A 115,343-nucleotide genomic window follows, 5' to 3' on the forward strand; every position below is an offset into this window, starting at 1 on the left:
TTTGCCTTGGTGAGCCAACAACGCACCGCAAGCGCGCAAGCCAAAGGCTTTTTTTCTAAAGAAATCGTGGCAGTTGAAATCCCTCAGCGTAAGGGTGATGCTATTGTGATTGATACCGATGAGCATCCTCGTGCATCAACCACACTTGAAGCTTTAAGCAAACTTAAGCCTGTTGTAAAAGCAGATGGCACAGTCACTGCGGGTAATGCTTCAGGTATTAACGATGGTGCAGCGGCTCTGCTGATTGCTTCTGATGAGGCAGTTCAAGCTTACAACTTAAAACCACGTGCCAAGATCATTGCCTCAACAGCCGTGGGCGTAGAACCACGCATTATGGGTTTTGCTCCGGCACCAGCCATTAAAAAATTACTTAAACAAGCCAATCTGACTTTAGATCAGATGGATGTGATTGAGCTAAATGAAGCTTTTGCCGCACAGGCTTTGGCCGTCACCCGTGATTTAGGCTTACCAGACGATAGCAACAAGGTAAATCCAAACGGCGGCGCTATTGCATTGGGTCATCCACTCGGTGCATCAGGTGCACGCTTAGTCACTACAGCCTTAAACCAGCTTGAACAAATAGGTGGTCGTTACGCTTTGTGTTCAATGTGTATTGGTGTAGGCCAAGGCATCGCATTGATTATTGAACGTGTTGAAGCACTTTAAGGAGAAACAAATGCCATCTTTTCAATCTGCCGATGCACAAATTAACTATCAAACCTTTGGTGAGCCATCTTCCCCTGCTCTGGTGTTTTCCAACTCTTTGGGCACCAATTATGGTATGTGGCAAAAACAGTTTAATGAGCTAAAAGATCAATTTTTTGTGATCTGCTATGACACTCGTGGTCACGGTTCATCATCTACGCCTAACGGCCCATACACTGTAGAGCAATTAGGTGAAGATGTAGTCCGTTTACTGGATCATCTGAATATTAGCAAAGCTGCTTTTTGTGGTATTTCCATGGGCGGTTTAACAGGTCAATGGCTAGCGATTCACTACCCTAACCGTTTTAGTCATGTCATTGTGGCAAATACTGCCGCTAAAATTGGACAAGAACAGGCATGGCTTGACCGTGCAAAATTAGTACGTGAGCAAGGTTTACAACCAATCGCAGCTACAGCAGCTTCGAGATGGTTTACAGATCCCTTTATCCAAAGTCATCCTTCTATTGTTAACAACCTGTGTAACGACTTAAGTGCTGGCAGCGCAATAGGTTATGCCAATTGTTGTGAGGCTTTGGCTAAAGCGGATGTCCGTGAGCAATTAAAAGACATCAAAATTCCTGTATTGGTGGTTGCAGGAACTCAAGACCCTGTAACGACAGTTGCAGATGGCGAGTTTATGCAGCAACGTATTCCGCAATCACATCTTGAAGAAATAGATGCCTCTCATATTTCTAATGTCGAGCAACCAGAAGCTTTTAATAAAATCTTAAAAGATTTTTTATTGGGCTAAATTCGTCTTCTATAAAACTCATTCATTTCAAAAAAAGGCCTATAACGGCCTTTTTTATTCTCTCAAAATAGAAAATTAAATAACTTGTTCGAGAAGGTATAAATATATACCTCAAATGTAATGGAAAATTACATGGATAAATAACAGTATTTTAAATTCATGAACAGGGCTTGTTCATCAGTGACGCGACTCTAAGTTGATTCTTAAATCGCTCACTTCTATTCATAATGAAAGTAAGGATATCTAAATTGAACATATCTATGCTGAACTCTCGGTCTCACCCTACACGCCCTTTAATTAAATATGGAACATTACTTTTAGGTGCGCTTTTAGCGGGTTGTAATTCCTCATCAAGTTTAGACCCCACACCGACACAAAAGCAGATCACAATTAAGCGCGATAAATTCGGTACACCACATGTATATGCAAATGATACCTATGGAATTTTTTACGGCTATGGATATTCGGTAGCGACTGATCGATTATTCCAGATGGAAATGTCAAAACGTACAGGACAAGGTACGGTTGCTGAGGTCCTCGGCCCCGACTATCTTCAATATGATATTGCGACACATAGTCGTTTTGACCCAGAAAATATTAAGCAACAACTCGCCGCGCTCTCACCAGAAGACCGAGCAATTTTTGAAGGTTATGCCGCAGGTTTTAATAAGCGTGTTAAAGAGGTTTTAGCAGATCCAGCTCTTATGCCTAAAGAGTTCACAGATCATGATTTTAAACCATCAACATGGCAACCAGAAGATATTGCTATGGTTTGGGTGGGCTTAATTTTAAATCGCTTCTTTTCAGCAAGTTCGGAAGTAACAAATTTAGATTTACTCACGCAACTGCAAAAAGAAAAAGGTCAAGAAGAAGGCCTTAAAGTCTATCAACAATTACGTTGGCTAGATGACCCAAGTGCCCCAACTATTATTCAATCTGCACAAAAAACTCAGCTTTTAGCACATCAACAACAAATACTTAAAGACATTAGCCCTATTTCAAACAAGGCAGCCAAAACCTATTTAGCTCAAGCTCGCATTGCTTTAGGCAAAAGTGTGGTAGATGGTGTACCTACCGCCAGTAATGCATGGGTATTAAAAGGTGATAAGACTGTTGAAGGCCAAGCAGTTTTATACAATGGACCACAACAAGGATGGTATACGCCCGCAATTACTTACAGTATTGGTTTACATGGGGCTGGCTATAATTTGACAGGTATAACTCCTGTTGGCTTACCTGCAATTTTATTTGGGACTAATGGCAAAATCGCATGGGGTTCGACGGTAGGTTCACTCGATACTAACGATGTTTATCAACTCACCCTAAATCCAAGTAATTCAAAAGAATATTTATATAAAGGGACATATATTCCATTTGAACACAAGCAAGTAAAAATAAAAGTTAAGAATCAGGCCGACCATGTTTTAGATGTTTATAAGAGTAAACAAGGCTTTGTAAGTACATGGGATGAAAATAACCATACGGCGTATGCACAAAAACGTAGCTGGGAAGGTGTAGAAATTGAAACCTTATTAGGATGGGCAAATGCAGCCAAAGCCTCAAATTGGGATGAGTTTCTTGCTCATGCCAAACGTGTCGCGGCCTCTATCACTTGGTTCTATGCCGATACTAAAAATAATATCGGCGTGGCTGCTTTAGGCCGTTTACCTATTCGTCCTGAAAACCAGCATATTCAGCTTCCAGCTAAAGGTGATGGTTCAATGGAGTGGCAAGGTTTTTATGACTTCTCACACAACCCTAAAGAATACAATCCGCAAAAAGGTTATGTCACAAGCTGGAATAACAAAGCCTATGCAGGTTTACGCTCAGATTCGTCAAACTTTTCTTATGTAGATCGGGTGAATGAACTAATTGAACCTTTAGAAAGTAAAGCAAAACTGAGTCAGCAAGAAATTTGGGAAATTAATAAAACGGCTGCATGGTCTGATTTAAATGCGCGTTATTTTGTTCCTTATATGGTCAAAGCTGCACAAAGTCCTAAGGCAACACCGTTAGCTAAAAAAGTCGCTCCGTTACTTGCAAGTTGGGATCTTAAATTACGCCCTGATAGTGAAGCTAAATATTATCAAGGTGCAGCACCAGCAATTACACGTGCATGGCTTAATCAAATGATTGAACTGGTACTCAAACCTAACCTTTCAGAAAATATTTATAAGCGTTATACCGATACGCTTTATCCAGTAAATAATGATCCGCGTAGTGCCCAGCCAGCGAGTGCATCAAAATTAATCTGGAATACCCTGCAAGGAAAACAGGCAAGCGTACCTCAGAATATTGATTTCTTAAAAGGACAAACAGCAGATGAAGTCGTATTAAAAGCTTTAGAAAATGCGCTGACTGAACTTTCAAATCAATATCACTCTACCGACCCGAACGACTGGAAAATTCCGGTGGCAACCATGGGTTTTTCCAGCAAAAATTCGGTAGGCATTCCTTGGGCTGATCCATCACATGAACAACACCTTAGTACTTATGGAAATACAGGAAGTGCTACTTTTAGAGTGGTCTTAAATCCAAATCAAGTCACCATGTGTTCGATTTTGGCCCCAGGACAAAGTGGTTTTATCAATCAAAATGGAAAACCTGATGCCCACTTTGCAGATCAGCTCTCTTTATTTGAAAGTTATAAATGTAAAGATGATGCGGTGAGTCAAAAAGAAATCGACCAATCAACTCAACAAAGCATCACTTTAAACTACTAACTTTTTAGCCCAATTTTTATGTTAAAAGACTGAGGTTTGTTATTTATAAAATGACAAACCTCTTTATTAGTTTAATACCGAATCATCACCGATTTTAATTCGGTGTAATCTTCAATAAATGCATCTGAAAACTCTCTGCCAATTCCTGAAGCTTTTACCCCACCAAATGGAACTGATGGGTCTAAGAACGTATGCATATTGACCCACAAGGTGCCTGCTTCAATTTTAGGAATTAAACGTAAAGCTTTAGATAAGTCATTTGTCCAAATACTTGCCGTTAAACCAAAGCGAGACTGGTTCATCAGTTGAATGAGCTCTTCATCAGTGTCGAATGGCATTACCCCGACCACTGGGCCAAAGATTTCTTCTGAAAATAAAGGATCATCGGTATTTTTAAAGGAAATTAAAGTCGGCTGTACAAAATATCCTGTTTGATCTAGAGCCTCACCACCAGCAATAATCTGATTGTTGGCTTTAGCCATATCTAAATAATGTTTCACTTTATCAAAATGTGGCTGATTAGAGAGTGGACCAAACATACTTCTCTCATCCATGGCCGAACCAATTTTAAAACTAGAAAGTGCTTTCGAGAGTTTATCAACTAGTTCATCATATTTTGTACGGTGTACAAAAAACCGTTCTGGGGATGCACAAACTTGACCTTGATGCACAAAAGTTGCTTGTAATAAAGTTGGTAAAATCTCATCAATATTTGCATCGGCCAAAACGGCTATTGCATTTTTACCACCCAGCTCCAGACTTACCCGAGTTAAATCACTACTCATTGCAAGTTTACCGATGGCAATACCTGTTGGTACTGAACCTGTAAACGAGACTTTCTTAACGAGCGGCGACTCAATTAAATATTGCCCTGTTTCCCCCTTACCCGTAACCACATTAATTACACCCGCTGGAATACCTGCCTCAATCGCAAGTTCAGCTAAGCGTAATAAAGATAAGCTGGCAAACTCACTTGGTTTAAGCACAATGGTACAGCCGGTTGTTAAAGCTGAACCAATTTTCCAAACACCAATCATGAGTGAAAAATTCCAAGGCACAATCCCTGCAACCACGCCAATTGGTTGTCTTAAAGTAAAGGCCGTATATTTTTCTCCTTGCACAGACGGAATAGACGGTTGCATGGTTTGACCATTAATTTTGGTTGCCCAACCAGCAAAATATCTTAAGAAAATAACGGATTGTGCAACTTCAAGATGGCGGGAAATATTAATGAGTTTTCCGGTAGACAACGTCTCGAGCTGTGCAAGTTCTTCACCATGTTGTTCAATTAAATCTGCCAACTTATTTAGTTTAACGCCACGTTCATACGGCGTCGTTTCAGCCCAAGCATTTTGAAAAGCATGTTCAGCACTTTTGACGGCGCTTTCGACATCTTGTTGACTACCAATACTAATTTGAGCAACGACTTGTTCAGTCGATGGATTCACAATATCCACTTTATCTAAATGCTCTGCAGTAGCTAATTTTCCATCAATAAAATGTCCATGTTGACGTGTCATAAATTGCTGCACGCTTTGTAAAATCTTAACTTCACTCATTTTTTATTTCTCTCAATTCATTTAAAAGGATTTATTAATAGATGTATTGCAGAATCAACTGCGCATAGACATTGGTTTTGTCATCGTAGTTTTGAGTACCGCCACTATGGATATCGTGTTTTGGTTTATAAAGTCCCACTAAAGGAATCACGTTGAATTTTTTATTAACTGACCAGACCGAAAAGACATCCAGCTCATGTCCATCTACATTAGTTAAAGACTTATTTACTGTTTTGAACTTATAGGCCAAAGCACCCAACATAAAATTTTCTTTCAAATTCATCATGTAAGAGACTTGATGAATGTCGGCATTTTTATTGAATGGTCCAGCATAGTTTCCGGCAACTTCACCCTGAAACCATGTACCAAAGCCGACCGTATTTCCATAAAACATAGGGTCGTATTGGTCTGAAAAATGACTAAAACGGTAGCCTAATGAAGGCGTATATTTTGAAGATAAAAAGTTATAGTTCAGCGCTAAGTAGCCAGCATTTTCTTGGCCATCTTTTTTATCTTGAACTACAAACTCAGTTTTAACTTGTATCTCTGGTAAAGGTTGATAATTAAAGCGTAAAGCATAATTTTTAAGGTCTTGTCGTCCTGAAACGTGTTCAGCATCTTCAAGGTCTAATACGTTTAAATAGGTAAACCCAACGCCCTTATCTTTAAGCTGATACATCAGATCAGTCACAAATAGTTCTGGGGAAAATTGTGCTTTATTATCTGACTTTAAATAAGCCAGCTTTAGCGTTGTATTCTCTTGCGGTTTATATTGAAGCAAACTTGTAAAATCAAAGCTTCGACGAGCTGCCAGATAATATGCGCCGCCCCGATCTAGTGTGCCATTCGCAGGTGCTTTTCCAAGGTTTAATGCATCACCCGCAATAAAGAACCCGTCACCAATCATGATATTTTGCCGACCGATACTTAAATCATAGGTCGTTAACTCATCTTTATTGGTGCCGTCTTTAAAACCAATGACCCATTCATTCACATCTGTTTTACGTTCTTTGCCATTACTATTTTGGCCTGCGTCACCATCACCAAATGTGGCCGAACTAATACCACTCAAACTTGCATAGAGCTGATTGTTTTTAAAGGTGTATTGTCCTTTAGCACCATATTTAAGATGGCCTTCTTGCCAATTGATTCTTTCATCATGTAGGTTTTCGCCGTTATAGCTTTTACCACTACTAAAAGCTCCAAAAGTTGCTTCAAATGTTGGCTTAATTTCTAGCTCACTAGCATGCACAGTTGAAAAAAATGAGACAAAGAAAGTCCCTCTCATAACCTGAGAAAATAAATTTTTCATTGAGAAATTCCTTTTTGCGAACGGCCTAACCGTGCTCAGATATGGGTAACTTATTCGTTACCCATCCTCGTCATGTTGGACTTTAGTGATGGTCGTGCTGCGTGCTTTGCTCTTCTTCACCCAAGTTTAAAGTCGGGGTGTTGTCAAAGAAGTTCCAAGGTTTGATTAGGGTATAAACCCATTCTGTCGGCATAATTGGCCATTCTTCAGCACGTGCCACATGGGTTGTGCCTGTTGTCATCCACACCACAAGGTCTTTATTTTCAATATTTTCGTTGTTACCAATGAACTGTCCTAAGCCTGTATCATGAGTTGAACGGTTTGAATATTTCCCTTCAGGGTAGCGTTCATCCGGATTATATTGCGTCACCCAAATTTGTTTATCCATAAAGTTCAAACGTTTAAATAACCATTCATCTTTAGAAAAATTGGCTCCTTTCGCCACAGGGTGTGTTCCACCTGCAAAAGGAATGAGTTGGTAAGAAACCGGATTCCCTAATTTATTTTCCTTGTTGAAATTCGTGAGTAAGCGAATGGTAGATGGATCAAACTTTTCAGCTGCATTTTGCTCATTCGTAATGACTTTACTGTCAATTTGCATTGAGCTGGTACGGACACCCCCTTTGTCATTGGCTTTCACTACAGGGTCCATATGCATAAAGCTATTATTTTCCCCATCTACGTCCATGTCTAAGCGGAAGTTATAGATGTGCTGATGCGTTGTACCCACAATATTATGGTCAATTAAAGTTCCATATTTGGTGTCTTCTTTGGCAGTACTGTCATGCATGGTGCGTGCTTTAACACCTTTAACAGCTTCAATACCCGTTGCACCCGCATTAATTCCAATTACACCATTTTGGGAAAATACCCAGTCAAACATGTAATCGTAGTTTCCAACTGTACTAATCCAGCGCACGACAAGTTCACGGCGTGCTTCACTCGCATCCTGATTGCCAAAAATTTCGTGATGTTTATATTCAGGTCCTGCATAACGTTCAAACACGGCAATGGCATTTGGAATCACTTGTGGCTGGCCTTTATAGTCTGCAATCACGGCATCAAGTAAAACAGCGTTGTCGGGTGCATCTGTTCCCGGAATAATAGATGAGGTAAGTGTTCCCATACCATATTCGCCAGAGTCCAAATAAGATTTGAAGTACCAACCGATATCAGGGTCACCATATGGAACTACCATTCCACCTAAGTTACCTTCATACATGACTTTACGCTTCACACCTTTATCTTTATAGGTCACTGTTGAAAGCTGTAAGCCAACACGAGAATCTAACGCCACATGCAAACACCAGTTGCCCCAATGTATGGTTTGACCAGTAATGCTAAAGTTCTTACCCTCAGGTTCAGTAATATTGAGTGGTTTTAACTTACTTGCTACGGCCTTATTCGACATATAAGGTCGATTTGCCATTGGCACAGGAATGATCGCACCTTCTTCAATCTTGATAATTTTTTCTTTATCTAAATCGACTACAGCAACTAGGTTCTCAATCGGATGCGCCCAATAGTTACCATCCCCAACATCGAGGTAAGCGACGACTTTTAATATATTGAGTTGTTTATCCAGACCATCTTTACCGCCAAAATATCCAACAGTTAGCGGAGTAGCGATCACTTTCTTCACATCAGTAATGCCGCGTTTGCGTAACGCATCTTGATATTCTTTACTCGTCTCAATTACACGCTGTACGGCTTCAAAATTATCAAGCAACACCATACCGTGAGTATCTTTAAGTATATTCCATTTTGTAACTTGTTGAGTATTAAGATTAACTTCACCTTCAATCGCTTGACTCCCCTTCAACAAAATAAATGAGGCAATACGGTCTTCTTTAAATTCTTTATGATTAATAAAGTAATCCCATACTTTGGCTTTTTCAGGTTCTTTAAGCTTTAACTCGGCAAAACGCATATTTTTATAGGCGTATTTCGAGCGGTTAATCACATCAAATGTCTTTTTAATTTCATCGGAATTTAAGCTATTGAGTGGATGAAACGTATTTTCAATTTTAAAGGTTTGATCTAACCCAGACTGGAAGACTTCGTTAAAAAAATCTTTTCCAATAACAGGCTTACCATCTTTGATTAATAACGGGACACTGAGTTTTAAAGGTTTGCCATTCACTAAAACCTGATTTGAGTTTGGCTTGGCTCTCACCACTATAGAACCTTTGGTAATTGTATAGGTATTGGTAAAGTCATCTTTAACAACTTTAGCGCCTTGCTCACTCATGTTCTGATAAAGTGAGACCATGTCGGCCTTTCCACCATGCGCAAACGCTTGAGTATTGAGTCCCCAAAAGCTTGCAGCGATTGATAAGTTAAGTGCCAGTATTTTTTGTATGTCATTCAATAATCGTTGTTTACGCATTGGTTTCATCCTTTTCATCTATCCCTGAACTATCTGAATCAGACAGTTAAAATGCACTTTCCTGTGAGTGAAATTCATTAGACCAACTTAATAGTTCTATGGTTATTAAGCTTATCTAACCTGTTCTAATGAATTTAATTTCAACACAGTTACATAGGGCTAGCTTGTTCAAGAATGACGTCGAATTTGTCTAAAAATGACATTCAAAGATGAAAAATTAAACTGACATACCCTCTCTAAATTCTTTAGGAGAGATACCATAGGTCTTTTTAAAGATCTTTGAAAAATGAGCACCGTCCCAGAAACCCCACTTCAAGGCAATTTGGGTAATCGAACTCTGTTTGTTCTTTTTATCAAGCAAATCCGCTTTGACTTTTTCTAGGCGTTTGAGCTGTATATATTTGTTAATAGATAGATTTTCTTGAAGAAATAGACGGTAGAGATGACGTAGAGATACCCCAATATGCTCTGCAATTAATTTAGGTGTTAAATCTGGTTTTGCTAAGTTCTCTATAATAAAACGCTCGGCTTTTTCCATCAGGTTATTGGAGCTATGAACATTTTTATAATTAATTGTGGGTTTGATTAAGGCAATCAGCGCATCTTCAAAAGCGTTACCATCTTCGGTTGCGTACCAAAGTTTGATGTTTTCAGCAGACATATTTTTCAAAATATTCTTGAGTAAAAAACCACTCATATTTTGCGTAATCAGTTTTCCAAAATATTCGGTACTAATATTTTCTTTCAGTAATTTTTCACGAGACAGATGGACTGAAATCTGACTTACCAAACCTTGCGGATACATCGAAATTGTTTCGACCGGGTCTACCAACACAATATCGCCTTCATTTAGGCTTAAGGTTTCATTCTTATACTCGAGCAGCATTTTTCCCGAATACTGTAAAATCAAAAAACAAAAACGATTATTTACTCGATCTATTTCATCGGCTTTTCGGACAATTTTATTGGCATTGTTTTTGATAAAAGCAATTTCGGTATCGCCCAATAAAAAGCACTGAACCTCACCAATGAATAAATTACGGGTTCCATCAAAATCGGTTTCAAAATTGCCGCACACATTTTTAATATGGTGCGTCCATGTGAGTAATGCATCACTTACATATTGGTTCATCCCTTACCTCTCTATACATGTGCCACCGCTCAAAATTTTGTGTTTGTGGTGGTGCACTGTCTTGGCATATTTGCAATCATGTTTTATTGATAAACAAATTGTGTGCCAAAAATTCCTTATCCGTGGAATTGTTTTGATGATAGTCAGCTAGATGTAAAAAAGCTGATAAATCAATTCAATTTATCAGCTTAATGGGGCTTATGCTACTCCCGCAAAATCTCGCAGCATGGTTATAAAAATATCCTTTTGCTCATCAGAATATTTTTTAAACACCTCATTTTGGTGGCTATCGGCAATATCAAACAAATACTGCGCTGTTTGTTTGCCTTTTTCGGTTAGTGCATACAAATTATCGTGATCGACCAATAACCCTTCAAATTTTAAGATTTCAGCCGATCTTTCCACTTCTTGCATTGGCATAGCAATATCTCGCGGTAAATCTTCTTTACTAGAAGCAGTACCACTTGCCAAAACAAGCAAGAGACGAGATTCACTGGTACGGAAACCCGAAGCCATTTGCTTTGGAATATAGTCGGTTTGATAAGCTTTGAAAGCACGGCTCATTAAGTAGCAGACATTATTATACAAGTGCCCATAATGTGTTTGGTCTACGCCGTTCTGTTCAGCTTGCTTAACTTGAAGGCTTGGATGCGGCATGACACAAGAATATGCACCTTGATGGTAAACCAGCGGGCTTCGACCTTGGTCATGGAAACGAACCACTTTACCAATAATAATCCAGTGGTCACCACCTTCGACCACTTGATAACGTTCGCACTCAAACACAGCAGAACAATTTTCTAAAATGGGTGCGCGTCCTGCGCCAAGTTGAAAATTTGTGTCGGCAAATTTATCAATATTGCGTCTCGAAAACTTATTAGACAGCTCAATTTGCGTGCCCGATAAAATATTGACAGCAAAATGTGTTGCTTGTTCAAATACTGAAAAACTTGAAGATTTTTTATCAATACTCCACAAAATAAGTGGTGGATCGAGTGACACCGAGTTAAAACTATTTGCGGTTACACCGACTTTCTCACCTTGTGCATTTTGTGCAGTAACAATGGTAACGCCTGTTGCAAAATTTCCTAATGCTCGTCGGAACTGTAGTGGATCGACCGTAAACTCATCTATTTGTTGTAATACATTCATCATCTTTCTCCTAAACCTTCTCTTACATCCATATAAATCGCGAGAGCATTAGATATCTAAAACTAATCTCGGTGTTTTAGAGCGTGAACAACACACTAATATTTGCTCATTGCTGGCCTTTTCTTCGTCAGTAAAATAAACATCTCTGTGATCTGGTTCGCCTTCAATTACATCGCACATACAGGTTCCGCATACGCCTTGCTCGCAAGACATTTCAATCTCGATGCCTTCTTTAGCCAAAGCCTGCAAAATGGTTTCGCCAGCTTCGACCATAATGATTTTTCCGCTACGCTCAGCCACCACCTCAAATGAATCTCCCGAGGTGTCAGTTTCGAATTGGAAATACTCTTTGTGGATTTGCTGCTCAGGAAAATCGTGAGTCGTGGCGAGATTAATCACCCAATCCATGAAACCGACTGGACCACAGGTATAAATATGACTTTCAGGATCAATATCTTTAATGGCAGATTCAAAAAATGCTCTGTGGCTTGCACCTTCAGATTTAAAATGGAAAGTTGTGTATTTTGCTAACTCACCATTTTTAATTTCATCAACAAAAGCACATTTTTCAGGGCTAGCACCACAGTAGTGAAGCTCAAATGATGCACCTTCATGTGCAAGTTGATATGCCATCGTAATTAATGGCGTAATCCCGATTCCACCGCCAATCAACACACTGTGCTTGGCTTTTAAAAGTGGGAATAAGTTTTTCGGCTCACTCACCTGAATTTGCATGCCATCTTTAATTTCATCAAATGCAGAGATCGAGCCGCCACGTGATTCAGGGTCACGTAAGATTCCAAGGCGGAACTTTCCTTCGTCATTTGGATTTTGGCAAAGCGAATATTGGCGCACCATACCATTCGGTAAGTGCACATCAATATGTGCACCGGGTTCAACCTTTGGTAATGCAGCAGAAGTTGCAGATTCAAACTCCATAACTGCAATATTTCCACCTTCCACATGGCGATTTTTAACGACAACATCATAAAGTGTAGTCATGATTTAACTCCCTTTTCATGCCTAAGCTTGTGGCTTAACGCATGAATAAACCACCGTTAATATCCCATGTTGCACCAGTCACAAAACTCGCATTTGGACTTGCAAGCAACCCACAAGTTTCAGCAATAAAATGCATACTTCCTAAGGCTTTAACAGGAATATTCTGGATGAACTGTTCCATTTTTTCGTCTGGCACCACACTATGAACGATTGGTGACTCCATTGGTCCCGGTGCAATCGCATTGACCGTAACACCTTTTGCCGCAAACTCTTTGGCAAAAATTTTGGTTAATGTCACAATAGCGCCTTTGGTTGCCGCGTAGTGTGCACCGGTTGCAGTACCGCCGTTTTGTCCCGCTAAAGACGCCATATTAATGATGCGTCCATAACCTTTTTTGGCCATGTATTGACCAATGATTTGACAAGCCTGAAAGGTGCCGCGTTGGTTAACTTGGGTCACCCAATCAAAATCAGCTGCGGTAATTTCTAATACAGGGGTTGCTTTGGTGACGGTGGCATTGTTAATTAACACATCAAGTTTAGAAAATTTCTCTTCAATCCATTGCACCGCTGCATGAAAATCTGCCTCGACCGAAATATCCAGCTTTAAAGGAAACATATTTTGGGCATACTGACTTTGTGCCTTAGCATTTTCGGCTTTTTCAAGCGTACTGGCTGACAAAATCACTTGATGTCCTTGGCTCGCAAAATATTCAGCAATCACATTACCGAGTCCAGAAGCAGCACCTGTCACTAAAACAACCTGTTTCATGTTACCGCTCCTAAAGAATGTAGCTAATACCAGCCAAGGTATCGGTTGAGTTAACCAAGTTAATGATTTTACGGTTAATCTTAAAACCAGTATCAGCATCACGGGTTAGATGGTATGTAATATCGGCCGTGTAATGCTTGAGGTTTTCTTTACGAAATTCACGTAGGTTTTGAGCACAGCGTAAAACGATTTCATCATCTTGATCTTGAATCACTCGTACTCGCGAAATACTGCGTACCGTATTCGCCTTTGGTGCCGTAGAAATTGCCTCACCATTTTCAAGACGCTCTACCCGTAACTTACGCATATGATTATCGTCATAGGCATAATTTAAGTTGTTTTCGTAGTCTGTGAGGTTCGGGTCAATCGGAATGATATAAACACCTTTTTCATTCCATAAATTGAGCCATTCACGGTACTCGCTGTGGTCTAACATATCTGCTTCAGCCCAGATGAAAGCAGTGACTTCATTTAATAATTGCAGATTCATATTCATTGCTCTCTCCTTAAGCTGTCATCATCTTTTTCCATTGCTGATATGCTGCACGCATACCTGTTTCAGCACTGACATCACTTTTTAAGCCATCTTCAGTTTTGACTTCGCCCGGTAAACCGCGGTTGAGCATGATCCATAAATCATTACCGGCATTGGCACCATGTTGCACGCGTTCCCAAGCCTCAGAATCATCTGGCGTACCAAAACCAAATGGACCTTGGAAATGTTCATGCAAACGTAAGCGATATTGATTGGCAATTTGCGGACCACCATCCATGGTAATTACCGAGTGATGAATTTCTGTTTCAGCAACTGAAATTGGCTGTAACACACGGAAGAACGCCATTGAACATGCAATATTTGGGAATAAATTTAAGTTAAAGCCAGAACCACCCACTGCTCGAACAATACGGCGTACTTCTAATTCTTCATGGCCTTCGTCACGCAAAGCTTGAGCCAAGTCTTCAAAACGCTCTTGAATTGGACGCTCCATTAAGTCTTCTTCTAAATCGACCAGTTCAGGAATCATCACCATGACACTGTGACCGTTTCCTAAGTCTTCAACAAAGCCCGGCTGGTTTTCGAAGTTAAAGAGTTCTTCGGTTTTTTCATCGACAGAACTTAAGAATGACTTGTGTACCAACGGGAAGTGATATGCATCGGTGGTATTTTCAAGCTGGATTTTCCAGTTACCCGGGAAACGGAAGCGGTGTTCGCCCAACACTTTAATTGGATAACCTGCGCCTTGTTTCATAAACAGATCAATCCATTTTTTCGCAGGCCCAAGGAACTCTTCAAGCGGTTGAATGTCTTCTTTAAATGAAGCGAAGATCATGCCGTTATATTCTTCTACCCGTAGACTCACCAGCGGTAATTCTGACTTATCTAAACAATCGCCGTAACTTTCCGGAGATGGCACGCCACGTAAACTGCCATCAAGTGCATAACTCCAACCGTGATATGGGCATACAAAACTGTTAGTTTTTCCTTTTTTATGTTCACATACGGTTGCTGCACGGTGACGGCAACGGTTCAAAAGTACATGGACTTTCTTTTTACGGTCACGCACCACTACAACAGGCTGTTTACCGATATTAATGGTTTTATAGCTTCCGCCTTCTGGAATTTCGCTAGCATGCGCAACCCACACCCAAGTGCTATAAAAGATTTTTTCCATCTCTTCATCAAAAATGCGTTCATCTTTATAAAGAGAGGTATGGGCACGGTCACTTTTAACTAAAGCATCATAATCAATGCCAATGTTATGCGTTGGGATAATACTGTTCATATCAATAGTCCTTTTAAATATGTCCTGGGTCATTCCTGGGAAGGTACCGGCAACTCGGCTTCACTGTGCCAATGCGATACCGGACGACTGAAAATATTCTGTGTTTGGAAATGTTTAATTTTCCATATTCCATCTGCTTGCTTCTGAAACTTCACCTTGAGCTTTGCCGCATTCAGATGACTACGGCCATCTTGAAAAGTTGAAGTTTGCAACATCAGCCATGAAGCATTTGCATCTTTTTGATTTACATAAATTTGTTCTGAATTTACAAAGTGTGCATTCATGACAAAGTGAGATTCTTTTTGTGTATAGCGTTTGAACATGTCGTAAATCGACTGCCAAGAATCATAACGACCAAAAGATTTGGAATATTTATCGCCAATACCTTCCCAAATACAGTCTTGATCAAAAAGATTCATCAACTCATAAAGATCTGTATTTGCATTGAGCTCATCGCAGATTTCCATATAACGGTTTATGCAATTACGGATAGCATTGTGTGCTTCCAACTGTTCTAGCCGTTCTATGATTTCTGCAATATTCACTTTGTCAGTCATTGCGGTCGCCTTAACGTTGAATAATCAATTCACGCCCAACACGAGCTTCAACTTTGCAATATTTCCAAAGTTTGTATGGCCCTTCACCTACCACGGTCGTTCTAAATAAGTTACAAGCTGCATGTACTGTCTCAATATCCGGAACATCTGCAAGCAAATAAGTGGTCCAAGGCCAGCCCGTACTTGCACCCACCATGCTTTGGTCATCATCAAGATTCCCAAAAACATGCACACCAGGTAGGTCATGAATGCCATTCCACATTTCACCAAATGCTGCCCAAACCGCTTTTGCTTCAGCAGGTTCTGCATCAAAAAAGTTCTGGTTAATACCCATGCAAAACAACACGCGTAATGGTTTTTTAGCTTCCATCTCAATATTCCTTTTTCAAAATTTAAACTTATAGATAACCTGGGGTTGGCTTTAATCCGAAACTGACTAAACCTGCATTTTGTAAAGTTGCATCACCCATAAAGGCATGTTGGGTCACCACGTTGGTGTCATTTACAAAACGGCTAAATGGATTGTTGGTATAAATCGCTGTCATACCCGCGAGCATTTGCATTTTTCGGGTCACTTTGGCACAAACGCGAGCTGCATGGGTACATGCCAAACGCATATCACTAATCTGTTCAGCAGTTGCTTCACGACCAGCAATAATTTCATTCCAGACAATATCCATGGTTTGATAAAACCAAGACTTTGCAGCCTGAAACTCTGCATCAGCTTGAGCAAACTCATATTGAGTCACTGGGCGGTTTGCAATTTCTGCCCCACCCGTAATAGATGCTTTACCCGGTGCTAATTTTTCAAATTCTTCTAATGCGGCAGCTGCAACCCCAATACCCACCACGGTTAATACTTGAGTCGCTAAAGACAGTGATGGATATTTAAAAAATGGCTCGCTGAGTTTTGAAGGTTCGCCACGTACAAAGGTCCATTTCTTTTCGACCAATACATCTTCAACCACTAAATCATGGCTTCCGGTACCTTTTAGACCAACAGTGTCCCATGTCATTTCGATTTTAGCTTTGTTGGCAGGCATCACGGCCATACGTGGTAAACCTTGCATTTCATTATTTTTAAGGGGTGAAATTCCCACACCAACAATGTCAGCGCCCATACAGCCGCTTGAAAATTTCCAACGTCCGCGCACCACCACACCTTCATCGGTAATTTCGGCAGGCTGCGGCGGGAAAATACCTCCGGCAAATACGACATCTGGCCCGTTTTGGTATAACTCTTTCAGCGTTTCTTCCGGCAAACTTCCTAAATACGCAGGGCTCATACCGAAACTTGCTACCCAACCAACTGAACCATCAGCTTTAGATAAAGTTTCGATCAACTCACAAAACTGCCGCGGTGACCATTCTTCACCACCAAAACGTTTAGGCACCAAAGCACGGTAAACACCAATTTTTTTAAGTTTTTCGATTATGTCTTGGCTCACATAGGCCTGATTATCAAACTCACCTGCACAGGCACGCTCACGAATTTCTTGGCACAAAGCATCTAAATCAACTGCTTTGTCTTGAGAAGCAAACTCCATTTTAGACAACTTATTCATCATCTAACTCCTTGTAATTTATTGCATTGCATCAACACAAAATTTAGCTATTGCACATAATTGCTCATCTTTTTGATGCTTTGATACGATCTGTAAGCCCACAGGCAAACCTTCACTGGTTTCAAGTGGCACTGAAATAGCTGGATGTCCTGATAAATTAAATGGTCGAACTAAACCGGTTAGGTTCAAAAAAGCGACCGTATTTTCAGCTTCAGAAACTTTTGGTGGAATTTGTGGAAGTGTCGGCAGAACCAATGCATCATATTTTTCTAATAAAGCATCGAGTTCCTTTGTCAGCTGCGCTTTCACAACTTCTGCTTGCTTTACTTGCTCTAAAGTGGTGTGGGCTGCTTTTAATAAACGATTATTTACATCAGAACCAATTAAGCCTGTTTGGGTTAATTCACCAAAAGCTTGCCAGTTTTCATAGTTAATAATCTGCATGCCTGCATCATAAGCTGCTTCAAAATGTTCAACCTTTTCTAAAACGGTCTCTAAATTTGCTTTTTGAAGTGCTTGATAAATACAGTTCCAAATAATCTCATCTGCGCTTACATCTAAAACCGCAAGTTTTGGTGTATGCGTACATTCAGCCGGCTTAAAAGTTGGATCAATAATTTGCATGGCTTTTTCAATCATCTCGACTGAATTTGCAAAAGGACCAACGCAATCTAAAGAACTTGACGGCGGGTATACGCCTTGGCGACTTACCCGACCAAAAGTCGGTTTTAAACCAAAAACTCCGCAGCACGCAGCGGGCATACGGATAGAGCCACCCGTGTCTGTCCCTAAAGTAAAGTCAGCTTGTTTAGCTGCAACTGCTGCGGCTGAACCACTTGAAGAGCCACCCGGAATAAGTTCAGGATATTTAGGATTGATAGGTGTACCAAAAGCGTGGTTAATGCCTGTAATTCCAAAAGCCAATTCGTGCAAATTTGTCTTGCCAATAATTTCGCAATCAGCTTTTAAGATGTTTTTAACCACCTCTGCATCATCGTGCGCAGGTTCAACTTCTAATAAAGCTCTACTGCCAGCAATGGTTTTTAGACCTTGAATATCTATAGTGTCCTTCACCATCACCTTAAGTTTGCCGCTTCCTTTTTGCACACTTTGGCTAATAATATTCATTCACTTTTCCATGTATTTTTATCCATTAATTAAAATATCAGAAAATTTAATGGAATTGTCAAGTAATTTTTCTAATGTGTGTTCAAGGAAATATGCAAAATTTTGTTTATAATAGAATTACCCTTTTTTTACTAAGTTATTGCTTAGCTATGCTTGATCATTTAGAACAATTTCTTCCCAATAAAGAACCGTCGAGTATTCAAAACTTCCCCTTTTTCTGGATTTCCCAAGTTAATGGTAAATATTCACAACTTATTGAAAAATCTATAAAGAAACTTGGCATTGATAATACTCGCCGTAAAATTATTTTAAGCACCAATGCGCTTGGGGAAGCCAGTATCACTGACATTGCCAATCTTTCTACTTTAAAACTCACCACAGCAACAAAGGCTGTATATAGATTGGTAGAAGATGGCATTGTGGAAGTCTACTCTTCTACCGCTGATGAACGGATTTCGATGGTGAAATTAACGGCCAAAGGTGTTGAGCTGGTTGAACAGATTAACCAAATTAGTGTGGTTACCTTAGCGGGGATCCTCAATGCTTTTTCAGAAGAAGAACTGCATAATCTAAATCATCAGTTAAAAAAATTATTTGATCTCATGCCATCAAGTTAATTATTTCCATCGACACTAAATTAACTTGGCTCTAGAGCAGTTAAAGCTAGTCTTTCTTTAGCTGCTCACTATAAAAAATCTAATATAAATAATAAAATTTATTAAATTCATGTATTTATAATAATTCAACCCTCCTAATAGCTCACTTAACATACTTTTTAGGTATCTAAACATACTTAACAAGTAATGGAATTTTACATATAAAAAGAAAATAATAATTCAACAATCTAGTCAGCATTACTATTTCCGTTTGTGTTAAGTCACCTTCTTCAAGGCCCCTTACCAAACCAAATTCAATCATTTCTAGCCGTTTCATAATTCATTTCAAATGGGGACGTATCAAAAATTTTGAGGATGAATAGAAGCTAGAGATCAATTTCTTTAAAGCGTTTTATACATAAGGATTAAGTGTATGAACCAAAGTAATATCGCTGTTGAAAGGACACAAAAGAAAACCAACGCATATGCATGGTATGTGGTCATACTTTGTATGTTGGCCTATATTTTTTCATTTATTGATCGTCAAATTCTGGCGTTGATGATTGAACCCATCAAAGCAGACCTTCAACTTTCAGATACTCAATTTAGCTTGTTACATGGCCTTGCCTTTTCACTATTCTACGCTGTGATGGGCTTACCATTAGCCTATATTGCCGACCGTTTTTCCCGACCAAAACTGATTTCAATCGGGATTATTGTCTGGAGCTTAGCAACAGCAACTTGCGGTTTAAGTAAAAACTTTATTCAACTATTCCTAAGCCGTATGGCTGTGGGCGTTGGTGAAGCAGCTTTATCTCCAGCGGCCTATTCAATGTTTAGTGACATGTTTAGTAAAGACAAACTAGGCCGCGCGGTCGGGATCTATTCAATTGGTGCTTTCTTAGGTGGAGGTATCGCCTTTTTAGTTGGCGGTTATGTGATTAACCTGCTTAAAGGCGTGACACTCATTGAAGTTCCTTTATTAGGTGCACTCAAGGCATGGCAAATTGCCTTTTTAGTGGTGGGGTTACCCGGTATTATTATTGGTTTGCTATTTATTTTGACAGTTAAAGATCCTGCACGTAAAGGACAGCAGCTCAACCAAAGCGGACAAGTTGACCAAGTTAAATTCACGCAGTGCCTTCAGTTTATCAAGAAACATGCAAAAACATTTGCTTGTCACTATTTAGGTTTTACCTTTTATGCAATGGCACTCTACAGTCTGACTAGTTGGACACCAGCATTTTATATTCGTAAGTTTCAACTCGCGCCGACTGAAACAGGCTATATGCTCGGCACTATATTGCTAGTTGCAAATACTTTAGGCGTGTTTTGTGCAGGATGGCTAAACGACTGGTTTATTAAAAAAGGACGCCAAGATGGACCGATGTTCACGGGTGTGATTGGTATTGTTGGCCTGATTATTCCAATTGCATTTTTTACCCAAACAGATCAACTCTGGCTTTCAGTAACTTTGCTCATTCCTGCAATGTTCTTTGCCTCCTTCCCACTTGTGATTTCGGCAACAGCATTGCAAATGTTAGCACCCAACCAATTTAGAGCACGCCTTTCTGCCCTATTCCTTTTGGTAAGTAACTTAATTGGACTAGGTGTTGGTACAACATTAGTGGCAATTATTACAGATAAGGTTTTTGGCAATCCATTAATGGTGGGTTCTTCTTTATCTATTGTGGGTGGTTTGTCCTGTGTACTGGCTTTGGCTCTACTTTTCAAAGGCTGTAAATCCTTTAGTGAAAGCATGAAGCTTGAAAAATTACGTTAATTGAAGCAACAGCCACTTATAAAAACAGGAGTTCCCTTTAAACAATTTAGGGAACACCACACCAATATTTCACAATACGTAATGCCGAGGACTGGCATATATCTTGGAAATGGATTATGGAATTATTTCACCGCTTTAAACCACACACTTTAGCTTTTGCCACTTTATTTATTATGTGCAGCAGTTCTTGGGCTGCAAATCCAAATCAGCAAACTGAAGATGAGTGGAAATTCACTTTAAAAAATGCCTATATCAATCGTGATTTTGATAATGACGCCCTTAAAGATACCGGTAGTTGGTCTCAGGCAGCATCTTTATTTTATAAATCGAAAATGCATGACACTCCACTAGTCATAGCAGATAAACCTATTACGATTGGAGCTGACGCTTCCGTTCAATACGCCGTACGTTTGAGTTCAGACAAACATGTCGCAGATACTGTTTTGCCTTTTAATAAAGAAACGCAATCTCAAGCATCTGATTATCTAAAATACGGCGCGACTTTAAAACTAGGTTATGACAAAACACTTTTAAGTGTCGGTGAACTCTGGCTAGATTTACCTGTAACGGCTGTTGATGCTAGCCGCCAGTTACTCACCTCTTATTGGGGAACCAATCTTAAATCACAACTTTCAGATCAACTTTATGCCGAAATTGGCCGAGTGGAAAAAGTCTCGCCACGAAATGAAGAAGATTTTAAAAAGTTTTCGTTCACAGCAAATGGAATTACCAAAGAATCTGATGGCTTAAATTATATTGACCTGCGCTATCAATTTACGCCGTCTTTGAAGGGCGAATATTATTTTGGTAATTTAGAAGATCTCTACAATAAACACTATGTAGGGCTTGAGCATACGTGGAAACAACCAACTTTTGCCCTGACTTCCAAATTTAAATATTTTAATGCGAAAGATGATGGCAATACCTTTGATATTGATGCTCAGAACATTGGTTTACTTGAAACCGTCAAAGTAAAAAACCATACCTTTGGTTTGGGTTACCAACAAATTATTGGAGAGTCGGCTTACCCTCTACCAGATGGTTTCTTGCCAGAAACCTATTTCATTAACTGGAATGCTACAGGTTTCTTTAAAGAAGATGAAAAGTCTTACCATGTCATGTATGGCTATGACTTTAAAGATTACATTCCCGGCTTAAACGCAATGGTGAAATATGTTTATGGTCATGACTTTAAAGCAGCTAATGGTGAGAAAAACCACGAAACTGAGTCCAATGTCATTCTGAACTATGCATTTCAGCAGCCGCTCTTAAAAGGCTTTGCCCTGCAATATATTCGTATTGACTACAACGTTAAACACGGCAATGACTTTGGCGAAGACCGTTTATTCGTCAATTACACCAAAAAATTCTAAATAAAAATTACCCCCTAAAATTTAGGGGGTAATTTTTATCCTAATTTATTAACCAATCTCAAAGGTAAAACCTTCATGGCAATACTCATTGGTAGCCATGGCCATTGTGGTACATACGCTTTTACAGGTTGTTTTTCAATTGCTTTGACTAAAGCTTTACATCCTGTTTTTGCGTCAACTTCAAAAGGTAAATGTTTAGCACCTTCATTCATTTCAGTTCGGATGTAACCTGGGAAAATGGTTGAGACTTTAATTGGAGTATCTAGTAATTCAGCGCGAATACCCTCGGCCAAGTGAGCAACTGCAGCTTTACTCGCCGCATAGGTCGATAAATGTTTTGGTAATCCGCGCATCGCACTCATAGACGACATGACCACCAAATGACCTGCATTTTGCGCTCTAAAAATTTCAATCGCTGCCTCACACTGTGCTAAAGCAGAGATAAAATTTGTTTCGGCCGTGGCTCTATTAATTTCAAAATTACCTTTACCAATACGACGGCCATTTCCAACTCCCGCATTTACAATAATACGGTCTAAATAGCCAAATTCTTGTTTAAAGGCGCGAAATACTTCAAAAACCTGATCATAATTGGTAACGTCCAGACTTTTCGCAATTACCTTAATACCGTACTCATTTTCTAGTTCGGTTTTTAAAGTCTCTAATCGGTCTAAACGGCGTGCACAAATCGCCAAGTTATAACCTTTTGCTGCAAATTCATGCGCCATACCTGCGCCTAAACCAGAACTTGCACCTGTAATTAAAATTGTCTTCGCCATGCTTTTATCCTTATTTTAAATCCATGTCAGTAAATCTGGACGCTCAGCTTTTATAAAATGATGTTCATTTAAACTTAAAACCTGAGCTTCATTTCCAACCAAACGTAAAGTCGTGAGGCTTGTATTGGCAATTGCCCAATTCAAAGCAAAAGTTCGATTAGGACTGAGTTCAAGCAGTTTTCCAATTGCTACAGAAATCACACCACCAGAGGTAAAAACAATTGCATAGCGAGGTTTGGTTTTTGCTAACTCATCACAAAGTTGCTGCAATGCTGTTTCAACTCTTTCTTTAAAGTGGGGCCATGACTCATCATACTCATGATGAAAATCACCATCTGTCCATCGTTCAATCGCACCTTCAAATATTTTGGCAAGATATGCGCGTGGGTTATGCTCTTTTGCGACATCGGCTTTTAACAGTTCAGGCTGTTCAAAACGCGGTTCATAACGGGCAAAAACCTGTTGATGGTTAAACTCATTCCATAAATTATTATGATGAATTACCGCATCTGGAAAACATTCTTTTAGTGCAAGCTGTGCAGTTTGTTCATGGCGCTGCATAGTTCCAGCAACCACATAAGGTTGTTCTTTCAATATTTGCTTAAAATAACGACCTAACAAAGTCGCCTGAGCCTCACCATTTTCAGACAGCTCATCATAGTTACTTTTACCAAACGATGCCTGTCCGTGTCTTACCAGATAAATTGTGGTCATCTTCTTAAAATACCCTGTATTTTCTGTAGAGATTGCTGAGCAAATTCAGATTCTTGCAATTTTTGCTGTGCGATAAGTTTTAAAGCTCTGATATGTAGCGCATGGATCACTATCCAGAAATCTTTAAAAGCAGGGTTTCGGGTTTGTTTATGGTAATAACGGTAATAGATTTGCTGGGCGATTACTGCTAAACGGAATACACCGAAGACTTCATAAAAAGTCCAGTTTTGGGGCTCCAGACCAGTTTTTTGCAAATAATAGTTAACAACTTGTTTGCGAGAGAACATTCCCTTTAAGTGAGTAGGCTGACGACGTGTCGATCTAAAAATCATATTATCCGTGGGCTCAACCCAATAGGCCAAAGCACTACCTAAATCCATTAAAGGATCACCCAAAGTCGCCATTTCCCAATCCAGCACCCCAATCACTTCAGTTGGATGTTCTGGATCTAAAATCACGTTATCAAAACGCCAATCATTGTGAATAATACAAGTTGTAGAATCTTGAGGGATATTATCGTTTAGCCATTTTCGGACATATTTAAATGAAGGAACGTTGATTGTACGGACTTTTTCATAGCGTTTATCCCAACCTTCAACTTGTCTACGGCAATATCCTGTACCTTTACCTAGTTCAGCTAAAGGCGTGTTCTCATAAGGAACTTGATGTAACTCAATCAATTTATCAATAACGTTTACACAAAGCTCATGAACATCTTCTTCAGTAAAGCCAAGCTCAGGCGGTAATTTTGCACGAGGAATAATTCCTTCAATGCGTTCCATGACATAAAAATCACAGCCAATAACGGTTTCATCCTGACAAAGCGCTACCATTTTAGGAAGAACTGGATAATAAGGGGCAAGGTTTTTCTGCACCGTATACTCACGGGCCATATCGTGAGCAGACTTGGCTTTTGTTCCTTTTGGAGGGCGCCGTAAAATTAAATCCGTATTTTCATACTTTAAACGATAAGTCCAATTCGACGCCCCGCCCGTATATTGAGTAACGACTGCTGGACCAACTAGCTCAACACCGTGGTTTTTTAACCAGTTTTCAACTGCCCCAATATCAAGTTCTTCACCATCACGTACTTCACCGCCTACATCAATTACCGACATATTCACTTCCTTTAAACTTATACTTTCTTATGACGACCATAACCACGTTTGGCCAACTCTAATTTGGCAATCATGCCTTTATGTACTTCATCTGGACCATCAGCTAAACGTAAACTGCGTGCTTGGGCAAAGAAACCTGTTAATGGCGTATCTCTTGAAACGCCCGCACCGCCATGTAGCTGAATCGCCATGTCGACTACTTTTTCTAAAACGCTCGGAGCCACGACTTTAATTGCAGATATTTCTGTTAAAGCGGCCATGTTTCCTAAAGTATCCATTTTATAAGCGGCATACAAGGTTAAAAGTCTAGCTTGATCTATGGCTACTCGCGCATCGGCTACACGCTCTAGGTTTCCGCCGAGTTTTAAAATTTCTTTGCCAAACGCGGTTCTAGACATGCCTCTATCAATCATAAGCTCTAGTGCTTTTTCAGCAGCTCCGATACAGCGCATGCAATGGTGAATACGCCCCGGCCCTAAACGACCTTGTGCAATTTCAAAACCTTGACCCGCTCCACCAATAAAGTTTTCAATAGGCACTCGAACATCATTAAAGTGAACCTCACCATGTCCATGCGGCGCATCGTAGTCACCAAACACAGGTAACATACGTTGAATTTCGACACCCGCCGTATCAATCGGTACTAAAACCATAGAGTGTTGATGATGGCGGTCTTTAGTTTCATCTGGAGTATGGGCCATAAAAATAATGACTTTAGCATTTGGGTCACCTAAACCAGACGACCACCATTTTTTGCCATTTAAAACAATTTCATTACCGTCAATGAGTGCGGTCGCTTGCATATTGGTGGCATCACTTGATGCAACATCTGGTTCAGTCATGCAAAAAACAGAGCGAATTTTTCCATCCAATAAAGGCTCTAACCATTGTTGTTTTTGCTGTTCACTGCCATAGCGCCATAACACTTCCATATTTCCCGTATCTGGTGCATTACAGTTAAAAACCGTGGGCGCCAATAAACTACGACCAGTTAGTTCAGCAATATGCGCATATTCTTGAACTGATAACCCTGCACCTAGCTTTTCATCGGGTAAAAACATATTCCAAAGACCAGCTTGTTTAGCTTTAGATTTTAGAGTTTCTAAAAGCTCGGGCCACTGCCATTTTTTCCAGTTTCCATCTGGATTTAACTCATGAACTTCTTCCCAAAATTTTGCTTCGACAGGTTCTATTTTTTCTAAAATAAATTTTTTAGTTCGCTCAGTAAAATCTTGAGCTTTCTTGGAGAGTTCAAACATTCTTTTTCCTTTACATCATTATCTAGTCTTTACATCAACATAACTTGAAACTTAATATGAATGAAATGATTTTATTAAATAATGCATCATGAATAATATTCATAACCTACATGGCCTAGACTTAAGTTTTTTTCACCGAATTGATATCAATTTATATCCGCTTTTTATCGCGATTTATGAGCAAAAAAGTATTTCAAATGCGGCAAGTAGTCTCAATATTACGCAGTCAGCAGCAAGTCATGCTTTGCAGCGTTTACGCCAGCAACTTGAAGATGATGTATTTATACGTGTAGGCAATAAAATGTCTGCAACGCCTTTTGCAGAACAGATTTATCCAACTGTTAAGCAAGCACTTTTAACCATTCAAAATATTAGCCAACAGAAACATGTGTTCGACCCAACCAGTTTAAAAAGCTTAAAAATCGCCGTGCATGATGAAATTGAGCCGATTATTCTTCCAAGACTGGCTCAACACTTTCAAAATCTTAATTTAGATTTGCAGTTTGTCAGTATGAAACTCGATCGAAAACATATTATGGCGGACTTGGCAACACAGCAGCTCGATTTCGTGATTGACCTAGAACAATACTTGTCTCCAAAAATTACCTTTGATCTTCTGGTCACAGATGAGTTCGTTATTTGCAGCCAACTTAAAGAAGTCGATTTAGCTCGTTATATTAGTGGTCGGCACATTGGTGTTTCATCACGCCGTACAGGCGCTTTACTTGAAGATATTTATTTAAACCAACACCAAAAAATTTCAAGAAATGTATTTATGCGCTGTCAAAACTATTCAACGGCATTACAAGTTTTGGGAGCCCAAGCCGACGCAATACTCACCATGCCCCGTATGATTTTGCAGCATTTATCTTATAGCCCTGAGATTCGGTTACATTCTCTACCTTTTGAGATGACCAATATTAAAATGGGTATGTTTTGGCACGAAGATTTAAGGGATAATTTAAGGCATCAATTTTTGCGACATGAAATTATTAAACTTTTTCAGTAAAGCAAATTGATCTCCTAAGCTTCTATCGTACAAGGACCAGTAATGAGTAAAGATGAACGGATAATCCAGAATCAGGACAACAAAAAAACGATTCGTCATGAAGATTACATTGCTGGCATCGGTAAAGGCATGGCGATTTTAGATAGCTTTAGTAGTAATCAACATCGTTTAAACATTTCTATGGCTGCCGAAAAAACTGGGCTTACCCGAGCTGCAGCAAGACGCCATTTATTAACTTTAGAATATTTAGGATATCTTGAGTCAGATGGTCACTATTACTATTTAACCCCAAAAGTTCTTAAATTTTCAGGAGCTTATTTAGGTGCAGCTCAGCTTCCGAAAGTGTCTCAACCTTTATTAAATCTTCTAACTAACCAAACCTCTCTCATTTATTCTGTGATGGTACTTGATGGTTATGAAGCCATTACCATTGCCCGTAGTGCCGCGCATCAACAAACCGACCGCGTAAATCCATATGGTTTGCATTTGGGTAACCGCTTACCTGCTCATGCAACCTCGGCGGGTAAAATTTTACTGGCACATTTAAGCCAAGAAGAACAATTGGACTGGCTCCAAAAATATCCACTTCAGCGTTTAACTAAATATACGCATGTCGAAAATGATAAATTTTTAGAGTTACTAAAAGAAATCCGAGAACAAGATTGGTGTTATTCACGTGAAGAGCATGAATTAGGTGTCCATGCGCTCGCCGTACCGATTTATGGACAAGACTTTAAAGTGGTTGCTGCTTTAAATATTGTTTCTCCAACCATGAGAACAACTGAAGAATATTTAATTCAACATATTTTGCCGCTATTGCAAGAGACTGCGCGGGATTTAAGACAAGTTCTTTAAATCTTACTTAGGCTATTTCCATAAGATTAATTTTATTTTTGCTTAGGCTATTTGAATAAATAAAATGGTTGAAATGTATGCTTAGGCTATTTTTAAAAGTAATTAAATGGGATTTTTAAATAACGGATGCCATTCGCTTCAGGTTCCGGAAAATTTCCACCGTTCATGTTAATTTGAATTGAAGGCAGTATTAATTTTGGCATTGCCAAAGTAGCATCTCTTTCTTGACGCATTTTTATGAATGATTCTTTGGAAACTCGTCGATTTAAATGGATATTGCTTTGTTTTTGAGTTTTTATATCTGTTTGACAGATATATTCGTCACGGCCTTCAGGCTTATAGTCATGGCATAGAAACATACGCATATCGTCAGGAAGTGTATAAAGCTTTTGTACCGAATCATAAAGTGCAGCAGCACTTCCTTTAGGAAAGTCGCATCTAGCCGAACCATAATCAGGCATAAATAAAGTATCACCTACAAAAACGGCATCAGCAATCACATAGCTTAAGCAAGCTGGCGTATGCCCTGGTGTAGGAATGTTATAGGCATCTATCTCCCCTATTTTGAAATGTTCATAATCTTCAAATAAATAATCAAAAGGCTGATTTTCATTAAATTTCTTAAAATCAAAATTATAGATAGCCGAAAATGTTTCTTGCACTACCGAGATTTTTTGACTAATCGCAATTGTACCGCCCAATTTAGATTTTAAATATTGGGCAGCAGTCATATGGTCCGCATGTACATGGGTTTCTAAAATCCATTGGACTTTGAAATTTTGCGCCAAGACATAATCGACAATCAGATCAGCATTAGTCGTTTTTGTAGTGGCCGAAGCAGCATCATAGTCAAGCACACTATCAATAATTGCGCATTGACGAGTCGCTAAATCTGCAACAACATAGCTAAAAGTATTGGTATTTTCATCAAAAAAATCTTTCACTAGAGGTTGTTGCATAGCTTTAATTTCCTTTATTTAAAATTCGGAAAATACACATTCCTACTAACATAGCCACAATAAAATAAAGCGCTTCAAAATGTCCTAATCCAATGAGAGTTAAAGCGGGCGCTGGACATATGCCTGCTATTCCCCAGCCTATACCGAAAATAAAAGCACCTACAATTAACCTTTGGTCAATCTGTGTATTTGTTGGTAATTGAATTTGTTCATTAAAAATGGTTTTTGGTTTTTTAATAGCCCTTTGAAACGGAATAAATGCCACAGCAATAGCACCTAGCATCACAAACATTAAGCTAATATCCCATTGTCCAAAAATATCTAGAAACCCTAAAACCTTTGCAGGGTTAGACATACCAGAAATCATTAACCCCAATGAAAACAAACCACCAAATATAAAAGCAAAGATATTTTTCATAAGATTACCCCAGCACATGGCGAATGATATAAACAGTCAGCATGCCAGCAAACATAAAAACTGCGGTCGCTATTATTGAGCGTTTTGATAGCCTGCTCATTCCACAAATGCCATGCCCACTTGTACAGCCTGATCCAAGTCGTGTACCAAAACCAATAAGTATCCCTGCCAGAATAAGTACAAATGAATTGGCTTTAATTTCGATTTCAGGCTGATAAAAGTAACCATATATGAAAGGTGTAATCACGAGTCCTGCAATGAACCAGAATGCAGAACTTTTAAATATATCTCTAGATGGGCTAATGAATTGAGCAAGCAAACCACTAATTCCAGCTATACGACCATTTATATATAAATACCCAACTGTTGCGATACCGAGTAATAAACCACCCACAAAGGCATAGATAATACTTGACATATAAGCACTCTTAACAATATATGTTTTTATAATCTGTATTATACGCTGATTCTTTTAGAAATACTTAATATAAAACTTTTGAGTTTATAATTCTTCTTAAAAAGAAAAAGCCCCAAGATTTTGGGGCTTTTATCATTAAATTAGATCTTTAATGCCTAATTGTTCAGGTAACTTTTCCATAACTTTATTTAATCTATTATTTGCTGGAGAGATACAACCTGTGTAATGGCTTAATTTTGTTTCTGTACCATTTGGTTGAATCCAGGTGATATAATAGCTAGGCATATCGGTCGCAGTTTGCTGACAACCTGCAGTTTTAGATTGGGTTCCTGTTTGCGGACGATAAGTTTTTAATTCATCAGCAAGTTTTTGATAATCTTTTACGCTACCTTGAATTTCTTTAACGCCAATTGCTTTTGTATATTGCTTACCTTCAAAACGAATTAAACCTGTAGGTGTTACTTCTACTGAGTAAATTGGGCATGCGCCGAAACATGGACTAGAAGCATAACGAATGGTTTCTTGTGTATTAGGTGCTTGTTGAACAGAAGCACAACCCATTAAAGCCAAACCGGATAAAGTTGCAAGAACTAAAAATCTCATTACATCACCTATTATTATCAAGTGGCATTAATCTAACAAATCATATGCAAATTGTCATTAAAGACTCATTTTTCATAGTATTATTTACTATTACTTAGGCTATTTTTAGTTATCAAGAAAATTAAAATATAAAGCACATAAAAAAAGGCCCATCGTTAGATGAGCCTTAAGCCAACTAAAGCTTAAATTCCTGAAATACAAATTATTACTGGGTAGTAATAACCTGCGCCGACCATTCTATCTTAATGCAATACATTATTTAAATATAATATAAGTATATATTTACGCTCGTTTTTCCAACAAAAAAAACCTGTTTTTTAGAGTTAAAAACTCAATAATGTTTATTTTTAATTAAAATTCACAACTTTAAGTTAAACAAAACTTAATAAATTTTGAAATTTTATTTATAGGTAAAACATTATAAAAAAATGCTTAATAGTTCGGCTATATCTAGTGTTCAGGATGAATCAATTATAGGAATATTTTAAGTTTAGCAATAACTTCAAGCACTTTTTTACTATTTGGTAAAGCTATCTCACTAAAATTACAGAATTTACACAAACACTCTAATAGAAAAAAGATATTAAAAAATAAGGGCAAAAGAAAATTTATCCTTTTACCCTCTTTCATTATTTCTCTAAACTATATGCGATCACATAATCACCATGGTCTGGAGACTGTCGTGCACCACCCGCAGTAACCACTACATATTGTTTACCTGTTTTAGGTGAAACATAGCTGATTGGTGTACCTTGACTACCTACTGGCATACGTGACTTCCACAGCTCTTTACCTGTAGATGAATCAAAAGCACGCAAGTAATAATCTTGAGTTGCAGCAAAGAAGACTAAGCCACCTTGAGTTGCCATTGGCCCACCAATAGTTGGCATACCAATTGGGGCTTTCAAGCCCATCTTAATACCAAGTGGTCCAGTGTCCTCAACTGTACCAAGTGGTACTTGCCATGCAACCTGACGAGTTTTCATGTCAATTGCTGTCATGGTACCAAACGGTGGTTTTTGACAAGGAATACTTAAAGCGGACATAAAGCGGTTTTTATTCACTTTATATGGTGTACCTTTCATTGGTACAGCACCCATACCTGTATTTACTTTTTCGCCACCACTCGCCTGAATCTTAATATCTTCAGGTGTTTGTTTAATGAGTTGAACCCATAAACCAAGACGCATATCGTTTACGAACATGTAACGATGTGTCGGGTCAAAAGCAATACTACCCCAGTTCATGCCACCTAAAGAACCAGGGAAGCTTAATGAAACATCAGTACCCGGTGCAGTAAATAAACCTTCGTAACGCATTGACTTAAAGTTAATACGGCACATGAGCTGATCAAACGGCGTCGCACCCCACATATCTGACTCAGTTAAAGTCTGATTACCAATTTGAGGCATTTCAACAGAACGTGGTTGAGTTAAACTGTATTGCTCACCCGGAATATTTGCCGCTTTCACTGGCTGTTCAATTACTTTAGTCAGTGGTTTACCTGTTACGCGGTCAAGAACGAAGAATTGGCCTGATTTGGTTCCAATCACAACAGCTGGCTTAGTCGTACCATCTTTTAATGGAAAGTCGACTAGACTTGGTTGCATTGGTAAGTCAAAGTCCCATAAGTCATTATGAACAGTTTGATATACCCACTTTTCTTTACCCGTTGTCGCATCAAGTGCCAAAACAGAAGTATTGTATTTGTGATCTAACGGATTACGGTTCCCCCCCCAAATGTCGACAGATGAACTACCCATCGGTAGGAACACTGTATTCATTTGTGGATCATATGACATTGCAGCCCAAGAGTTTGCCGAACTACGTTTATAGGTTTCACCCGGTTTAAGAACATAGTTAGGATCTGGATTACGCGGGTCAAATGCCCAGCGAAGTTTACCCGTAATCACGTCATAACCACGTATTACACCACCCGGCATATCTGCTGCCACGTTGTCTGCAATACGGCTACCCACCACAATAGTTGTTCCGGCAATAGTTGGTGCAGAAGTCACTTCAAAACGTGGAGCCTTAGTCCCACCGCCTAAGCCTTCGAGTAGATCAACCGTTCCATTTACACCAAAGTCCGCACAGCGCTGACCATTATCTGCATTGACTGCAATTAAACGGCCATCTGGCGTATTGGTATATACACGACGTGGACAGGCTGTGTTGTTGGCAACAGTAGTGACTGGAGTTGCACCAGCTAAAGTTGGTTGCACCAGTGGTTTAGTTGAATCGAAGTATGCAACACCACGGCAACGTTCCCAAGCATCGGCTTTTGAGTTTACCTCAGCTTTCCAGATCTGTTTGCCCGAGTCGGCATCTATTGCAAAAATGTTGTTATGTGGCGTACATAAAAAGACTTTATTTCCAACTTGTAGCGGGGTCATTTGGTCTTCAGCACCATTACCACTACCCGTTGTAAAATCACCTGTTCTAAAGCGCCAAGCTTCTTTTAGTTTATGAACGTTATCTCGGTTAATTTGGTTGAGAGCAACAAAGCGACTACCACCCGCATCATTTCCATAATTTTCCCAATTCACCTGTTTTTTTGCAGGGTCAACTGGTACTAAAGGTAGCTTTTCACCTGAACTTGCGACCGTTGGATGCGGTTGGAACATTTGATAGAGCGCAATCAACATTCCCACAACAACTAAGCCACCTACGGCATAGGCTGAAGATGCCAAACTAGTTTGAAATTGGTAGCGTCGAATTGAAGGTAAGGTAAATAACAACGCAGCAAAAAGACCAGCAGGAAACATTAAGCGCGAGAATAACGGCCAAAATTCCCATCCAGCATCAATGAGTGACCAAATTACCGTACCAACAAAAACAGCCGCAAAAATCCAGACGCCCAGCGCTTTTTTTCGGAAAATACTAATTGCTGAAATGGTTATAAACAGTCCTGAGATAAGGAAATACCAAGAACCACCGAGAGATACTAGCTTTCCACCGCCCACGATATAAAAAATACCAGTAGCCAATAAAGCTAAACCTAAAATAAAACACCATATTTTGAATAAGATATGAAACTTAGAATCTGACTCAGACATAGATCCTACTCCACATATACTGAACCCGAATAGTTCAAGCATTTGGGCCAGTTAAACTATGTCTAACCAGCCATCAATATTATTAAAAATTAACTTTTACACTCAGGCCTGCCACCCAAGCATCATCGACTTCTTTCACACCAGCAGGTTGATGGATATATTGAATGTTTGGACGTAACATGACGGCCGGAGACCATTGATAGGTATAGTTCAACTCGACATTTAACTCGTCGTCTTGAATTGGAATATAGTCAGATGCAATCGGATCATAGCTATAGTATCCGCGGCTTTCGTTTGTCGCGATCTGTTTATCTTTAGCACGGTCATTGACTACATAATTGGCAATACCAAAACCAATCGAATCATTTGGACGGCTATCAAACGGTCCCTTATACCAAAGAGCAAGTTGTTGTGTACTTTGAACAAAAGTCGTTGCTTTATCATTTACAACGCCATTAAAACTTACATATAAACCGCGTTTCGGATCTTGGCCGGCATGGCTAAGTTGTTGCTGTGCATTAATCCAGAAGCTTTGTTTTCCGTCATGCACTTTACCCGCAGTTTTAATATCATTAGCTTCTGCGGTTGAGTACAGCGCGCCTACTTTATATTCACCTGGTAAACCATTAAAAGCAGCAAGTTTTGGTTTCCATGCAAGTTCAACTGGTATGGTAGCGCCCTTGACGTTATTCATATCCAGATTAAAACCATCACTGTTTGATTCGGTTTTAATATTGTCTGGATTGACCTCATACACACCAACACCTAAAGTCCACTCAGGTGCAAACTGATATTTAACGTTTGCAGCCCAAACACCGACTGGTGAGTTATACCAAATTGAACCAATTGATTTTCCTAACTGCCCACCGCAAAGCAATAAGTTCTGAAACTCACATTGAGAACTATTAAAGTCCTCTGACATTCCCATACGACCAAATTTGACCTGTACAGTATTATCAACAAAGCCCTTCTTCACCCATGCTTGGGATAAACGCCAAATTTTCCCGCGACCATAAATTTCTTGAGCATTGCCCAATTGGCTAGAACGTGGGTCTTTAATACGCTCAAGAGTTAATGCATTACCGTCACGTTTAGTCACGACTAGGCTCGCTGTTGTATCTTTCCAACCAGCAATTTTTTCTAAATCGAAGTTGGCACCTAAAGAAAGTTGTGCGGCATTTTCAAAAGTATTGCTGTCGTTATAACCACCCTCTAAATTGGTGGCGCTTTGGCTCATAATTGAAGCAGTAAATTTATAGCCCTGTTGCTCTAATTGTTGGCGTTTTCCATTCCAGTCGCCTAGCAACCATTGACGGTCTTGTGACCACGGCTCATTTGCAAGTGCAAATTGGCTGCCCAATACAGCAATTGTTAGCACACTCAATTTCATTACATTTGGCATTTCAAGTCCCTTTTGTCTTTTCTGAAATGCGCCCCTGTTTTGAGGCGCTTTATTTTTTGTTATTTAACTTGCACAAACCCGAGTTCAGATGTAGCACCAAAGCGATCAGTCACATTTGCTGTAATTGAGGCAACTTTGACTGTTGGTTTCCAATTGGCTTTTGCTTTACCTTCGGTATCTGTAGCTACTGTTATTGTTCCTAAATATTGCTCAGCTTCTTGTGATACTGTATTTTGGTTGCCAAAAAACTCAACTTGATAGCGTTGATTTGGTAAACCATTAACTTCTACTGTAACTGAACCTTTATTCGCTGTTAACTTAGGAGCTTTAATACCCTGATTCGGCTGAGCATTACAGCCCTGTTGATTTGGCTGAGTACATGTCTTTTGAAGCTTAGATGGTTCAATCACCACACCACCACCACGAGAGCCAACAAACCCTTCATGCTCAAGTGCGGGTACTCCAAATACAATTGCCCCTAAACGCTGATCTGGTACACATGAACCACCTGCTTCACAACGTTTAATATCTTTACCATTGTCCCAAATCAGGTTTTTAGTTAATGTAATTCTTGCATTTGCATCTTTTTCAGAGCGGATGGCTACACCAATACGGTTACCATGTACTTTATTGCTATCAAGAATGTTGCCATCACCCGTCATATTGAAACCAATCGAGTTATTGGTCATTTCGTTGTAGGCGATATAGTTACGTTTGCCCCAGTTAATCTGTAAACCATCTGAATAGTTTTCGAATTTATTACCAACTACGGCATTGTCATTACCCCACAAAATTTCAATACCTTGTGATGGTTCAGGATTTGCTTTTGTTGAAACAAAATGGTTATTCGCAATTAAGTTAAATGCTGCACCACGTGTCAGTTCTAAGCCATCACCATTGTCTTGGAAAATGTTGTCTAAAACTTTGTTGTTATTAGTCGTAGTTGCGGTTGGGTTACCTTTACCATCATCACCCGTCAACATAACACCTGCACCACCATAGTTATTACTAATACGGTTGTGTTGAATCAGGTTATTGCTCGAGCGGTTAATCAATACCCCAATACAGAAGCGATGAATGTCTAAACCTTTTAAAGTGACATTGTTGACGTCACGCAATACCAACCCCGGTAAAGTCATAGTACGTACATTGGTGCCGTACTGCTCAGGGTTTGCACCTGGACAAGCTTTTGCACCTTCGCCTTTAATATAGTTTGAACCATCAATTGCGATGTATTCGCCAGTTTTATCCCACTGAGTACCAATGATTTTGACGGGTGCTTTAATTTCAGGAAGTGCACTATTTAATTTAATCGCATAAGGTGCTTTGCCTACTGCTTGAATCAAGATATCGCTAGCTTCGCTTGGGTTTGCATTGGCTTGTTCAATTGCCCAGCGTAAAGAGCCTTTATTGCTATCATCTTGATAACGGTCAACCACATAAGTTTGAGCCGCAGCTATGCCTGAAACCATCAAACCTAATGCAAGAGTAGTTAAACGTAATGTATTCATTTCATCATATCCTTATGATTTATGGGTTTGTTGGTTGAACTGTTTGTAAAATCTGTTTGAGCTTAGTCACATCAATTTGACCCGGTGCAGAAGCCTGACCAATCATGCCAAAGCTATAACTTCCGCCCATATTGGCAGTCGCAACACGGGAAATCGTACCTAATTGCCCCATCGACATCGTCAATAATGGTTTAGTGGTTTGCTGGCTTACTTTTAAAGTTGCGTTCATTAAAGTGAAGACATCTTGTTTAGATTTAGGCATTACAGCAATTTTGAGAATATCTGCGCCCATTTGATCTTGTTTTAACAAGCGTTTTTCTATTTCATCTTGGCTTGGTGTTTTTTGAAAGTCATGATTAGACATGACCACAAGCACTTTCTTTTGATGTGCTTTTTGAACAATTTCTGAGACTACTTTTTGATCACGGAACATTTCAACATCTAACCAGTCCATGAAAGGATTCTTTAAATAAGCCTGATAAGTCTTACCATAATCAGCATCACTAATTTCAAGCTGGCCCCCTTCGTTTTTGGTACGAATAGTGGCAATCATTGGCTTATTGCCTAAAATCTTTTTCAGCTCATGACCTAAGGCAATGACTTGTTTTGTATCGCTGGCAAAGCTTAATAAATCGATACGGAACTCTGCTAAATCAACATCTGCTGTATTTGCAATGACTTGAGCTTGTGCCAATGCTTGTTCTTTAGTTTTTGCGGTAATCGGAACAATCGTTTTAACGGCTGTGGCAGCAGTCTGTGTTTGAGCATTTAAAGTAACCGGCTCAGCATTTGCCTGTGCTGCAAAAAATGGGAGTGCAAGCAAACTTAGGCTTAATAATGTTTTCATGTTCATAGGTTCATCCTTAAAAAGGCTACACGCATCCTTGAATAATCAGGTGTAGCCTTAGGTGTTTCTTAAATATCAAAAAATACAGTTTCGTCATCGCCTTGAATACGAATATCAAAGCGGTAAACAACTTCACCATTTTCTTCAAAACGTTTTGCAATAAGAGTTTGGCGACGTGGTGCCCATTCAATGCTATTTAGAATTGGATCGTTAGCATTTGCCTCTGCTTCATCTTCAAAATAAACACGTGTATGAAGACCCAAGTTAATACCGCGAGCGAAAATAACTAACGCAATATGTGGAGCTTGAGTTGAACCTTTACGGCCTGCTGTCGCACCTGGCTTAATTGTATTAAAGCTCCAAACGCCTGTTTCAAAATCGGCACCTGTACGGCCCCAGCCCTGAAATGCCGGATCAGCTTTTTGCTCACGCGTATCTGCCTGACTTGGATAAATACCGTTCGCATCAGCCTGCCAAATCTCAATGAGTACATCACGTAGCGGTAAACCTAATCCGTCAAACACTTGACCTTCAAGACGAATACGCTCACCCTTTGTCTGGTCTTGAACCAACTGGTTATTAAAGTTGTTTTCAAAAACTTCAATACCAGCCTGTTGTGGCAATAAGCCAATGTGAACGTAAGGACCACCTGTTTGAGATGGAGTTTCTTTTAATTCCTGAAAATTCCAGTTGTTCATGCTCGTGCTCCCGATTAAGTCAAATCATTTTCGAAGTAAGTCGCTCGACGTCCACGTAAAGTGATGTCAAAACGGTAACAACGGCTATCTGCTTCGATAAAGTTGTTTTTATCTTCTAGTGCAATCAAGGCACGACGTTGATCTTCAGACGGAATCGTTTTTAAGATCGGACAAGTATCAATGAGCGTATCGCCCTCAAAATAAAACTGCGAAATCAGGCGCTGAGCCCAACCATCAGCAATTAAAGAGAAATGAATATGTGCAGGACGCCATTCATTAATACGGTTACGCCATGGGTACGGACCCGGTTTAATGGTACGGAAAATATAAAAACCGTTTTCATCAGTTAAGGTACGACCACAACCACCAAAGTTAGGGTCCATTGCACCAATAAACTTATCGTTTGGATGGCGGTAACGACCAGAAGCATTGGCTTGCCATACTTCTAGAAGTGCATTTTTTACAGGACGACCAAATTGGTCACGAACATAGCCATGAACAATGACACGCTCACCAATTGGTAAACCATCTTTGGCATAGTTCAATATCAAATCGTTATCTTTTGGGCCAAACAGATTTGAAGAAAAATGCGGCGCAGTGACTTCTGTTAAAGTCTCATTAATTGAGATCAATGCATTTTTTGGCGAACGTAATACACTTGTTTTATAACCTGGCGTATACGCTGGTGGATGATCATCTGTATTACGTTGGGCGTAAGCACCCCAGCTATGTTGTGACATCTTTATCTCCTTAATCCTGTTCTTTCGCTGCAATTGGGTTTACTTCTATCCCCAACTCTTTAAAGACTTCTTCAGCCATATGCATTGCAGCGTTTGCAGCAGGTAAACCCGCATAGAGTGAACTGTGTAAGATCAGCTCTTTTAAATCTTCTTTAGTTACACCGTTGTTGAAACAAGCACGTAAATGCATGCGTAGTTCATCTTCGCGGCCCAGTGCCAATAAAATTGCGATAGTCACTAAACTACGGGTATGACGTGGTAAGCCTGGGCGAGACCACACTTCGCCCCATGCATAACGGCTAATAAAATTTTGGAAATCCTGGTTAAAGTCATTTAGGTTCTGCAAAGACCGACCAACATGTTTTTCACCCAAAACTTCAGTCCGTACCTCAATGCCTTGTTTATAGCGTTGTTCATCATTCATTGTGATAGACCTCTATTAAGTTGCATCGGTATGCGCAACAATTGATTTAATAAATACCGCAACAGCAGCAGCGGTCGCTGGAATGAGTAATAAACTAAGAATGGCGGTAAACGACCAATCATTACCGAGTAACACAGCTCCAATCCACGCACCAAATACCGCACCAAAACGCCCAATACCCGTCATCCAAGACACACCAGTTGCGCGGCACTGAGTTGGATAGAAGCGTGCACTTAACGCCGGCATCGAAGATTGCGCACCATTAATGGCGATACCCGCACAAAGTACCAATACTGCAAGTAAGGTTGAGTTGCCTAAGCTTTGACCGACAGCAATTGCAAATAGACCTGCGGCAAAGTAGAAAATGGCGATAACTCGGTTCGGGTTGAATTTGTCCATTGCCCAACCAATAAACAATGCACTCACCACACCACCGAACTGGAACAAACCGCCAATAAATGCAGCGCGCTCCATCGAAGCACCTGTTTCACGCATAAGTGTTGGTAACCAACTTGTTAGCAAGTAAACAACCACGAGTCCCATGAAGTAAGTCACCCAAAGCAAAACCGTACCTTTGGCATATGGCTTAGAAAACATAATTCCAAAGACATTTTTCTTTTGAACAACTTCTGTTTTTTCTTCAGGCACATGAAATGCTGTCGCATTTTGAATCTGTGCTGGTGCAATATGGTTTAAGATTTTGCGTACTTTTTCTGGATTCTTACCTTTCACAATTAAAAAGCGGTAAGACTCAGGTAACATCAAAATCACTAAAATCATTAAAATTAAAGGTGACCAGCCGCCGAGCAAAAATAAACTATGCCAACCGTAGGTCGGGATAAGCCAACTGCTAATAAAACCACCTGTAGCCATACCCAAGTTGTAGCCACAGAACATACATGTCACGAGTAATGAGCGAATGCGGGTTGGACAGTACTCAGAAAATAAAGTGGTCGCATTCGGCATAGCTGCGCCAAGCCCAATACCTGTCAAAAACCGTAAAACGACAAGACTATCCAAGTTGGTTGCATAAGCAGATGCCAAGGTGAACCCACCAAATACAAGCATCGAAAAGGCTAAAACAATTTTGCGGCCAAAGCGGTCAGCTGTCGGGCCAGAAACTAAAGCTCCAATAATCATTCCACCAAGTGCAGCACTCATCACTGGTCCTAACTGAGAGCGATCTACGCCCCAGTCCTGAGCCAATGCTGGAGCGATAAAACCCATTGCAGCTGTATCAATACCATCAGTAAAAATAATTAAGAAACAGATGATTGCGATCATCCATTGATATTTACTAAGTGGAGCATCATTAATCAGTGCTTGAGCATCGATGCTTTTGCTTGGTGTAGCGTAATCCTGAGACGCCATACTTGCCTCCTTAAGGCCAATTCCTTTTAAATTACTAAGCGATTAGATTTGCTGAATAAATCTAGTCAATTCCTGAGTAAATCTTTGTGGTTGCTCAATATTAGAAAGATGAGATGCTTCGAGTTTTGCAAGCTGACTGTTATTAATCGCCTTCTGCATAAATTCGGCATCTGCTACCGTCGTTACCGGATCTTCTGTTCCTGCAATCAGTAGCGTTGGAATTTGGATTTGTGCAATTTCATCTCTTAAATCGGCATACGCTAAAGCGCGACATGCATTGGCATAACCTTGTGCTGGTGTGTTTGCGAGACTTTGAATCGTCGTTTGTGCAACCACGTTATGTTGATAGTCGAAGTTTTCACTAAACCAGCGGGTATGCGTGGTTTTTACCAACTCAGCTAAACCATTCTGTTCCACAGAATCAGCACGACTTAACCAAGCCTCTGCCTGACCAATTTTGGCTGCCGAGTTCGCAACAGTAATACTTACAAAGCGCTCTGGATGATGAATACCCAACCAAAGCCCTGTAATTCCGCCCATTGATATGCCGCAAAAATGAGCTTTTTCAATATTCAAGGCATCTAAAATATCAACAACATCTTCAGCTAAGTTTTGCAATGTGGTGTCACTAATTACATCACTTTCGCCATGACCACGTGTGTCGTATGTAATGACATTAAAATGACTTTTAAGCTCATCTACTTGCGGCTGCCACATTCCATGGTCCGTTCCTAATGAATTAGAAAACACAAGCACAGGAGCATCTTTTAGACCATCTGTATAAACTGCTAACTGCTTTCCTTGACGATTGCTAATAGTCTGTTTCACTTTGACTCTCCTTGTGCTTCTTTCAAAACCGCATCAATCTGTTGCTGAATATTGCCTAAATAGTTTTCTGGTTTGAAAATATTCCTTATCTCATCTTGGCTAAACTGGCCTTTCACTTCGTCTAATTGGCTAACAACATCAAACAAATGCTGGTTTTGTGCTACCGCTGTTTTACATGCAGCTTCAACTAAATGATGAGCATTTAAACGACCAATTTTAGGAGCAAGTGCCATCATCACAGCTTCTGCCATAATCAACCCGTTGGTACACTCAAGGTTCTGTTGCATATGTTCAGCATTCACTTCGAAACCTTGTAAAACTTCATCAGTACGAGTTAATGCTCCAGCACAAAGCTGAAAGATTTCTGGAACTGCTAACCACTCTGCATGCCATGCACCTAAGCTACGTTCATGTTCCTGTACCATGCTTTGATAAATGCTAGACATCAGTGCTGGTACACGATTCGCCGCGGCCAATACGGATGCTGCCGCAACTGGATTACGCTTATGCGGCATGGTCGATGAACCACCACGACCCTTTGCGGTTGGCTCAAACAACTCTGCAATTTCAGTTTGCATCATGAGTGACCAATCCCGTGCCATCTTGCCCGTATTCCCGACAATCATGCCAAGCACACTTGCAATTTCTACAATACGGTCACGCTCACCATGCCATGTACTTGTTGGTACTGTCAGATTCAGTTGCTCCGCAAATGCACTGACCACAAGCGAACCTTGGTCTTGCAATGAAGCCAACGAACCCACAGCACCGCCTAACTGAGCAGTGAGCACACGTGATTTCATAGCTTGTATACGCTCTAAATCACGTTTAAATGCAGAAGCCCAACGAGCAAGTTTATGTCCCAAGGTAATTGGTAAAGCTTGCTGTAACCATGTACGCCCAATCATGACTTGATGGCGATATTGCTTAGCTTGTTCTAACGCAGTGCTGTAGCACTGTTGAAGTTGAGCTTCAATAATGTTCAACGCATCACGACATTGCAAAATACAAGCTGTGTCTAAAATATCCTGACTGGTTGCGCCCCAATGCACATAACGTGAAGCATCTTCATCAATATCTTTAACAATTGCCGTAAGCTGTTTTACAAATGGAATTGCAATATTTCCAGCTAAGCCAGTTGCTACCGCCAAAGCGGAAAAATCAAACTTGTCTAGTGCATGCTCAGCTACTTGGGCAATGGTATTAGCCGCATTTTGAGGAATCACGCCAACTTGTGCCTGTGCTTGCGCTAACGCAACTTCAACCTGAATCATGTAAGTGACTAAAGATGAGTCACTAAAGATGTCAGTGACGTCTTTTTGGTAAAACAAGCTGGCATATAACTGGCTCATGACTAGACTCTCTCAATAATCAATGCGATGCCTTGACCTACACCAATACACATTGAACACAAGGCATAACGACCACCTGTTTGTTCAAGCTGGTTTAAAGCTGTAGTGACTAAGCGTGCACCTGATGCCCCAAGCGGATGACCTAAAGCAATGGCACCACCGTTTGGATTCACCTTGTCAGAATCATCTGGCAAACCTAAATCACGGGTTACTGCTAAAGCCTGTGCAGCAAAGGCTTCATTCAGCTCAATCACATCCATCTGCTCTAAAGTCAGGTTGGCTTGTTTAAGTAATTTTTTAATCGCTGGTGCCGGAGCAAAACCCATAATGCGTGGTTCTACACCTACGGCTGTTGAAGCAATGATCTTGGCACGCGGTTTTAAGTTGTAAGCCTGAACTGCATCATCAGAAGCTATCAGCAGAGCCGCTGCACCATCATTAATGCCTGAAGCATTCCCCGCAGTGACCGTACCCTCTGCTTTAACTACAGGTTTAAGTTTGCTTAAACCTTCAAGGGTGGTTGATGCACGTGGATGCTCATCGGTATCAATCACCACAGCATCGCCCTTACGCTGAGGGATTTCAACTGCCACGATTTCTTTAGAAAAAAAGCCTTTGGCTTGCGCGCTTGCGGTGCGTTGTTGGCTCACCAAGGCAAACTGGTCCTGATCTGCACGATTCACGTTGAACTGTTCAGCGACGTTTTCGGCAGTCTGGGGCATGGTGTCTACACCATACAATTCTTTAAGTTTAGGGTTAATGAAACGCCAGCCCATGGTGGTGTCTTCAATCTTCTGGCTACGGCCAAAAGCACTGTCAGACTTACCCATTACATAAGGTGCACGGCTCATGCTTTCCACACCGCCAGCAATCACCAAGTTCGCTTCACCTGCTTTAATGGCACGGGCAGCAATGGCAATGGCATCGAGTGATGAACCGCATAAACGGTTAATGGTGGTTGCCGGTACTTGATACGGTAAACCTGCAAGCAGTGCTGACATACGGCCCACGTTACGGTTGTCTTCACCGGCTTGGTTGGCACAGCCATAGATCACATCATCGACCTGTTCCCAATCTACATTTGGGTTACGTTGCATGAGTGCTTTGATAGGCACAGCGCCAAGGTCATCGGCACGGACAGGTGCAAGGCCACCGGCATAACGGCCGAATGGAGTACGGATGGCATCGATGATATAAGCGTTTTTTAATGTCATTTCCCTACTTCCTTACCCTTGAGTCGCATCAATCAAAGTTGCACCGGTTAAAGCCTGTAACTCATCAAAGCTAAGACCTTCAACTTTCTCAATCACCTTTAAACCATCTTTGGTCACATCAATTACACACAGGTCAGTGTAAATACGGTCAACACAGTACTTACCCGTCACCGGATAGCTCAGCTCAGCGACAATCTTCGGCTCACCTTGTTTGGTGACGTGGTCTGTAGTGATAAATACTTGCTTGGCACCAACCGCCAAATCCATCGCACCACCTACGGCAGGAATCGCATCCGGTGCACCCGTGTGCCAGTTCGCCAAGTCACCATTGGCTGCCACCTGAAATGCACCAAGCACCGCAATATCAAGGTGACCACCACGCATCATTGCAAAGGAGTCTCCATGGTGGAAAAAGCTGCCGCCTTCAAGCATGGTCACAAACTCTTTACCCGCATTAATCAGTTCAGGGTCTTCTTCACCCGCAGCTGGCGGTGGGCCAAAAGCCAACAGGCCATTTTCAGAATGTAGAAAAACATCTTTGTCAGCAGGTAAGTAGCTGGCAATCTTGGTCGGTAAACCAATACCCAAGTTGACATAGGCACCATCTGGAATATCTTGTGCTACACGTTGTGCAATCTGGTCACGGCTGAGTTTCTGGTAGCTCATGTTATTTCTCCTTATTGCTTACTGTGCGGGCTGTACTTGTACAACATGCTGTACAAAGATACCTGGGGTAATGATATGTTCCGGATCTAATCCACCTAACTCAACCACTTCAGAAACTTGAGCAATGGTGACATCAGCAGCCATGGCCATGATCGGGCCAAAGTTACGTGCAGATTTACGGTAAACCAGATTGCCCCAGCGGTCGCCCTTGTAAGCTTTAATCAGGGCAAAGTCAGCCTTGATCGGATACTCAAGCACATAGTCTTTACCATTAATATGACGGGTTTCTTTGCCTTCAGCTAAAAGTGTTCCAAAGCCAGTTGGGGTAAACACCGCCCCAAGACCCATACCAGCTGCCTGAATACGGCACGCCAGATTGCCTTGCGGTACCAGTTCAAGTTCAACCTTTCCGGCACGGTACAGTTCATCAAACACATAAGAGTCAGACTGACGTGGGAAAGAGCAAATCACTTTTTTAATTGAACCGGCTTTGAGCAGCTTAGCGAGACCATAATCGCCATTACCGGCATTGTTGCTCACAATGGTCAGGTCCTTAACGCCAAGTTCAATCAGACCGTCAATGAGTTCAGCGGGTTGTCCTGCGGTACCAAAACCACCAATCAGAATGGTTGCACCATCTTTAATCTGCGATAAAACCTCGCTTAGTGAGGACTTACTTTTGTCAATCATTAGACAACTCCATTGTGCTCATTGAAGAAGAGAGAGGTAAGAGATTTAGGCACACTGAGGCGAGAAGAATAGATAAATATTTCACTCAATCCCGAGTGTTTCCCTTAGATTTCCCTTTTAAACATTTTTGATAATTTTCAGATTTTGATCTAGTCAGCTATATATAGTTTTGTTCGATTTAGGATTTTTTTGTTCGACTATCGAACACTATCTAAGTAAATTACTTATTTAATCTTAGAAATACAAGTTGTAAAAAAATACTAATTATTTTGAATAGATATGTAGAAATACCATATTCACTTAGGCTATTTTATAGGTAAAAATTACCACCTATCCTGTATATAAAATCTTAATTTTGTGATTGTAAAATCAAGCGAGCAAGTTCTAAATCATCAGGGTAAGTAATTTTTATATTATCAGAACGCCCCATGACCACCTGTACATTCTCTCCTATAGATTCAAGTGCACTCGCCTCATCAGTAATAGTCAAATTATTTTTTAGCGCTGTTTCTATCGCTTTTTTAAGAATTCCAATTTTAGCAATTTGAGGAGTTTGAGCTTGCCACAACAGCTCTCGACTCACAGTTTTATCAATTTGCTGTTCCTGATTCACTTGTTTTAGCGTATCGCGTACCGGAATTGCCAAAATAGCACTCTGATTAGTCTCAATTGCATTTTTAACAAGAGTATTCAAGCATTCAAAAGTCACACAAGGCCTTGCTGCATCATGTACTAATACCCAATCATCCTCATCCGCAATCTGTGATAGATAATTCAGAGCATTTAGTACCGAGTGCACACGTTCAACACCACCATTACAAAAATGCGCTTTATGCTTATCTTGAAAAGATAAAGTTGAGGCAAAAGTATCTTGTTTTCCAATTGCCAAAACATAACCCGTCAGCGGAAGCTGACTTAAACGCTTAACCGTATGTTCTATGACAGTCGCATCTTGAATATATTGGTATTGCTTTAATTCAGTTTTGGAAAACCGACTTCCTGAACCAGCCGCAGGGATAACTGCCCATAATTTAGTCTGGGATGTCTGGTGATGGAGGTGTCTCATTAGTTTCCAAATCTACTTTAGCGTTCGGGTCAATATAAATAGGTTTGTAATGGGTACTAATTGTACTCATTTGAACAAATGTCTCATGTGGCTTAACCAAACCTAGATCTAGGCGAGCATGCTCTTCTATCGCCTCCGTACCATTCTTTAGGTCGAAAACTTCAGCTGCCAAAATACGGTTTCGCTCTTTAAGCTCGTCATTTACTTCGGCTTGTTGTTGAATCTGCTGCATAAGCGCTTGATGAGGAAAATAACCACCCTCACCTAACCAAAACTGATATTGCAATATAGCCACTAAAACAAGAACCAGTAGCAATATAAGTTTGCTTGAAGTGGAACGAAATACTTCTAACATAGCATTAAGAGCTTTAATTAAAAACTTTGATTAAGTTTTTGTATTGTATGACAATTTACAAGCAGCATGCAAAATTCCTGCAAAGTTCCTGCAAAACGATGAATGGTCATATTACTTTAAATTGACCATTGTGACATGTTTCATTTTGTCAAAATTCAACTCAATTGGAAAGGAAAATAATGTTTATGAACACAACTGCTTATAAATCAATCTATGCATATAAAAATACTTCTAATTAACAAAAAAAGTGTCTCAATAAATATAAAAAAGCTCTCCTGAAAGATATAAAGAAATAGATTCTCTGAACATAAAGACTATCTTCTTACCACCAATGACCAAAGTTTAAATATTGTATTACTTCCAATGCTTGATTCCGGTCGGAATTTTATTCAAGATGATAAATTAATAAAACAGAATTTTTTTAAAATTTAATAGCTGCATCATCATTTTTTCAAACTCAGCCCTTCTATTCTATACATGAGTTTTATATCTTTTAATTTCATATAACAATACACATATATCAATTTTTTAACCAATAACCACTTAAAAAGTATATTTTTTTTAATTTTATTCTGATATGAATTTTAAATGTATTTTTTATACATATTTAAACAAGTGAGAAAAAGATGGATCTTTCTAATATTCTTATAGGTGACACAACGTGGTCCTTTGTTTTAGAAATTTTGGTCCGTTGTACCATCATGTTTATCATTATCATTAGTTTTCTAAGGCTATCTGGTAAACGTGGTATTCGGCAACTCTCCTTATTTGAACTTGCCATTATTTTATGTTTAGGTTCTGCTGCTGGCGATCCTATGTTTACTAAGGATTTACCGATTGCCCATGCATTGATAGCTTTTATCGCTATTCTTTCTCTATATCGTCTTGTCACTTGGGGCATGGTAAAACATAAAAAAATTGAAGACTTATTAGAAGGAAAAGCGCTCTGTGTCGTTAAAGAAGGCCTTTTAGTCTACAAAGATTTCCAAAAACAGACCTATTCTCATGATGAGTTTTTTTCGGAAATGCGCCAACAAAACGTTGAACATTTAGGCCAAGTCAGAACAGCCCTACTTGAATCGGATGGTATTCTGAGCTTGCTTTATTATGAAGATGAAGATGTCAAATGGGGACTACCCTTATTCCCTGATGCTTATCGTAAAGCAGAAGTTCTTAAAATTAATACTTTTTATTCCTGTATGAAATGTGGCGAAACTAAAATTTTAAATAAGCTAGACCAAGAATGCTCTCGTTGTCATCACCACAGTTGGGCTGAATCTTTAAAAACCCGGCGCTTAGGGTAAATAAAAAAATGCTATTTCTAACACTTAGAAATAGCACTTATATTTAGATATTAATTTTTCATCAATATTTAAATATATAAAGCTTTATTCAAAAGATTAGTTTAAACCTTTGAATTCAGCTTTACCGCGGTAAACCGCTTTAGTTAACTCTTCAATACGAAGCAATTGGTTATATTTAGAAACACGGTCAGAACGGCAAAGTGAACCAGTCTTAATTTGACCTGCTGCTGTACCTACTGCTAAATCAGCAATAGTTGAATCTTCTGTTTCACCAGAACGGTGAGAAATAACAGTAGTGTAACCATTTGCTTTAGCAAGGTAGATTGCATCTAAAGTTTCAGTCAATGTACCAATCTGGTTATATTTGATCAAAATTGAGTTACCAACTTTTTCATCAATACCACGTTGTAAAATCTTAGGATTAGTTACAAATAAATCGTCACCAACCAATTGGATTTTATCACCAAGAATTGAAGTTAAGTAACTCCAGCCTTCCCAGTCAGACTCATCCAAACCATCTTCAATAGAGATAATTGGATACTGCTTAACAAGACCAGCTAAGTAATCAGCAAATTGATTGCTTGTAAAAGACTTGTTGCCTTCACCTTCAAGAATATATTGACCATTCTTGTAGAATTCTGAAGATGCACAGTCAAGTGCAAGCATAATATCTGAACCAGCTTTATAACCAGTTTGCTCAATTGCTTGAAGAATTACTGTAATCGCTTCTTCATTTGAACGAAGGTTAGGCGCAAAACCACCTTCATCACCTACAGCTGTGTTCAAACCTTGTTTCTTAAGAACTGATTTCAAAGAATGGAATACTTCTGCACCAGCACGTAATGCTTCAGCGAATGAAGTGAAACCAACTGGCTCAATCATGAATTCTTGAATATCAACAGTGTTATCTGCGTGAGCACCACCGTTCAAAATGTTCATCATTGGTACAGGCATAGTCAAAGTAGTTTGACCACGTAAGTTAGCAATGTATTGGAACAATGGAAGTTTTTGTTCAGCTGCTGCTGCGTGAGCTGCTGCTAAAGATACCGCCAAAGTTGCATTAGCACCTAATTTAGATTTGTTTTCAGTGCCATCAAAAGCAATCATTTTTTCATCAAGCGCTTTTTGTTCAAAAACACTTTGACCAACAAGCAATTCATGAATTGAGCTATTTACATTCTGAACAGCAGTACGAACGCCTTTACCTAAGTAACGAGATTTGTCGCCGTCACGAAGTTCTAAAGCTTCACGAGAACCAGTTGAAGCACCAGATGGTGCACATGCACGACCAACCACCCCAGATTCTAAGATGACGTCTGCTTCGATGGTTGGGTTACCACGAGAGTCCAAAATTTCACGTGCACGAATGTCAACGATTTGGCTCATGAACAATTCCTCAGTTGAATGAATAACGCGATGCAAATTCCTGCATCAATGAGTATCTAACTTTTTGAATCCTTTAACTAAAGTATCCAATTCTTTTAGTTGTGCCAAGAATGGCTCAAGCTGTGACAAGCGCAATGCAGATGGTCCATCACATTTCGCTTTGTCTGGATCTGGATGAGACTCTAGGAATAATCCCGCTAAACCTGTTGCCATACCTGCGCGCGCTAAAGTTGTAATTTGAGCACGGCGACCACCAGCTGAATCTGAACGACCACCTGGAGTTTGTAAAGCATGAGTCACGTCAAAGAATACAGGTACATTCATTTCTTTCATGATGTCAAAGCCAAGCATGTCTACAACTAAATTGTTATAGCCAAATGCTGAGCCACGCTCACAAAGAATAAGTTTGTCATTTCCCGCTTCTAAACATTTATGCAAAATATGGCGCATTTCATGAGGAGCCAAGAACTGTGCTTTTTTAATGTTGATAATAGCTTGGGTTTTCGCCATTGCTTCAACAAGATCAGTTTGACGGCTTAAGAAAGCAGGAAGCTGGATAATATCAGCGACTTCGGCAACTGGCGCTGCCTGATATGGTTCATGAACGTCGGTAATAATTGGTACATTAAAATGTTTTTTAATGTCGCCTAACCATTCAATACCTTTTTCAAGTCCAGGACCACGGAATGAATGCAAACTAGAACGGTTTGCTTTATCAAAACTCGCCTTAAATACATAAGGAATATCTAGGCGTTTACAAATATCAATATAAGTTTCAGCAATTTCAAAAGCTAAATCTTTCGACTCGAGTACGTTCATTCCGCCAAATAATACAAATGGCAAATGATTTGCCATTTGTATATCGCCTAAACGTACAACTTCTTGTGGTTTTAATTGTGACATTTAAACTTTCCCAGTTTATTTTAAAATCGCATTACTTACTTTTTTGGTGCTGTGTTTTTGCAGCGTTAATAAAACTAGCAAATAATGGATGCCCATCACGTGGTGAACTTGTAAATTCCGGGTGGAATTGTACAGCAATAAACCAAGGATGTTCAGGAATTTCTACAGTTTCAACTAAATGTTGCGCTGAAGAATAACCAGAAATCTTCATGCCCGCTTGTTCAATCGCTTCAATGAAACGATTATTCATTTCATAACGGTGACGATGACGTTCGGTAATCTCAGCTTTTCCGTAGACTTCACGAGTTTTTGTGCCTTCAACCAATTCTGATTTTTGTGCACCTAAACGCATTGTTCCGCCTAAGTCAGACTCAAGGCTACGCTGTTGTAATTCACCGCGCTCATCTAACCATTCGGTAATTAAACCAATCAATGGATATTTTGTAGAACGGTTAAATTCTGTAGAAGAAGCTTCTGGCATACCTGCAACATGGCGAGCATATTCAATAACAGCCAACTGCATACCCAAACAGATTCCCAAGAAAGGAATACTATTTTCACGTGCGTATTGAATAGCTTTCATTTTGCCTTCAGTACCACGCTCACCAAAACCACCAGGAACTAAAATCGCATCAGCTGTTTTCAAAATAGAAACATCTTGACTTTCAAGCTCTTCAGCATTGACATAATCAATTTGTACTTTTACGCGATTTTTAATACCAGCATGTAACAATGCTTCGTTTACAGATTTATAAGCATCCGGTAATTCAACATACTTACCGACCATTGCTACACGTACTGTGTATTCTGGGTTAAGTAATGCTTCTACAACATTATCCCAATCAGTTAAGTCAGCTTCCGGTAAATCAGTAAAACCAAAACGTTCACAAATCAGGTCATCTACATTTTGCTCATAGAAGCCACGTGGAATTTGATAGATCGTTTTCGCATCTTTACACACGACAACCGCACGAGCTTCTACGTTCGTGAATAACGCGATCTTACGTTTAGTGTCAGCATCAACATCATACTCAGTACGACAGATAAGAATATCTGGCTGAATACCGATTGAAAGTAACTCTTTTACAGAGTGCTGAGTTGGTTTTGTTTTTAACTCCGCTGCTGACTTAATATATGGCAACAAAGTTAAATGCATAAGCATGGTACGTTTATGGCCCAGCTCAACCATTAACTGACGAACCGACTCCATAAACGGTAAAGATTCGATATCACCTACGGTACCACCGATCTCTACGATAGCAACATCATAGCCTTCGCCCGCGCGGAGTACACGTTCTTTAATATTGTCGGTAATATGAGGAATAACCTGAACTGTACCACCTAAGTAATCACCACGACGCTCTTTATTTAAAACGTCTTGATATACACGACCACTAGTGAAGTTGTTTAGTTTGGTCATTTTCGCGCGACGTAAGAAACGTTCGTAATAACCCAGATCCAGATCTGTTTCTGCACCATCTTCGGTAACAAAAACTTCACCATGCTGGAATGGGCTCATTGTCCCTGGATCGACATTAATATAAGGATCCATTTTAACCATTGTGACTTTTAAGCCACGAGCTTCCAAAAGTGCAGCAACAGAAGCAGCAGAAATACCTTTACCTAGCGATGAAACCACACCACCAGTGACAAAAATAAAATGGGTCATTAAGTTTCTCGTACAATCAAGCCGAAATCGGCCTACAATGTTTGGCAATTTTACTGTACTCTGCCCCTATAAAGCAAAGTCAAACCGCATCAATTCAAAGAACAATAAACAACTGGTTATTCTATCAGCATTTTTAATAAAAAATTAGCTCAATCTGACATGATTTTTTCATCGCTATTTACTGTTATAATGCCAATTCCTCAATTAAATGTTGTTTAGGGCAATGGCAAATAAAAAACTTTTAATCTGTGCTGCAATTGCGGCTGGACTATTGTTAACCGCATGCGTTAAAAAAGAGACACCGAAAGAAGAAGAGCAAGACAAGGTTGAAACTGCTGTTTCAGAACCTCAACCACAGAAGCCTGCAAAATTTGAATCTTTAGAGAGTGTAGATACTCAAGAAGCTCAAGTTCAAGAGCAACCACAAGTTGAAGTTCATCGTGAAGAAACTGCTAACACGACAACTGAAATTCGCCGTGAAACTCGTCCTGCGCGTTCTGATGAATCTTCACAGACACAAGTTGCTGAACAACCTAAATCTGAGACACCAAAAGTAGAACCTAAACCAGAAAAAAAACCTGAGCCTAAAGCTGAACCTAAACCGGAAAAAGCTCAGTCAAAACCAGCTGCTAAGGCAACTGAACCTGCGAACACAGAAGATGATGCCGTTGCTGCTGCTATTGCTGCTGCAACACCAGCACTTAAGAACTAAGCTTCTGTTCAAGAATGCCCAAATTATTTTTTTAATTTGGGCATTTATATAAATAGTCATAATACAAATAAATTTAATTTTATTACTTTTTGTCTTTAAAGCTCTCCTGTCTATCATTTTAGGACAATCTATTTTCAATCATTCGAAATTTATTGACTCCAATCTAGTCTGCTTATAATTTTTATTAACAAGTTCCTTTTTGGAACTTAATCTAAAAGAAGATTGGAGCAAGAAAATGAAAACAGCTTTAAACCGTACACCAGCCTCTTTTCCTGTCCGCCGCATGGACTACAATTTTGAAGATACTCCGCGCTATTGGTGCAATCATGAGCCTTCTCTCACCCACTATTTCACGGGTCTTTCAACTTTATTTCCTGAAGGTGAATCATATTTTGTTAGATCTGTCCGTGCTTTACGAGCTAAAGCTAAAGAGAATGAAATTCTAGACAGAGAAATAGGCGCATTTATTGGTCAAGAAGCAATGCATTCTAAAGAACATCATGCTTTCCATGTCAGTGCACAACAATATGGTTTAAATCCAGAATCACTAGAGAAAGCTACAGGTATTGTTCTTAAAGCTATTGAGAAAGTTTTTAGTAAAAAATGGAATTTATTGGTAACTGTTGGATTAGAACACTATACAGCTGTTCTGGTAGTCAGCATGATGCAATCCGTGAATGAGCTTATGACCGACAACACTATTCGCAACTTATGGTTATGGCACAGTGTTGAAGAAACCGAGCATAAAGCTGTTGCATTCGATTTATATCAACACCTATATGGCAACGGATTAGATGCATATATTCCACGTGTTGCAGTTTTTACATTCAGTTTAGTTCTGATTACAGCCTTTTCAACTATTTACCATATTGTTCTAATGAAACGAGATAAGCAACTGACCAATTTCAGAACTTGGCGCAACTTTTTTAACTTTGCGAGCAAACAATATAAAGTGTTGATTCCTAAATTTCTTGAATACTACCGTTTTGATTTTCACCCCAACCAGACAGATGAAAAAGCTTTAGTTGCCGCTACAAAAGTAAAACTTGGAATAAGTGATAGATCACCCCTCTTATCTTAAAGTATAAAAAATAAAGCCCGAGATCTGGGCTTTATTTATATGCAAAGACTATCTATTTATTATGTTCAATTAAAAAATAATCAGCCATGAGACGTGCTGCCCACGATGTACTGCGCCATCCTTCATAAAATGCACAATGACTTCCTTTTTTCGTTGTCACCACAGCAACATTGCTCATCTGCTGAATTGGCTCTTTATATGGCTCTAAATTTTTAATAGAACATACAGGGTCATCTTCAGCATTCAAAATCATTAAAGGAATTTTAATATTTTCGAACACATAAATCGGGTTAATAGATTTACAGTAAGTTTCATAATCTTCAAAACCCGCCATCTCGAAGTATTCTTTTTCAAATTCTTCTAAATTGGTTGCTGATAAAACTTTCTCTAAAGATGCAATCTGACTCCATGTATTTTGGTACGGATAAATAAAATACTTGAAGAGCTTCTTAGTCATCATTTTACTGTAAAAAGGATGGACATTTTTAAAACCAATTTCTGTGTTATAGCCCGGACACATCGCAAAAGCAGCTTTAAAAGGTGTATCTTCGCCTTGTTCACCCAAATAACGAACTAGCAGCCCCGTACCGGCCGAAGAACCTACCGCATATAAATCCGATGCCGGAAATAAACTTTGAATATGGTTAAGTTGTTCCTTTAAATCACTCGTAGAACCAAAAAGAGAAATTTGCGGCACAGGCATTGGCAAACCTGCGTGACCACGGCGCAGGCATAATGCAATTCGCCAGCCTGTGTATCGATTTAAATCGCGTACCAATTCACGCATACTCTCAGGTGTACCTGTAATGGTATGCATAATTACAACTGTTGGTGTATCTGGCGGTAAGTTATAGCCATACCAAGCAATTGCGGTAATACCACCATCACTCATAGTGAGTTGATCAATTCGATCATATGCCAACTTTATTGTTTGTTTTCTAATAAGATCAAAATAAAGTAAGTGAACATGACTATTTGTGAGCCAAGGCGTAGGACGATATTTCTGTTTAAGTTGTGGCAACTTATCCAAAATATCTTTTATTTTTCCTTGAGGATGATAATAGACTTTTGGATGCTCAGCGCCCAACACTAAATCGAACAGCTCCGAACCGAAATCTTTAATTTTATTAAAAACAGATATGCCCATATCCAATAACTACCTATGACTATGAGTTAAATGATTGCCGCACTATGGCTGCAACCTGCCGTCCCCAAACTGCGTAAACTTCTTTACTTGGATGAAAACCGTCACTTGCCATAGGCAAGTTCATGGCTTGAAAAGTTTCAATATCATATTCAAGAAACTTAAAATGGCTTTGTGGTGCTAACCATTGTTGTAATTTTTGATTCATTTGCTCTGCATATTGCCCAAACAACCAAGCTAGTGGATTCGGTAAAGCCGGGAAATGTTGCATTGGAGGCACACCGGAAACGATAATCAACTTTGGCTGAAAACGTTTCTGTATATGCTCAAATAATTGCTTCTGTTGTTTAATCCATGATTTAGCAGAGGTCAACTTTGTGACATCATTTACACCAATAGATGTCACAATCACATCATACTTCTGCTCTTCTAAATGCTGCAAAGCATTAAAAACTTGTCGAGTTGTATCACCAGTTTTAGCATGAAGTTTCCACTGTAGGGAAAATTCATTTTGCAGTTCTTGAATAATAGCACCAGACAAGGCATCTTTCTGATTTTCTACACCAACACCCGCTGCGGCAGAATCCCCCAAAATAAGCAGAGATAAAGATTTACCTTGACCAGCTCTACCTTCTCGTTCACCTTTGGCTTCTGCTAAACGTGGTGTGTTCTTTCGAACTTTATGACCTTGTATGAATAATACTGGTAATAAAAACAACGTTGAAAGTTTTAACCACATTTTTATATACCTCAATATTCTTTCTTAGGCTATTTAACAAAATTATTGAGGTTTAAATTGAGCTATTCGTATGCCCATTTGCTCAGCTAATGCAGCTAAACCGCTCATTGGACGAATCATTACTTCAAAATCAACAATTTTACCCTGCTCATTAAAACGAATCATATCAATACCTTTTAATGATTTATCTCCTACATCCGCACTAAACTCCAGCACAACATTTTCACCATCTTCCGTGTAAAATTCTCGATGATAGGTAAAATTCTGAAATACCTGAACTACATTGGTGAGAATAAAGAAAACAACTTGTCTTCCCTCATAAGGTTTATAAGCGACCGGTGAACGGAAAACGACTTCATCTGCCAGCAAATCATTTAAGTTCGATAAGTCATTTGACTGAATCATGTAATGCCATTTTTCTAATGACTGTTTAGTTATTTCGAGTGTCATTTTTTATTTTTCCTTCAAATAGGTTTTAGTAATGAGCATTCTCTTACCCAAGACAATGCTCATTTAAGTCATTAAAGTACCGCTGCTAGTTCAGCACCTTGACGAATAGCACGTTTAGCATCCAACTCACCTGCTTCTTTAGCACCACCAATCAAATGAACATTTTTACCATCTTCTTTTAATTGGTCATACATCGCAGTAAATGATTCTTGGCCCGCGCAAATCACAACATTATCAACCTCAAGTACTGTTGGTTTGCCATCAACAGTAATATGAAGCCCTTGATCATCTACTTTGTCGTATTGCACACCTGCTAACATTTTAACGTTTCTGTTCTTAAGCCCGGTACGATGAATCCAACCAGTCGTTTTACCCAGCCCCGCGCCTACTGAGGAAGCTTTACGCTGCAACAAATAGATTTCTCGTTCAGAAGCTTCAACTTTTGGCTGCTTTAAACCTCCGACATGTTCATAGTGAGTATCAATACCCCACTCTTCATAAAATTTTTCTGGATTTAAACTACCACTTTCACCTTCATGGGTTAGGTACTCAGCCGTATCAAAACCAATACCACCCGCACCAATAATGGCAACACGCTGACCTACTGCTACACGCTCTTTAAGCACCTGTAAGTAGCTCAACACTTTTGGATGATCAATACCTTCAAATTGTAATTGACGAGGTGTTACACCAGTTGCTACTACGATTTCATCAAAATCTGATTGGCTTAGCTCTTCATAAGTTGCTGGATGGTTTAATACAAGTTCAATGTTCGGGCGTAATTCAATTTGACGATTGAAATAACGCAATGTTTCGTAGAACTCTTCTTTACCTGGCACAGTTTTAGCGATATTAAACTGACCACCAATTTGATGACTTGCTTCAAAGATTTTAACTTGGTGTCCACGATCTGCCGCATATACAGCAAAACTTAAACCTGCTGGTCCTGCACCTATGACAGCAATATTTTTCTGATTTTGTGCTTCTTTAAAGATTAGTTCTGTTTCATAACATGCTCGAGGATTAACTAAACATGTTGCGATTTTCATAGAGAAAATGTGGTCGAGACAAGCTTGGTTACAACCAATGCACGTATTAATTTCATCGCTACGGCCTTCACTGGCTTTTAAAACAAACTCGGGGTCTGCAAGCATTGGACGTGCCATTGAAACCATATCTGCATGACCCGATGCTAATACATGCTCAGCCATTTCAGGTGTATTAATACGGTTTGAGGTAATTAATGGAACTGAAACTTCGCCTTTTAATTTTTCAGTGACCCAAGTAAATGCAGCTCTTGGTACTTTGGTGGCAATTGTTGGAATACGAGCTTCATGCCAGCCAATACCCGTATTAATGATCGTAGCCCCAGCTTTTTCAATCGCTTTAGCAAGTTGAATAACTTCTTCTAAAGTAGAACCACCTTCAACTAAATCAAGCATTGATAAACGGTAAATAATAATAAAGTTTTCACCTACTATTTCACGTGTACGTTTTACAATCTCAACAGGAAAACGAATACGGTTTTCATAGCTACCACCCCATTCATCATCACGATGGTTTGTTCTGGCTGCAATAAACTCGTTAATTAAATAACCTTCTGAACCCATAATCTCAACGCCGTCATATCCAGCGTATTGAGCAAGCTTCGCACAGTTTGCAAAATCATCAATCGTTTGCTGGACCTCAGCAGAAGTCATTGCTTTAGGCTTAATGGGATTAATAGGTGCCTGAATTGCCGAAGGCGCAACAATCTCTGGCTGATAAGAATATCGGCCCGTATGTAATATTTGTAATGCAATCTTCCCGCCAGCAGCATGTACAGCTTCGGTAATGATTTTATGTTTTTCGGCTTCTTCTGTGCTATCTAACTTAGAAGCATGAGCAAAGGTTAAACCTGCCTGATTGGGTGCAATACCGCCAGTAACAATGAGCCCAACATCACCTTTAGCACGTTCTGCATAAAAAGCTGCCATACGCTCATAACCACCAGGCGCTTCTTCTAGACCAACATGCATAGACCCCATCAATACGCGATTTTTTAATGTCGTAAAACCTAAATCTAATGGTTTTAATAAATGTGGATATAACGACATAACAACTCCTTGGCTTGCTAATCTGCTTGCTTAATGCAACTTGTTGCACAAATTTATAATCAAATTTTGACTTTTATGCAACATGTTGCATAATCTAATGAGTCACACTTTACTTTTGCTTACAAACGGATTGCCATGTCACTTCCTCATGTTTTATTGACCAGTTTACTAGAACGGCCAAGCACGGGCTTTGAACTCGCCCGCCGTTTTGACCGATCTATGGGCTTTTTCTGGAATGCCACACATCAGCAAATTTATCGTGAACTCAATAACATGCTTAAAAAAGGCTGGGTTTCCACTTTAGAAAATGAGATGGATAGTGGCCGAAAAAAAACTTATCAAGTCGAACAACTTGGCCGTATTGAACTCGCTTCATGGATGACACAGCAAAGCGAACCCGCACAGCTTAGAGATGACTTAATGGTAAGATTGCGCGCTGAGGCGCAATTGGGCAATAATCAAATATTACCCGAACTGTTACGACATCTTGGTCTACACCAAGAAAAGCTTAAGCTTTACCAAACTATTTACGATAAAGATTTTAAAGATAGCGATGATTTGAATAATCGAGTGTTATATATTCATAAAATGATCTTAGAACTCGGCATTACTATGGAAACTGAGTGGATCAAATGGTTGGAACAAGTCATCCCGCAATTAAAACTCTTTGCTCAAGATAATGTATCTGGAGAATAATCATGCCTTATTACACCATGCCCGATCAGGAAAGTTTATTTGTACGCCGTGTTGGTCGTGGTGAACCAGTATTAGTTTTATCCGGTTTAGGTATGCAAAGTTGGCAATGGCTACCTTTTATCTATGCAAATCGTAAAGAATACGAGTTTATTATTCCCGACTGGCGGGGCTTTGGCGGTTCAAAAAATTGTGCAATTCCCGAGCAAGATGCTATATCAAGCCACTGGCAAGATGTTGCTCACTTAATTGAGCAATTAAAATTAGATAAATTTATTTTAATGGGCTACTCAATGGGAGCCACCACTGCAATGCATGGCATGAAACATGCTCATCTCGCTCAGCAGTTAAAGGCCTATTTACATATCGATCAAACCCCTAAAATTTCAGTAGACGCTACATGGCAATATGGGTTATTTGGACCATTACATGCCCAATTTAAACAATTACTCAACGATATTTATCAGTTATTATCAACTCACAAAAATGCTAAATATCTGTATGAATTATCACTTCCGGACCGTCAAAAGTTGGTGCGTTTATGGGTAGATTTTATTGAATTGCAAAGTAGCAATCCATTTAGTCCTTTTGTTTTTAAAACTGCGTTAAAACAACCATTTTTACAAAAATATCTTCTTCCGATTCAACGTTTAGACTACTTATTTTGGTATGTCGAAAATTATCTTTTCCACAATGAAGATTATCGTGAAGCACTTCAGCAATTACAGTGCCCAACAACTTTCTTTATTGGCCGCAATTCGACACTCTATCCAGAAACGGGGCAAACCCTGATTGCACATAGTGTCGAACATGCAAAAACAATTTATTTTGAGCGTTCAGGCCACACGCCATTATTAACCGAGCCAAAAAAATTCGGGCATGAAATCACTACTTTTTTATCCGAACTTAAACATGCTTCTTAAAAAAAGGATCTGCTAAAACAGATCCCTTTTTAAATGTTTACATCATTAAGCCGAATGAGCTAATTCACTTGCTTTTAATTGTTTAGCAACATTTAACAAAAGCTGTTCAGTTTTATCCCACCCTAAACAACCGTCCGTTACCGACTGACCATAAGTCATTTCACATGAAATCTTCTGGTTACCATCAACTAAATGGCTTTCAATCATGACACCCTTTACCTGAGTTTTTAGACGTTCAGCAACGATTTGCTGCAAAACTTCTGGCTGACGTAAAGGATCTTTACCACTGTTGCCATGACTACAGTCAATAACTAAGGCAGGTAGGTTTTGCTTGTGCTTTTCTCTAATTGCCTGAATTGAAGCCAAATCATAATTAGGACCATGATTGGCTCCACGCAAAATCAAGTGTGGCAATGGATTTCCAGAACTCTGAATCACTGAAGGCAAACCTTGCTGATTCATACCTAAAAATTGATGCTCATTTTGTGCAGACTGGATAGCATCTAAAGCAATTTGAATTGAGCCATCCGTACCATTCTTGAAGCCAATACTGTATGGCATATGACTTGAGATTTCACGGTGAATCTGAGACTCACTAGTACGAGCTCCAATTGCACCCCAAGCCAATAAATCATCAAAATAGCCTGTTGCCATTGGGCTTAAAATTTCGCTCGCAATCGGCAAGCCTTTTTCAATAATTTGTAAATATAGCTCACGCGATTTTTCTAAACCTAATTGTAGATTAGATGAACCATCAAGATTTGGGTCATACATAAACCCTTTCCAACCTACTGTTGTACGCGGCTTTTCAATATAAGCACGCATCACAATGAAGATTTGATCTTTTACTTTTTCTTGTAATTTTTGCAATCTATCTGCGTATTCAAGTACAGCAACTGGGTCATGAATTGAACATGGTCCTGTAATAACCATTAAGCGCTGATCTTTGCCAGCAAGAATATTTTGAATAATTTGACGGTGTTCTGCAATTTGTCGTGCGAAGGTCTGCACAAGCGGATATTTAGCTTTTAACTGAACAGGTAAACTAACTGGTGTTTCTTTTGTATTGCTTTGAGTTAGTAAATTATTTAAGGCATTCATTGGTCTTTTCCTTTGGACTGAAACCTAATCAGTCCGATCATTTATTTGAGCGTTTTGGATCTATTCGTTGGCAAAGGTAGGCAAAAGTAAAACCAATAAAAGTTGCTAAAGTATGAATAAGTCATGTTGTTCATTTTGAAGTCCTCGATTTGAAAAAGATAAAGCATAAAAAAACCTGATCGGGGTTGCCGATCAGGTATTAACTGTGATGGGCAACTCTCGTGCCCGAATACGCTCAGGCAACTATCTAAATTGCCAGAAATAAAAGTAAGCGTTAGAATTCACAGATTGATTTAACATCTTTATCTCAAATATTAAAAAATGTTCCTTAAATCTAAAATACGCATTGTTGATGACTTTGACAAGTATTTTTTGCGAAAAAATTGCTTATTTTTTCACTTAAAATTTAATTGAACACTTTCAGAATTAACGGATTAATCCTTGAGGCTGTAAAATAATTAAACCTGCTCCGCAAAGCACGATTACGCCACCCAAGATATCCCATCTGGTTAAAGCGACCTGATCTACAAAACGAAGCCACATAAGTGCAGTAAAAATATAAATACCGCCATAGGCTGCATAAATCCGTCCAGAAGCTGCCGGATGCAATGTCAGCAACCAGACAAACACGGCCAAACTCAGAGCTGCAGGTAACCATAGCCACGCAGACTTCCCTTCTTTTAAAATAAGATAAGGAAAGTAACAACCCAAAATCTCAGCGATTGCAGTAATAATAAATAACCCGAACACACTAAATATTCGGGTTATAAAAAGACTATCAATTAACATAAATTAAGCTGGTTCTGCCGTATGATGATCTTCAAACACTTCAAGTTTTAGACCCACTGCTTTACCATCTTCTTTCTTCACTGATACCGCCACATTACCGCCATGATCTGCAAGTTCACCAAACAAAATCATTTCAGCTAATGGTTTCTTCAAGTGTTCTTGAATGAGACGTTGCATTGGGCGAGCACCCATTAAGCGATCATAACCATTTGTCGCTAACCAGTCGCGTGCACTTTGGTCGACATCTAAAACTACGCGTTTTTCATCTAGCTGCGCTTGCAATTCTGTCAAGAACTTATCAACTACAGATTCAATCACTGTGGTTGGTAAGGCTTTGAACTGAATAACGCCATCTAGACGGTTACGGAATTCAGGTGAGAATGCACGTTTCATGGCTTCTTGGTTGTCCGAACTATGGTCTTGCTCTGTAAATCCAATGCTTGCACGAGAAATACTTTCTGCACCAATGTTCGTCGTCAACACAATAATGACATTTCTAAAGTCTGACTTACGGCCATTATTGTCTGTTAATGCACCATGATCCATGATTTGTAATAACAGGTTAAACACATCAGGATGTGCTTTCTCAATTTCATCTAGTAACAATACACAGTGCGGATTTTTATGAATCGCATCTGTGAGTAAGCCACCTTGGTCATAACCTACATATCCTGGAGGAGCACCAATTAAGCGAGAAACAGCATGACGCTCCATATACTCAGACATATCGAAACGAACAAGCTCTACACCTAAAAGTTTTGCTAATTGCTTCGTAACCTCAGTTTTACCTACACCGGTAGGACCAGCAAACACAAAGCTACCAACAGGTTTATCCGGTGATTTCAAACCAGCACGTGACAACTTGATTGCAGAAGCTAGTGCAGTAATTGCTTCATCTTGACCAAATACAACACGTTTTAGGTCACGCTCAAGATTTTCAAGTACAGATTTATCATCTTTAGATACAGTTTTAGGCGGAATACGCGCAATCTTAGAAACGATATCTTCGATGTTCTCTACAGTAATTAAACTGTCTTCACTTTCTGCTTTTAGACGGCGCTGTGCACCTGCTTCATCAATGACATCAATCGCTTTATCCGGCAAGAAACGATCATTAATAAATTTCGCAGAAAGCTCAACCGCAGAAACTAAAGCTTTGTCGTCATACTGTACATGGTGGAAATCTTCAAACTTCGTTTTCAAGCCACGTAAAATATCAATAGTTTCAGAAATGCTCGGTTCATTTACGTCAATTTTTTGGAAACGACGAGATAACGCATGATCCTTTTCAAATACCTGACGATATTCTTGGAACGTGGTTGATCCAATACAGCGTAAAGTACCATTTGCTAAAGCTGGTTTGATGAGATTCGAAGCATCCATCGTACTGCCCATACTTGAGCCTGCACCAATGATCATATGAATTTCATCAATGAATAAAATCGCATTCGGATTTTTCTTCAAAGCGTTTAACAATTGTTTTAAACGTTTTTCAAAGTCACCACGATATTTTGTACCCGCAACCAATGCACCAATATCAAGACTGTAAATTTCTGCATGGCTTAGCGGTTTTGGTGCTTTACCATTTACAATGAGCCAAGCAAGGCCTTCTGCAATTGAAGTTTTACCTACACCTGGGTCGCCTACTAACAATGGATTGTTTTTACGACGACGGCAAAGAATTTGTGCTGTACGCTCAATTTCTTTCTCACGACCAATGAGTGGATCAGTTTTACCTTTTTGCGCTTCAACATTTAAATTGAGCGTATAAAGTTCTAATGGTCCGGCATTGCCTGAATTGCTTTCACCCTCAATGTCTTCAACTTCTTCTTCAACCTGAACTTCGTCTTTACGTGTCCCATGAGACAAGTATTGAGTTAAAGTCAATCGATTAATTTGATGACGTTTAAGCAGATAAACAGCAAAAGAATCACGCTCTGAATACATTGCGACTAAAACATCCGCACCTTCAACAGTACGGTCACCACCACTCGATTGAACGTGGAAAATTGCACGTTGCAAAATGCGGTCGAAACTTTCTGTTGGATGTGGAGCTTGCTCGCTATTTTCGCCAAGCTTAGGAGTATGTTGTTCTACATATTCTTCTAATTCTTTACGTAAAGAAACAATATCAGCTCCGCATGCTTTTAATGCATTCACAGCCGAATCGTTATCGAGTAAGGCTAATAGTAAATGTTCAACTGTAAGAAACTCATGTCTCTTTTGACGAGCCATGCTAACAGCCAAACGTAATGATACTTCTAATTGACGACTGAGCATGTGACCCCCTTATGCTTTAGGCTCAATCTGGCAAAGTAATGGATGACCTTGCGATCGAGCGTAATTATTAACAAGGTTTGCCTTGGTTTCCGCGATGTCTCTTGGATATACCCCGGCAGTACCTTTACCTTCATAGTGTACTGTTAGCATTACTTGAGTTGCTTGGTCAAGATTCATTGCAAAGTATTGTTGTAAAATTTCAATTACAAAGTCCATTGGCGTGTAATCGTCATTCAATAATACTACTGCATATAAGGGAGGACGCTTGAGTTCGGGAGGTGCTGTTTGCACAACAACCTCTCCGTCATGATCTTCGTTTTGCGAATCACTTAAGCGTGGATTGAAGTGCCAATCGACATAGCCAGACTGCTGAAAAGAAGCCTTAATATCTTTTAAATTTGTTTGACGCTTATTTGTTCGCATATGATGTTACTATTGTGAATTTGCTTCAGCTTGAGGAATTTCTGCAACAAAAGCAGAAGGTGTTTCGACAGGTTTACCACGCTGCCAACTAAAACGCTTAATAACCGGTGTATCAGAACCGCCTGTTAGACGCACTTCAATAAATTGAGGTGTGAACCCCTTAGGCATCGTCCAACGGCCAGTCAAACGCTCAAAATCAGTGAAGTTAAAGTTCTTATCTTCAAGTGGTACCACTAAAACTTCTGTATCTTTAATCAGTCTTATTTCAACTGAACCTGCAGCACGGCGTTTACTCGGGCTAACTTGTACCAGATCAAGCTGATATTCATAAGCATTTTCCGGTAACGGTTTAATCGCCAAATTTTGAATTGTTAAGCTTAAACCACCACGTTGTCTTAAAATTTCACGGTAGATGTTACTCATACCTTCTTGCTGCGTTTTATCAGCATTGGCTTGATTAAGTGCTTCAAACAAATCATTGGCATTTGTAACAGCAACATCACGCTCTTGTACAGCAGCATTCAAACTTTTGTTAACTGCATCTAATGCTGTTTTTTGTTTTTGCACTACCTCAACCAATTGCTCTGCATCTGCATCGTAACCAACAACAGTTAAACCTTGACGGTGCCCAATTGTATAGCCGAGCGCAAAACAACCACTCATTAAAATAGCGGCACCAATAAATAATGGTTTATTGGTGTTTAAAAATTTTTTCTTTTGCAACGAACTTTCTACAGAAGTCGTCTGTTCCGAGTTTTGCATCGTCATCTCAGTGTTTAAGATCAGAGTCAAGACACACATTTAAATCGAAATTTAAATGTGTGTGAAGCAAAAAAGAGTTTTTTATGGTAATAAACCAATCCCTTGTAAGCCTTCATCTTCACTAAAGCCAAACATAAGGTTCATATTTTGTACAGCTTGGCCAGATGCACCTTTTACAAGGTTATCTTGAGCCGCCAAAATAATGAGTTTATTTGGTTGTGGTTTATACAAAGCAATACGTAATTCATTTGCTCCGCGTACGCTACGAGTTTCAGGTGAACTATTTGCAGGCATGACATCTACAAATTTTTCATTTGCATAGAAGTTTTCATACAAAGCTTGTAAGTCTGTTTGTTTACCTGCTTCTGTCAAGTCTACATAAATTGTACTTAACATACCGCGAATCATCGGTACTAGGTGCGGAACAAATAAAAGACCCTCAAAAACATCTTTCTTACCTGCAATATTTTCCAAAGCCTCTACAATCTCTGGATGGTGGCGATGGCCTGCAACACCATAAGCTTTAAAGTTATCCGCATTTTCACTGTAAATCATGCCTAAACTTGCCTTACGACCAGCACCAGAAACACCGGATTTGGCATCAATAATAATATTCTTTGTTTCGATCAATGCTTGTTCCGATTTTAAAAGTGGAGCCAAGCCCAGTTGAACAGTTGTTGGATAACAACCTGGATTACCAATGACTTGAGCTTGCTTAATTTTTTCACGATTTAACTCAGTTAAACCATAAACAGAATCTTTTAGTACATCTGGGCAAGCATGCTCCATACCATACCACTTTTCAAATTGCTCAAGATTCTGTAAACGAAAGTCAGCAGCTAAATCAATAACTTTGGTGCCTGCTGCAATCAAATCTTTCGCATGTTGCATCGCAACACCATGAGGAGTTGCAAAAAATACAACATCACATTCTTTTAATGCATCAATGTTTAAATCTGAAAATTGAAGATCTGTATGCCCACGTAAGTTTGGGAACATATCAGCAACTGGTTTGCCCGCTTCTGTACGTGAAGTCAGAACTCGAACCTGCGCTTTTGGATGTCGTAATAAAATACGTAATAGTTCAACGCCTGTATAACCAGTTCCACCAACAATTCCGACAGAAATCACGTGCATTACCTCAAATTTTGAATCTATACTTGCGGTAGTATGACAGGATGTCTAGGCTTACAAAACCATTTCATGCTTGGTAATTTTAATTTTTTTATTTTAAACGATAATTACATAGCACTTGCCGGCCTGTCAGTACCAAACAAATATCAGTAAATAAATACCAAATTTATTTTTGGAGAGCTAGGATGCTTGATCAATCAAAAGAAATAAAAGTGTGCACTTATCTCGGCCTCACCACTTTAATTTTAAGTGTAGCCCTTGTTGGGTGTGGTGGTGGTAGCAGTAGCGGAGGTTCATCTAACACGCCTAAACCGTCTGAACCCACTCCTGAAGTCATGACGGATATTACGCTTAAAACCCCTGTCGAAATGCGCAATGTTCAACTCAAGGTATATGATAATACCGACAATAGTATTTTGATTGATACCCAAGTTGCCAGTTTAACGAGTTACGATATTAAACTTCCAAGCACAAAACTAAATCGTCTTTATCGTGTTGAAGTCACGACCCAAGGCTCATCTCAAGTATTTGATCCAACCAAATCTGAATATCAAAATATTTCTGGTGTTTATCACGCTTTTATTACCCCAAGCTCGATAAGCAATAAAACACAATTGATCAGCCCAAGTTCAGAAGCAATTTATCAACGTGCTGTGATTCGTTCAGGTCAGTTGCCTAATGAGACAATTATCCCAACCCGTATTGAACAATTACATGTTGACTTAGCCTCTCAAGATGTCTACAGATCTCTTCTTAATGCGTTTAAAGATACCAATATTCCAAGTTTAAGTCCGGCAAGTACGCTTACAATTTTAAATTTATTGAAATACTCAACCACAAAGCCAAGTACTTATGTGGATAGTTATCTAAGCTTTGGTTATCTTCAATATTGGTCAAGCATCCATAATACGAATTCACCTTATCAAGATCTTACCCAAAGTCTCGCTACAGATTTAAAAGATGGATATTTAGACGGCAAAAAACTTATTGGGGACAAAACATCTTTTACCCCTATCTTCACCTCAGCCCCTGATAATATTGATCCAGCAAAAAACACACTTTTAGATATCGCAGCTAATCAAAAGGTAACACGTGATTATTTTGCCACTAATCTAAGAGCAGCCACCTTTAAACTAGCAGATTTGCAAGATCAATCCCATTTAGACCCAATAGGTTATGATCTACTGGACAAGAAACAATATTCGGGGATTATACCTGCTGGTAATACATCTGAATTTTTCCGTATAGATGGTGCGGGAGATTACCGACGTGCTGTTGGCTTTAGTGGTATTACAGCGACCTGCAATGGTTCGGCTTATCCGTGTAAACAAGGTTTAACTAGTATCAATATTTCTGACCCAAAACTACCAGCTACAGACTATTTAGTCGGCCATTATGAAGACAGTACAACAGGCTGCCAACTTAATTTCCGTGCTAATGGTCAAATTGAATTAATTAAAGACTCTCAAAGCTATCGCTCTGCCTTAAGCGCAGATAGTACAGATAACTTACTGCAAACCGACGCTGCAAGTTATAGTTATTTACTTAACTCAAGTTCATCCGAACCTAACAATTCAACACAGCAATATAATTTTATACAGCTACATATTAAAGCGAACAAGATTGTTAGTGCTCAAGCAGGCCTTGATAGCCGCAAAGCACCAGATGTCTTACAAACAACACAATTAGAGTGTAGCTTTAGCTAAGTTGTAACATACCACCATGCAGGCAATGGATTACCTTTTAATTGTCTGCGATGCTGCATATAGTTAGGGTCGAACTTTGCAACTTCGGCCCAAAATGCAGGACTATGGTCGAAGTGTTTGGTGTGTGCTAATTCATGAATGCAAACATAACGGGTAATTTGAGCAGGCATAAGAACCAGACCTGCATGCAGCATAATATTATGTTGACTACTGCAACTTCCCCAACGAGTTTTAGGACGTCGGATTGCACACTCTGCATAACTCAGCCGAGTTTTTTGGCTAAGCTCTGACAAAAGTACTGGCAACTCTTGTTTTGCATAAGCAATAACAGCGTTTTGTAAAGCTTGATAGGGTTGTTGATCTTTAATAAATAAATAACTATTTTCCCAATCAAATTGAAAAATGCGATGTTGCTTCTGCACAACAATTTGAAAAGGCTGTTCTCTATTAAAAAAAGAAATTTCTGAAGGAATTTCAAACGAGGTAGATTGAACGTGGTGCTGTTTATTCCACGTCTCGATTAACCATTGTTCAGACTGAGCTAAAAACTGCTGAATTTGTTTCTTACTACAAAATAACGGCACAGTAAGTCGTATAGACGCAGGCTCAACACGTAAGCGCAATTTTCTTGCCCTTACGTGACGAACAATTTTAATTTCTGGCATTTCCACAGACATTACTGTGCAGTACGCTCTTCAATACCATCATTTGTTGCAACAATTGCAATCGTTGCTGGATTTAACGCAAAAATACCGTTAGTCACAACGCCCGGAATATTATTAATTGTCTTTTCCAAATCAATTGCATTTAAGATGTTCAAATTAAATACATCTAAAATAACGTTTCCGTTATCTGTTACCACACCTTCACGATAAACCGGATCACCCCCTAAGCTTACCAATTTACGAGCTACAGCAGAACGCGCCATTGGAATCACTTCTACTGGTAATGGGAAATCACGACCAAGTTGATCAACCCATTTCGAATCATCAACGATACATACAAACTTTTTAGCAATTGAGGCTACAATTTTTTCACGAGTTAATGCTGCGCCGCCGCCTTTAATCATATGCATATGACGATCAATCTCATCTGCACCATCAACATAAGCATCAAGGCTACCCACATGGTTCATATCAACCACTTCTATGCCTAATTTTTTAAGACGGTCTGCTGTTGCTTGAGAACTTGCCACTGCTGCTTCTAATTGTAGTTCAGGCAATAAATCAATCAGGAAGTTTACAGTACTTCCAGTTCCTACCCCCAAAATGCCACCTTTGGGTAAGTGTTTTAAAGCAGCTTTCGCAGCAGCTTGTTTCTTTTCATCTTGGGTTGCATATAGGCTCATTACATCACTCAACTATTTTTTGACATTTATGCGCCAATAAACGGCGCAAATGCACAAGGGTTTGCTACAATAATTTCCTATTTTAAACTGTTATAGGGAAGATGAACATGCTGTCTCGTGTGGTACGACAAATTTTACAAGCAACGGTTTATGATGTTGCAATTGAAACACCTCTCGAAGCAGCTCCACGAATTAGTCAAAAATTAAACAACACAATTCGTTTTAAGCGTGAAGATTTACAACCAGTTTTTTCTTTTAAATTACGCGGTGCCTATAACCGTATTAGCCAATTACCGAAAGAACAACTTGAACGTGGCGTGATTTGCGCATCTGCCGGCAACCATGCGCAAGGTGTAGCGTTGTCTGGTCAACGTTTAGGTATTCCTGCAATTATTGTTATGCCAAGTACTACCCCTGACATTAAAGTTCAGGCAGTGAAGCGTTTGGGTGGCCAAGTTGTATTGCATGGCGATAGTTTTGATATTGCAAACAAATACGCTCAGCAACGTGCCGAAGCTGAAGGATTAGTTTTTATTCCACCTTATGACGACGAGTTGGTTATTGCGGGCCAAGGTACAATTGCGAATGAAATTTTACGTCAATGGCGTGATGTAGAATATGTTTTCGTTGCTGTTGGTGGTGGTGGCTTAATTGCTGGTGTAGCAGCTTACTTAGGTGATGTTGCACCGCATGTCAAAGTCATCGGTGTTGAATATGAAGAGTCAGCTTGTTTAAAAGCAGCGCTAGAAGCAAATGAACGTGTAGTCCTACCCCATGTAGGCTTATTTGCTGATGGTACAGCAGTCGCTCAAATTGGTGCTTTACCTTTTGATATCGTTCGTCTACGCAAGTCAGATAACTCTGGACCAATTGTTGAACCAGACATTGTTACTGTAAATACAGATGAGATCTGTGCTGCAATTAAAGATACTTTTGATGAAAACCGCAGCATCGTTGAACCGTCAGGTGCAATGGCCCTAGCAGGTATCAAAAAATATGTTGCCGAGCATAAAATTAGCGGCAAAAACATGGTATCGATTGTTTGCGGCGCCAACATGAACTTTGACCGCTTACGTTACATTGCAGAGCGCACCGAATTGGGTGAACAACGTGAAGCAATTTATGCAGTTACTCTTTCTGAAGAAAAAGGCGCATTCTTAGGCTTCTGCCGTGCTCTACAGGGCCGTAACATTACCGAGTTTAACTACCGTGCAAATAACACAGAAGAAGCACAAGTATTTGTGGGTATTAGCTTAAAAGGTGGTGACACTGAACGTCATGAAATTTTAGAACAACTTAAACAGCAAAATTATGTTGTAGATGATTTATCTGATGATGAAGTTGCCAAATTGCATATTCGTTACTTGATTGGTGGTCATGCCAATCTGGATGACGAAAGATTGTTCCGTGTTGAGTTTCCGGAACGTCCGGGTGCCTTACTCACCTTCTTAACTCGTTTAGGTCCAACCCACAATATTACGCTATTCCATTATCGTAACCACGGCGCTGCCGAAGGTCGTGTACTAGTTGGCTTACAAGCAACAGATGCTAAACAAAACCCAGATGGTTTAATTGAAACTCTGGAGCAAATTAGCTATCCATATGCAGAAATTACAGACAATGTGGGCTATAAACGTTTCTTGAAGTAACCTTTCATTTTGGTAAAAAAGCCGGCAAATATGTCGGCTTTTTTATCATTTAAGCTTATTATTTTTTATATTTACATTGCTTCTCTTTATCTCAAAGAAAATATCATTAAAAATAAAGCCCTAACTAAGTATAAAAGGACAACTATGGCACAGTTCGCGGTCATCGGCTTGGGAAGTTTTGGGGCAACTGTTGCTCAGGAACTTACGAGATTAAACCATGATGTTATTGGTATTGATACAGTCAAAAAGAATGTTGAGAATCTTGCCGATGTTTTAACTCATGCTGTCATTGCTGATGCTACAGATGAACATGTATTGGATGAATTAAACATTCAAAATTGTGATGCAGTGGTTGTAGCAATTGGTGAAGATATTGAAGCCAGTATTTTATGTGTGCTGAATTTAAAAAATCTGGGCATTGATAAAATTTGGGTAAAAGCCAAAACCAAAGCACATCATACGATCTTATCTCATCTAAATATCAATAAAATCATTCATCCTGAAGAAGACATGGGGGTACGTGTTGCCCAAGCACTAAACTACCCTATGGTGAGCCGTTACATGTCTTTAGATGATGAGCACTATATTGTAAAAATTGATATTCCAGAGAAGTTAAACGGCATTAATTTGTACGGAATTATGCAGCAAGCCCCTCAAGTAAAAACGCTTCTTGTAAAAAGACAACAGCAGATTTTATTTGAAACCGAAGAGACTTTTACTTTACAAACGCATGATATTCTTATTTTAGAAGGTCATTTACAGCAGCTAAAAAAACTCTCAAATTGTTTCATATAAGAAAACGAACCAGAAAATATGTCTCTTAAGCCTAAACCGCATAAAACACTAAATTTAAGCCCACCTTCTCTGTTAGCACTGGGCTTTCTGGGCTTTATTGTCTTTGGCACATTATTGCTTAAACTTCCTATTGCCAATAACGGACATGTTAGTTGGATGGATGCTCTATTTACGGCGACCTCGGCAGTCACTATTACAGGTCTATCCGTTTTAAATATTCATGAATCTTTTACACTTTTCGGACAGGTCATTATTTTATTATTGATTCAGTCAGGTGGTTTAGGCTTTATGACTTTTGCCATTTTGGCAGCATTAAGTTTATCTCCTAAAGTTGGCCTTAAACAGCAAATGATGGCTCAAGATAGCCTTGGGCAGACTAGTCTTTCAAAGGTTACTTTTGTAGCAAAAGGTGTTGTTACTTACACACTTCTTTTTGAACTGATTGGAACAGTGATCTTAACTACCGCATTTACACCGATTTATGGCTTTGCTCGAGGACTATATTATGCAGTTTTCTATAGTATCTCATCATTTAACAATGCGGGTTTTTCACTATTTAGCAACAGTTTAGTTAACTTCCAAAGCAACTACCTTATATGTATTACGATTAGTTTGCTCTATACATTAGGTGGACTGGGTTTTTTAGTCCTCATGGATATCAAACAAAATAAAAAATGGAAAAAACTCAGTCCAAATAGCAAACTCATCCTAACAACTATTGCGATTATTAATTTGGTTGCCTTTGTATTAATTTGGGTTTTGGAAGCACAAAATCCTCATACCTTAGGTCTGCTCAATGTAGGTGATCAAGCTTTAAATGCATGGTTTCAAGCGACTGTTCCACGTTCTTCAGGGTTCAATACTATTGATACTGGAGCAATGACCAACAGTAGTTCTTTACTTATGATGCTACTCATGTTCATCGGTGGAGGTTCACTCAGTACTGCTGGAGGTATAAAAGTCGGCACCTTTATCATATTAGTTTTAAGTGTACTTTCCTTTTTAAGACGTACCGATGAAATCAGGGTTTTCAATCACTCCGTTTCTCACGAAACTACTTATAAAGCCTTAGCTGTCACCGCAATTACCAGTATTCTCATATTTATCGGGTTCTTTATTCTTTTACTTTTAGAACCTAAAGCAGACTTTATGAACTTATTATTTGAAGTCGTTTCAGCAGCCTGTACGGTAGGCCTTTCTCGCGGTATCACGCCAGATTTACACAATGGTAGTTTATTTATTTTAAGCCTACTTATGTTTGCAGGCCGTTTAGGCCCCTTAACACTCGCCTATTTAATTGCTACTCCTAAAAAAAGCCGTCTCAAACATCCTCAAGCCAACATTCAAATTGGTTAATAAAAAAGCCGCTGTAAAAGCGGCATTTTTATAGGTCAAACTTAGTACCAGTTCATGAGTGAAACACCCAAGCCGGCATAAGTTGCACGATGGTTATAGTCAATTAAGCTTTCACCATAACCATTAAATAATTGGAAGTGTCCGCGCAGCTTGCCACTAATCGGGAAAGCCCAGTCAAACTGAACAGCACCATGAGAATCATCACCACCTTTTAAAGAGTGACGTAGCATTAATGAGAAGTCATTTTGCTTCCATTTATAAAAAGCAGTTAAATCACCACGACCGATGTAATCTTCCATATCTGGATTGTTATCATCTTTGCTGTCTTCTTCAAGGCGTATCCATGGACGAAGCATTAAAGCAAAGTTACCGCGTTCTAAACCCACATTAAAGATGACACGGTTCCAACTACGAGATAAAGGATCTGAACGTCCATTTGATTGGTGATTTAAAGTTACCCCAAGCAACCGACCATCTAAGCCAAGCAACTCATAGTTTGTTCTAAACATTAAACTTGCTTCTGGCTCATAGTTCGTTTCACGGAATGGACGAGACTCTTCAGCATTAAAGGTCTGCCAACGTGAAGATTGGGTATAACCTACCCACAAGTCACCATTGTTGCCAAAAATATTTTCCCAAGCTTTCGTTTTCAAAGAAATCTGAAATTTACTTTCAGTTGATTTAAGGTTTTGGGCCTCTGTCACCGTATTATTTGGGTTGGGACTGCTTGGAAACTCATTTTTATCGCTCGTCCAGAAAACTGGTAGCAAGTAAACAGGTTGATAAGCACGAATATTCCAAACACCCAGTTTGCTTTTTTCAGACAACTCCCAACGTTGATCTAGTAAAGACGTAGTAGGTTCAAGTGTAGGTGCCTTACCAATTACTTTGATATTACTTACCTTATCTACAACCTTTTCTTTAAATGTTTCAGGTTGAACAACAGGTTTATCAATTTTTTTAACAGGCTCTGGTACTACTGCGGCTTGAACTACTGGTAAGGCCGATGGTTTAAACACAGCATCATAACAAGCTAGGCGATCAGCATTCGAAGCAAGGGCAACACATGCATCTACACTCGCAGGTTTTACAGGGGCTAAGGTGTCGGCATATGCCACCGACGCACATAAACAGCTAAGCAGGGTTCCCATACTTAGCTGTAAAGATGTGCGTTCAAATTGTCTGAACGCCATGTTCATCTCCAATTTTTATTTTAATTAACTTGTTTGATCGTAAAACCCAGTTGTTGCAATTCATCACGTTTTGCAAAAGGTGCAACGACAGCTTTTACAGGTGCTTGTTCAATTAAATATTGACGCGCAACACGTTGTAAATCTTCTAAAGTTACATGCAATAATCTTTCACGTAATGTACGACGGAAAGTCGGAGTTCTTGCATGCAACAATGCATAACACGCTGTTATTGCTTCACCTGCTGGTGAACCAGGTTTGTCCATACTTGCCACCAGACCAAGAATTGCTTCTTCAAGCTGATGAGGTTGTTGCTCTGTGTTTAACAACCATTGCACGCTCGCTTCAAAATCTTTAAAAGTCTCAGCTAAGCGTGGGTCACGGTAACTAAAGAAACGGAATGAACATGCATTTCCGTCATAACTAGCCCCCCCACCATAAGCACCACCTTTTTCACGGATAGCACTGTGCAAGAAACCATTACGCAAGTAAGCTGCCAATACCATTAGAGGTGCCGCATCTGGATGAGATACTTCCACAGCTTGATATGCAGAGGCACAGAACTGAACATTGGTTTGAATTAACCAAGCTTCATGTTCATTATCATTTTCTTGCTCAACTTGGGTTAACTCAGTCGCTGCTGTATCAACGTTTAATTTATCCCAAACATTTTGTATTTCTTCAACTAAACGCTCTGACTGATGCTCTTCACATACGAGCAGGAACTGTTTAGGTGCTTGCAATAATTTTGTATGAATATGCTTCAATTCAGCAATAAGCGCATCATAAGCAGCATCATCTTGGGTAATTTTAGTAACAAGCTCGCCTAACCAGTTCAACGCACCTAAGCCAGTGTTTTGATAGTCGCGTTGAGCTAACGCACTCATATTACGAGAAGCAATCTGCATTGCATAACTATGACCAGCACCAGATAAACGAGACTGCCAGCGTGTCTTACGTTGCTGCAATAACTCAATGATTCGCTCTTTTTCATCAAAACGGAGTTGTTCAAATGCTAATTTCAATAAATGAATTGCATCAAACTTTTGAGTTAGAGATTTGGTCGTTAATGTTAACCAAGCGCTAATTTTATCTTTATCATCAACTTTACTGCGTAAAGAAGCGCCCATTCCTAAACCGCCACTTACAGCTGTTTGTAAATTTTGTAGTTCAAGATAGTCATACTCACCTGCACCAACCTCTCCCATTAAAATAGAAAGTAAATTGAAATATGGTGACTTAACCACATCATCAGGAATTTGAATAAGTACTTGTTGATAGTAAATGCCATTCGTTCCGGCATGATACAAATTCAACGGCGTATCCATTCGATTACAGATAATTTCACGCAATTGACCTTGTACAATATGCAAGTCAGCTGGCACGTCTTCTAGACCTACTTTTGGCAACAGTTCAAGATTATCTGGTGTATCTTGACGCTCTTGCAATGCCTTGGTTTTAGCGATGATCTCTGCTTTATCTTCTTCAGTTAGCTTTTCACCAATCGCAGCTAAACGTGCTTTTTCAGCTTCTTGCTCTTTCGCCGACTTGGTTGCATCCGGTACTAAAGTCATTTGCACGCGGTGCGGATTATCTAATAAATGGGTTTGAATCAGGTTAGATAACCACATTGGGTCTTGAAGTTCTTCTTTGACCTGAGCAATGGCACTATCAACATCCCAAATTTGAATCGGATCGTTATGGTGAATCGCACCACTTAAACCATTTAAAATTAGGCTTAAGCCATATGGTGTACCATCACCATTAATTTCACGTTGGTGTAACTCGATTTGATGCAAAATTGCATCAACTAACGATGAGTCAATTGGTTTTGCAGCTACTTCACGTAAAACGTTTAAAACACCATCTCTAAAGCTCTGTGCATGCTCTGGATTTGAACCTTGAACACCACAGTAGAACGTCATTTCAAAGTTACTATCGTCTACACCCATTAAAGGACCAGTCGACTGAGCATAGCCACAAGTTTCTAAATAATGACGAAGTGGTGAAGCTGAGTTTTCGAGTAAAACGCCTTCTACTAATCGCATACCCAGACGAAGTTTAATGTCACTCGCCTGAGGTAATAACCACGACAATACATGGTAAGTTTTGTCCTTTAACTCATCGCCATCAACAGCATAAGTTTCAGTGACTTCAACAGGTGCCGTTAAGCGTTTTTCTGGTTTCGAATATAAAGTTGTACCAGCAGTGAACTTATGTAGAGCCAATTTTTCAAATTGCTCTTGTAATTCATAGGCGGTTTGGTTACCAAAAGTCATAAATACCGCATTACTCGGATGATAATGGGTTTTATAAAATTCAACCAATTGTTCATACGTTAAGTCAGGAATATCTTTTGGATCACCGCCTGAGTTGTAGTGATAAGTGGTTTCAGGGAATAGATGATGAGCCAACTGATGATAAAGCTGATCAGAAGGCGCACTCATTGCACCTTTCATTTCATTGAAGACTACGCCTTTGTATACAGGCTGACCATTTTCAAGTTCAATACGGATACCTTCCTGAGCAAAATCCAGAGGATTCAAATTTGCCGAGAAAGCAGCATCAAGATAAACAGATAATAAGTTTTGGAAATCTTTCTTATTTTGAGTTGCAAATGGATATGCAGTCCAATCTGCTGCTGTAAACGCGTTCATAAAAGTATTTAATGAACGGCGAATCATTAAGAAGAATGGATCACGAACAGGAAACTTTTCAGAGCCACATAAAGCGGTATGCTCTAAAATATGTGCAGTTCCTTTAGAGTCCATAGGTTGTGTTCTGAACGCAACAAGAAATACATTTTCATCATAATCAGTTGCCAAGTGATAATGCACCGCACCTGTGACTTTATGCTTATATTCAGACACTAAAATATCTAATGCTTCAACATGGTGCTGACGTAGCAACTGAAACGCAGGGTGAACAGTTTGAGAAATGGTTTCAGTGACATCTACAGTCATGTGATCTCCTAACATATCGGATAAGTGAATAAGTCTCATTATAGCCTGAGTCGGCTTGAGAATGGCGAATAAAAGCCAAGCAAAACACTATGTTTTTGTTAAGTATTAGTTTTCATAGCCATAGCTTTAATATCAAGCACATAGCCCGCATCGTTGTATCCTATCAGAACAAAACCTTTTAATACTATCTATATCCTACACGACAAATAAAAAAGCTCATCGAAATGATGAGCTTTTTAGAGTTTTTTTAATTAAAAACGATAGCGAAGTGCAACTTGAGCATTTAAAGGATCGCCCATCATGTTCGAATCATTTGCTCCACTATGACCTGACACAAAATAATCGCGATCAAACAAGTTATTTAAGTTTAAGTTCACATCATAACGTTCACTTTGATAACCTAACGCCGCATTTACAACTGCATATCCCGGTAAAACGTTTTTGTTGTCTGGCGCACTAAAACGTGATGATTCACCACGACCACCCACAGCTGCATACCAATGATCATTAATTTGATATTTTAACCATAAGTTAGCAGTATTGTTTGGCGTGAGCGCAGAATGATTGCCTGTAAATCCGATAGTCGATTTTTCAATCTTACCATCCATATACGAATAACCTGCCAATACTGACAATTGATCGGTCAATTGACCTGTTAATGAAAGCTCAACACCTTTGGTTTTTTGCTCACCTGCCAACAATGCTTGATTTGGGTTTGCTGGATCTTGGTTTTGAATATTAGTTTGGCTCATCTCAAACAAAGCCAAGGTTACATTCAACTGATCATTTACATCCCACTTTGCACCAATTTCATAGTTTTCAGTTTTTGTGGGCCTTAAGTCATCACTATTTTTATAAAAAACAAATGAATCAGCCAAAGGTTGGAAAGAGCGGTTATAAGAAGTGTAAAGTGAGATATTATTTACTGGCTGGTAGACCACTCCAATTCGTGGAGAATAAGTATTGTCAGTACGGTTTAAATCTAAATTCATACTCGTTTTATCATCACGATCTTGCGATAGATTGTCATAACGTAAACCCACTAAAACTTTAAGCTGATCTGTCACTGTCATTAGATCTTGCAGATACACGCCGTAGTTTTCAAAAGTATTGCTATTGTTATTACGTGCAGTTGTAGTTCCTGTATTAATAGGCGCCCAATACTCTAATTTAGGATTATATAAATCAGTAGTTGTTTTAGCACCTTGCCAAAGTATCTCATCTTTATGCTGCTTGCTATATTCAGCACCAATTAAGGTATTGTGCTTTAAGAAACCTGTATTAAATACAGCACTCAACTCTTGCTGAACATACACTCCATCTTCATTACGCAAACGTTTATTTTGAGTCAATTGGATTTGATCAGCTGGCAATTTTTGATGTGAATCAACACTATATTGACGGTCTAATGAATAGTTATAGTGACGAACTGCACCATGATATTTAAAATTATCATTAAACTCATGGTCTAAGCTGATAGTTTGGCTTGAGATTTCAGTATCAACATCCCCAACCTCTTTACCATTTAAAGCGCCATAAAAAGTTTTAGGATTTGTTTTAACAGGTTTACCTGTAATCGGGTCTGTTGGGAAACCTTGATCTGCCAAACGGTTATCATGCAAATAGTCGGCCTGAAGTAAAAGTTTGGTTTTATCAGTAATATCCCACTGTACAGATGGAGCAACCGCTTGACGTTTTAAAAAAGCCTGATCACGGTAACCATCTGAATCTTCAACTGCACCAGTTAGACGAACCTTAACATTCTCTGCGACTTTTTCATTTACATCGACTTCTGCGCGGCGTTGCCCTGTTGTACTACCAATCAGGCTCACTTCACGCAAAGATTGATCCATTGGTTTTTTATTAATCTTGTTAACTAAACCACCTGCTGAACCACGTCCATATAATACCGAAGCAGGTCCTTTTAAAACTTCGATCCGCTCTACATTCGACATATCGCGAAAATACAATGCGTCATCGCGAATACCATCTACATAGTTATCGGTGATTGCAGAGAAACCACGAATCATGACCTGATCACGTTGTCCATCTCCTACACTAAAGCTTAAACCTGCAACGTTTTGCAAGGCACCTTGCATTGAGGTAACTGTCTGTTCTCTTAAAACTTGTTTGGGTACAACGTTTACAATTTGAGGGACATCTTTTAATTGCATAAGTCCTTTAGTTGCACTTGATGCTTGCCCCACTTCTTGTTTTAAACTGCTTTCCTTATCAGCTTTGACTGAAATTGTTGGAAGGTTGGTTACTGCCTGTTGATCTGCTTCTAGAGCATATACATGGCTTGTCATAACCCCAACTGATGAAATAAATAAAACTGAACGCTTCATATAAGTTCGCTAAGAAAAATTTCAGGCGAAGTTTCAATGAAACAGTATAGATTTGTAAATATTAGCAAGAATCATTATTAATTGATAATATTTATTAAAAAGATTATTTCAATTGCTTAGGCAAACAATAAAACTCTGCGAGCCGCTGAATAACCTGAATTTTATTCAACAAACTACAGCAAATGTGAGCAATGGTGTAAACTTATCGATCTGATTTTTTATTCTGTGACAACACTTATGGCAACTGTAGATCTTTTTGCAATTGGTAATGCATTAATCGACCAAGAATTTAAAGTTTCTGATGATTTTCTTAGTCAGCAAGGCTTACAAAAAGGCACCATGCAGTTGTCTGATGGTGAAACACAATCTGCCCTTTATGAAAAATTAAAACAAACTCAAGATTACAAAGGTCAAGCAAGTGGCGGCTCTGCTGCAAATACAACTGTAGCGTTTAGTGCATTAGGTGGTAGCGCATTTTATGGTTGCCGCGTTGGTCATGATGAATTAGGTGGAATTTACCTGCAAGGGTTAAATGATGCAGGCATCCAGACTACACCAAAGTCCATCAGTGAAGGGGTGACCGGTACCTGTATGGTCCTGATTAGCCCAGATTCTGAGCGTACTATGCATACCTATTTAGGTATTACCGCTGAGCTCTCTCAAGACCAAATCGATTTTGAACCATTAAAAACAGCAAAATGGCTTTATATTGAAGGCTATCTTTCTACAAGTGAAACAGCACGTAAAGCGGTAAAACAAGCTAGAGAAATTGCAAAAGCTCACGGCGTTAAAATTGCCCTATCTTTATCAGATCCTGCAATGGTTCAATACGCTCGTGAAGGCCTAGAAGAGCTTATGGATGATGGTGTGGATTTATTGTTCTGTAATGAACAAGAAGCCTTAATGTATACCAATACCACTACTGTTGAAGATGCACTTACTCAATTACGTTTTAAAAACCATACTGTTGTGATTACACAAAGTGCAAAAGGTGCTCTAGTTGCAAATCCAACTCACCATTTTCACGTTGCAGGTCGTCATGTTGAAGCTGTAGATACAAATGGTGCGGGTGATGCTTTTGCAGGTGCCTTCCTCTACGCATTAAACCATCATGAAGATTTAACTGCTGCTGCACAGTTAGCCATCTTAATTTCAAGTGAAGTTGTGTCTCAATTTGGTCCTCGTTTAGCCATTAATGACTATGCTAAACTTCTCGAAAATTTTCAGAAGGAATGTGCTTGAAATGGAAAGGATCTGTATGACGGAAGAAGTTCCTGAGCGTGAAGCTAGAGCTTTTGACACTTTACAAGGAACTACTATTTTCATTACACAGCGTGATGGCTCTTTCTACGCCTATCAGAATTTATGCCCACATTTGCAAACCGAACTTGAATACCTAGAAAACCAATTTCTAGATCAAGACCAAGAATATATCCAATGCTCAACCCACGGTGCTTTATTTAACGTGGAGACTGGTGAATGTATTTCAGGTCCTTGTTTAGGTGAGTTTCTAAATAAAGTTGAGATTAAGGTGCATTCAGATGGCGGTATTTATATCGTAGACTGAGATCATCAACATTAGAGTTTCTACCATGGCTGATTTCTTTTTTAATTATTATCTTATGCCATTTCATTTAAGTGTTGTGGCTTTGATATTGCTCAGCGTGGTAGAAACTATTGGTATGTATGTTGGTTTACGACCAAGCCAGCTATTAAAAAAAATTGCGCCAGTTTGGCTTACCAATTCCCCTTTGCTCAATGTTAAATTTTCTAAAGCTCTAATTTTTGTTTTTTTACTCATCAATTTCAGTTTTGCCGGTTATTTTTTACAGCTTTCTTTCTTTGCTATACAGCATTACTTTATCACTCCGTTTTACTTAATCATCCCTGCACTGGTCATCGCGATTTTCTTTACCGTATTTATGATTCACTGCCTTGATCAAGTCATTAAGCCCAAGCTTACACATACCAACTATAACCTTTTAGGGCGTCTAGCAACTATTTCCAGTGGTAGTGCAAGACCTGGTTTTTCAGCGCAAGCCCGTGTACGTGATGAGTTCGGACAACTGCACTATGTCCAGGTTGAACCTGAGTATGGTGAGTTAGAACTATATTCACAAGTCATCCTTATCAAAGTGCATAAAAGCCATTATGTTGCCAAGAAAATTTCTGTTTCGAATGACCTTTTCGCGCCTGATTAATTATTAATAATTCTTCTCGTCTTTTATTGCTTTTAAAAGGTGTAATTATTGCCTTTATTTTACTGTTATTTTAATTGAATATTAAACCAACCATTTTAGTTAGAAATAAAAAAATACTTTATTATATCCAACCTTTTTAATCAGAATTAAATATAAATCAAACTATTTTAATCAACTTAATATTTTTATTTACAAGTGTTTTAGTTGGATTTAATAATTAATTCAAACTATTTTAGTCAGATATTTTATCAATAATTATTTTAAATTACTAACCACATGATTTTTATTACAAAAATAATTAAGTTTTTATTTAAAATATATTTATTGTTTATTTTTAATATATTTTGATTAATAATGAAATTAATATGTATCGAGGTTTATTTTATGAGCCTTAAAAATCTAGATATTAACTCCCGATTAATTAGAGAAATCGCAATTATTCTAATAATTAAAGTCGCGCTTCTCTTAACAATCAAACATATTTGGTTTGACGCTCCTACTATCCCCAAAAATTTTGACAATCAGGTCGCCGAGCATATTGCAGGCGATAACTCTTCCCCCATTAAGGAGACACGTTGATGATTTCTGAAAGCGTGGTTGATCTTTCGCGGTTCCAATTTGCCATGACCGCAATGTATCACTTTCTTTTCGTACCTTTGACCCTAGGCCTTGCGTTTATTCTGGCTATTATGGAAACCACTTACGTTATATCTGGTAAAGAGATTTACAAGGATATGACTAAGTTTTGGGGAAAACTATTTGGTATTAACTTTGCCTTAGGCGTAACTACAGGCTTAACCATGGAGTTCCAATTCGGAACAAACTGGGCATATTACTCTCATTATGTAGGTGATATATTCGGTGCGCCATTAGCAATTGAAGGTTTAATGGCATTCTTCCTTGAGTCTACATTTATCGGTCTATTCTTTTTTGGATGGGACCGCTTAAGTAAAGTTCAACATCTAGGAGTAACTTGGTTAGTTGCCCTAGGTTCTAACATGTCAGCGCTCTGGATTTTAGTTGCGAATGGCTGGATGCAAAACCCTGTAGGTGCAGCATTTAACTTTGAAACCATGCGTATGGAGCTTGTAGATTTCGGTGCACTTATTTTCAACCCGGTTGCACAGGTTAAATTTGTACACACTGTTTCTGCCGGATATGTAACAGGTGCGATTTTCGTACTCGCCATTTCAAGCTACTATCTACTCAAAAAACGTGACCTTCCTTTCGCACGTCGTTCATTTGCAATTGCTGCCATTTTTGGCCTTGCTTCTACACTTTCAGTAATTTTACTCGGTGACGAGTCGGGTTATGAGTTAGGTGATGTTCAAAAAACTAAACTCGCTGCAATTGAAGCCGAATGGGATACTCATCCTGCTCCTGCTCCGTTTACTTTGTTTGGTGTACCAAACCATGAAGAAATGCGAACAGATTATGCAGTTAAAATTCCATACGCATTAGGCCTCATCGCCACTCGTTCAACTACCAAAGAAGTTACTGGTTTAAAAGACTTAATGCAGCAGCACGAAGTTCGTATTCGTAACGGTATGCTTGCTTATGCTGAACTTGAAAAATTACGTGCTGGTGATCGCTCACCAGAGTTATTAGCTTCATTTGAGAAAAATCAAAAGGACTTAGGCTATGGTCTACTTCTTAAGAAATATGCTCCGAATGTAGTCGATGCAAGCGAGCAGCACATTCAAGCAGCGGTAAAAGATACTATTCCGAATGTTACAGCTCTGTTTTTCTCTTTCCGTGCAATGGTTGCTTCTGGCTTCTTAATGCTGCTTCTTTTCATTTTAGCAACTTGGGCAGTAGCGAAAAGAAATGCTGAGAATAAACCTTGGCTACTTAAATATGCATTATTTGCCCTACCACTTCCATGGATTGCTGCACAAACCGGTTGGTATGTAGCAGAGGGCGGCCGTCAGCCGTGGTCTATTGGTGAAATTTTACCTACGGACTTATCAGCTTCAAGTTTAAGTACAGGTGATGTATGGGGCTCAATTCTCGCCCTAGCAGCGTTCTATACCGTACTTTTGATTATTGAAATGTACTTAATGATTAAGTTTGCTCGCTTAGGCCCAAGCTCACTTCACACTGGTAAATACCATTTTGAAAAACAAGAGCCAAAAGCAGCTGTTAATGGGGAGGCTTTATCATGATTGAATATGAACTCCTAAAAATCATATGGTGGGTGTTAGTTGGAGTCCTACTCATTGGATTTGCCCTAACCGATGGTTTCGATATGGGCTCAATGGCACTCATGCCTTTTGTTGGTAAAACTGATAACGAACGCCGTGCTGCTATTAATACAATCGCACCCCACTGGGATGGTAATCAGGTCTGGTTTATCACTGCTGGTGGTGCACTATTTGCAGCTTGGCCAATGGTATACTCGGTCGCATTTTCCGGAATGTATTGGGCCTTATTACTTGTGCTATTTGCCCTGTTCTTACGTCCTGTAGGTTTTGACTATCGTTCTAAACTTGAAAATACCCAATGGCGCAACTCTTGGGACTGGGGACTTTGTATTGGTGGTGCCGTACCAGCGCTTGTTTTTGGTGTTGCCTTTGGTAATTTATTCTTAGGTATTCCTTTTAATTTAGACAGTACATTACGCTCGGAATATTCAGGTAGCTTCCTTGCTCTTCTTAACCCATTTGCTTTAGTTTGCGGTATTGTCAGCCTTTCTATGTTGTGTGCTCATGGCGGCGCTTGGCTTATGCTACGCACAGACGGCGCCTTGAAACAACGCTCTGCTAAAGCAACTCAAATTATGGCAGCCATATTTTTAGTTTGTTTCCTTGTAATTGGAGCATGGTTGTACTTTGGCCAAGTCCCGGGTTATAGCTATGCTGCTGCAGTTGATCCAAACGCAGCACTTAACCCTTTAGCCAAAGAAGTAGTCACAAACAATAACCCAGGCTGGATGAATAACTACAGCAGCTATCCGATTACAAAAGTAGCTCCTGTACTGGCAATTTTAGGGGCAATTATTGCCTTCTTTACAGCATCAAAAGCCAAAGCAGGTTTAAGTTTTGCTGGCACAAGCTTAATGATTGTAGGTGCGATTTTAACTGCCGGTTTTGCACTCTTCCCATTTTTATTGCCATCGAGTGTTAATCCAAACTCTAGCTTAACAATGTGGGATGCCGTATCAAGTCATCGTACTTTAGGGGTTATGACTGTTGCTGCATGCATATTCGTTCCGATCATTTTGATCTACACCAGTTGGTCGTATTACAAAATGTGGGGCGTTATTACTAACAAACATATCGAGTCAAACTCGCATAGCCTGTACTAATAAGGAGAAGCAAATGTGGTATTTCGCATGGATTCTTGGGATTTTGATGGCATGTTTCGCGGGTGTATTGAGCGCTCTTTATATCGAACATCATCAAAATTTAGATGAGGAATAAATCATGGCAACCGCAATGACAGCATCAAATCAACGAAAAGCTCAAGCATTCGCAATGGCCATTTCATTTCTGTTGGCATTGCCACTTGCTGTAATTTTACTGGTGCATCCTTCCCTCATGTTAGATGCAAACGGACACTACAATCATAGCCAGCTTATGCTGGTGATGGTGGGTATTTCCGGAGGCTTCATTTATGGAGTGGGTTTTGTGCCGCACTTCTGGTTATGGAAATGGTTGTTTAGTCCATGGATAGCTTGGCCTCTCATGCTTTTAGGCTATTACATCTGGTTTCTAACCTAAACAAAAAGGACCTCATTTGAGGTCCTTTTTCATTTCGATTAGTTTAATTGGTATAAGTGGTAATCCAACATTTGCGTCAAGCGGATATGGTTCATGATTACCTGTTTTTATATATCCGCGTCTTTCATAATAAGCAATTAACTCTGAACGCACATTTAAAACATACATGATTGCGCTGTCCAATTCAGGTACTTTGTGTAAAGCAAATTGTTCAGCATACTCCAAAACAGAACGCCCTATTTTCATATTCTGAACATGCGGATCTGTACAAAATGTTCCTATCTCAACTGTATTACTTTGAAATGTAAGACCAATACATGTAACAACTTTTGAAGAATCTATTTCTCCAATTAATAATACTGAATTAGGTAATTCTAATTGATGTTTCAATTGCTCTTTATTAATACGTTGCCCTTTTACATATTCAACTTCAGTAGTCCAGCTTCTACCTTGTTGTTCTCTATATGACTGATTAATCAACTCTACTAGTGTTGGGATGTCACTAAATTCTGCTAAACGGAAATTTAATTTGATCATAAATATACTTAGGCTATTTAAAATATTCTAAAAATAAAGCCGATATTAAATCGGCTTTATTTTGAATAGCAATTAATTCGACTGCTCAGCTAACCAAGCCATAAACTTTTGGCGCTCTGCTTTAGAAGATTTTTTCCAAATTTCTGTCAAACGCTGATCATTAGTTTGTGCTACACCAGTAGCAGGCATGGTTGTTGCAACAGGCGCAATAGCTTGAGTCGTGGTAGGTTTTGCAGCAGCATACACAGCGTCAGGTTGCTGTTTAGATGATTTAGTCGTGAAATCAGTAACCTTACCTAGCAATCCCGATGCAAACCACGGTCTTGCCTCATTATTGGCACCAGTTTGTTGAACAATTAACTCATTGTTTGAATTATATAAAGCCACTGTAGGTTGCTCAGCATATTTTTTGGCTTGTTCAAATTGTTTTGGAGCATCTACCATTGCAAGCTTATAAGTTTGACCATCTTTGAGCGCTGGAGTTTGAATAGTAACTACTCCTGACTTAACAATATCGTGTTCGCCACTTAAATGCTCAAAATATTCTTGATAACGTACACTTAGGCTTGTCTCACCAGCATCGACTTTATAATTATTTTTAGAAGAACGGAATAATCCAGAGTTGACTTCCTGACCATTCACCGCAAGGATTACGATTTCCTCTGGCGCTGTAATTGTAACTGCTGAAAATACTGAACCGCTGAGTAATAAACCCATAGCAGCGACACTTAATCTTAAAGTCATCTGTTCACGTCTCTGTAATATTTAATAGTTTGTAAAAACATGAGCAATATGCAATATGATTATGACGATTTTATGACAACCTCCTGTTTACAAAGCCGCCGCTCAAGCTTTTAAAATATTTTTTGAATTCTAATAAACATATACTTTATTGATCATTAATTTCTAACTAACTTTAAAAGCATAAAAAAAAGAGTACCCTCTAGGTACTCTTTTCATCCACTCAATTTAGTTGAATGTTTTAAAACGATCTTCATCGCTAATAAATGCTTTTTCACCAGCTGGTGCTTCAACAGAACCAAATACAAGTTGAGCACGTAATTTCCAAGTTGCTGGAACATCAAATGCTTCAGCAGCATCAGCATCAACAATCGGGTTATAATGCTGTAACGATGCACCTAAACCAAGTTCTGAAAGCGCAGTCCAAGTCGCAAACTGAGCAATTGCACTTGAATGTTCAGACCAAACTGGGAAGTTATCTGCATATAATTCAAATTGCTCTTGCAAGCTTTTAACAACAGCTTGATCTTCATAAAATAGTACTGTACCAACACCAGCAACGAAGCTATCAATCTTTGCATTTGTACCGGCAAAGGCATCTGCAGGAACAATTTTACGTAATGCTTCACGGACTAAATTCCAAAATTTAGCATGTGATTCACCATAAAGAGTAACAACACGTGAAGATTGAGAGTTGAACGCTGATGGGCTATGTTTAACCGCTTCACGAATAGTTTCTTCAATTTTTGTGCGATCTAATGCAACATTTTTACCAATTGCATAAATAGTACGACGGTTTTTAATTTTATCTAAGAAAGTAGACATTTTTTATTTCCTACCTATTTAATTGACCAGGGGCCGTTGTTTGGGAATGAATATAGTCTATGGAACTCATTTCTTATAATCAGCATTAAAAATATGACAGTTCGTTTTATTTTCGCAACAATAAAAAAAGATATGGATATAAAAAAACCTCACTATTTTGTGAGGTTTTTCTTAAGTCTTGGCTAAGAATTATTTTTCAGTTTCAAATAGTGCTGCAACAAACGATTTCGCCGAGAATGGTCTTAAATCATCAATTTTTTCACCCACACCAATGAAACGAATTGGCACATGAGTACGACTAGCAATATTAAATAATACTCCACCTTTTGCTGTACCATCCAACTTAGTAATGGTAATACCTGTTAAACCGACAGCCTGGTCAAATTCTTGTACTTGGTTGATTGCATTTTGTCCAGTACCCGCATCTACAACCAACATAATTTCATGAGGCGCTGTTGCATCAATTTTTTGCATAACACGCTTAACTTTCTTAAGCTCTTCCATCAAATTACTTTTGTTATGCAAACGGCCCGCAGTATCTGCAATCAGTACATCAATACCTTTAGCTCGCGCACTTTCAAAAGCATCAAAAATAACTGATGCACTATCGGCACCATGACCTTGAGCAACTACAGCAATATCGTTACGCTCACCCCAGATTTGCAATTGTTCAGTAGCAGCAGCACGGAATGTATCACCTGCCGCCAACATCACTTTTTTGCCTTCACCTTGTAAACGCTTCGCTAATTTACCAATTGTTGTCGTTTTTCCAACACCATTTACCCCAACCATTAAAATCACATAAGGTGATTTATTAGGGTCAATATGCAAAGGCTTCACACGTGGAGCAAGCAAAGCAACCAACTCTTCTTGCAAAGCTTTATAAAGTGAATGTGAATAGATCAAATCACCACGAGCAGTACGTTCAGTTAAGTTGGTAATAATCGTTTTTGTTGCATCAACACCAATATCTGCAACTAATAATTGCTCTTCGACTTCTTCAAGCAACTCATCATCAATTTCTTTCCCACCAATTAAGATATTAACCATCCCATCGGTGAAATTACGGCGAGTTTTGCTCAAGCCTTCTTTCATTCGTCCAAAGAAACCAGATTTTGGTTGCTCAGGTTCTGTAGAAGGTGCAGCCTCGACCACTTCTTCAGCTTTTACTTCTTGCTTAACAGGTGACTCAACGATAGGAACATCGATAGCAGGTAAATTAGGCAATGTGACATCGTCATCCCCGATCTCAGCATCTATCAAGAATTTATTTTGCATATTCGATTGTTGTTGCATGCCGATTCCTTGAAAAGCAGCGTGTTAAAAAACGGAAAGTTTAGCATAAATTCAAATTTTTGCCTGCTTCAATAGCGTGCAAAACCTTTTTGAAATAAAGACAATACTTATTGAGTATCTTCTTGCGCTAATGCAGGATATTGCTTGATATGATTATGTTCAAACTGATAAGCATGCATTAACTTTAAATACTCTGCTCTATGAATTTCTGATTGAGCCATAATCAACTCGGCCATATCTTGAGTTCTTGGATAAGTAGCCTGTCGAGAAAGTTGCACAATTCGTTGATACTGTTCTGAATTCACAGGACGTAGTAATGCCAAATAAGACAGCATAAAAATACAGCCAATGATAATAATCACAACCAGATTAAAACATTGATCTGCCTTTAACTCAGACTTTAATTTAAGAAAATTTTCTTTGAATGTGAGCATGACCTACCTCTAATGAATGTAGTGTAGGGTTCAATGCACTTCAGCACAAGGTCAAAATCCAGTAAGGCTATTATTCTTTAACCTTACTGGATGACAATTGCTAGCCCATTAAGGAACGAATTACAGAGAAGTATAAAATTGCAGCAATAATAACTAATACTAATAGCATAGCAAAAATACTTAAACCTTCTTCTGCATCTGCTGGGTGCAATTCATCTTCATCTGCAATTTTTCTAAGTTCACCATCATAAACTTGATAGAACCAAGCTTTTTGATTAGGGTCTAATTGACGAGCATAGTCGAAAACCCGTTTCCTTTGTGCTAAACAATAATCCCCTAAATGTATTTCTTGATGGAAAATTGCTTCGTCTAATAATTTACGATGGTAATGGGCAAGTTCTATGATTTGCTCCTCTTTAGGAGGATTATCAAAAACAAAGCCATCAATAGTATTTGTCATAGTTATTCTCCTTGTCTTTTATTCTCATATTGATTTTACTCAAAATTATTTGTGAATAATGTTTAATCATGTATCCTAATAGTGAACTAATTGATGCTTCTCAATAGTTGACAAATCCATTAATTTGTAATATTAGTTTAACAATTCTAAGTTAAATTAGTTCAAAGGCAGTGGCCTTTAGAAAAAGTAATCATAATTACAATAAGGAGTTTTATATGATTCAACGTATCTCTCATCATGATTTAGAACATGTATACGCAACTGCGGTTAACACAATTCAGTCTCAAATGAATTTCCAAGATGCAGTTGCACAGTTAGAAGAAGTTGCTCGTGCTGGTCACGGTAAAGCTGCTTTGTTCTTAGCAGAACTATACTACCAAGGTTTCCGTGTTGAACGTGATTCCATGAAAGCACAATACTGGCAGAAACTAGCCACGATGCAAGCATAAAGAAACGTCACTTAGGTGGCGTTTTTTTATACCTGTAAAAAGTTCAATACAAATTAACCATAACTATATTCATCTTGCGCTTCGCCAAAGCTTTAGTCCCTTTGTCTTGCTCAGGTGGCGTTTTTTATACCTATACAAAACCCAAATTACCTATTTGCCTAAAGCCTTACTTCGCCACTACAGTCGTGACTTAGAAATTACCCCTTATCCAGCATTTATTTGTATAGATATTTCTACTCATCAATATTTGTTTACGATTTGACACCTGTTTAAACTGAAATGTCATGTGGTTCTCTTATAATAAGCAGGACAAGTTGAAAACCTTTAAATTTAAAATGAACAGATTAAGTAATCTACAACCGGTTTCTAAAGACTTGATGATCAAGATTTATATTTTAAGAACCATGATGTACTGCGGGGTTCTGTGGGGACTATTTGATGAAGGCTGGGCCATTAAATCAGATCAGGAAGATTTTATTTTTCCGTTCTGGCTAAATGGAGTACAAGCACATCGATACGCCAAAACTCACTGGCCCAATTACAAGCCAAGAAAAATTACCCCAAAAGACTTCCATGAATCTTTATTACCTACTTTAACACGGTTAAAAGTCACTCCTGCTTTATTTAACTCATCTCATCGCAAGTTGAAGTTATCTACACAGCAAATGCATCATTTCTTTTTTAATCATCCGAAATGGCAGGTAGCTTAAAGTTTCTTTGAGCTACCCAAGATAGCGTGCTTTTTGAACGCTTAAGCATAAAACTTATATTTGAATGACTAGCAAGTCTTTGCATTTTTCAAAAATCGAGCTAATTTAAATCAAAATGATAAAACAACAGGACAGAAGAAATGACTATCGTTGCACAAGTAATTAAGAACAAATCTGAACAAGCCATTTTTACAATTTCACCCGAAGCAACTGTCCTCGAAGCAATTACGATTATGGCTGAAAAAGGTATTGGTGCTTTAGTCGTAGCAGAAGGTGAACAGGTTGTCGGTATCCTATCTGAACGTGATTACACACGAAAAGTAACGCTTATGGAGCGTTCGTCTTATAGCACTACAGTTGCTGAAATTATGACAGCAAAAGTGATTACGGTAGGTTTAAATAATACGGTTGAAGAATGTTTACAGCTTATGACCGATCGTCATTTACGCCACTTACCTGTATTAGATAATGGAAAATTGGTTGGTTTCATTTCAATTGGTGATTTGGTTAAAGCCGCTATGGAAGATCAGAAAGTTTTGATTGAACAATTAAAGCAATATATTTCAGGCTAAATACAAAAATAAAAATGGGCGATTAACGCCCATTTTTATTGTCCTTAAACTTAAAGATAATTCGTAATTAATGCGACTAAACGCTCTAGCAAAATATCAGCTTGAGCTTGTGTCATGTTAATTGGCGGTAATAAACGCACCACCGAACCTGCCGTAACGTTAATAATAAGTTTGTATTCATCACGAGCAATCGCAACGAGCTCAGCACAATCTTTAGGTAATTGGATACCAATCATCATACCGAAACCACGTACTTGCACATTCTTATCCGACAATTGAGCACGTAATTGGTCAACAATATAATTACCCACTACTGCTGCATTCTCTACTGCATTCTCCTTCTGGATCGTATCAATTACCGTGTAAACCACACGAGAACCCAGTACTGTACCACCATAAGTAGAACCATGACTGCCAGGCCCTAACAACCCTACCGCTTTACCTTGAGTCATTACAGCACCCACTGGAAAACCGTTACCCAAACCTTTTGCAGTAGTCAAAACATCCGGAATAATATTTGTATGTTGATACGCAAAGTATTTACCAGTACGGCCATTACCAGTTTGGATTTCATCTAGCATCATTAACCAGTTGTGCTGGTTACAAATTTGGCGAACTTCTTCTAAATAGCTAAATCCTTGTGGTGCAGTATTAATACCACCTTCACCTTGAATTGGTTCAATTAAAATAGCAACGATATCTGGATGCTGTAAGGCAGCCTCTTGGATGGCTTCAATATCACCAAATGGCACTCGAACAAAGCCTTCCACTAAAGGTGCAAAACCGTCTTGTACTTTCTTGTTACCAGTTGCTGAAAGTGTCGCTAAAGTACGTCCATGAAATGACTGCTCAGCAACAATAATCTTTGGCAAGCTTATACCTTGTTGAGTACCAAATTTACGAGCAATTTTAATTGCCCCTTCATTTGACTCGGCGCCGCTGTTTGAAAAGAAAATTTCTTCCATACCTGAAACTTCAGCAAGCTTTTGAGCAGCCGCAGTTTGCCAAGGAATTTCAAACAAATTACTCGTATGCACTAGTGTAGCTGCTTGCTCTGCAATGGCTTCTGCAATAGCAGGATGAGCGTGCCCTAAACCACATACAGCAATACCAGTGAGTGCATCTAAATATTCTGTACCATCTTGTGTATAAAGATACGCCCCTCGGCCTCGAACAAAACTGATCGCTTGGCGACCATAAGTAGCCATTAAATGTGTTGGTTGATCAGGTTGTACTGGAGCTAGGGTAATATCAGTCATCACGAACTCTGTCTGTATGAGGTTTTAAGAAGGGTTTATATAAACAAAAACTTGCACTGATGAAAAGTCTCATCATTCATTTATCTAAAATTTCGTCTGCTTTTTGCTATCGCTTCGGTTTATACAATAAAATATTGAATATTCTGTGCAACTTTAAGCAACAAGGCGGTTTGCAAAGCGATGTGAACACCCCCTATAATGCTGCAAGATTAGTTGAGGATCTATTTATGACTGAACAAGCACGTGATACTGAAGCGTTAATTCGCGATCAAATTGCGAAGCATCCCGTTTTACTTTACATGAAAGGCACTCCACAGTTTCCACAATGTGGTTTCTCTGCACGTGCAGTAGAGGCGCTCAGTCAAATTGGTCGTCCATTTGCATATGTGAACATCTTAGAAAACCCTGATATTCGTGCAACTTTACCAAAAATTGCAAACTGGCCTACTTTCCCACAATTATGGGTAAACGGCGAGCTTATTGGTGGTAGCGATATCATGCTTGAAATGTTCCAAAATGGCGAATTAAAACCATTAATCGAACAATACAGCGCAGCTCCAGAAGCTTAATAATAAAAAAGCCAATCAAAAGATTGGCTTTTTTATACTTATAAATTTAACAATCACTTATACCGACATAACGAAATAGTCCATCTACACCAAGATCTGCTTTTAAAATAGTTAAATTTTTATATGGTGTAGTCGTTATCGCATCAAAAATATTCATGTTCGGATCTTCATGTAACTTATCTACGTTTTGATTCATAACTTCTTCAAAACGGTCAGCAACAAATTCAAATCCTAAGTCCATTGCAATAAATACTGTATGTTCACAAGGTTGAACATATTGCTCTTGTGTCCAATCAATAACAGCAAGCTTACAAATCGGGCAAATAATATTAGCGGTTGCGTTCTCTAATTCAACTAACTGGTAAGACATATTATTTAAAAAATCGAGAAAAATATATTTTAGGAGAATTAGCCTATAAGCGCCATATTTGCTTATTAATTTAAGAAAATAAATTACAAAATAATTTCAATGTAATTACAATGAAATTTCAAATTATTTAATACTCTCTTTTAAGGTTTATTTATAAGCTTTTTACAAAAAATTAAAATCAAACTTTATCGTTGCAAAAGTAATAATGTAAAATCTTTAGTGTTGCATAAATAGGATATTTTAATGCTCACAGATCTTGATGATTTTTATTGTTTTGCCCTTGTTGTTGAGCATGGTGGATTTAGTGCCGCCGAACGTGTTACGGATATTCCAAAATCAAAATTAAGTCGTCGTGTTTATAACTTAGAGGAAAATTTAGGGGTTCGCTTAATTCAGCGCAGTTCTCGTCATTTTGCAGTTACCGATATTGGTATGGATATTTATAGACACGCCCAAGTCATGATGAATGCCGCACAAGCAGCTCATGATTTGGTTGATCACTTAAGTATTCAACCTAGGGGGGTAGTCAAAGTAAGCGTTCCTGTAGACATAGCACAAAATCAGCTACCCAAAATTTTACCGGCATTTTTAAAAAAATATCCTGAAATTCGTTTACAACTTATTGTAAGTAATCGACGCGTTGATGTAATTAATGAAGGGATTGATATTGCTCTACGGGTCAGATCTAAACTAGATGATGACCCTAGTCTGGTACTAAGACAGTTTGCGCTAATAGAACAAAGTCTCTTTGCAAGCCAAGCTTATTTAAATGAGTTTGGTAATATTAAGTCACCTGATGAGTTAAGTGATCATCGTATTTTAAGCTTGTCTGAAGAGCATTTAGATCAACAATTTATATTGCATGGCCCAGACAACCAACTGAAGAAAGTGAAAGTTAGCCCAACCATCATGGGAACAAATATTTATATGCTTGCCCAACTTGCAAGTCAAAATTGTGGTATTGCCTTGTTACCTGACACAGCAGCTGAGGATTTTGTAAAATCAGGTCAGCTTGTGCAAATCTTGCCAGATTGGAAAGCAGCCCACGGTATATTCCATGCTGTTTATCCGTCACGAAGAGGCTTACTGCCAGCTGTACGTGTATTTATTGATTATTTGGTAGAACATCTTTCAGAACATCCATAAATCAAAGCCGCATAAAAAAGTTCGATAGATTATCGAACTTTTTTATGCATATTAAATTTCTGGATAATTTCCCACACCTTCGGGCCACGGTGTTAATAATTCAAATCCAGTATCTGTAACAGCAACCATGTGTTCCCATTGAGCAGATAATGAATGATCCTGAGTAATTACGGTCCAGCCGTCATTTAGCTCTTTTACCTGAGGTTTGCCTGCATTAACCATAGGTTCAATTGTAAAGACCATCCCTTTTTTCAAAACAAGACCTTGGCCGCGTTGTCCATAATGCAGAATATTAGGTTGTTCATGATAAACTTTACCAATACCATGCCCGCAATATTCACGAACAATGCTATATCCTTCGCGATGAGCGACGGATTGAATAGCGTAACCAATATCCCCTAAAGTCGCCCCTGGTTTAACTGCATGTATACCAGCGACCATTGCTTCATAAGTAGTTTCAACTAATTTTTTAGCATGTGGATTTACGTTACCGACATAGTACATACGGCTCGTATCACCAAAATAGCCATCTTTAATAATTGCTACATCAATATTAATAATATCGCCATCTTTTAAAATTTTATTTTGAGAAGGGATACCGTGACATACCACTTCATTGACTGAAGTACATATTGTTTTTGTGAATCCATGATAACCCACGTTAGCCGGTATAACTTTTAAAGTATTTACGATGTAATCATTACAAATATTGTCTAAATATTCAGTTGTTACACCTGGCTTGACATACTCCCCTATCATTTCTAAAACTTGTGCAGCCAAACGCCCAGAAACTCTTAATTTTTCTAGATCTTGTTCAGTTTTAATTGTAACAGTAGAAGCTCTCATTCAATTTTATCCTCGTAGGCACTGCTTTTACCACGCCTACAAAAATGTTAGTTAATTTAGAATATTTTAGAATGGATATAGGATAGGCGGAAAGCTTTTAATGTCCAAATATTCAACATTCATAATAGAAATTTATATTTTCATTTTTACACAATTTCTTTAAAAAGTCAGACTTAAAAAATGTTTTCTTTATTTCTTTCAATGAGTTTTCAAGTAGATAACTTAACCAGTTGATATTTTTAATATCTCTGGATGATTGATACGGCCTAAAAAAAAGCTTTTTCACATAAAATAGCGCTTGATCATGATCTCTTTTGCTCTAAAATTCTTTCTTTTTTGTTAAATTTAATTTATGCAACAGCTTCGTACCGGAGATATTATTGCCTTAGGTTTTATGACCTTTGCCCTCTTTATTGGGGCTGGCAATATTATCTTTCCTCCCATTGTCGCTCAACAAGCTGGTGATCATGTATGGCTAGCAGCCATAGGTTTTTTGATTACTGCTGTCGGCTTACCTGTAATTACCATTATGGCCCTCTCTCGTATGCAGGGTTCCATTGAAATTATTAGTTCACCGCTAGGTCGTATCGCAAGTCTAATCTTAACTGTAGTTTGTTATCTATCAGTTGGCCCTTTATTTGCTACACCACGCACCGCAACAGTTTCTTATGAAATTGGTTTCTCATCTTATTTTGGAACGTCTAGCAGTAGCCTTTTAATTTACAGTGCAATTTACTTCGCATTTGTAACTGTCGTTTCTTTATATCCGAACAAGCTTTTAGACACAGTTGGACATGTTCTAGCTCCTCTGAAAATTATCGCTTTAGCAATTTTAGGTATTGCAGCGGTTATGATTCCTGCAGGTTATGTTCCTGCTCCAATTAATCATTACGTTAACTCTCCTGTTTCAGAAGGTTTCGTAAATGGTTATCTCACCATGGATACTTTAGGTGCCTTAGTATTTGGTATCGTGATTATTCAAGCGATCTATTCGCGTGGTGTTACTGACAACAAGCTAGTAACCAAGTATGCAATTATTGCCAGCCTTATTTCTGGTGTAGGACTTACTTTAGTTTACTTAAGCTTATTTAAATTAGGTTTGGGTAGTCATGAAGTCGCTCCTAATGCAGCAAATGGTGCTGTAATCCTACATGCATATGTTCAACATGCTTTTGGGAATATGGGTTCACTCTTCTTAACAGGCCTCATTTTCTTAGCATGTATGGTTACTGCAATTGGTTTAACTTGTGCATGTGCTGAATATTTCGCTCAACTCACCAAATTGCCATATAAGCTTTTAGTTTTCATCTTAGTTGGTTTTTCTTTCATTATTTCCAACCTTGGATTGACTAAGCTAATTGCCGTATCAGTACCAGTTTTAAGTGCAATTTATCCACCTGCAATTGTAGTTATTATGCTCAGTTTCTTCTGGAAATTTTGGCATAAACCATCTTTTATTGTCGGTTCAGTAACAAGCATTGCTTTAATTTTCGGAATTATTGACGGGCTTAAGGTTGCGGGCTTTGGTGATTACCTTCCTAATTTCCTTCAACACTTACCGTTAAATGAACAAAACTTGGCATGGTTGATCCCATCTTTAGTTGTTCTTGTAGTGACTACTCTTATCGACAAAGTTAAACATAAAAGCATTTAATCTGATGTTTTTTTGAAATCGAGTTTTACCCAAACATGATTTTATATATTGAATAAAATGCTGCGTTTACCCAACCAGCATTTTATTTCTAACATCAGCATTTAGTGACAATTCAACTATAGATATAATTAATTTTTACTGTAATATTACACTAAAATAATTTTTAGCTTACTCAGGAAAGAAGAGCATAAATGAAAAGTAAATATTATTTAACATTAGCAGATGCTGAGTTTTTAATGGAAGAAGCTCAGAAATATGCAATCGAACACAACTTTAAAGTCAGTATAGCCATTGTTGATGAAACAAGCTCTTTATTACTTATGAAACGTCTAGATGGCGCTTCTCCTCTCACCACGCATCTTTGCTTAGAAAAAGCTAAATGCTCATCAATGAGCGGTCGTCCTTCAAAATTTTACGAAGAGCTTCTTCAAAATGGTCGTCTTGGTTTCTTGAGTATGCCAAGTGCTAAAGGTATGCTAGAAGGCGGAAAAGCGATTATTTATGAAGGCCAGATTTTAGGCGCGATTGGTGTTTCAGGTGTTCAATCTTTTGAAGATGCTGAAATTGCTCAACACGCTATTGATGTTTTTTTAAAAAAACAAAGTAGCTAAAGCAAATTTAAAGAACAGAGAAATTATTACACTTTTCATTTAAATAATTTCTCTTTTCTAAAAAAGTAATTATTTTATACAAAAATGTTTAATATTTACTTTTTTAATACCTTAACCATTTATAAACATAGAAGTTTTTATAAAACTGTTCAAAAAATTTTCTATTGACTATTGAATTAAGCTAAAAATACAAGTACAACATTAAACTTATTCTTGACTAAAACATTCGGTTTTAGCGCAACCACAAGGAGGGATGGAGATGTTATCATTACATTTCAACAAACAAGTCTTCATTAACACTCTGAACAGCAAAGATTCAGTTGTTTATGGAGTAACGACGCTTGCTCTTATGCTGACTTTACTGTTTCAAGGTATGATTAAAGGGAATCTGAAACCCGAATACTTTATGTATGCCATGGTTGTTTCTTTTGTATTTTGTGTATGGGCCTTTGTTGACCACAAAATGCGAAAATTAGCTAAAAGACGACTTAGTCAACAGAAATAAGAATTCTAAAAATGGATGAGTGATCATCCATTTTTATTTGCTTAAAAACAATAAAATTGTCCCCATCACTAAAATAACAGTTGCTAATAGCTCAGTAATAATTAAAGCGAACATCATAAACGTCATCAACCATGTAGGTAAACTAAAATGCCCTAACCTATGAGGTTGTTTAAACTGATTGGTCGTATCCTGCAAAAATCCGTGGATGATATAAACTAAAATTGAGAAACTAAAAAACAGTATATTTGCCAATACACACCATAAAGCAATATCTTCATTTAAAATCGTGAAATAGCTCAATACAGCCAGAATAAGTGTGGCTGCTGCATAAAGCAAACTGCTTCTATGTGCAATATCTACATAATAATGTGCACGGCTTAATTCGGAACGGCGTATTTGCCAATATTTCCATACTCCAGTTAACATTCCTATCCATAAAAAGACGCCACTAAAGACAATAGCCAGCTGTACAGCTTTCGATAAATCCATAATTTCCATTATTCGTTTTATCAAGATTTGATGAGCTATATAACATAAATCTTGACTTTATAGTCACATTTTAATCAAGTACCTTTTCAGAACTCATGTACATTAAGATAAATGATTAGCCAATTAACTTTAAATCTATGGATACGACTTTTGAATCTTTTTGGATAACCTGTAAAGATGGTTATCAGCTTGCAGCTCAATTTTATCCTGCTCAAGAAAAGAAAGCTGAGTACCCTATCCTGATTTGCCCAGCAACAGGTATAACTAAAAACTTTTATCACTCTTTCGCAACATGGTTAAGCCAACAAGGCTATGATGTATTGAGTTTTGACTTCCGTGGTATTGGCGAGTCCCTACATGGAGCCTTAAAACAAAGTACCGCAAGTATTACCGACTGGGGAACACTTGATATTCCTGCTGCAATTGATGCTTTATTAATAAAAACGAAAGCAAATCAAGTTATTCTTATTGGACATAGTGCTGGCGGACAACTACTAGGAGTCGTACCTAACTATAATAAAGTCGCAAAAGTGATAACGGTTGCAGGTTCAACTGGACATATTAAAGGCCTTAAAGGAAAAACCAAGGTTTTAGCGCCAGTTATGTTTAATCTTATCTTCCCTATTTCTAGTATTGTTAAAGGTTATGGAGCAACTCAATTCATTGGTATGGGAGAAAACCTACCTAAAAAAGTTGCTCAACAATGGCGAGAGTTTTGTAGCCGTCCCGGATATGTAAAAAATGCCATAGGTAAGACGATTTTTCATGATTTTCATTCAGATATTCAATGTCCAATTACTGCTATTTGGGCTGATGATGATGAGATTGCAACCAAACGTAACGTACAAGAATTATTAAGTTTATATCCAAATGCGAATAAAAAAATGATTGAACTTAGCCCAAAAGATTTAGGCTATAAATCAATTGGCCATATGCTGTTATTTAAAAAATCACATCAAAAACTTTGGTCTATTTTAGAACAAGAAATTAAACATTAATCACTGCTTTTATTTTCGCCTCTAAGTCAGTAATCCGGCTTAGAGGTTTTTTTGTATTAAAAACGAGCAGCTTTTTACTTAAATGCGTCGATATACCGTTAAAGTTCTGCTAAGGTAATTCATCTGAAGCTGTTGTCAAAAAACAGGTATATTTACTTGTTTAATGCAAACAGCTTCTTTTTTTCTGTTTTAGCTAAAGCCAAAGAAATTGTTCAAGGATAATTATGCTAGCACTAGAGCCTCAACATATTCATATGAATCAACATGCTGTTGATAAAACACATGCATTAAAGTGTCTAGTAGATATATTAGAAAAAGATGGGTTAGTTACGCCTGAATATATAACGGGACTCATCAATCGTGAACAACAAAGCGCGACTTATTTAGGCCAAGGCATTGCCATTCCTCACGGTACTCCTCAATCACGTGAATATATTTTAAAAACAGGGATTCGCTTAGCCCATTTCCCCGAAGGTGTGATCTGGGATGGAGAAAATAAAATTTATTTAGCTGTAGTGATTGCAGCAAAATCTGATGAACATTTGCAAGTTTTGCAAATTCTTACTCGTGCATTAATGCATGACGTCAGTGAACAAGTAAAGAATGCTTCTAAACCTGAGCAGATTATCGAATTACTACAAGCTCAGCCATTATCTTTAGCGCTTCATGAAAATCTTATTCAAACCGAAATCGACGCACAAGATATCGAAGATTTATTTTGGGCAGCTTCTCAAACACTCAAAAAACATAATTTTGTAAAATGTGGTTTTCTAAGTTCACTTGATCCAGAACAAGCCATTCAACTGCAAGATCAAATCTGGTCCATTTCTAGCAATCACTTTGTTCAGCAACCAGCTATTAGCATTACTAAACCATCACAGGCTTTAGAGCTAAATGGTAAAAAGCTGAACACCCTCGTTTGTATAGCAGCCAATGACCAACTCGATAATGAAAGATTTAATCGTTTAATTGATATTTTATTTAACCCTGAGCAAGTTGCCGAGCTAGATAAAACTCAAACTCCAAATGAAATTGCAAAAATTATTGGAGCTGACGTTGTTCCTGACTGGCCTCAACGTTCAGTAGTACTGGCAAATGCACACGGTTTACATGCCCGACCAGCTACACACCTTGTCAATCTTACAAAAACCTTTCAAGGCGATATCCAAGTTGCAGTAGACGATGGTAGCTTTGTTTCTGCCAAAAGTTTAACTCGTCTTTTAGCATTAGGTTGTAAGCGTGGCCAAACTCTACGTTTTATCGCTGAGCCAGAAACCGATGCCATAGAGGCTTTAGATCAAGTTATTTTAGCAGTGCAGCAAGGCCTAGGTGAAGAAGTTGAAGCGCTACCTGTAACCAGTGAAACACCTGACCAGCTCCCTGCCCAAACGGCAATATCAAATGCTACGACATTGGGTAACAATACGGGCATTGCAGCATCAAGTGGCTTAGCTTTTGGACCTGTCCATGTGATTAAACCAAAGGTTTATCAATATGAACGTATGGGTTCAGGCGTAAAAGTCGAGAAAGAAAATTTAGATATTGCCCTACATGCAGTAAAAAACAATATTCACCAAGTCATAGCCAAAGCTGATGCCTCTGAAATTAAACAAATCTTTCGAGCTCACCTAGAAATGCTTGATGATCCTGATTTAATTAATGGTGTATATCAAAAAATTTATCAAAATTTATCAGCGCCAGCTGCGTGGCATGAACATATTGAAGCTGCAGCTAAAGCACAGGAAGCACTACCAGATCGTTTACTCGCTGAACGCGCAACAGATCTACGTGACATTGGTGACAGAGTTTTAACCCAATTATGTGGTGAAGTGGTTATTGAAGAGCCTAAAGAGCCTTATATTCTAATCATGCATGACGTTGGGCCAAGTGATGTCGCTCGTCTAAACAAAGACCGTGTCGCAGGTATTCTAACTGCTATAGGTGGTGCAAGTGCGCATAGTGCAATTGTCGCACGTGCTTTAGGCATTCCAGCTATTGTTGGTGCTGGTGAACAAGTCCTAGAAATTGATCCGAAAAGCACTTTACTTATTAATGGTGATACGGGAACTTTTGTTTTAGATCCAGATGCTGCACAAATCGAACAAGCCAAGCAAGAGCGTGAGCAACAGCGTCAAATTCATGAAGAAGCTGAACGTCATAGCCACGAGCCAGCAATTACCTTAGATCAACATCAAATCGAAATTGCAGCCAATTTGGGTAAAGTTCAAGCGACAGCACAAGCAGTAGAATGTGGTGCTGAAGCAATTGGCCTACTTAGAACCGAACTTGTTTTTATGTCTCATAGCAGTGCACCTAACGAGGCTGTTCAAGAAGCTGATTACCGAGTTGTATTAGATGCACTTGCAGGTCGCCCGCTTGTGGTACGTACATTAGACGTAGGTGGTGATAAACCTTTACCTTACTTACCAATTGCTGAAGAAGAAAACCCATTCTTAGGTTTAAGAGGAATCCGTTTAACTTTAAGACGCCCTGAACTTTTAAAACAGCAATTAACCGCTCTACTAAAAGCATCTGATAATCGTCCGTTACGAATTATGTTCCCTATGATTGGACGCGTTGAAGAATGGCGTGCTGCCAAGGCAATTCTTGAGGAAGTAAGAGCCCAACATCCATGTGACAATTTACAAGTTGGCATTATGATTGAGGTTCCGTCTGCTGCTTTACTTGCACCGGTTCTTGCACAAGAAGTCGACTTTTTCAGTATCGGCACAAATGACCTGACACAATATACTTTAGCGATTGACCGAGGCCACCCAATACTCTCAGCGGAAGCAGACGGATTACATCCAAGTATTCTTAATTTGATTGATCAAACAGTGAAAGCTGCCCACAAACATGGCAAATGGGTAGGAATCTGTGGTGAGCTTGCAGCAGACCCTAAAGCTGTACCTATTCTCATGGGATTAGGTGTAGATGAACTGAGTATGTCCCCAAATAGCATTCCTTTAGTAAAAGCTCAAATCCGTACACTAAGCTATAGCCATGCTCAAAAGCTTGCGCAACAAGCTTTACTATGCGATAGCGCCCCTGCTGTGCGCCAGCTATCTGAACAAGACTTATAAGATTGGGAATAGTAATGGCTAAAATTTTAACAATTACTTTAAACCCTGCAATTGATGTAACCATTCAACTGAATGAGTTATTAGTAGGAGAAGTGAACCGACAAGAGTCGGTAGAAATACATGCGGCTGGCAAAGGCCTTAATGTTGCTCAAGTATTAAAAGACTTAGGTCATGATGTAATCGTAACCGGCTTTTTAGGTGAGCATAATCGACAAATTTTCGATACACATTTTGCACAAGCTCAATTTCAACCTGAGTTTATTTATATTGATGGTGAAACACGTCAAAATATAAAAATTGCTGAGCATTCTGGGCGGATGACAGATTTAAATGGCAAAGGTTTCTTTGTTTCTGAAACAGACAAACAAAGCCTATTTAATAAGATTGAAGCTCTGTTACCACAAGTCGAGGTTGTTGCAATAGCTGGTAGCCTCCCGCAAGGTTTTAGTATTGATGAGTTACAACAACTTATTCAACTGATCAAAAAAAATAATAAGAAAGTTGCCCTAGATACCAGTGGTAAAGCATTGGTTGCTGCAATTGAATGTCAACCTTGGATGATCAAACCGAATACCGATGAGTTGGTTGAAAGTTATCAACGTCCAGCAACAAGCTATGCTGAACAAAGAGAACTTTTTGATAGCTTAACCAATATTGAGCATGTGGTTATCTCAATGGGTGAAGATGGCGTAAATTGGTTACACGCCACTCACCCCTTACATGCTCAAGCACCAAAAGTTATCGTAAAAAGTACAGTAGGCGCTGGTGATTCACTCTTAGCCGGCATGATCCATGGGCTTGTTAACCAACTGCCCCCTGAAGAGACCTTAAAAACTGCGACAGCCATTGCAAGCCATGCTGTAACACAAATTGGTTTTCGAATCCCTACTTCTGAGGTTCTAAACCAATTAAAAGCACAAACTATTATCAATTCATTGAGTGAATCTGATGCAAACTGCTAAACATTTATTATTTGTCACTAATAGTCCGCAACAGCAAGTCAATGCTTTAATCTTGGCTCGTAAACTTGCTTTAGTCGCAACCCAACACGGCTATAAACACAGTGTCATTTCACTCGATGAGTTTGAATCAAGCGATCATTTTGATCATGTCATTATTATTGGACAGCAACCTAAAAATCTAAATATTTTTGGTCAAAACGCTTTATCTTTAGTTTCTATTGAAGATATTAAAGATGATGCAGACAAAGCACTTTTAACGGCACTTGAACACTCAAAACCAGCAAATGAGTGGGAACAAAAACCTAAGCAAGCTTCAAATACCGCAACTCATTTTGTTGCCATTACTGCTTGCCCAACTGGAGTTGCCCATACATTTATGGCAGCTGAAGCGTTACAACAAGGTGCAGAAAGACTTGGGTATCAAATCGATGTAGAAACTCAAGGTTCTGTAGGTGCGAAGAATATTTTATCACCTCAAGCGATTGCTGATGCCGATATTGTTATTCTTGCTACTGACATTGAAGTCAACACTGACCGCTTTGTAGGTAAACGTGTCTATAGATGTAGCACTGGTTTTGCTTTAAAACAAACCGACAAGGCTTTTGCTGAGGCAATTGCTAATGCTCAGGTTTTAGAACAAGGTAAACAGCAAGCAACAACGGAAAATAAGGATAAAACTGAAAAAGTTGGTGTATATAAACACTTATTAACTGGCGTTTCTTATATGCTACCTATGGTTGTTGCGGGTGGCTTGCTAATTGCACTTTCTTTATGTTTTGGCCTAAATGCAGCAGAACAAGCTGGTAGTCTGCCAGCCATATTAAAACAGATTGGCGCAGCAGCATTTACCCTCATGGTACCCATGCTGTCGGGTTATATTGCATATTCCATTGCAGATCGCCCTGGTCTTGCACCTGGTTTAATCGGTGGGTTATTGGCAGCACAGTTACAAGCAGGATTTTTAGGCGGTATTGTTTCTGGCTTCCTTGCAGGTTATATCGCGTTATTTATTGCTAAAAAAGTTAAGCTTCCAACTAGCTTAGAGTCCCTTAAGCCCATTTTGATTATTCCATTATTAGGAACATTATCTGTTGGACTGATTATGTTCTATGTGGTAGGTCAACCTGTAGCGCATATTTTTGAGTTAATGAAAGATTTCCTCAACAACATGGGCACAACAAATGCTGTATTAATGGGAATTATTCTGGCAAGTATGATGTGTATTGATTTGGGCGGACCAATCAATAAAGCTGCTTATGCTTTTACAGTCGGACTACTTACCACCAATACCTATATGCCAATGGCAGCCACGATGGCAGGCGGTATGGTTCCTGCAATTGGGATGGCAATTGCAACTTTCCTCGCTAGAAATAAATTTAGTACTGGTGAAAAAGATGCAGGTAAAGCTGCATTTGTGCTTGGTTTATGCTTTATTTCAGAAGGTGCAATTCCATTTGCAGCAAAAGATCCAATGCGCGTTATTCCAACCTGTATTCTAGGTGGCGCAGTAACTGGTGCATTAGTTGCTTTATTTCACTGTGAGCTTGTGACTCCACACGGCGGTGTATTTGTACTACTGATTCCAAATGCAATCAATCATGCGTGGTTGTATCTTGCAGCAATTGCGGCTGGAAGTATCGTAACGGGAGTAAGTTATGCCATTATTAAAAAGAATCAAGAAGAAAAATTATTAACAAACTCATAATTTAAAAAGGGAGAATATAAATTCTCCCTTTTTATTAGTGCTCAATTTTTTAGATTAATTTGAACCGCATGTATCATCAGTTGTTCTAAAGTAAAACACTAAAAATTTAATTTGAAGCCACACTCATCTTTTAATTTCAAAATTTGTAGAATTACATTTGAATCTTTGAGAAATAATTACCCCTTATTCACACAAATAATTTTAACATTTAAAATCAACAACTTACAAACAAATATTCATTAATTTTATAGATAATTCATCAATTGTGTTAAATGTATGGTAAATTTTCATCTTCAAAAAATCATTTAAACATATGATTAATTTAAATATTTACCTATTGAATGGATTTATTTTTTTAAGTTATGACTTTGTAGACAAAAAATTTTGATAGAAATGTCACGTTCAAAACGAGTTTTTTTTTCTACGATTCTCATGCAAATAAATATCGTTCATTTTACGACCAAGCGAGTAGCCAAGTTCAAATAAACGGTAAGGAATAAGTTTTATCAGAAGAGGAAAATTTATAGTTTGTCCTTGTTAATCAAACAATATAAATTTTGCTCATGACTTAAAGTCCTGATATAACTTGCTTAGTGAAACTATATTTTTCCACTATTAAAATAAGTTTCATAAAATGCGATCCACCAAGGTATGGGGAAAAGTCAATGACAAAGAAGTATGCGCGTTTTTTACCTACAACAGAATCTTTCACTCTTGAAGATTTTCCATATTATTGGATTACTCAGGTCCATGCTCAATATGTACAAAATATTGATAATGCCCTCAAAAAATATGGCCTAGATAATTCACGTCGACGTATTATGCTTGCACTAAGTAGTAAACCTCACGCTAGCGTATCAGAGCTATCTGATATGATTATTTCAAAAATGTCGACTACCACTAAAATTGTTTATCGCTTAAAAGATGAAGGTTTAGTTGAAACCTATTCTTGCCAATCAGATGGTCGTATTACACGTGTATATCTTACCGAACGTGGTACAGAAATGATTAATAAAATTAATGATCTAACGAGTGTAGTACTTGAACAATCATTCGAAGGTATCACCCCTCTTCAACTAGAAAAAATGATGGAAAGCTTAAAATTGCTTTTAAAAAATCTTTCTCGATAATTGTTGTTTTTAATATTTTAAAACGATTAATTCTCAAGCTCTCTCATGAGAGCTTTTTTTATTATTTTCTCTTATGTTTACAGGAATATAGACTTCATAAAGTAATCAATTAAACACTATGCTTGTTGACTTGTTCCTTCAACTCCAGTAGAAACTCTCTCTTAATATCTCTAACGTAATTTTAGGAAAAAATGGCTAAAAGAAAATATAAGAGTGATAAGTTTCAAGTACGTCGTATTAACCGTCAATGGTGGGTACTTGAAAAAGATTTAGAAACTAACTGTTACAGCAAGCATGAACAGGTAGCTACTAAGACATTAGCTAACAATTATGCTGACGATTATATAGAGCAGTATTATATGAACCTCTACATTCAACAACAGTTGAAAAAACCGGAAACCGTATAAAAAGCCTCCATGGCTTTTTTTATTTATAATTTAATAAGTTAAATAAAATTAAAATAATAAAATTTTGACATAAAAAAAACCTACATCTTGGGGAAAATGTAGGCTATAAAATGCACAAAAAGGAATTATATATCCTTTTTGATGAAAAGAATTCTACGATAATATAAGACCTTATTTTATATTACTTTTGTAAAGTTAATAGTATTTATTGTATTAACCTCTAATAACTTAAATGCTTTTTCTTTATAAATTTTTTCTCATAAATATTTAAATTAATTAACTCTTCACGAGTTAAAATGTTTTTGATGTATGAATTTTTTATAAAAAACTCTATTTGAATTTTATAAACAACTGTTTTAACAAGTTTTTTACAAAAATACGCATAATTTTTTCAAGTTAAAATTCTACATTTCATAATCTTTAGGAGATTAAAAGTTAATAAATAACATATGCATAGAGGATTAATAAAATTTTTATTTAAAAAAAACCTTTATTAGAGACGAAAAAAACATCAAATATTAATTTTTTATAGCTTTTGTGGTGACGACACAACTATTACAATACAGTTTATAAATAGTTTAACTCTTCAGCAGTTTTAGGCATGTTATGACTTCAATGTCGAACACTACCCAAAAGCATTTTATTGTTGAGCAGTTTCCTTTACCGACTTGGGTCAGTGATGAAAAAGGCTTAATTTTATACTGCAATACGGAGTGTACAAAGTACTGGCGCGATACTTCTCCTCCATTGTTTCAACAATGGCTAGATTTCGTGTACCCTGCCGATTTAGAAGAAGTTAAAAACAACTGGTTAGATGCGATACGACTCCGATCAAGAATTGAATTTAAATGCCGTCTTTTGCATAAAACCCATTATTATCGATGGTGTAAAATTTCTATTCAATTGTCGAAATACCATGAATCTTCTCAAGAAAATGAATGGTTTATTAGTTTTCTAGATATTGACCAAGATATACAAGAGCAGCAAAGCTTACGAAAAGATATCGATATACAAAATCAAATGCTCGATATCAGTGTCGATTGTATTAAGGTTTTAAATACAGATGGCACTGTATCTCATATGAATAAATCAGGATGCCTTGCATTAGGTATACCTGTAGATGAAAAAAAATTTGGCATGAGATGGTTAGATCTTTTACCCCCTCATATTCGTAAACGTGGAAGAGTTGCTTTAAAAAAAGCCCTACAAGGTAAAGTAGCCCGTTTCGCCGGCATGAGTTGTTTACCAAATCAAGAGCCTGAGTATTGGGATAATATGCTCACCCCAATTCAACATACAAACGGCGAAATTATTCAGATATTGTGTGTTTCGCGAAATGTCACTCAACAGTATCTTACCGAAAACCGTCTAAGAGATATTAGCGAGAGAGATGAACTTACAGGATTATTTAATAGACGTTCATTTAAGCTACAACTAAAACGCACCCTAGCCTACTCAAGAGAAACCCAAACCAGTGTAGGGCTACTTTTAATTGATCTAGATCATTTCAAGCATATTAATGACACTATAGGTCATAGTGCTGGTGACCACTTATTAAAAATACTTTCTAAACGTTTTAATCAGTGCGTAGACCCTGAAAGATGTTCAGTTGCCAGATTAGGTGGTGATGAGTTTGCAGTTATTGTTAGCCATTTAGAAAATGAGAATGATGTTCGTGAACTTGCTGAAGTATTGCTTCAACAACTCAATCAACCCATTACATATGCTGGGAATGTGCTCAACGGCGGCATGAGCATCGGCTGCGCCATTTATCCTCAAGATGCAGTTGATCAATCGAGCTTATTAAGTTGTGCCGATATGGCATTACATGACTTAAAAGCCCGTGGTCGTGGCGGCATACGTATGTATAACCCAAGTATGATGCAGTTAACCGAGGCAATCGCCTCTCAACTCAACATTGCTCGCCAGCTTATTCGTCATCATACCATTCAGCCCTACTATCAACCCAAAGTCGATCTAAAAACTCATGCTGTAGTGGGCTTTGAAGCATTACTCCGCTGGCATACGACTTCGGCCCAAAGAGGTTTGCCTTCTCAGATTGCTGAAGCTTTTAAAGACTACGATTTAGCCAGTAAAATTGGTGAAATCATGCAACAACAAGTTTTGCATGATATTGCTAAATGGATAAAGTTAGGTTTTGAGCCGCTTCCTGTTTCTCTAAATGCCGCACCGGTTGAATTCTTAAGAGATAACTATGCTGAACGTTTATTAAAAAAGATTAATCAACTTGAAATTCCTACCCATTTAATTGAAATAGAAGTTACTGAACATATGCTGGGTGACCGTGGTTCTGAATATGTTATTCGCGCACTCAATAAACTAAAACAGCATGGAGTACGCATTGCTTTAGATGACTTCGGAACAGGTTTCTCTTCTTTAACACATATAAGAGACTATCCAATTGATTGCTTAAAAGTTGATTGTAGCTTTATACAAAAGATGCAACATGATCCATCCATTTATGCAATTGTTCAGGCAATTGGCTTACTTGCTCCAAATCTCTCACTCGGATTAATTGCAGAAGGTATTGAAACACCAGAACAAGAAGAATTACTTCTTCAATTTGGATACAACATAGGGCAAGGTTTTTTATTTGAATCAGCTATTGATGCTAATCAGGTGATCTCTATTCTTAAACAGGGTCAGGCTTATCTAGAAAGTCACTATTCTATGAATTAATCATTTATCTTACACACTAAAAACAAACAATAAAAATTATAAAATTGGCGATAATATAACCATAACGATAACAAGTTTAGGTTCTTCAACAATAAATATTGTCACAAGACAATAAGGAGCAATATATGAGTTATCACCATATTTTAGTTCCGGTCGATGGTTCTCCTACTTCACTTATTGCTGTTAATCATGCTGCAAGTCTTGCTAAAGCCTTTAGTAGTAAAGTTACTTTGGTATATGCGCTCACTATTGATCCATTTATTTCAGTTGAAATTATTGATAGTACAGAAATTGCGCAAGATTATTTTAATAAAGCGAGAGCTTCGATTCAGAGCATTTTAGATCAAGCTAAAGAACAATTTAGCCAACATGGAATTTCTGTTGAAACCAAAATTGTTGAAGGTCAAACAATTCATACAGAAATCATCAAAGCAGCAACTGAGCTAAAAGCTGATTTATTAGTGATTGGTTCTCATGGGCGAAAAGGTTTTAAAAAGTTCTTCTTAGGAAGTGTAACTCAAGCACTCTTAGGAGAAATTCATGTGCCAGTATTGGTCGTAACTGAATAAATCTAAACCTTTATATAAAAAACCCAGCTATATAGCTGGGTTTTTTGAAATAAGTTACTTACCGTTATATGTAAATTTAATGAGTGAACCAGGATTCTCTAAAGTATGAGTGACTGAACCATCATCTTTTTGTACATTTCCCGCTGTATCAGTCAGCACATATAAGGTATTACCTTCTGGACTAGCGATGACATCACGATAACGGTTATTGCTTTTAAACATTGGGATAGCATCATCCAAAGTCGTACTATATGTCGGGTCCAATTTAATACGGAAAATCACCCCACGTTTTAAAGATGGGACCAATAATGTATTTTCCCACCCTGGAATCGCTTTTTTGCCTCCCGTATATACATATGCCGATGACGGTGCAACCGTTGGCCAGCAAATATATGCCATCTCACCACAAGTAGGGTCATTATAGTTATAGGTATCTTGTACTGTATATAAAGTTTTCAAAGGCGGCACAAAGTTTTTACCAGTCCATTCAGACTCTTTAGTCACAGGAACACCTGTTGCTACTTTTATCCCGTTTTGAGCTAAATCTTTAATTTGTGATTTATTGGTTGCTGCCGAATAGTTTGCATAGGCATAACCACTGTCATCTTTATAACCAGCTACATTTGGCCAGCCATAGTTACCACCTTTTAATACAAGGTTAATTTCATCATCAGAATTTGGCCCTTGCTCAGATTGTAAAAGCTTTCCATTTGGAGCAAATGCTAAACCTTGTGGATTACGGTGCCCTAAAGTGTAGATATGACTCACTACTCCGTTAAAGCTTGGGTTGTCTTTAGGAATACTTCCGTCCAGATTTAAGCGTAATACTTTACCCATATATGTATGGTAGTCTTTACTATTAAGCTCTTGCTGAGTCGGAGTATGCTGTGCCTGATTTGGTAAGAACAGATAAGCTAACTGATTACGGCCTTGGTCACCAATCGTATAGTAGATTTTTTGGTCTGGACCAATGACGAGACGACCAGACTGATGATCTTTTGATGACGGTAAACCTGCAATCAAATCAATAGGCTTTTCAAATGTATCTGTAGTTTTGTTATAGGTATATCTACGAATAATCGTCTGATTAGGTAACTCTTTATCTGTAGATTTTGGATTTTTAAAAGTACCAGAAATATAGATATAAGGGTTATGTTTAAAGTCAGGATGAAAAGCAAAGCCTAACAAACCATTTTGCCCATCAGCATCACTTACAATTTCAGGAACCTGAAATACTGTTTTCGCGCTACCAGATTCAGGATTTACTCTTAAAATTTTACCAGTCGCACGTTCGGTTAACCAAATTTGATTATCTGGCCCCCATAACAAAGCATGTGGTTTATTTAAGTTGGACAGAATCACTTTTTTATCAAAATTTTCTGTTTTCGCTTTTGCGAATTGAGCAGGTGTCAGAGGTATATCTGCAAATGCCGTATGAAACGTAAATAGTTGTGCAGCACCTAAAAGAGTGATTTTTGCTAATAAATGTTTATTCATAGTTCCACCTTATAAAGTTTTCTAAAGAGTTACTTAAACCACTGAAAACATTGGTTTGTATACGTTCTCTATATCTTTTGTATTATGATGATTAGCTCATTTATTAAAATCCAAATTTCTGCAAGGCTCTGTTGCATAAAAGTAGCTATTCAAAACAAATGAATATCTTATAAGTTGCCATATAAATCATTGATCTTATTTTAAGATAAATAATTTGAAAGAAAGCTTTAACAAAGTAATTGAAAAGTAAAATTTAATAATCAAATAGACAATTCAATCTATAAAAATATACATATCACATAGTTAAAAGATCCAAGCTAAAGGTTAAGGATCCTTACAAATCGAATTTCGTTATGTGTGCAAATTTTAAACCCCTTAAGAGAGAGCATTCTTATCAATTAGACTTACTTGAACCCACCTTTGATTACAAATCAGATGTCTATCCAAGTGATGATTGCCCAATAATCTTATCTCATCAAAATGAATGGGAATGGCAAAAAGTTAAATTTGGAATGTTGCCACCATATGCGAAAGAAGTTTCATTTAAATATGCAACTTATAATGCAAGAACTGAAACGGTTGATCACAAACGTTCATTTAAACATGCCTGGTCAAATGATCAATTTGCCCTAGTTCCTGTTGAAGCTATTTATGAACCGAAATATATCAATGGTAAAGCCCATTGGTATGGCATCTTTCGCCAAGATGGGAAGCCATTTACGCTTGCAGCAATCTATGAAGAAACCATAATTGATGAGCAGAAAGTTAGAACAATGTCACTATTAACAATCAATGCCGATCGACATTCTTTTATGAAGCATTTTCATAAACCTGACGATGAAAAACGTTCAATTATTGTAATACCTGACCATCTTAGAAACGATTGGTTAAACTGCAAACACGCTGACGCTCCTGACTTTTTCTTAGATATGCCATTAAATGAATTTACGTCTCTGCCTAAAGCAGAAATGAACAAATCATAAAATAGTTAGATACCTAATAAGTGAAAGTAGCAAGCTTAAATGGCTCCCCCTAAAAACTTATGTTATCCTTCGCACCTCTTTAAAACTTCAAATTTTCATTATCCATGACACTTACGCCACCTTAAGTTTATTTACCCTTCTCCTTTGTAAATAACTCATCACTGTCTAGTGATGTGGTGTAGTCGCTTGTGTGTTGGTATATCACATCACTAGCCTTTCTAAAATTTAAAATTCTAGGCTATTTCCATGTTAACGAATCTTCGAGAACAATGGTTCTCTAATGTCCGTGCAGATATTCTTTCTGGGCTTGTTGTTGGTCTGGCTTTAATTCCAGAGGCGATTGCCTTTTCAATTATTGCAGGTGTAGATCCCCAAATCGGTTTATATGCGTCTTTTTGTATTGCGGTTATTATTTCTTTTGTAGGTGGCCGTCCTGCCATGATTTCAGCAGCAACGGGTGCTATGGCCTTAGTCATGACGACCCTAGTGAAAGAACATGGTCTTCAGTATTTATTCGCAGCTACTATTTTGACGGGTGTCATACAAATTATAGTAGGGTATCTTAAGCTTGCTAAGCTCATGCGCTTTGTCTCTAAATCGGTTGTGATTGGTTTTGTAAATGCTCTCGCCATACTCATTTTTATGGCCCAGCTTCCAGAACTAGTCAATGTAAGTTGGTACGTCTATCTATTAGTCGCTATTGGTTTAGCAATTATTTATCTATTCCCTTATGTACCAAAGCTTGGAAAAATTTTTCCATCTCCCCTTATATGTATTGTTATAATCACATTACTTGCCTTCTTTTTAGGCCTTGATGTGCGAACAGTTGGCGATATGGGAGCATTACCAAATACTCTACCTATTTTTTTAATTCCAGATATTCCTCTTAATTTAGATACACTTCTTATCATTCTTCCTTATTCATTGGCGTTAGCTGCAGTTGGCTTACTTGAGTCGATGATGACAGCCACAATTGTTGATGAAATGACGGATAGCCCGAGTAATAAATTTAAGGAATGTAAAGGTCAAGGTATTGCCAATATTGCCTCTGGTTTTATGGGTGGGATGGCTGGATGTGCCATGATTGGGCAATCAATGATTAATGTTAAATCAGGTGGTCGCACACGCTTATCTACTTTATGCGCAGGCATATTCTTGCTGATTTTAGTAGTATTTTTAAGTGATTGGTTGAAAGTTATTCCTATGGCTGCGCTTGTTGCTGTCATGATTATGGTATCAATAAGTACTTTTGAGTGGCGTTCGCTTACCCAATTTAAAACTAATCCTAAAAGTAGCAATACCGTTATGATTGCAACGGTTGTTGTAGTTGTAGCTACTCACAATCTAGCATTAGGCGTATTGACGGGTGTACTACTTTCCGCACTTTTCTTAGCCAATAAACTTGAAAATGATATACAGGTAATAAGTTCATTAGAAGGCAACGCTCGTTTATATGATTTAAGAGGACAAATCTTTTTTAGTTCTTCAGATAGATTCATGCAAAGCTTTAACTTTAAAGAGGAAGTAAAAGAAGTCATTATTGATCTGACTCATTCACATATTTGGGATGTCACTTCGGTTGCAATGCTTGATTCAGCAGTAGAAAAGTTCCAAAAGAATGGCATACAAGTTACTGTACGTGGTTTAAATGAAGCCAGTTCAATCATGATTGACAAGTATGGTACACATGCAAAAATTTAAAAAAAGGTCCTTCGGGACCTTTTCAATCATAGAGAATTATATTTTTATTAAGGAGATTTATATAACAAGCGGTTTGGGCTACCTGAAGGGTTTTTTACTACGTTACTGCTCGCTTGATTTAAAAGATTGGTAGAGATCGTTTGAGGTGAAGCCGTAGGTGTACTTTGAAGCATTTCAGCAACTACACCAGCAACATGCGGAGTTGCCATTGAAGTACCATTTAATATCTTGGTAGCTGTATTACTTCCAATCCAAGAAGAATTAATTTGGCTACCCGGTGCAAAAATATCAACACAGCTTCCATAATTAGAATAGCCTGCCCGAGTATCGGTATTATCCGTCGCAGCCACTGTAATGGCCTTACTTACTCTTGCTGGAGAAGATGTACATGCATCTGTATTTGAATTGCCAGCGGCTACGACCATGACATAACCATTATTATATAAATTTTCCACTGCACTATCTAAAGAAGAACTTGTTGCCCCACCTAAAGACATATTTACAACTGCAGGTTTTTTACCATTTTTTAATATCCAGTCTAAACCAGCAATAACATTACTTGAGGCCCCTGACCCATCACACCCCAAAATCCGGATAGGAACTAAATTGACATTTTTAGCAACACCATAG

At 38.5% G+C, this 115,343-nt stretch carries 109 protein-coding genes (1 of these 109 running past the window's edge); 43 read left to right on the plus strand and 66 right to left on the minus strand.

The features are described from left to right. The 3 genes from MKL62_RS03570 to MKL62_RS03580 form a co-directional block, all read left to right on the plus strand. A partial coding sequence (locus MKL62_RS03570) for an acetyl-CoA C-acyltransferase (RefSeq protein WP_270899751.1) occupies positions 1-666 on the plus strand: 666 nt, incomplete at its 5' end. Positions 667-676: 10 nt separating this feature from the next. Next, the gene (gene pcaD / locus MKL62_RS03575) at positions 677-1,456 is read left to right on the plus strand and encodes a 3-oxoadipate enol-lactonase (RefSeq protein ID WP_030423756.1); all 780 of its coding nucleotides are present in this window, start codon (positions 677-679) and stop codon (positions 1,454-1,456) included. 260 nt (positions 1,457-1,716) lie between these two features. After that, the gene (locus MKL62_RS03580; protein ID WP_030423755.1) at positions 1,717-4,179 is read left to right on the plus strand and encodes a penicillin acylase family protein; all 2,463 of its coding nucleotides are present in this window, start codon (positions 1,717-1,719) and stop codon (positions 4,177-4,179) included. Positions 4,180-4,250: 71 nt separating this feature from the next. Here the strand turns inward: MKL62_RS03580 and MKL62_RS03585 are convergent, their stop codons facing one another. From MKL62_RS03585 to MKL62_RS03645, 13 genes are all read right to left on the minus strand, one after another. Continuing rightward, entirely contained in the window at positions 4,251-5,738 is a 1,488-nt protein-coding gene (locus MKL62_RS03585) for an NAD-dependent phenylacetaldehyde dehydrogenase (RefSeq protein WP_005128557.1), read from the minus strand. 34 nt (positions 5,739-5,772) lie between these two features. Further along, positions 5,773-6,990: a hypothetical protein gene (locus MKL62_RS03590; protein ID WP_109850644.1), complete on the minus strand. Its 1,218-nt coding sequence runs from the start codon at positions 6,988-6,990 to the stop codon at positions 5,773-5,775. Between the two features lie 142 nt (positions 6,991-7,132). Next, positions 7,133-9,448, minus strand: a complete 2,316-nt coding sequence (gene tynA, locus MKL62_RS03595; protein ID WP_109850641.1) for a primary-amine oxidase — start codon at positions 9,446-9,448, stop codon at positions 7,133-7,135. Positions 9,449-9,656: 208 nt separating this feature from the next. After that, positions 9,657-10,571: a transcriptional regulator FeaR gene (gene feaR / locus MKL62_RS03600; RefSeq protein ID WP_001077868.1), complete on the minus strand. Its 915-nt coding sequence runs from the start codon at positions 10,569-10,571 to the stop codon at positions 9,657-9,659. Between the two features lie 198 nt (positions 10,572-10,769). Further along, a complete protein-coding gene (locus MKL62_RS03605; RefSeq protein WP_109850640.1) occupies positions 10,770-11,726 on the minus strand; it encodes a p-hydroxyphenylacetate 3-hydroxylase reductase component in 957 nt (318 codons plus the stop codon). A gap of 45 nt (positions 11,727-11,771) precedes the next feature. Further along, entirely contained in the window at positions 11,772-12,725 is a 954-nt protein-coding gene (locus tag MKL62_RS03610) for a PDR/VanB family oxidoreductase (protein ID WP_005128551.1), read from the minus strand. Between the two features lie 34 nt (positions 12,726-12,759). After that, positions 12,760-13,497 (minus strand): SDR family NAD(P)-dependent oxidoreductase, encoded by a 738-nt coding sequence (locus tag MKL62_RS03615; protein WP_000815905.1) that lies wholly within the window; start codon positions 13,495-13,497, stop codon positions 12,760-12,762. A 10-nt stretch (positions 13,498-13,507) separates the two neighbouring features. Further along, positions 13,508-13,993: an aromatic-ring-hydroxylating dioxygenase subunit beta gene (locus tag MKL62_RS03620; protein ID WP_001056937.1), complete on the minus strand. Its 486-nt coding sequence runs from the start codon at positions 13,991-13,993 to the stop codon at positions 13,508-13,510. Positions 13,994-14,003: 10 nt separating this feature from the next. Next, on the minus strand, positions 14,004-15,281 hold the full coding sequence (locus tag MKL62_RS03625) for an aromatic ring-hydroxylating oxygenase subunit alpha (RefSeq protein WP_001084470.1): 1,278 nt from the start codon (positions 15,279-15,281) through the stop codon (positions 14,004-14,006). A gap of 29 nt (positions 15,282-15,310) precedes the next feature. Beyond that, the gene (locus MKL62_RS03630; RefSeq protein ID WP_005128550.1) at positions 15,311-15,838 is read right to left on the minus strand and encodes a nuclear transport factor 2 family protein; all 528 of its coding nucleotides are present in this window, start codon (positions 15,836-15,838) and stop codon (positions 15,311-15,313) included. Positions 15,839-15,848: 10 nt separating this feature from the next. Next, complete coding sequence (locus MKL62_RS03635) at positions 15,849-16,208, minus strand: hypothetical protein (RefSeq protein WP_000387550.1); 360 nt, start codon at positions 16,206-16,208, stop codon at positions 15,849-15,851. A 28-nt stretch (positions 16,209-16,236) separates the two neighbouring features. Continuing rightward, on the minus strand, positions 16,237-17,385 hold the full coding sequence (locus tag MKL62_RS03640; protein WP_086222375.1) for an acyl-CoA dehydrogenase family protein: 1,149 nt from the start codon (positions 17,383-17,385) through the stop codon (positions 16,237-16,239). A gap of 36 nt (positions 17,386-17,421) precedes the next feature. Continuing rightward, a complete protein-coding gene (locus tag MKL62_RS03645; protein WP_001021607.1) occupies positions 17,422-18,531 on the minus strand; it encodes an amidase in 1,110 nt (369 codons plus the stop codon). Between the two features lie 149 nt (positions 18,532-18,680). Between MKL62_RS03645 and MKL62_RS03650 the strand changes: the two genes are divergently transcribed. From MKL62_RS03650 to MKL62_RS03660, 3 genes are all read left to right on the plus strand, one after another. Continuing rightward, positions 18,681-19,148, plus strand: a complete 468-nt coding sequence (locus MKL62_RS03650; protein ID WP_024433466.1) for a MarR family winged helix-turn-helix transcriptional regulator — start codon at positions 18,681-18,683, stop codon at positions 19,146-19,148. A gap of 412 nt (positions 19,149-19,560) precedes the next feature. Then, a complete protein-coding gene (locus MKL62_RS03655) occupies positions 19,561-20,910 on the plus strand; it encodes a spinster family MFS transporter (RefSeq protein WP_005128549.1) in 1,350 nt (449 codons plus the stop codon). Positions 20,911-21,026: 116 nt separating this feature from the next. After that, entirely contained in the window at positions 21,027-22,283 is a 1,257-nt protein-coding gene (locus MKL62_RS03660) for an OprD family outer membrane porin (protein ID WP_000418525.1), read from the plus strand. Positions 22,284-22,318: 35 nt separating this feature from the next. On the opposite strand, the gene MKL62_RS03665 is transcribed toward MKL62_RS03660, so the two are convergent. From MKL62_RS03665 to MKL62_RS03680, 4 genes are read right to left on the minus strand one after another with little or no spacing between them, the layout of a single operon-like run. After that, positions 22,319-23,062, minus strand: coding sequence for an SDR family oxidoreductase (locus MKL62_RS03665; RefSeq protein WP_001140451.1), 744 nt, complete (start codon positions 23,060-23,062; stop codon positions 22,319-22,321). 15 nt (positions 23,063-23,077) lie between these two features. Further along, positions 23,078-23,776, minus strand: coding sequence for a histidine phosphatase family protein (locus MKL62_RS03670; RefSeq protein WP_000208325.1), 699 nt, complete (start codon positions 23,774-23,776; stop codon positions 23,078-23,080). Then, a complete protein-coding gene (locus MKL62_RS03675; RefSeq protein ID WP_005128547.1) occupies positions 23,773-24,894 on the minus strand; it encodes a phosphotransferase family protein in 1,122 nt (373 codons plus the stop codon). Before MKL62_RS03675 ends, MKL62_RS03670 begins: the two co-directional genes overlap by 4 nt. A 17-nt stretch (positions 24,895-24,911) precedes the next feature. Beyond that, positions 24,912-26,153: an acyl-CoA dehydrogenase family protein gene (locus MKL62_RS03680; RefSeq protein WP_005128546.1), complete on the minus strand. Its 1,242-nt coding sequence runs from the start codon at positions 26,151-26,153 to the stop codon at positions 24,912-24,914. Positions 26,154-26,241: 88 nt separating this feature from the next. Here MKL62_RS03680 and MKL62_RS03685 point away from each other — a divergent pair, with 88 nt between their 5' ends. Both MKL62_RS03685 and pcaU read left to right on the plus strand, forming a co-directional pair. After that, entirely contained in the window at positions 26,242-27,162 is a 921-nt protein-coding gene (locus MKL62_RS03685) for a LysR family transcriptional regulator (protein WP_005128545.1), read from the plus strand. A 42-nt stretch (positions 27,163-27,204) separates the two neighbouring features. Next, positions 27,205-28,017 carry an IclR family transcriptional regulator PcaU gene (gene pcaU, locus MKL62_RS03690; protein WP_000030961.1) on the plus strand — a complete coding sequence of 271 codons (813 nt, stop codon included), beginning with the start codon at positions 27,205-27,207 and terminating at the stop codon, positions 28,015-28,017. 92 nt (positions 28,018-28,109) lie between these two features. Here pcaU and MKL62_RS03695 read toward each other — a convergent pair whose 3' ends face one another. The 19 genes from MKL62_RS03695 to ftsB form a co-directional block, all read right to left on the minus strand. After that, on the minus strand, positions 28,110-28,976 hold the full coding sequence (locus tag MKL62_RS03695) for an MBL fold metallo-hydrolase (RefSeq protein ID WP_005128544.1): 867 nt from the start codon (positions 28,974-28,976) through the stop codon (positions 28,110-28,112). A 4-nt stretch (positions 28,977-28,980) separates the two neighbouring features. Further along, complete coding sequence (locus MKL62_RS03700) at positions 28,981-29,394, minus strand: DUF6691 family protein (protein WP_005128543.1); 414 nt, start codon at positions 29,392-29,394, stop codon at positions 28,981-28,983. 4 nt (positions 29,395-29,398) lie between these two features. Then, a complete protein-coding gene (locus tag MKL62_RS03705) occupies positions 29,399-29,812 on the minus strand; it encodes a YeeE/YedE family protein (protein WP_005128542.1) in 414 nt (137 codons plus the stop codon). A gap of 135 nt (positions 29,813-29,947) precedes the next feature. Further along, positions 29,948-30,415 carry a DUF6438 domain-containing protein gene (locus tag MKL62_RS03710; protein WP_001211835.1) on the minus strand — a complete coding sequence of 156 codons (468 nt, stop codon included), beginning with the start codon at positions 30,413-30,415 and terminating at the stop codon, positions 29,948-29,950. A 629-nt stretch (positions 30,416-31,044) separates the two neighbouring features. After that, positions 31,045-33,474, minus strand: coding sequence for a glucose/quinate/shikimate family membrane-bound PQQ-dependent dehydrogenase (locus tag MKL62_RS03715; protein ID WP_005128541.1), 2,430 nt, complete (start codon positions 33,472-33,474; stop codon positions 31,045-31,047). Between the two features lie 82 nt (positions 33,475-33,556). Then, entirely contained in the window at positions 33,557-34,876 is a 1,320-nt protein-coding gene (locus tag MKL62_RS03720) for a carbohydrate porin (protein WP_005128540.1), read from the minus strand. A gap of 59 nt (positions 34,877-34,935) precedes the next feature. Next, positions 34,936-36,387, minus strand: coding sequence for a NosD domain-containing protein (locus tag MKL62_RS03725; RefSeq protein ID WP_005128538.1), 1,452 nt, complete (start codon positions 36,385-36,387; stop codon positions 34,936-34,938). Between the two features lie 19 nt (positions 36,388-36,406). Continuing rightward, the gene (gene aroD / locus MKL62_RS03730; protein ID WP_109850643.1) at positions 36,407-37,234 is read right to left on the minus strand and encodes a type I 3-dehydroquinate dehydratase; all 828 of its coding nucleotides are present in this window, start codon (positions 37,232-37,234) and stop codon (positions 36,407-36,409) included. 68 nt (positions 37,235-37,302) lie between these two features. Continuing rightward, complete coding sequence (gene pcaG / locus MKL62_RS03735; protein ID WP_001067206.1) at positions 37,303-37,932, minus strand: protocatechuate 3,4-dioxygenase subunit alpha; 630 nt, start codon at positions 37,930-37,932, stop codon at positions 37,303-37,305. Positions 37,933-37,946: 14 nt separating this feature from the next. Further along, complete coding sequence (pcaH, locus tag MKL62_RS03740; RefSeq protein ID WP_000077912.1) at positions 37,947-38,672, minus strand: protocatechuate 3,4-dioxygenase subunit beta; 726 nt, start codon at positions 38,670-38,672, stop codon at positions 37,947-37,949. Positions 38,673-38,682: 10 nt separating this feature from the next. Further along, on the minus strand, positions 38,683-39,096 hold the full coding sequence (gene pcaC, locus MKL62_RS03745) for a 4-carboxymuconolactone decarboxylase (RefSeq protein WP_000997505.1): 414 nt from the start codon (positions 39,094-39,096) through the stop codon (positions 38,683-38,685). 15 nt (positions 39,097-39,111) lie between these two features. Continuing rightward, the gene (locus tag MKL62_RS03750) at positions 39,112-40,467 is read right to left on the minus strand and encodes a 4-hydroxybenzoate transporter PcaK (protein WP_002068110.1); all 1,356 of its coding nucleotides are present in this window, start codon (positions 40,465-40,467) and stop codon (positions 39,112-39,114) included. A 42-nt stretch (positions 40,468-40,509) separates the two neighbouring features. Continuing rightward, entirely contained in the window at positions 40,510-41,295 is a 786-nt protein-coding gene (gene pcaD / locus MKL62_RS03755; protein WP_005128533.1) for a 3-oxoadipate enol-lactonase, read from the minus strand. Continuing rightward, positions 41,292-42,647, minus strand: a complete 1,356-nt coding sequence (locus MKL62_RS03760) for a 3-carboxy-cis,cis-muconate cycloisomerase (RefSeq protein WP_005128532.1) — start codon at positions 42,645-42,647, stop codon at positions 41,292-41,294. Before MKL62_RS03760 ends, pcaD (MKL62_RS03755) begins: the two co-directional genes overlap by 4 nt. A 2-nt stretch (positions 42,648-42,649) precedes the next feature. Next, positions 42,650-43,861: a 3-oxoadipyl-CoA thiolase gene (pcaF, locus tag MKL62_RS03765; RefSeq protein WP_005128531.1), complete on the minus strand. Its 1,212-nt coding sequence runs from the start codon at positions 43,859-43,861 to the stop codon at positions 42,650-42,652. A 12-nt stretch (positions 43,862-43,873) separates the two neighbouring features. Then, positions 43,874-44,527, minus strand: coding sequence for a 3-oxoacid CoA-transferase subunit B (locus MKL62_RS03770; RefSeq protein ID WP_005128530.1), 654 nt, complete (start codon positions 44,525-44,527; stop codon positions 43,874-43,876). A gap of 18 nt (positions 44,528-44,545) precedes the next feature. Continuing rightward, on the minus strand, positions 44,546-45,217 hold the full coding sequence (locus MKL62_RS03775) for a 3-oxoacid CoA-transferase subunit A (protein WP_000566016.1): 672 nt from the start codon (positions 45,215-45,217) through the stop codon (positions 44,546-44,548). Positions 45,218-45,566: 349 nt separating this feature from the next. Beyond that, entirely contained in the window at positions 45,567-46,283 is a 717-nt protein-coding gene (ispD, locus tag MKL62_RS03780; RefSeq protein WP_005128529.1) for a 2-C-methyl-D-erythritol 4-phosphate cytidylyltransferase, read from the minus strand. Then, complete coding sequence (gene ftsB / locus MKL62_RS03785) at positions 46,249-46,638, minus strand: cell division protein FtsB (protein ID WP_005128528.1); 390 nt, start codon at positions 46,636-46,638, stop codon at positions 46,249-46,251. Before ftsB ends, ispD begins: the two co-directional genes overlap by 35 nt. A gap of 626 nt (positions 46,639-47,264) precedes the next feature. Between ftsB and MKL62_RS03790 the strand changes: the two genes are divergently transcribed. Further along, on the plus strand, positions 47,265-47,942 hold the full coding sequence (locus MKL62_RS03790) for a DUF421 domain-containing protein (protein ID WP_000366082.1): 678 nt from the start codon (positions 47,265-47,267) through the stop codon (positions 47,940-47,942). Between the two features lie 96 nt (positions 47,943-48,038). Here the strand turns inward: MKL62_RS03790 and eno are convergent, their stop codons facing one another. The 3 genes from eno to MKL62_RS03805 are packed head-to-tail and all read right to left on the minus strand — an operon-like array spanning position 48,039 to position 51,900. Then, a complete protein-coding gene (gene eno / locus MKL62_RS03795; protein ID WP_000078452.1) occupies positions 48,039-49,328 on the minus strand; it encodes a phosphopyruvate hydratase in 1,290 nt (429 codons plus the stop codon). Positions 49,329-49,373: 45 nt separating this feature from the next. Continuing rightward, positions 49,374-50,231: a 3-deoxy-8-phosphooctulonate synthase gene (kdsA, locus tag MKL62_RS03800; RefSeq protein ID WP_000080538.1), complete on the minus strand. Its 858-nt coding sequence runs from the start codon at positions 50,229-50,231 to the stop codon at positions 49,374-49,376. Between the two features lie 31 nt (positions 50,232-50,262). Beyond that, positions 50,263-51,900 carry a CTP synthase gene (locus MKL62_RS03805; protein WP_005128527.1) on the minus strand — a complete coding sequence of 546 codons (1,638 nt, stop codon included), beginning with the start codon at positions 51,898-51,900 and terminating at the stop codon, positions 50,263-50,265. A 223-nt stretch (positions 51,901-52,123) separates the two neighbouring features. Here MKL62_RS03805 and MKL62_RS03810 point away from each other — a divergent pair, with 223 nt between their 5' ends. Continuing rightward, positions 52,124-52,612, plus strand: a complete 489-nt coding sequence (locus MKL62_RS03810) for a hypothetical protein (protein ID WP_001284535.1) — start codon at positions 52,124-52,126, stop codon at positions 52,610-52,612. 235 nt (positions 52,613-52,847) lie between these two features. Then, positions 52,848-53,693, plus strand: coding sequence for a metal-dependent hydrolase (locus tag MKL62_RS03815; RefSeq protein WP_000844946.1), 846 nt, complete (start codon positions 52,848-52,850; stop codon positions 53,691-53,693). Between the two features lie 52 nt (positions 53,694-53,745). Here the strand turns inward: MKL62_RS03815 and MKL62_RS03820 are convergent, their stop codons facing one another. From MKL62_RS03820 to MKL62_RS03835, 4 genes are all read right to left on the minus strand, one after another. Continuing rightward, positions 53,746-54,840, minus strand: coding sequence for a YheT family hydrolase (locus MKL62_RS03820; RefSeq protein ID WP_000513051.1), 1,095 nt, complete (start codon positions 54,838-54,840; stop codon positions 53,746-53,748). Positions 54,841-54,859: 19 nt separating this feature from the next. After that, positions 54,860-55,576 (minus strand): SGNH/GDSL hydrolase family protein, encoded by a 717-nt coding sequence (locus MKL62_RS03825; protein ID WP_002157720.1) that lies wholly within the window; start codon positions 55,574-55,576, stop codon positions 54,860-54,862. Positions 55,577-55,618: 42 nt separating this feature from the next. After that, positions 55,619-56,026, minus strand: a complete 408-nt coding sequence (locus MKL62_RS03830; RefSeq protein WP_002046912.1) for a nuclear transport factor 2 family protein — start codon at positions 56,024-56,026, stop codon at positions 55,619-55,621. A 71-nt stretch (positions 56,027-56,097) separates the two neighbouring features. Then, a complete protein-coding gene (locus MKL62_RS03835; protein ID WP_005128525.1) occupies positions 56,098-58,122 on the minus strand; it encodes an NADPH-dependent 2,4-dienoyl-CoA reductase in 2,025 nt (674 codons plus the stop codon). A 135-nt stretch (positions 58,123-58,257) separates the two neighbouring features. Here MKL62_RS03835 and MKL62_RS03840 point away from each other — a divergent pair, with 135 nt between their 5' ends. Next, positions 58,258-58,818, plus strand: a complete 561-nt coding sequence (locus MKL62_RS03840) for a PadR family transcriptional regulator (RefSeq protein ID WP_000056571.1) — start codon at positions 58,258-58,260, stop codon at positions 58,816-58,818. Between the two features lie 2 nt (positions 58,819-58,820). After that, positions 58,821-59,738, plus strand: a complete 918-nt coding sequence (locus MKL62_RS03845; RefSeq protein ID WP_001147225.1) for an alpha/beta fold hydrolase — start codon at positions 58,821-58,823, stop codon at positions 59,736-59,738. Positions 59,739-59,783: 45 nt separating this feature from the next. Here the strand turns inward: MKL62_RS03845 and MKL62_RS03850 are convergent, their stop codons facing one another. From MKL62_RS03850 to argC, 6 genes are all read right to left on the minus strand, one after another. Continuing rightward, positions 59,784-60,839, minus strand: coding sequence for a 3-deoxy-7-phosphoheptulonate synthase (locus MKL62_RS03850; protein ID WP_005128524.1), 1,056 nt, complete (start codon positions 60,837-60,839; stop codon positions 59,784-59,786). 426 nt (positions 60,840-61,265) lie between these two features. Next, a complete protein-coding gene (locus tag MKL62_RS03855) occupies positions 61,266-61,628 on the minus strand; it encodes a YnfA family protein (RefSeq protein ID WP_005128523.1) in 363 nt (120 codons plus the stop codon). A gap of 3 nt (positions 61,629-61,631) precedes the next feature. Further along, positions 61,632-63,908, minus strand: a complete 2,277-nt coding sequence (gene clpA, locus MKL62_RS03860; protein ID WP_000952702.1) for an ATP-dependent Clp protease ATP-binding subunit ClpA — start codon at positions 63,906-63,908, stop codon at positions 61,632-61,634. A gap of 9 nt (positions 63,909-63,917) precedes the next feature. Further along, positions 63,918-64,331, minus strand: a complete 414-nt coding sequence (clpS, locus tag MKL62_RS03865; protein ID WP_001260033.1) for an ATP-dependent Clp protease adapter ClpS — start codon at positions 64,329-64,331, stop codon at positions 63,918-63,920. A 9-nt stretch (positions 64,332-64,340) separates the two neighbouring features. Continuing rightward, positions 64,341-65,099 (minus strand): DUF6776 family protein, encoded by a 759-nt coding sequence (locus tag MKL62_RS03870; protein ID WP_085940527.1) that lies wholly within the window; start codon positions 65,097-65,099, stop codon positions 64,341-64,343. A gap of 75 nt (positions 65,100-65,174) precedes the next feature. Next, a complete protein-coding gene (argC, locus tag MKL62_RS03875) occupies positions 65,175-66,230 on the minus strand; it encodes an N-acetyl-gamma-glutamyl-phosphate reductase (protein ID WP_030423752.1) in 1,056 nt (351 codons plus the stop codon). Between the two features lie 182 nt (positions 66,231-66,412). Between argC and MKL62_RS03880 the strand changes: the two genes are divergently transcribed. Next, entirely contained in the window at positions 66,413-67,933 is a 1,521-nt protein-coding gene (locus tag MKL62_RS03880) for a hypothetical protein (protein WP_005128521.1), read from the plus strand. Here the strand turns inward: MKL62_RS03880 and MKL62_RS03885 are convergent. Continuing rightward, positions 67,930-68,610 carry a YgjP family zinc-dependent metalloprotease gene (locus MKL62_RS03885; protein WP_000110126.1) on the minus strand — a complete coding sequence of 227 codons (681 nt, stop codon included), beginning with the start codon at positions 68,608-68,610 and terminating at the stop codon, positions 67,930-67,932. The genes MKL62_RS03880 and MKL62_RS03885 overlap by 4 nt on opposite strands. Further along, positions 68,610-69,281, minus strand: a complete 672-nt coding sequence (rpiA, locus tag MKL62_RS03890; protein WP_000061059.1) for a ribose-5-phosphate isomerase RpiA — start codon at positions 69,279-69,281, stop codon at positions 68,610-68,612. The genes MKL62_RS03885 and rpiA overlap by 1 nt, the downstream gene beginning before the upstream one ends. Positions 69,282-69,382: 101 nt before the next feature. On the opposite strand from rpiA, the gene ilvA reads away from it, so the two are divergent. The 3 genes from ilvA to MKL62_RS03905 all read left to right on the plus strand — a co-directional run bounded on the left by ilvA (position 69,383) and on the right by MKL62_RS03905 (position 73,081). Continuing rightward, on the plus strand, positions 69,383-70,930 hold the full coding sequence (ilvA, locus tag MKL62_RS03895; RefSeq protein WP_001983729.1) for a threonine ammonia-lyase, biosynthetic: 1,548 nt from the start codon (positions 69,383-69,385) through the stop codon (positions 70,928-70,930). A 144-nt stretch (positions 70,931-71,074) separates the two neighbouring features. Then, positions 71,075-71,725, plus strand: a complete 651-nt coding sequence (locus MKL62_RS03900; protein WP_001983728.1) for a potassium channel family protein — start codon at positions 71,075-71,077, stop codon at positions 71,723-71,725. 18 nt (positions 71,726-71,743) lie between these two features. Next, positions 71,744-73,081 (plus strand): TrkH family potassium uptake protein, encoded by a 1,338-nt coding sequence (locus tag MKL62_RS03905; protein ID WP_000053915.1) that lies wholly within the window; start codon positions 71,744-71,746, stop codon positions 73,079-73,081. Between the two features lie 41 nt (positions 73,082-73,122). On the opposite strand, the gene MKL62_RS03910 is transcribed toward MKL62_RS03905, so the two are convergent. From MKL62_RS03910 to MKL62_RS03920, 3 genes are all read right to left on the minus strand, one after another. Further along, positions 73,123-74,274, minus strand: coding sequence for a phospholipase A (locus MKL62_RS03910; protein ID WP_000885655.1), 1,152 nt, complete (start codon positions 74,272-74,274; stop codon positions 73,123-73,125). Between the two features lie 20 nt (positions 74,275-74,294). After that, positions 74,295-77,234 (minus strand): insulinase family protein, encoded by a 2,940-nt coding sequence (locus MKL62_RS03915; protein ID WP_000215294.1) that lies wholly within the window; start codon positions 77,232-77,234, stop codon positions 74,295-74,297. Between the two features lie 251 nt (positions 77,235-77,485). Beyond that, on the minus strand, positions 77,486-79,582 hold the full coding sequence (locus MKL62_RS03920) for a TonB-dependent receptor (protein WP_005128520.1): 2,097 nt from the start codon (positions 79,580-79,582) through the stop codon (positions 77,486-77,488). Between the two features lie 237 nt (positions 79,583-79,819). On the opposite strand from MKL62_RS03920, the gene MKL62_RS03925 reads away from it, so the two are divergent. The 8 genes from MKL62_RS03925 (at position 79,820) to MKL62_RS03960 (ending at position 85,505) form a co-directional block, all read left to right on the plus strand. Continuing rightward, positions 79,820-80,824 carry an adenosine kinase gene (locus tag MKL62_RS03925; protein ID WP_000246666.1) on the plus strand — a complete coding sequence of 335 codons (1,005 nt, stop codon included), beginning with the start codon at positions 79,820-79,822 and terminating at the stop codon, positions 80,822-80,824. Positions 80,825-80,840: 16 nt separating this feature from the next. Next, positions 80,841-81,149 (plus strand): Rieske (2Fe-2S) protein, encoded by a 309-nt coding sequence (locus MKL62_RS03930; protein WP_000134203.1) that lies wholly within the window; start codon positions 80,841-80,843, stop codon positions 81,147-81,149. Between the two features lie 25 nt (positions 81,150-81,174). Then, positions 81,175-81,783: an OB-fold-containig protein gene (locus tag MKL62_RS03935; RefSeq protein WP_000753036.1), complete on the plus strand. Its 609-nt coding sequence runs from the start codon at positions 81,175-81,177 to the stop codon at positions 81,781-81,783. Between the two features lie 384 nt (positions 81,784-82,167). Then, positions 82,168-82,362: a cytochrome oxidase putative small subunit CydP gene (gene cydP / locus MKL62_RS03940; protein WP_005128519.1), complete on the plus strand. Its 195-nt coding sequence runs from the start codon at positions 82,168-82,170 to the stop codon at positions 82,360-82,362. After that, on the plus strand, positions 82,362-83,948 hold the full coding sequence (locus MKL62_RS03945) for a cytochrome ubiquinol oxidase subunit I (RefSeq protein ID WP_005128518.1): 1,587 nt from the start codon (positions 82,362-82,364) through the stop codon (positions 83,946-83,948). The genes cydP and MKL62_RS03945 overlap by 1 nt, the downstream gene beginning before the upstream one ends. Continuing rightward, entirely contained in the window at positions 83,945-85,090 is a 1,146-nt protein-coding gene (gene cydB, locus MKL62_RS03950; RefSeq protein ID WP_005128517.1) for a cytochrome d ubiquinol oxidase subunit II, read from the plus strand. The genes MKL62_RS03945 and cydB overlap by 4 nt, the downstream gene beginning before the upstream one ends. A 13-nt stretch (positions 85,091-85,103) precedes the next feature. Continuing rightward, positions 85,104-85,205: a cytochrome bd-I oxidase subunit CydX gene (gene cydX / locus MKL62_RS03955; protein ID WP_000270276.1), complete on the plus strand. Its 102-nt coding sequence runs from the start codon at positions 85,104-85,106 to the stop codon at positions 85,203-85,205. Further along, a complete protein-coding gene (locus MKL62_RS03960) occupies positions 85,206-85,505 on the plus strand; it encodes a cyd operon YbgE family protein (RefSeq protein ID WP_085916945.1) in 300 nt (99 codons plus the stop codon). Between the two features lie 12 nt (positions 85,506-85,517). Here MKL62_RS03960 and MKL62_RS03965 read toward each other — a convergent pair whose 3' ends face one another. From MKL62_RS03965 to MKL62_RS03990, 6 genes are all read right to left on the minus strand, one after another. Then, entirely contained in the window at positions 85,518-86,042 is a 525-nt protein-coding gene (locus tag MKL62_RS03965; RefSeq protein ID WP_002157656.1) for a GNAT family N-acetyltransferase, read from the minus strand. Between the two features lie 72 nt (positions 86,043-86,114). Beyond that, positions 86,115-86,786 carry a YccT family protein gene (locus MKL62_RS03970; protein WP_005128515.1) on the minus strand — a complete coding sequence of 224 codons (672 nt, stop codon included), beginning with the start codon at positions 86,784-86,786 and terminating at the stop codon, positions 86,115-86,117. Positions 86,787-87,011: 225 nt separating this feature from the next. Next, positions 87,012-87,608 carry a nitroreductase family protein gene (locus MKL62_RS03975; protein WP_000102943.1) on the minus strand — a complete coding sequence of 199 codons (597 nt, stop codon included), beginning with the start codon at positions 87,606-87,608 and terminating at the stop codon, positions 87,012-87,014. A 189-nt stretch (positions 87,609-87,797) separates the two neighbouring features. Then, a complete protein-coding gene (ftsY, locus tag MKL62_RS03980; RefSeq protein WP_001187342.1) occupies positions 87,798-88,904 on the minus strand; it encodes a signal recognition particle-docking protein FtsY in 1,107 nt (368 codons plus the stop codon). 107 nt (positions 88,905-89,011) lie between these two features. Further along, positions 89,012-89,338, minus strand: a complete 327-nt coding sequence (locus MKL62_RS03985) for a hypothetical protein (RefSeq protein WP_000955083.1) — start codon at positions 89,336-89,338, stop codon at positions 89,012-89,014. 100 nt (positions 89,339-89,438) lie between these two features. Further along, entirely contained in the window at positions 89,439-89,798 is a 360-nt protein-coding gene (locus MKL62_RS03990) for a hypothetical protein (protein ID WP_000185571.1), read from the minus strand. Positions 89,799-90,013: 215 nt separating this feature from the next. Between MKL62_RS03990 and MKL62_RS03995 the strand changes: the two genes are divergently transcribed. From MKL62_RS03995 to MKL62_RS04005, 3 genes are all read left to right on the plus strand, one after another. Continuing rightward, complete coding sequence (locus tag MKL62_RS03995) at positions 90,014-90,247, plus strand: SEL1-like repeat protein (RefSeq protein ID WP_000616034.1); 234 nt, start codon at positions 90,014-90,016, stop codon at positions 90,245-90,247. Positions 90,248-90,582: 335 nt separating this feature from the next. After that, complete coding sequence (locus MKL62_RS04000) at positions 90,583-90,957, plus strand: DUF2750 domain-containing protein (protein ID WP_202962345.1); 375 nt, start codon at positions 90,583-90,585, stop codon at positions 90,955-90,957. A 140-nt stretch (positions 90,958-91,097) separates the two neighbouring features. Further along, a complete protein-coding gene (locus tag MKL62_RS04005; RefSeq protein WP_000156920.1) occupies positions 91,098-91,529 on the plus strand; it encodes a CBS domain-containing protein in 432 nt (143 codons plus the stop codon). Between the two features lie 50 nt (positions 91,530-91,579). Here MKL62_RS04005 and MKL62_RS04010 read toward each other — a convergent pair whose 3' ends face one another. Then, positions 91,580-92,788 (minus strand): aspartate aminotransferase family protein, encoded by a 1,209-nt coding sequence (locus tag MKL62_RS04010; protein WP_000129947.1) that lies wholly within the window; start codon positions 92,786-92,788, stop codon positions 91,580-91,582. 227 nt (positions 92,789-93,015) lie between these two features. On the opposite strand from MKL62_RS04010, the gene grxD reads away from it, so the two are divergent. Beyond that, complete coding sequence (gene grxD, locus MKL62_RS04015) at positions 93,016-93,357, plus strand: Grx4 family monothiol glutaredoxin (RefSeq protein WP_000138830.1); 342 nt, start codon at positions 93,016-93,018, stop codon at positions 93,355-93,357. A 46-nt stretch (positions 93,358-93,403) separates the two neighbouring features. On the opposite strand, the gene MKL62_RS04020 is transcribed toward grxD, so the two are convergent. Then, the gene (locus MKL62_RS04020; protein ID WP_005128513.1) at positions 93,404-93,727 is read right to left on the minus strand and encodes a hypothetical protein; all 324 of its coding nucleotides are present in this window, start codon (positions 93,725-93,727) and stop codon (positions 93,404-93,406) included. A gap of 243 nt (positions 93,728-93,970) precedes the next feature. Here MKL62_RS04020 and MKL62_RS04025 point away from each other — a divergent pair, with 243 nt between their 5' ends. Next, complete coding sequence (locus tag MKL62_RS04025) at positions 93,971-94,873, plus strand: LysR family transcriptional regulator (RefSeq protein WP_000954523.1); 903 nt, start codon at positions 93,971-93,973, stop codon at positions 94,871-94,873. Positions 94,874-94,924: 51 nt separating this feature from the next. Here the strand turns inward: MKL62_RS04025 and map are convergent, their stop codons facing one another. After that, complete coding sequence (gene map / locus MKL62_RS04030) at positions 94,925-95,719, minus strand: type I methionyl aminopeptidase (protein ID WP_001202776.1); 795 nt, start codon at positions 95,717-95,719, stop codon at positions 94,925-94,927. Between the two features lie 352 nt (positions 95,720-96,071). Between map and brnQ the strand changes: the two genes are divergently transcribed. From brnQ to MKL62_RS04045, 3 genes are all read left to right on the plus strand, one after another. Then, positions 96,072-97,373: a branched-chain amino acid transport system II carrier protein gene (brnQ, locus tag MKL62_RS04035; RefSeq protein ID WP_001186685.1), complete on the plus strand. Its 1,302-nt coding sequence runs from the start codon at positions 96,072-96,074 to the stop codon at positions 97,371-97,373. Positions 97,374-97,564: 191 nt separating this feature from the next. Next, a complete protein-coding gene (locus tag MKL62_RS04040; RefSeq protein ID WP_000838063.1) occupies positions 97,565-97,984 on the plus strand; it encodes a GlcG/HbpS family heme-binding protein in 420 nt (139 codons plus the stop codon). A gap of 259 nt (positions 97,985-98,243) precedes the next feature. Continuing rightward, positions 98,244-98,489 carry a hypothetical protein gene (locus MKL62_RS04045; RefSeq protein ID WP_000949688.1) on the plus strand — a complete coding sequence of 82 codons (246 nt, stop codon included), beginning with the start codon at positions 98,244-98,246 and terminating at the stop codon, positions 98,487-98,489. Positions 98,490-98,522: 33 nt separating this feature from the next. Here MKL62_RS04045 and MKL62_RS04050 read toward each other — a convergent pair whose 3' ends face one another. Next, positions 98,523-98,978: a hypothetical protein gene (locus MKL62_RS04050; protein ID WP_000365975.1), complete on the minus strand. Its 456-nt coding sequence runs from the start codon at positions 98,976-98,978 to the stop codon at positions 98,523-98,525. Between the two features lie 137 nt (positions 98,979-99,115). Between MKL62_RS04050 and MKL62_RS04055 the strand changes: the two genes are divergently transcribed. The 8 genes from MKL62_RS04055 to MKL62_RS04090 all read left to right on the plus strand — a co-directional run bounded on the left by MKL62_RS04055 (position 99,116) and on the right by MKL62_RS04090 (position 110,532). Then, a complete protein-coding gene (locus MKL62_RS04055; RefSeq protein ID WP_005128512.1) occupies positions 99,116-99,976 on the plus strand; it encodes an alpha/beta hydrolase family protein in 861 nt (286 codons plus the stop codon). 224 nt (positions 99,977-100,200) lie between these two features. Further along, complete coding sequence (gene ptsP / locus MKL62_RS04060) at positions 100,201-103,059, plus strand: phosphoenolpyruvate--protein phosphotransferase (RefSeq protein ID WP_005128510.1); 2,859 nt, start codon at positions 100,201-100,203, stop codon at positions 103,057-103,059. 14 nt (positions 103,060-103,073) lie between these two features. Beyond that, positions 103,074-104,021, plus strand: coding sequence for a 1-phosphofructokinase (gene pfkB, locus MKL62_RS04065; RefSeq protein WP_001062803.1), 948 nt, complete (start codon positions 103,074-103,076; stop codon positions 104,019-104,021). Further along, positions 104,008-105,726 carry a fructose-specific PTS transporter subunit EIIC gene (locus MKL62_RS04070; RefSeq protein WP_001192477.1) on the plus strand — a complete coding sequence of 573 codons (1,719 nt, stop codon included), beginning with the start codon at positions 104,008-104,010 and terminating at the stop codon, positions 105,724-105,726. The genes pfkB and MKL62_RS04070 overlap by 14 nt, the downstream gene beginning before the upstream one ends. Positions 105,727-106,391: 665 nt before the next feature. Then, positions 106,392-106,856 carry a MarR family winged helix-turn-helix transcriptional regulator gene (locus MKL62_RS04075; RefSeq protein ID WP_000163427.1) on the plus strand — a complete coding sequence of 155 codons (465 nt, stop codon included), beginning with the start codon at positions 106,392-106,394 and terminating at the stop codon, positions 106,854-106,856. A 191-nt stretch (positions 106,857-107,047) separates the two neighbouring features. Continuing rightward, on the plus strand, positions 107,048-107,263 hold the full coding sequence (locus MKL62_RS04080; RefSeq protein WP_001129188.1) for a hypothetical protein: 216 nt from the start codon (positions 107,048-107,050) through the stop codon (positions 107,261-107,263). A gap of 606 nt (positions 107,264-107,869) precedes the next feature. Next, positions 107,870-109,963, plus strand: a complete 2,094-nt coding sequence (locus MKL62_RS04085; protein WP_005128508.1) for an EAL domain-containing protein — start codon at positions 107,870-107,872, stop codon at positions 109,961-109,963. Between the two features lie 125 nt (positions 109,964-110,088). Continuing rightward, the gene (locus MKL62_RS04090) at positions 110,089-110,532 is read left to right on the plus strand and encodes a universal stress protein (RefSeq protein WP_000120225.1); all 444 of its coding nucleotides are present in this window, start codon (positions 110,089-110,091) and stop codon (positions 110,530-110,532) included. Between the two features lie 54 nt (positions 110,533-110,586). Here MKL62_RS04090 and MKL62_RS04095 read toward each other — a convergent pair whose 3' ends face one another. After that, the gene (locus tag MKL62_RS04095) at positions 110,587-112,029 is read right to left on the minus strand and encodes a glucose/sorbosone family PQQ-dependent dehydrogenase (RefSeq protein ID WP_001032857.1); all 1,443 of its coding nucleotides are present in this window, start codon (positions 112,027-112,029) and stop codon (positions 110,587-110,589) included. Positions 112,030-112,382: 353 nt separating this feature from the next. Between MKL62_RS04095 and MKL62_RS04100 the strand changes: the two genes are divergently transcribed. Beyond that, positions 112,383-113,012, plus strand: coding sequence for an SOS response-associated peptidase family protein (locus tag MKL62_RS04100; protein ID WP_005128507.1), 630 nt, complete (start codon positions 112,383-112,385; stop codon positions 113,010-113,012). Between the two features lie 246 nt (positions 113,013-113,258). Next, on the plus strand, positions 113,259-114,713 hold the full coding sequence (locus MKL62_RS04105; protein WP_000957160.1) for a SulP family inorganic anion transporter: 1,455 nt from the start codon (positions 113,259-113,261) through the stop codon (positions 114,711-114,713). Between the two features lie 47 nt (positions 114,714-114,760). On the opposite strand, the gene MKL62_RS04110 is transcribed toward MKL62_RS04105, so the two are convergent. Further along, positions 114,761-115,343 carry the 3' end of a S8 family peptidase gene (locus tag MKL62_RS04110; RefSeq protein WP_005128506.1) on the minus strand. The gene runs 596 nt beyond the window's last position, so the window shows 583 of its 1,179 coding nt (coding positions 597-1,179); its start codon lies beyond the right edge, outside the window; the stop codon is at positions 114,761-114,763.

It is taken from the genome of Acinetobacter sp. AOR01_HL (assembly GCF_027855455.1).
GTDB classification, from domain to species: Bacteria; Pseudomonadota; Gammaproteobacteria; order Pseudomonadales; family Moraxellaceae; genus Acinetobacter; species Acinetobacter baumannii.

Coding starts and splice junctions, on each gene's coding strand:
- MKL62_RS03615 (WP_000815905.1), bottom strand. CDS start 13,497: ATGAAACAGGTTGTTTTAGTGACAGGTGCTGCTTCTGGACTCGGTAAT.
- ispD (WP_005128529.1), bottom strand. CDS start 46,283: ATGAGACACCTCCATCACCAGACATCCCAGACTAAATTATGGGCAGTT.
- MKL62_RS03680 (WP_005128546.1), bottom strand. CDS start 26,153: ATGTTTGAACTCTCCAAGAAAGCTCAAGATTTTACTGAGCGAACTAAA.
- MKL62_RS03855 (WP_005128523.1), bottom strand. CDS start 61,628: ATGTTAATTGATAGTCTTTTTATAACCCGAATATTTAGTGTGTTCGGG.
- ptsP (WP_005128510.1), top strand. CDS start 100,201: ATGCTAGCACTAGAGCCTCAACATATTCATATGAATCAACATGCTGTT.
- MKL62_RS04010 (WP_000129947.1), bottom strand. CDS start 92,788: ATGACTGATATTACCCTAGCTCCAGTACAACCTGATCAACCAACACAT.
- pcaG (WP_001067206.1), bottom strand. CDS start 37,932: ATGAACAACTGGAATTTTCAGGAATTAAAAGAAACTCCATCTCAAACA.
- MKL62_RS03650 (WP_024433466.1), top strand. CDS start 18,681: ATGCTTGATCATTTAGAACAATTTCTTCCCAATAAAGAACCGTCGAGT.
- ftsY (WP_001187342.1), bottom strand. CDS start 88,904: ATGCAACAACAATCGAATATGCAAAATAAATTCTTGATAGATGCTGAG.
- clpA (WP_000952702.1), bottom strand. CDS start 63,908: ATGCTCAGTCGTCAATTAGAAGTATCATTACGTTTGGCTGTTAGCATG.
- MKL62_RS03915 (WP_000215294.1), bottom strand. CDS start 77,234: ATGACTGTAGATGTCACTGAAACCATTTCTCAAACTGTTCACCCTGCG.
- MKL62_RS03965 (WP_002157656.1), bottom strand. CDS start 86,042: ATGATCAAATTAAATTTCCGTTTAGCAGAATTTAGTGACATCCCAACA.
- MKL62_RS03975 (WP_000102943.1), bottom strand. CDS start 87,608: ATGTCTACTTTCTTAGATAAAATTAAAAACCGTCGTACTATTTATGCA.
- MKL62_RS04095 (WP_001032857.1), bottom strand. CDS start 112,029: ATGAATAAACATTTATTAGCAAAAATCACTCTTTTAGGTGCTGCACAA.
- MKL62_RS04000 (WP_202962345.1), top strand. CDS start 90,583: ATGAACAGATTAAGTAATCTACAACCGGTTTCTAAAGACTTGATGATC.
- kdsA (WP_000080538.1), bottom strand. CDS start 50,231: ATGTCACAATTAAAACCACAAGAAGTTGTACGTTTAGGCGATATACAA.
- rpiA (WP_000061059.1), bottom strand. CDS start 69,281: ATGAGCCTATATGCAACCCAAGATGAAAAGAAACAAGCTGCTGCGAAA.
- MKL62_RS03720 (WP_005128540.1), bottom strand. CDS start 34,876: ATGCCAAATGTAATGAAATTGAGTGTGCTAACAATTGCTGTATTGGGC.
- MKL62_RS03935 (WP_000753036.1), top strand. CDS start 81,175: ATGGCTGATTTCTTTTTTAATTATTATCTTATGCCATTTCATTTAAGT.
- pcaH (WP_000077912.1), bottom strand. CDS start 38,672: ATGTCACAACATAGCTGGGGTGCTTACGCCCAACGTAATACAGATGAT.
- MKL62_RS03870 (WP_085940527.1), bottom strand. CDS start 65,099: ATGACGATGCAAAACTCGGAACAGACGACTTCTGTAGAAAGTTCGTTG.
- MKL62_RS03610 (WP_005128551.1), bottom strand. CDS start 12,725: ATGACTACACTTTATGATGTTGTCGTTAAAAATCGCCATGTGGAAGGT.
- MKL62_RS04025 (WP_000954523.1), top strand. CDS start 93,971: ATGCTCACAGATCTTGATGATTTTTATTGTTTTGCCCTTGTTGTTGAG.
- MKL62_RS03685 (WP_005128545.1), top strand. CDS start 26,242: ATGAATAATATTCATAACCTACATGGCCTAGACTTAAGTTTTTTTCAC.
- MKL62_RS03990 (WP_000185571.1), bottom strand. CDS start 89,798: ATGACAAATACTATTGATGGCTTTGTTTTTGATAATCCTCCTAAAGAG.
- MKL62_RS04005 (WP_000156920.1), top strand. CDS start 91,098: ATGACTATCGTTGCACAAGTAATTAAGAACAAATCTGAACAAGCCATT.
- pfkB (WP_001062803.1), top strand. CDS start 103,074: ATGGCTAAAATTTTAACAATTACTTTAAACCCTGCAATTGATGTAACC.
- MKL62_RS03995 (WP_000616034.1), top strand. CDS start 90,014: ATGATTCAACGTATCTCTCATCATGATTTAGAACATGTATACGCAACT.
- MKL62_RS03665 (WP_001140451.1), bottom strand. CDS start 23,062: ATGGCGAAGACAATTTTAATTACAGGTGCAAGTTCTGGTTTAGGCGCA.
- MKL62_RS03835 (WP_005128525.1), bottom strand. CDS start 58,122: ATGTCGTTATATCCACATTTATTAAAACCATTAGATTTAGGTTTTACG.
- MKL62_RS03815 (WP_000844946.1), top strand. CDS start 52,848: ATGAAAACAGCTTTAAACCGTACACCAGCCTCTTTTCCTGTCCGCCGC.
- MKL62_RS04075 (WP_000163427.1), top strand. CDS start 106,392: ATGACAAAGAAGTATGCGCGTTTTTTACCTACAACAGAATCTTTCACT.
- MKL62_RS04100 (WP_005128507.1), top strand. CDS start 112,383: ATGTGTGCAAATTTTAAACCCCTTAAGAGAGAGCATTCTTATCAATTA.
- MKL62_RS03900 (WP_001983728.1), top strand. CDS start 71,075: ATGGCACAGTTCGCGGTCATCGGCTTGGGAAGTTTTGGGGCAACTGTT.
- MKL62_RS03705 (WP_005128542.1), bottom strand. CDS start 29,812: ATGTCAAGTATTATCTATGCCTTTGTGGGTGGTTTATTACTCGGTATC.
- clpS (WP_001260033.1), bottom strand. CDS start 64,331: ATGCGAACAAATAAGCGTCAAACAAATTTAAAAGATATTAAGGCTTCT.
- pcaC (WP_000997505.1), bottom strand. CDS start 39,096: ATGAATGATGAACAACGCTATAAACAAGGCATTGAGGTACGGACTGAA.
- MKL62_RS03725 (WP_005128538.1), bottom strand. CDS start 36,387: ATGAATACATTACGTTTAACTACTCTTGCATTAGGTTTGATGGTTTCA.
- MKL62_RS03880 (WP_005128521.1), top strand. CDS start 66,413: ATGCTTGATCAATCAAAAGAAATAAAAGTGTGCACTTATCTCGGCCTC.
- cydB (WP_005128517.1), top strand. CDS start 83,945: ATGATTGAATATGAACTCCTAAAAATCATATGGTGGGTGTTAGTTGGA.
- MKL62_RS03850 (WP_005128524.1), bottom strand. CDS start 60,839: ATGAATGCCTTAAATAATTTACTAACTCAAAGCAATACAAAAGAAACA.
- brnQ (WP_001186685.1), top strand. CDS start 96,072: ATGCAACAGCTTCGTACCGGAGATATTATTGCCTTAGGTTTTATGACC.
- map (WP_001202776.1), bottom strand. CDS start 95,719: ATGAGAGCTTCTACTGTTACAATTAAAACTGAACAAGATCTAGAAAAA.
- MKL62_RS03580 (WP_030423755.1), top strand. CDS start 1,717: ATGCTGAACTCTCGGTCTCACCCTACACGCCCTTTAATTAAATATGGA.
- MKL62_RS03760 (WP_005128532.1), bottom strand. CDS start 42,647: ATGAGCCAGTTATATGCCAGCTTGTTTTACCAAAAAGACGTCACTGAC.
- MKL62_RS04040 (WP_000838063.1), top strand. CDS start 97,565: ATGAAAAGTAAATATTATTTAACATTAGCAGATGCTGAGTTTTTAATG.
- MKL62_RS03710 (WP_001211835.1), bottom strand. CDS start 30,415: ATGAGATTTTTAGTTCTTGCAACTTTATCCGGTTTGGCTTTAATGGGT.
- MKL62_RS03620 (WP_001056937.1), bottom strand. CDS start 13,993: ATGAATATGAATCTGCAATTATTAAATGAAGTCACTGCTTTCATCTGG.
- argC (WP_030423752.1), bottom strand. CDS start 66,230: ATGCACGTGATTTCTGTCGGAATTGTTGGTGGAACTGGTTATACAGGC.
- MKL62_RS03775 (WP_000566016.1), bottom strand. CDS start 45,217: ATGATTGACAAAAGTAAGTCCTCACTAAGCGAGGTTTTATCGCAGATT.
- aroD (WP_109850643.1), bottom strand. CDS start 37,234: ATGAAAACATTATTAAGCCTAAGTTTGCTTGCACTCCCATTTTTTGCA.
- MKL62_RS03660 (WP_000418525.1), top strand. CDS start 21,027: ATGGAATTATTTCACCGCTTTAAACCACACACTTTAGCTTTTGCCACT.
- MKL62_RS03970 (WP_005128515.1), bottom strand. CDS start 86,786: ATGACTTTAAGATTAAGTGTCGCTGCTATGGGTTTATTACTCAGCGGT.
- MKL62_RS03585 (WP_005128557.1), bottom strand. CDS start 5,738: ATGAGTGAAGTTAAGATTTTACAAAGCGTGCAGCAATTTATGACACGT.
- MKL62_RS03885 (WP_000110126.1), bottom strand. CDS start 68,610: ATGTCTGTGGAAATGCCAGAAATTAAAATTGTTCGTCACGTAAGGGCA.
- MKL62_RS03625 (WP_001084470.1), bottom strand. CDS start 15,281: ATGAACAGTATTATCCCAACGCATAACATTGGCATTGATTATGATGCT.
- MKL62_RS03925 (WP_000246666.1), top strand. CDS start 79,820: ATGGCAACTGTAGATCTTTTTGCAATTGGTAATGCATTAATCGACCAA.
- MKL62_RS04045 (WP_000949688.1), top strand. CDS start 98,244: ATGTTATCATTACATTTCAACAAACAAGTCTTCATTAACACTCTGAAC.
- MKL62_RS03820 (WP_000513051.1), bottom strand. CDS start 54,840: ATGGGCATATCTGTTTTTAATAAAATTAAAGATTTCGGTTCGGAGCTG.
- cydX (WP_000270276.1), top strand. CDS start 85,104: ATGTGGTATTTCGCATGGATTCTTGGGATTTTGATGGCATGTTTCGCG.
- eno (WP_000078452.1), bottom strand. CDS start 49,328: ATGAGCCAAATCGTTGACATTCGTGCACGTGAAATTTTGGACTCTCGT.
- MKL62_RS04085 (WP_005128508.1), top strand. CDS start 107,870: ATGACTTCAATGTCGAACACTACCCAAAAGCATTTTATTGTTGAGCAG.
- MKL62_RS03840 (WP_000056571.1), top strand. CDS start 58,258: ATGTCACTTCCTCATGTTTTATTGACCAGTTTACTAGAACGGCCAAGC.
- ilvA (WP_001983729.1), top strand. CDS start 69,383: ATGAACATGCTGTCTCGTGTGGTACGACAAATTTTACAAGCAACGGTT.
- MKL62_RS04105 (WP_000957160.1), top strand. CDS start 113,259: ATGTTAACGAATCTTCGAGAACAATGGTTCTCTAATGTCCGTGCAGAT.
- MKL62_RS03805 (WP_005128527.1), bottom strand. CDS start 51,900: ATGACCCATTTTATTTTTGTCACTGGTGGTGTGGTTTCATCGCTAGGT.
- MKL62_RS03645 (WP_001021607.1), bottom strand. CDS start 18,531: ATGAATATTATTAGCCAAAGTGTGCAAAAAGGAAGCGGCAAACTTAAG.
- MKL62_RS03675 (WP_005128547.1), bottom strand. CDS start 24,894: ATGTCGGTAATTGATGTAGGCGGTGAAGTACGTGATGGTGAAGAACTT.
- MKL62_RS03790 (WP_000366082.1), top strand. CDS start 47,265: ATGGATCTTTCTAATATTCTTATAGGTGACACAACGTGGTCCTTTGTT.
- MKL62_RS03630 (WP_005128550.1), bottom strand. CDS start 15,838: ATGACTGACAAAGTGAATATTGCAGAAATCATAGAACGGCTAGAACAG.
- MKL62_RS03905 (WP_000053915.1), top strand. CDS start 71,744: ATGTCTCTTAAGCCTAAACCGCATAAAACACTAAATTTAAGCCCACCT.
- MKL62_RS03695 (WP_005128544.1), bottom strand. CDS start 28,976: ATGCAACAACCTCTAGTGAAAGATTTTTTTGATGAAAATACCAATACT.
- feaR (WP_001077868.1), bottom strand. CDS start 10,571: ATGAACCAATATGTAAGTGATGCATTACTCACATGGACGCACCATATT.
- MKL62_RS03635 (WP_000387550.1), bottom strand. CDS start 16,208: ATGGAAGCTAAAAAACCATTACGCGTGTTGTTTTGCATGGGTATTAAC.
- MKL62_RS03910 (WP_000885655.1), bottom strand. CDS start 74,274: ATGGCGTTCAGACAATTTGAACGCACATCTTTACAGCTAAGTATGGGA.
- MKL62_RS03605 (WP_109850640.1), bottom strand. CDS start 11,726: ATGATGAATGTATTACAACAAATAGATGAGTTTACGGTCGATCCACTA.
- MKL62_RS03810 (WP_001284535.1), top strand. CDS start 52,124: ATGGCAAATAAAAAACTTTTAATCTGTGCTGCAATTGCGGCTGGACTA.
- MKL62_RS03640 (WP_086222375.1), bottom strand. CDS start 17,385: ATGGAGTTTGCTTCTCAAGACAAAGCAGTTGATTTAGATGCTTTGTGC.
- MKL62_RS04080 (WP_001129188.1), top strand. CDS start 107,048: ATGGCTAAAAGAAAATATAAGAGTGATAAGTTTCAAGTACGTCGTATT.
- pcaU (WP_000030961.1), top strand. CDS start 27,205: ATGAGTAAAGATGAACGGATAATCCAGAATCAGGACAACAAAAAAACG.
- MKL62_RS04055 (WP_005128512.1), top strand. CDS start 99,116: ATGGATACGACTTTTGAATCTTTTTGGATAACCTGTAAAGATGGTTAT.
- MKL62_RS03945 (WP_005128518.1), top strand. CDS start 82,362: ATGATTTCTGAAAGCGTGGTTGATCTTTCGCGGTTCCAATTTGCCATG.
- MKL62_RS04020 (WP_005128513.1), bottom strand. CDS start 93,727: ATGTCTTACCAGTTAGTTGAATTAGAGAACGCAACCGCTAATATTATT.
- MKL62_RS04090 (WP_000120225.1), top strand. CDS start 110,089: ATGAGTTATCACCATATTTTAGTTCCGGTCGATGGTTCTCCTACTTCA.
- MKL62_RS03670 (WP_000208325.1), bottom strand. CDS start 23,776: ATGACCACAATTTATCTGGTAAGACACGGACAGGCATCGTTTGGTAAA.
- MKL62_RS03715 (WP_005128541.1), bottom strand. CDS start 33,474: ATGTCTGAGTCAGATTCTAAGTTTCATATCTTATTCAAAATATGGTGT.
- MKL62_RS04070 (WP_001192477.1), top strand. CDS start 104,008: ATGCAAACTGCTAAACATTTATTATTTGTCACTAATAGTCCGCAACAG.
- tynA (WP_109850641.1), bottom strand. CDS start 9,448: ATGAAACCAATGCGTAAACAACGATTATTGAATGACATACAAAAAATA.
- grxD (WP_000138830.1), top strand. CDS start 93,016: ATGACTGAACAAGCACGTGATACTGAAGCGTTAATTCGCGATCAAATT.
- MKL62_RS03700 (WP_005128543.1), bottom strand. CDS start 29,394: ATGAAAAATATCTTTGCTTTTATATTTGGTGGTTTGTTTTCATTGGGG.
- MKL62_RS03830 (WP_002046912.1), bottom strand. CDS start 56,026: ATGACACTCGAAATAACTAAACAGTCATTAGAAAAATGGCATTACATG.
- MKL62_RS03750 (WP_002068110.1), bottom strand. CDS start 40,467: ATGGCGTCTCAGGATTACGCTACACCAAGCAAAAGCATCGATGCTCAA.
- MKL62_RS03920 (WP_005128520.1), bottom strand. CDS start 79,582: ATGAAGCGTTCAGTTTTATTTATTTCATCAGTTGGGGTTATGACAAGC.
- MKL62_RS03825 (WP_002157720.1), bottom strand. CDS start 55,576: ATGTGGTTAAAACTTTCAACGTTGTTTTTATTACCAGTATTATTCATA.
- cydP (WP_005128519.1), top strand. CDS start 82,168: ATGAGCCTTAAAAATCTAGATATTAACTCCCGATTAATTAGAGAAATC.
- MKL62_RS03770 (WP_005128530.1), bottom strand. CDS start 44,527: ATGAGCTACCAGAAACTCAGCCGTGACCAGATTGCACAACGTGTAGCA.
- ftsB (WP_005128528.1), bottom strand. CDS start 46,638: ATGTTAGAAGTATTTCGTTCCACTTCAAGCAAACTTATATTGCTACTG.
- MKL62_RS03985 (WP_000955083.1), bottom strand. CDS start 89,338: ATGCTCACATTCAAAGAAAATTTTCTTAAATTAAAGTCTGAGTTAAAG.
- MKL62_RS03930 (WP_000134203.1), top strand. CDS start 80,841: ATGACGGAAGAAGTTCCTGAGCGTGAAGCTAGAGCTTTTGACACTTTA.
- pcaD (WP_030423756.1), top strand. CDS start 677: ATGCCATCTTTTCAATCTGCCGATGCACAAATTAACTATCAAACCTTT.
- MKL62_RS03655 (WP_005128549.1), top strand. CDS start 19,561: ATGAACCAAAGTAATATCGCTGTTGAAAGGACACAAAAGAAAACCAAC.
- MKL62_RS03845 (WP_001147225.1), top strand. CDS start 58,821: ATGCCTTATTACACCATGCCCGATCAGGAAAGTTTATTTGTACGCCGT.
- MKL62_RS04050 (WP_000365975.1), bottom strand. CDS start 98,978: ATGGATTTATCGAAAGCTGTACAGCTGGCTATTGTCTTTAGTGGCGTC.
- pcaF (WP_005128531.1), bottom strand. CDS start 43,861: ATGACATTAAAAAACGCTTATATCATCGATGCCATCCGTACTCCATTC.